Here is an 86,108-nt window from a genome sequence, read left to right as displayed (position 1 = left end):
TCTGGGGAGCAGCCTCGCGCAAGGGAAGAACGCCGCAGGCTTACCGCTTACGTTGGAAATTCATAAGCCCTCAGGCATCAATCAGGAAATGGTGTCGGCAAAGCGGCGCACACGGCGCGGCTTCAGGTGAACTGTGGCGCCTGCGACCAGGATGCCGCTGTCGCGCAGGGCTGCGAACTCGCCACGGGGCAACTCCACATCGACCTCGCCCTGGCCATCGACCCGGCGGAACTCCAGGCGGGTGTTCGGGCCCACGGTGAGGACATGCGCCAAGGTGACCGCCAGGCTGCCTTCTTCTGGATGGGCCAACACCTGGATCTCGTGTGGACGCACATAGCTCACATCGTCCAAGCCGCCGGTACTGGTCGATTCAGCCACGGCGCCTGGCGCATGGTCGCGGCCGTGGAACAGGTTCACATCGCCCAGAAACTTCAGCACGAACGGCGTGGCCGGGTGGTCGTAAACCTCGTCCGGCGGACCATCCTGCTCGATTCGGCCCTGGTTCATCACCACGATGCGGTCGGCCACTTCCATGGCTTCTTCCTGGTCGTGGGTCACGAACACGCTGGTGATGTGCACTTCGTCGTGCAGGCGGCGCAGCCAGCGGCGCAGTTCCTTGCGCACCTTCGCGTCCAGCGCGCCGAAGGGTTCGTCAAGCAACAGCACCTTGGGCTCCACCGCCAGCGCACGCGCCAGGGCGATCCGTTGACGCTGGCCGCCCGACAATTGGTGCGGGTAGCGGTCGGCGATCCAATCCAGCTGCACCAGCTTGAGCAGCTCGGTCACCTTCTTGCGGATGGTGCCCTCATCGGGACGTGTTTCCTTGGGCCGCACGCGCAGGCCGAAGGCCACGTTCTCAAAGATGCTCATGTGGCCGAACAGCGCATAGTGCTGGAACACGAAGCCAACCTGGCGGTCTCGCACCGACACATTGGTGGCATCGGCGCCGTGGAACAACACCGAGCCGCTGTCGGGCTGTTCCAGGCCGGCGATGATGCGCAGCAGCGAGGTCTTGCCCGAGCCCGAGGGGCCCAGCAACGCGACGAGTTCGCCAGAGGGGATTTCAATGTTCAGGTTGTCACAGACCGTGACCGACCCGAATCGTTTGACGAGGTTCTTGACTTCAATGCTCATGCGGGAACTCCAACATCCTTGACTTGGGCCAGCTCTTGCTTGACCTGACGCTCAACGATGAATTTCAAAACCAGGGTCACCAGGGCCAGACTGGCCAGGATCGAGGCCACTGCGAAAGAGGCGGCGAACTGGTACTCGTTGTACAAAATCTCAATGTGCAGGGGCAAGGTGTTGGTCTGTCCACGGATGTGGCCGGACACCACCGACACCGCGCCGAACTCGCCCATGGCCCGAGCGTTGCACAAGATCACACCGTAGAGCAAGGCCCACTTCACATTGGGCAGCGTGACCTTGAAGAAGGTCTGCCAGCCCGAGGCGCCCAGCACCCGCGCGGCCTCTTCCTGCTCCTGGCCTTGCGCCTGCATCAGCGGGATCAACTCACGCGCGATGAAGGGAAAGGTCACGAAAATGGTGGCCAACACGATGCCGGGCATGGCGAAGATCACCTTCAGGTCATGGTCACGCAGCCACTCGCCCCACCAACCTTGCAGGCCAAACACCAGCACGTAGACGAGGCCAGCAATCACCGGTGACACCGAGAACGGCAAGTCGATCAGGGTGAGCAGCACGCTCTTGCCACGGAAGTCAAACTTGGCGATCGCCCAGGCGGCCGACACACCGAACACCAGGTTCAAAGGCACGGCGATGACGGCGGCGGTGAGCGTCAACACGATGGCCGACAAGGCATCCGGCTCATTGATGGAAGCCAGGTAGACCTCCCAGCCCTTTTTGAAGGCCTCGAAGAACACCGACACCAGAGGCAGGAACAGGAACAGGGCCAGGAAGGCCAGCGCCAGGCCGATCAGCAGGCGGCGCACCCAGGCGGGCTCGTTGCGGCTGGCGGAAACATTGGGAGGAGACTGCGACATGTCACTTGCCTTGACGTTGGCGGGTCCAAGCTTGCAAGGCGTTGATCGCCAGCAGCAGGACAAAGGACATCATCAACATGACCACGGCAATAGCGGTGGCCCCCTGGTAGTCGTATTGCTCCAGCTTGGTGATGATGAGCAGGGGCGTGATCTCGGACACCATGGGCATGTTGCCCGCGATGAAGATGATGGAGCCGTACTCGCCCAGGGCACGGGCAAAAGCCAGTGCAAAACCGGTCAACAAGGCGGGCGTCAGGATCGGCAGGATCACCTTGGTGAAGGTTTGCAAACGCGAGGCGCCCAGGGTGGCCGAGGCCTCTTCCAGTTCGGCGGCCAGGTCTTCCAGGATGGGCTGCACCGTGCGCACCACGAAGGGCAAGCCGATGAAGGTCATCGCCACGAAGACACCGACGGGCGTGAAAGCCACCTTCACGCCCAAGGGCTCCAGGTATTGGCCGATCCAGCCATTGCCAGCGTACAAGCCCGTCAAGGTGATGCCCGCCACCGCGGTGGGCAAGGCAAAGGGCAAGTCCACCAGGGCGTCAACGATCCGCTTGCCGAAGAATTCGTAGCGCACCAGCACCCAGGCCACCAGCAAGCCAAACACGGCATTGACCACCGCCGCCGCCAACGAGGCGCCAAAGGTCAACTTGTAAGAGGCCACCACACGGGGCGAAGCCACGGCCTCCCAGAAGGCGGGCCACGTCATCGTGAACGTCTTCAGGAAGGTGGCCGACAAAGGCACCAACACGATCAGTGTCAGGTACATCAGCGTCAGGCCCAGCGCCAGGTCGAATCCCGGTAACACGCTGGGTTTGCGCAATAGAGTTTTTGAGAAAATCATGAATCAGCCGTTTGATACTGCCACGGTCACTTCTTGCCCAAGCCCAGGATCTGGTCGAAAGCGGCGCCATCGTTGAAGTGTTCTTTTTGTGCCTTCTGCCAGCCGCCGAAAACCTCGTCCACCGTGAAGGTCTTCACTTTGGGGAACTCTTTGGTGAACAAGGCCTGGGCCTTGTCGGTGCGGGGGCGCAGGTGGCTCTTGGCGGCGATGGCTTGGCCTTCGTCCGACCACAGGTACTTCAGGTAAGCCTCGGCCTGCTTGCGCGTCTTCTTGCGGTCCACCACCTTGTCGACCACGCTGACGGGGTTCTCGGCCAGCACCGTCCACTTGGGGTAGACCACTTCAAAGTCGCCGCCGAACTCGTTCAGGATCAGAGGCACTTCGCTCTCGAAAGTGACCAGGGCATCACCGATGTTGCGCTGGGCAAACGTGGTGGTGGCAGCCCGGCCGCCACCATCGAACACCGGCACGTGGGCAAAGATCTTGTGGACCAGGGCCTTGGCCTTGACCACATCGCCACCCGTCTTGATCACCGAGCCCCAGGCCGCCAGGTAGGTGTAGCGGCCGTTGCCGGACGTTTTGGGATTGGGGATCACCACCGAGATGCCGGGGCGGGCCAGGTCGTCCCAATCCTTGATGTTCTTGGGGTTGCCCTTGTGCACCAGGATCACGGTCACCGAGGCGGTGGGCGCGCTGTTGTTGGGGAAGCGCTTGGCCCAATCGGCGGGGATCAACTGGCCGCGCTCTGCCAGCAGGTCGATGTCATTGGCCTGGTTCATGGTGATGACGTCGGCTTCCAGGCCGTCGACCACGCTGCGGGCCTGCTTGCTCGAGCCGCCATGCGATTGGTTGATGGTCAAGGTCTCGCCAGTGGTTTGCTTCCAGTGTTTGGCGAAGGCCACGTTGTAGTTCTTGTAGAACTCGCGGGTGACGTCGTAGCTCACGTTGAGCAAGGTGGTGTCAGCCCAGGCGGAGCCGACCAGTGCCGACACGGACAGCACACCCACGGCGACATGGACAATTTGTTTCTTCAAAGAAAAACGCATGACAAGACCTTTTTTGATGCAGCAAGCGAATGTTAAAGAGCCCGCTTCTGCAGAAGAAGTGAGCATTTATCAGTTGCTTATGCAGTAAATGACTATGTAAGACAAAAATAGGCGGCTCTGACCGAGACCAGAGCCGCCCAACTGATGCCTTTGACTCCCTTTCAGGACGCCCCAGGCACCACCCCACTCGCTAGAAACTGGCCTTGATGATTCACTTCTTGGTGTAGATCTGGTCGAATACACCGCCATCGGCGAAGTGCGTCTTTTGGGCTTTGGCCCAGCCACCGAACACATCGTCGATCTTGATCAACTCGATCTTGGGGAACTGCTTGGCGTACTTGGCAAAGGCCTTGGCATCGGTGGGGCGGTAGAAGTTCTTGCCTGCGATGTCCTGGCCTTCGGCCGAATACAGGTACTCCAGGTAGGCCGTGGCCACTTCACGGGTACCCTTCTTGTCAACCACCTTGTCAACCACCGCCACTGGCGGCTCCGCGTAGATGCTGAAAGGTGGGTACACGATGTCAAACTTCTCGGCGCCAAACTCCTGCAGTGCCAGGTGGGCTTCGTTTTCCCAGGTCAGCAGCACATCGCCTTGGCCGCGCTCGGCGAACGTCACGGTCGACCCACGGGCACCCGAGTCCAACACGGGCACGTTTTCCAACAACTTGCCCACGAAGGCCTTGGCCTTGTCTTCAGAGCCCTTGCTGCGCTTCAGCTCGAAGCCATAGGCGGCCAGGTAATTCCAGCGAGCGCCACCCGAAGTCTTGGGGTTGGGCGTGATCACCGACGTGCCGGGCTTGACCAGGTCATCCCAGTTCTTGATCTTCTTGGGGTTGCCTTTGCGAACCAGGAACACGATCGTCGAGGTGTAGGGTGAGCTGTTGCCCTTGAGCTTCTTCTGCCAGGCCTTGTCCAGCAGACCGACGTTGGCGATGGCGTCAATGTCGTAGGCCAGGGCCAGGGTCACGACGTCGGCTTCCAGGCCATCGATCACGCTGCGACCTTGCTTGCCCGAACCGCCGTGCGAAGCTTTGACAGTGACGGTGTCACCGGTCTTGGCTTTCCAGTGCTTGGCGAAGGCCTCGTTGTACTCCTTGTAGAGCTCACGGGTGGGGTCGTAGGACACGTTCAACAGGGTGATGTCTTTGGCTTGGGCGACCGCAGGAGCCAGAGAAGCCACCCCGGCCACGGCCGTCAAGGCCGCGAGCGCGAGAACGTTGAAGGTGCGACGAGTGCGGTTGGAGACTGCTTGCATGTTGGTTCGAATCGTGGGTTGTGTTGAGTCAGTGGCTGAATCCTAAAAGCGGTGACATCAAAGCGGAACGAACAAAAATGCCTTTGCATATGCGATTGCCAAATGGTCAAAATCGCATTCCATCGGCCCCATAGAAAAAGCCAGCCACGTTTTGCAACGGGCTGGCTTTTTCTTTTGTGAACGCTGAATCAGTTCACCCCGGTGCCTGAATCTTGGTCAGCGGGTTCATGGCCTGCAATTGCGACGATGGGCTGGTGTGGGTCGACAGATCAGGCTGATCGCCGCTCCAGCTGGGGTCGGGGATCGAGTCGAACACCTGGCGCAGGCGCTGGCCCCAGGAGCTGCGGATCATGCGGAAGTAGGCGTTGGTGTCGTCGATGTTGATCAGCTTGTCGACTTTCAAGGCATCCGCCTCATAGACCATCAGGTCCAGCGGCAGGCCCACCGACAGGTTGGACTTCAGGGTCGAGTCCATCGAGATCAAGGCGCACTTGGCGGCCTCTTCCAGCGGCGTGCTCGGCGTGACCACGCGGTCGATCACCGGCTTGCCGTACTTTGATTCACCGATCTGGAAATAGCAGACACCATCAATGCCCGCTTCCACAAAATTGCCCGCCGCGTAGACATTGAACAGGCGCATGGTCTCGCCCTTGATCTGCCCACCCACGATGAGGTTGCAGTTGAAGTCGATGCCATGGTGCTGCAGCGCTTCGGCGTCGCGCGCGTAGACTTTGCGGATGGCGCTGCCCACGATGCGGGCCACGTCAAACATGCTCTTGGCGTTCCACAGGGTCACGGCCTTGCCATCTGGGGCTTCGATCTGCTCGGTGCCCAGCAACTGCTTGACGGCCTGGGTGATGGCCAAGTTGCCAGCGGACAGCATCACGATGACCCGGTCTTCGGGTTGCTCATAAACGGTCATTTTTCGGAAGGTGCTGATCTGGTCCAGCCCCGCATTGGTGCGCGAGTCGGAGAGGAAAACCAGCCCGGCATTCAGCCGCATGGCAACGCAATAAGTCATGATGAGCTCACGGATTTGAGTCGGTAGAGGGCGTCAAGCGCCTCGCGTGGGGTCAGGGTATCAGGATCGATGCTGGCGAGCATGGTCAAGGTCTCGGCCTCGGCCGACGTCAAACCCTCGCCAGACGACGGCGCCAAGGTCAGGCCGTCGTGCGCATCCAGGATCGGATCCGATCCAACCGAGACGGCGAACAGGTCAATCTGGTCATCAGCGTGGCGTTGCTGGGCTTCCAAAGCCTCCAGCGTGGCACGCGCCTGACGGATCAGAGCATGCGGCATGCCTGCCAGACGCGCCACTTGCACGCCGTAACTGCGGCTGGCGGGACCGGGCTGCAGTTCGTGCAGAAAGACGATGTCATCGCCCGCTTCTGCCACGCCCACGTGCACGTTCATGGCGCGTGGGTGCTTCTCGGGCAATGCTGTTAGCTCGAAATAGTGGGTGGCGAACAGGGTGAAAGCCTTGTTCTTGTCGTGCAGCTGGCTTGCGATGGCCCCGGCCAAGGCCAAGCCGTCGAAGGTGGATGTGCCCCGGCCGATCTCGTCCATCAGCACCAGAGAATGCTCGGTGGCGCCATGAACAATGGCGGCGGCCTCAGTCATCTCCATCATGAAGGTGGACTGGGCGTTGGCCAGGTCGTCGGCGGCGCCGATGCGGGTGTGGATGGCGTCGACTGGGCCCAGGCGGCAACTCGATGCCGGCACGTATGAGCCCATGGCCGCCAACAAGGCGATGAGTGCGATCTGCCGCATGAAGGTCGATTTGCCGCCCATGTTGGGGCCGGTGATGACCAGCATGCGGTGGTTCGCGTCCAGGCGGCAATCGTTGGGGATGAAGGTGACGCCGCTGGTTTCCATCAGGCGCGCTTCGACGACCGGGTGGCGGCCTTTCTCGATCTCGATGCAGGGATGGTTGACGAACTCGGGGCGGGTCCAGCCCAGGGTGCCGGCGCGTTCGGCCAAGGCTGACAAGGCATCCAGCGAGGCCAGGGCGCGGGCCAGGGCACTCAGCGCACCGAGGTGCGGCTGCAAGGTGTCGAGCAACTGGTCGTAAAGCCACTTTTCGCGGGCCAGGGAGCGGTCTTGCGCCGACAAGGCCTTGTCCTCAAAAACCTTCAGCTCGGGCGTGATGAAGCGCTCGGCGTTTTTCAGGGTCTGGCGGCGCTGGTAGTCCAGCGGCACCTTGTCGACCTGGCCTTGCGTGACCTCGATGTAGAAGCCGTGCACCTTGTTGTACTGCACGCGCAGGTTGCCAATGCCGGTGCGGGTGCGCTCGCGGGCTTCCAGATCGAGCAGGAAGGCGTCGCAGTTTTGCGAGATGGCGCGCAACTCGTCCAGGTCCGGGTCAACGCCGGTGGCGATGACGCCCCCATCGCGCAGCAGCACGGCGGGGGTTTCGGCCAGGGTGCGTTGCAGGGTCGCGGCGATGGCCGGGTCGGGCTGCAGGGCCGCATGGAGTTTTTGCAGCAGGGCCGAACAGGCGCCCTCGCCTGGCTGATCGATGCCGGGCACCCGAAGGCGAAGTTCGGGCAGCACCAGCAGGGTGTCGCGCAGCCCGGCCAGTTCGCGCGGGCGCACTTGGCGCAAAGCCACGCGGGCGGTGATGCGCTCGACGTCGCTCAGGCTGCGCAGGGATTCGCGCAGGGGTTCAAAGCCCTGCTCGGCGGACACCGGCTGCAGCAGGCAGGCCATGGCGTCGTGGCGTTCGCGGGCGATGGCGCGGTCACGCGGCGGGTGCGTCAGCCAGTGGCGCAAGGTGCGGCTGCCCATGCCGGTGCGGCAGGTGTCCAGCAAGGACAGCAGCGTGGGCGAATCTTCGCCGCGCAGGGTCTGGGTCAGCTCCAGGTTGCGCAGCGTGGCGGGGGGCAATTCCAGCAGGTCGCTGGCGCGGGCCACGTCCAAGCTGGCCACGTGGGCCAAGGCCCTGCCCTGGGTGTGTTCGGCGTAGCTCAACAAGGCGGCAGCGGCCGAATGGGCCAGCGTCAGGTCTTGCGCATTGAAGGCTTGCAGGCTGGCCACGCGCAATTGCTCACACAGCTTGCGCTGGCCCAAAGCGCTGTCGAACTGCCAGGTGGGGCGCGAGGTGAGCGAGGTGCGGGTCTGGCTCAGCAAGGTTTGCAGGCCGGGGGGCGTGCGGTCGCGGTCGTAGAGCAATTCGGCAGGTTGCAGGCGCGCCAGCCAACCAGGCAGTTCGCGCTCAGCGCATTCGCTCAGGCCCAGGTTGCCGCTGGACAAACCCAGCCAGGCCAGGCCACAACGGGCAGGACCGTTGGCGCGGCCACGCTTTTCAAGCACCACGGCCACGAGCAGCGCGTCTGCGCGCTCATTCAGCAGTTCGGTATCGGTCAGGGTGCCGGGCGTGACCACGCGAACCACCTTGCGCTCGACCGGGCCCTTGCTGGCACCGACCTCGCCCACCTGTTCACAGATGGCCACCGATTCGCCTTGCTTGATCAGCTTGGCCAGATACGTATCGAGCGCACTGACAGGCACACCCGCCATCACGACGGGCTCGCCGCCGGATTGGCCGCGCGTGGTCAGGGTGATGTCGATCAGGCGATTGGCCCTGCGAGCGTCATCAAAGAACAGCTCGTAGAAGTCGCCCATGCGGTAAAACAGCAGCGTGTCCGGGTGCTCCGCTTTGAGACGGAAGTACTGCTGCATCATCGGCGTGTGGCCGCTGAAATCCTTGTGCTCACTCATTGCTCGTTGCCCACCCTGCAAGCCCCACCCCATCCTGGCAGCGCCTTTCAGCGACGGCCAGAACCACCGTCTTCTCGCAGGCGGTCAAACGTCCTGGGGGTGGCCTTGATGCGAGTCCGGGTTGGGGCTTCGCCTGTGGGGGTGGCCGAGGCTTGCTTCACCGCATCAAGTGCCACATCGCTGTCGGCCACTTCGCCGCCCTCGCCTGCCAGCGCGGCCGCTTCCTTGGCCAACTGCTCTGGAATCGTGCTGTAGGGCGACAGGATCTTGACCAGTTGGCCGTAGATGCGCGGGCTGCCAGCCAGCACTTCGCGGCGGTACAAAAAGTCGGACTCGCCGGTGAAGTTGCCGATCAGGCCACCGGCCTCGGTGACGATCAGGGCGCCCGCGGCGGCATCCCAGGGGCTCAGGCCTGTTTCAAAGAAACCGTCATACCAACCTGCGGCCACGTAGCACAGGTCGAGCGAGGCGGCGCCTGGACGGCGCACGCCGGCACAAGCGGCCATCACTTCTTCGAACATCTTCAGGTAACGCTGGAAGTTGTCGCCCTTGCGGAAAGGAAAGCCCGTGCCAATCAGGCAATCGAGCAAGCGGGTGCGCTTGGACACGCGCAGGCGACGATCGTTCAGGAAAGCGCCCCGACCCTTGGAAGCGTAGAACATGTCGTTGCGGCTGGGGTCGTACACCACGGCCTGCTGGATCTGGCCACGGAAACTCAGCGCGATCGACACGGCGTACATGGGCAGGCCGTGGATGAAATTGGTGGTGCCGTCAAGCGGATCAATGATCCAGACGTAGTCGCTATCTTTGGCGCCGAACTCGCTGCCCGATTCTTCGGCCAGGATGCCGTGGCCGGGATACGCTTCAAGGAGCGTGGAAATGATCGCGTGCTCTGCGGCCTGGTCTACCTCGGTGACGAAGTCGTTGTGCGACTTGGATGTGACCGTCAGGCGATCCACATCGAGCGATGCCCGGTTGATGATCGCCCCGGCTGCACGGGCAGCTTTGATGGCGATGTTGAGCATGGGATGCAAAGCTTGGGACATGGACAGACCTTGGGGAACCGTACTGAAACCGTACAAAAAACGATGGACGCCACCTGCCCAGAAAAACCGGACAGGCCAACGACAAGAGACGCGCAGCGATGATCAAAGAACGAAGACAATCCTCTATTGTAACGATCCCTCCTGCTTTTTGCACCCCCTCTTCAAGCGAAATCCCCATTGAATGAAGGACTTGGTGCACGTTCTTGAAGCCATGAATTCAATCCCCGACCGCTCTGATCCGACCCGATTCATCCTGATCGGCACCAGCCACCCCGGCAATGTGGGGGCCACGGCGCGGGCCATGAAGGTGATGGGGTTCTCGGACCTGGTGCTGGTGCGCCCGCGCTTTGCCGACGTGCTCATCCAGGAGGAAACCGTGGCCTTGGCCAGCGGCGCGGCCGACATCCTGGTGCGGGCACGCGTGGTTGACACCCTGGAACAGGCGCTGGATGGGGTCACCCATGCCATCGGCACCGCGATGACGCCGCGCGACTTCGGCCCGCCCACTTTGACCCCACGTGAAGGCTTCGCAGCCCTGGCGGAGCAAACGCCAGCCCACCGACTGGGCCTCGTGTTTGGCAGTGAACGTCACGGCCTGTCCAACGAAGACGCCTACCGCTGCCATGCGGTGATGAGCATTCCCACCAACCCCCACTACGGCTCGCTGAACCTGGCGCAAGCGGTGCAACTGCTGTCCTACGAGTGGCGGCAGGCACTGGGCGGCTTTGGCATCAGTGCGCGCACGCCCGACCCTGAGCTGGCCGATGGTGCCGCCGTGCAGGGCCTGCTTTCGCATTGGGAAAAAGCCCTCGTCCACCTGGGCTTCCTGGACCCGGCCGCGCCCAAGAAGCTCATGCCCCGGCTCAACCAGTTGTTCAACCGCGCCCAGGTGCGCCAGGAAGAGATCCACATCCTGCGCGGCGTGGCCAAGGCCATGCTGGACAGCACGCCGCCCCAACGCCCGGGTCAGCAGCAGCAGGACGCCATCAAATGAGGCAGGCCCGAGCAGGCAACGATGCCACGGGCTCCGCGCTTGCCGTCTCGACCGACCCGACGCGGTCGCGCCCAGACGCCTTGGCCTGGTAGAGCGCGGCATCTGCCGCACCCAACAGTTCGCCGATCGCGCCGTCGCACTGCCCGGCCACCATGCTGGCTGAACCCACGCTGATGGTCACGAATGGCGACACGCCCGAGGCACCATGAGCGATCCGGGCCTGCCTGACCGCTTCGCACAAGGCCTGCCCCACCAGCGCGGCCTGCGCCTGATCGCGCCCCGGCAGCAAGAGGCCGAATTCCTCGCCGCCCAGGCGCGCGGCCAATCCCAACTCCTGGCGGGCCACGTCAGACAAAACGGTGGCGATTTGCCGCAGGCAGCGGTCCCCCGCTGGATGGCCATGCCGATCATTGAAGTTCTTGAAGAAATCCACGTCCATGATCAGCAGGCCCACCGGCTGGCCGACGAGGCCGCATTCCGACCAGGTGCGTGAAAAGTCTTCTTCGAACTGGCGCCGGTTGCTCAGGCCGGTCAAGGGATCAAGCACCGACAACTGGTGGAGGTGCTGCATGGTGGTTTCAAGCTCTTGGCGCTGGCGGCGGCTGATCTCGTTCAGCAGCCACTCCTTGCGCGCCCCGTTTTCCAAGGCATAGGCCGCGATCAGCGTGTAGACGCTCGCGTTGATGATGATGAGTGCCGTGTCTTCCATGATCAGGGCCGCCATGGGGCCGACCGGATTGAACATGGACAGGGACGCGATGGTCGCCACCGTGGGCACCAGGGCGAACCAGAAGGGCTGGCGGGCCACCACGCACGCGAACATCGGGATCAGGAACAGCGCCACCGCGAAGCCCAGCGTGGTGAACTCATGGCTCATGGACAGGGTCTTGATCGTCGCGATGGCCACCACCGTGGTGCCCAGGGCATAGAACGATTCCCTCAGCCAGGCTTTCAATGGCATGAAAGCCGTGGCACCCACGGCGGCGAGCATGATCACCGTGAGGCCCACCACGGTGTGGAGCATCTCGGTGGCCACGTCCGCAAACATGCCCCGGTTGGCGAACACATACACGTTGAAGGTGAGCATGCCCGCCACCGCCGCAGTGATGAGGTGGCGTTTGCGCTCTTCCTGGTGATGCGCCTGGTAGGCTGCCTCAATGTCGCGAGGGAAAAACAAGGAGCGGAAGCCCCGCGCCAAAAGCTGCCCCATCTGCGCAAGCTCGGTGCTGGCCTCACCTGGCACCATGGCCGTCTCCGCGACTTCGTCTTGAACCGCGCCCGCGTCGATCACTGGCTCGGCATGTGCCACGGCGCGATCGCGCCCGTCGTGTTTGGCCTGGTACAGGGCCTGGTCGGCAGCCTGTACCAAGGCATGGCGGGTGGCGCCACGGCCAGGCCATGCCACCGCCGCGCCCACGCTGACGGTCACATGCGGTCCGATCGACGATGCCCCGTGCTCGATGGCGCGCCCTCGAACGCCCCCGCACAGCGCCTTCCCCACGGCCAGGGCGTCCTGCAAGGCCTTCTCTGGCAGGATCAGACCGAACTCCTCGCCACCCAGCCGTCCGGCGAGGCCGCCGTGCGTGTCAGCCAACTCGTTCAGAACGCAAGCCACCTGCTTCAGGCAGGCATCGCCAGCCGGATGGCCGTGACTGTCGTTGTAGCGTTTGAAAAAATCCACGTCCAGCATCAACATGGACACGGGTTGAGCGGCCTGGGCTGCCAGCTTAAAAGCCTTCGCCATCTCGGCTTCGAAGTGGCGTCGGTTGTACAGGCCGGTCAGCGGATCGCGCACCGACAACTCGCGCAACTGCTCGCTGGCCTGCGCCAGACTGGCCTGAATCTTCGCGGATTGCTTCCGAAGCAGCCAGGCCCGGCGTTCCCGGAACTCAAAGCCATGGCTGGCGATCAGGGTGAGCACCAAGCCCAGCGCGAGCATGGTCACGTTGCTGCGCACGATCAATTGCTGCAAGGGCGTCTCGCCCTGAACGAAGGTGCAGTAGCCGATGAAAGTGAGCATGGACGAGGTGAAGGTCCAGCGATACCGCTGCCGTGCCGCGATGCCAGCGTACATGACCACACCAATGATCACCGCCGAATGGGTGAACATGGCATCGCCATTGTTGAACGTCGTCCCCCCGATCACTGCCGCCCCCACCACCATGGTGTTCACGGTGGTGTTGAACTCGAAATACTGGCTTTTCCAGTGTCGGCGCGGAATCGCAAGAGACACGCATTGCGACAAGCCGGCCAGGGCGATCAGGGCGTTGCGGGTGTCCAGCGTCAGCCCGATGGTGTCCGGGAACATTCGGATGACGATGTCGGAAGCGAACCAGACCCCCAGCGTGCCAATCATCCCGCAGATGATCAGCAGGCGCCTGCGACCCGCCACCGTGTCGGCCTGGAATTCCGCCTCCAACGCCGGGGGAAAGCCCAGACGTGACTGCCCATGCTCAATGACATCCTCCAGCGAGCCTGGAGCGGCTTGACTCTTCATGGGTCGTTTTCGTCTTTGGCGTGCCGAACTAAAGGCCGGAGCGGTACCCAGTTTCGCCTTGGACGCTAAACTGTTCAATTAAGTCTAATAAGTCATCACAACGCCCTCATGCTCTTTTCCCGCCTGCGAGAAGACATCGCCTGCATCCTGGAACGCGATCCCGCCGCTCGAACGGCCTGGGAAGTGCTGACCTGCTACCCGGGGCTGCATGCCTTGGCCATGCACCGATGGGCCCATTGGTGCTGGGCGCATGGCCTGAAATGGCTGGGCCGCTTCGTCTCCAACTACAACCGCTTCCTCACCGGCATCGAGATCCACCCGGGTGCCACCATTGGCCGACGCGTGTTCATCGACCACGGCATGGGCGTGGTGGTGGGCGAAACCGCCGAAATTGGTGACGATTGCACCATCTACCAAGGCGTGACCTTGGGCGGCACCTCGCTCAGCAAGGGGGCCAAGCGCCACCCCACGCTGGGCAAGGGCGTGATCATCGGTGCCAACGCCCAGGTTCTGGGCGGGTTCACCGTGGGCGATGGCGCTCGCGTGGGCTCCAACGCCGTGGTGACCAAGCCGGTGCCGCCCGGTGCCACCGCCGTGGGCAATCCAGCCCGCATCGTCGTGGCCAAAGTGGCCGTACTCGATGCCAAGCAGGCCGAGCGCGAAGCACTGGCAGCCCGCCTGGGTTTTTCAGCCTACGGCGTGACCGAAGGCGACGACCCCTTGTCCCAGGCCATGCGAGGCCTGATCGACCACGCCTCCGGGCACGAACACCAGATCACCCTGATTTGGCGCGCCATTGAGAAACTCGCCTGCGAAGCGAAGACCGAAGCCGGTCGCGACTGCCTGCCTTGCGATGCCCAAACCACCGAGCAGTTCAACGCGGAAGAACTCAATCGCTGGATGAAGTGAGGGGCGGGCGAGGTGGGCCAGTACTGAGCCAAACCCATGCCCCGCCGAGGAGTTCGCAGGCCGGTTTTCAGCCAGGCCACTGGCGCTCACCGCCTGATAAGATCCCGCCATAAAACAATGCTCGGGAGGAGCAAGTTGGTGCTCAAAGCTTGATGTCGCTCGACACGCTCTACACCGCCGAAACGCCAGAAGGCATCGCCCTGTCCTTGCGACCCGCAGGGGTGATGGCCCGTTCGCTGGCCTACCTGATCGATGCCGGCATTCGCCTGGTGATCTTCTTCTTCGCGGTCCTCATTGCCCGTCCCATGGGTGGCGTGGGCTCGGCCTTCCTGATGATCTTGTACTTCGCGCTGGAGTGGTTTTACCCGGTCGTCTTTGAGCTGACCAAATCGGGGGCCACGCCTGGCAAACGCATGATGGGCTTGCACGTGGTGATGGACTCGGGCCTGCCCATCACCCCGGCCGCGTCGATCACCCGCAACCTGCTTCGCGCGGCCGATTTCCTGCCCATGGGCTATGCCGCCGGCATGCTGTCCATGCTCACCCGACGCGACTTCAAACGCCTGGGCGACCTGGCGGCGGGCACCTTGGTGGTCTACCACCAGACGGCGCAACTGCATGGTGTGCCTCCACCGGCCATGGCCATGCCACCCGCCCGCAAACTCTCACCCAAAGAGCAGGCGGCCATCGTGTCGTGGGCTGGCCGCTCCGCGCGCCTGACGCCTGCCCGGCTGGACGAACTGGCCGTGCTGGCCGCCTCGGTGACCCGGCCAGACGGTGGCGCGAACGCGCGCGGCGACTACGATGCCACCCGGCGCTTGCAAGGTGTGGCGCAGTGGCTTCTGGGCCACCGCCCTGGAGGTGGCTCGCCATGACGCCCTTGCAGTTTGAAAAGAACCACTCAGCCACTTGGGCCGAACTCGAAACCATGCTGGACCGCCTCGATGGCCTCCAGAAAGTCAAGAAACCGAAACGCGGTGAGCCGCCACTGCCGCCCGTGGACGGGGCCCGCATGACCGCGCTTTACCGGCGCAGCTGCGAACACCTGGCCTTGGCTCAGGCGCGTGCCTATCCCATCCACCTGACGCATCGCCTTGAAACGCTGACTCAGCGTGGGCATCGCCTCGTCTACCGTCAGCATGACTACGGGGTGGCGCGCCTCAAGCAACTGGTGCTGATCGACTTCCCGCAAAGCGTGCGTGGCCACCGCTGGTACTTGCTGGCCGCCACCTTGTTGTTCGTCGTGCCGATGCTGGCCATTGGCTGGGCCACCTACCGCGACCCCGGCTTTGTGCTGCACCTGATGAACGCCGACGAGGTTCAGAATTTCGACAGCATGTATGGCGACAGCAGCCGGTCCATCGGTCACCAGCGGCACGCCTCCACCGATTGGCAGATGTTTGGTTACTACATCCAGCACAACATTGGCATCGGCTTTCAATGCTTTGCCAGTGGCCTGTTCTGGGGGCTCGGCAGCGTGTTCTACCTGGTCTTCAATGGCCAGTCGATTGGTGCCGTGGCAGGCTACCTCACGGCGCGCGGCTACACCGAGACCTTCTATTCCTTCGTGGTCACCCACTCGGCGTTCGAACTCACGGCGATCGTGCTGTCAGGGGCCGCAGGCCTGCGACTGGGCCACGCCCTGCTCTCACCGGGCCGCCGAACGCGCCTTGAATCGCTCAAGCATGCCGCCAACGACGCCATCACCGTGGTCTATGGCGTGATGGGCATGCTGCTGATTGCCGCCGCCGTCGAGGCCTTCTGGTCGTCGGCCCGGTGGGTGGCACCGAGCGTCAAGTATGGCGTGGGGGCCGCCTGCTGGGCCGTGGTGATCGCGTACCTGGGTTGGCAAGGCCGCCCCGCCAGGAGCCCGCATGCAGGTTGACGGGCTGACGGTCGAGCTTCGCCCCCGCAGCATGTCCGAGGCCTCGGACCTGGGCGTGCTCATGGTCCAGACGCATGCCCGCTCGGTGTGGCGAACCTGCGCGCCAGTGTTTGGTGTGGCCATGCTGCTGGCCTTGTCCACGGTCGAGATCGCGCCCTGGTTGCCCGGCGTGCTCATTTTCTGGCTCAAGCCCTGGCTGGACCGCAGTGTGCTGTTCGTGCTGTCGCGCGCCTTGTTTGGCCAAACCACCACCTTCGCCGATTTGTGGCGTGCGCGCGCCAGCGTGTGGTGGCAGCAACTGCCACGCACGCTGACCTTTCGGCGGCTGTCGCCCTGGCGTTCTTTCACGCAGCCCATCTACCAACTGGAGGGGCAATCCGGCAAGGCCTTGCGCCAGCGAAGCTCGCAGTTGCTGTCAGGCCAGCGCTGGGAGGCCAGCCTGATGCACACGGTCTTTGCCACCATTGAGATGGTCCTGAACCTTGGCCTGGTCGGGGTGCTCATCTGGCTGGCCCCCAACGGCGGAGGCCTGGGCTTTTTCCAATGGCTGACCAGTTCCGACCACCTGGTGGCGTCGCTGCTGGGCACACTGGCCTACGCCACCGTGGTGTTCGCGCTGGAGCCGTTCTACGTGGCCGCAGGCTTCGCCATGTACCTCAACCGCCGCGTCGAGCTTGAGGCCTGGGACCTTGAACAGGAGTTCCGGCGTGCCTTCAGTGCTTGAGGCCATGAAGGCTTGCCGCCCCGCGCTCCTGGCCCTGGCTCTGTGCGCCTGCCAGGCCCCGATTGGGGCGCAACCCGCCCCGGCGCCCTCGCGCGAAGCCGTGCAAGCCGCCCGCGACCAGGTGCAGAAAGACCCCAACCTCGGCGGCTCCCGCCAAGAACAAACCCTGCGCTTCAAAGACATGGACAGCTGGAAGTCCAAGCCCTCCAAGAGCGAGCCGCCACCCATGTGGCTGGTCGGCATGGCGCGTTGGATCGCGGATGCCGGCCGTTTGGTGATCTGGGCACTCGGCGCACTCGCCGTCGCTTTGTTCCTGGTGGGCCTGCGCCACTGGATTCGGGTGCGCGCCGAACTGGCCAGCGTCAAAACCCTGCCCTTGCCCAGCCACGTTCGCGAGCTGGACATCCGGCCCGAGAGCCTGCCCGACCAAATTGGCGCCACCGCGCGCAATTGGTGGCTGCGTGGCGATCACCGTGAGGCGCTTTCGCTGCTTTACCGGGGCGCCTTGTCCCGATTGGTCCACGACCATGCCGTGCCGATCCGCGCGGCCAGCACCGAGGGTGAATGCGTGCAACTGGCCACGCGCCGCCTGGCACAAGACCGCAGCGACTTCTTCGCCCGGCTGGTGAGCGCCTGGCAACTCACCGTCTATGGCGCCCGCATGCCCGATTCCAACAAGGTGCTGGCCCTGTGCGCTGACTTCGACACCCACCTGGGGTCAACGTCACCCAAGCCGGAGGCCCCCCGGTGAAGTTCGAGCACCTGCTGAAAGCATTGCTGGTGGCTTTGCTGCTGGCCGCTGGTGCGTGGGTGGCCACGCGCACGGAGTGGGTCGATGAGGCCGTGGCCACCCCGCCCAAAGGCGAGGCATTGACCAATGAGCTGTACGCCACCCAGCAGCTCGTGCGCCAGCTGGGCGCCAAAGTGGTCAAACCCAAAGAGCTGTCGGCCATGCCTGCGCGCCAAGCCACGCTGTTGCTCAGTTCATGGCACTGGGACTTGTTCCCTGAGCGCGAACGCCTGCTGCGCGCATGGGTGCAAGGCGGCGGACACCTCGTCATCCACGCCGACATGCTCTACAACGATCGCCTCCAAGCCTGGCTGCCTGTCCAGCGCGTGGACGACGACGATGACGACGAGGAGCAGGAAAACGAGGCGCTGCCCGCACCTGACAGCCCGGCCAGCGCCCCCGCCTCCGCGCCCTCGGTCGCTCAAAGGCGAAAAGCCGTTGAATGCGACAAGGTCATCGAACCGGAAGGCGTGAAACCCGCTTATGGCGACCGGCGTGATTACAAGCTCTGCGGCGGCCACGGCTACCCGCGGATCAAGGCGCCTTCGGCACCGCAATGGGCCATCGAAGGTCCGCTCGGGCTCGACCTGGTCCGCGTGCCCATGGGGCAAGGCAGTGTCACCATCATCACCAGCCAACGCTTGTTCCTCAACCAGCATGTTCTGCAGGGCGACAATGCTTTGCTGGCCATGGCCGCCTTGCAAGTGCGCCGCGGCACTGAAGTCTGGTTCGTGTCCGAAGAGGCCCGCCCGCCCCTGCTGCAATGGCTGTGGACGCAAGGCTGGGTGGCGGTGATGCTGGGTCTGCTGGCCCTGTCAACGGCCTTGTGGCGCGGGGCCGTCCGCTTTGGTCCGTTGTCAGCGCGCCCAGTGCCAGGCCGCCGCTCCATCGCCGAACAGGTCAAGGGCACCGCCCAATTCCTAAAGCACCATGGCGCCGATGCCCTGCACGCGGCCCAGATCCGTGCCCTGGATGAAACCGCCCAGAACCACCTGCCCGACTACGCGCGCCTGGAGCGCGGCGCACGCGCCAAAGCCCTTGCCAAAGCCACCGGGCTGGACGCCGACGCCCTGGCACGCGCGCTAGACCGCAAGCTCAAACGAACGGGCCGCGAACTGGCCCCCACACTCGAATTGCTTGAGACCGCCCGCCGACGCCTCAAGCCCCCACTGACATCCCGCCGATGAGAACCCGACATGCAAATCAAACCTGAAGACCTCACGCGCGCCGCCGAATTGCTCAATGGCCTGCGCACGGAATTGTCCAAAGCCGTGGTGGGCCAACGGGAAGCCGTGGACCAGACCCTGGTTGCCCTGGTCGCCTCTGGCCACGTTCTGATTGAAGGCGTGCCGGGCCTGGGCAAGACCTTGCTGGCCCGCAGCCTGGCCAAGGCCATGACCTTGAAGTACGCACGCGTGCAGTTCACCCCAGACCTGATGCCGTCGGACATCACCGGCCATTCGGTGTTCGATGCCGCAGCGCGCGGCGAATCTGCCAGCGGTATGGGCGCCTTGCGGGTTCACCGCGGCCCGGTGTTCACCAACCTGCTGCTGGCCGACGAAATCAACCGCGCCCCCGCCAAAACGCAAAGTGCCTTGCTCGAAGTCATGCAGGAGTACCAGGTCACCCTGGAAGGCCAGACGCTCAAGTTGCCACGCCCATTCATGGTCCTGGCCACGCAAAACCCGATCGACACCGAGGGCACCTACCCCTTGCCCGAGGCGCAGCTCGACCGCTTCCTGTTCAAAATCGACATTGGCTACCCGACCCACGAAGAAGAAACCGCCATCATCCGGCGCGCCACCGAGCGCCAGATCGGCGATCAACTGTCGCTGGATGGCATCGAGCCGCGCCTGGACGAACGCCTGGTACTGACCTTGCAAGAGATGGCCTCCCTCGTGCGCACCGACGAACGCGTGGCCGACTACGCCGTGCGCATCATGCGGGCCACACGCCAATGGCCTGGCTTGTCCTCAGGCGCCGGCCCACGTGGCGCGATTGCCCTGGTGCGGGCCGCACGGGCCTCGGCCCTGCTGCAAGCGCGCGATTTCGTCACCCCCGACGACATCAAGGGCCACGTGCTCCCAGCCTTGCGCCACCGCGTCATGCTGGCCCCGGATGCCCAACTCGAAGGTCGCCAGGTCGATGAGTTGCTGAGCGACGCCCTCGACAGCGTTGAGGCCCCGCGCCTTTGAACTGGCCCGGCCGATGAATTGGACCTTGATCCCCAGTCGCCACGCGGTCACCGCGCTGGCGGCCCTCGCCGTGGCCAGCGCCTGCGCCTTGATCGCGGGCCTGCCGCTGGCCACGGTGGGCCTGGCCGCTGGCGTGCTGCTGACCCTTGGTGCGGCCTGGGCAGGCCTGGACCTGTGGCGCAGCGAACGGGCCTGGCGCCAATCGCCCCTGCGCATCGAACGCACCCTGCCCCACGCCCTGGCACTGGGCGTTCAGCGCGTGCTCAGCCTCACCCTGGTCAATCAAGGCAACCGGGCATGGCAAGTGGCCGTGTTTGACGAAGTCGATCCCAAGCTGGAATTTCAAGGCCTGCCGCAAACCGTGAGCGTGCCCGCCCTTAGCCGGGTGGATGTCCATTACAAGGTCACACCTCGGCAACGCGGCATCGTGCATTTCGGCGCCACCCAGGTGCGGATGCAAACGCTGGGCGGCAGCTTCGAAACCCTGCGCCAACTTGGCCAGGCACAAAGCCTGCACGTCTACCCCAACTTCGCTGCGGTGGCTGGCTACGCCTGGCTGGCAGGCGATCGCCGCCTGGCACAAATCGGCATCAAGACCTACGCCCAACGCGGCAGGGGCACCGACTTCAAACAGTTGAGCGACTACAAAGTAGGCGACCCCATCCGCCACATCGACTGGAAAGCCACCATGCGCCACGGCCGCCCCATCGTGCGCGAGTTCCAGGACGAGCGCGACCAATGCGTCATCTTCATGCTCGACTGCGGGCGCCGCATGCGCGCCGACGAAGGCGCCATCAATGCAGACGGTAGCCACTTCGACCAGGCCCTCAATGCGCTGATGCTGATGAGCTACGTCGCCTTGAAAGACGGCGACGAAGTCGGGGCCATGACCTTTGGCACGGCCCCCGGTCAGCAACGCCACTTCGCGCCCCGCAAGGGTTCGTCCACGCTCAACGCCTTGATGGCCCGCCTGCACGACATCGAACCCGATGCCACTCATTCCGACTACCTGCTGGCCGCGCAGGACCTGCTGCGGGTGCAGCACAAGCGGGCACTCGTGGTGCTGTTGACCAACTTCCGGGACGAAGACTCGGCCGAATTGCAGCCCGCGCTGAAGTTGCTGCGCGGGCGCCATCTGGTGCTGGTGGCCAGCTTGCGCGAGCGCGTGCTCCGAGAAGTGGCCGAACAAGCCATCGCGCACCCCAGCCACGCCATTGAAGTGGCGGGCGCCCACTGGTTTGAGCAAGCCCGGCGCGATGCGTTTCGGCGCGTGGTGGGCCCAGATGCGCTGTCGGTGGATGTGGAACCGGGCCAACTGGCCGTGGCCCTGGTCAACCGTTACCACGCGGTCAAGCGCTCGGGCCTGCTCTGAGGCTTCGGCATTGAAATGATTTTTAACCCAAGGAGGACGATGATGAGTGTTGCCAACCCCTACCAGCCACCCCGCGCCAATGTGGCCGATGTTCGAAGCTCGTCAACGAGCTATCAACCCGTGAAGTTCTGGTCCCGACAAGGCCGCGTCAGCCGCCTGCAGTACCTGGGCTATTTGATGGGCGGCTACCTGCTGCTCATCCTGGGTGCAGGCATCGTGGGCTTCATTGCAGCGGCAGCGGGCATGGACAAGTCCGCCACCGCGCTGGGCATGATCGCGGCCATCCCCTACGTCGTCTTTTCCGTACTGATGGCCATCCAACGCGCGCATGACATGGACTGGTCGGGCTGGACCTGCCTCTTAACCCTCATTCCTTTCGTGGCGTTTGTATGGTTTTTCAAAGCGGGCACGCCGGGCGAAAACCGCTTCGGCGCACCACCGCCACCCAACACCACCAAGGTCAAGATCCTGGCCCTGGTCATGCCCATCATTGCCATCATCGGCATTGTGGCCGCCATTGCACAGGGTTATGCGCTGAAAACCAAAGCGGCTCAAACGCCCATCGAGCAGCCTGCGCCCTGACGCCAACTTGCTCAGGTCGTCAGCACAGTCCGCTGTGCTGACTTCGGCCTGAACGCCGCGCACACCGTGACATCAGTCTCAATGTAGGGCCCACCAATGAGGTCAATGCAATAGGGCACCGCCGCGAAAATGCCGGGAACCACGGAACGGCCCTCAGCATCGCGCAGCCCTTCCAGCGTTTCGGCGATGGACTTGGGCTGCCCTGGCAAATTCAAGATCAAAGCCTGCTTGCGGATCACTGCCGTCTGGCGCGACAAGATCGCGGTCGGCACAAAACGCAGGCTGATCTGACGCATCTGCTCACCAAAGCCGGGCATTTCCTTGTCGGCCACGTCCAGCGTGGCTTCAGGGGTCACGTCGCGCGGCGCCGGGCCGGTGCCCCCGGTCGTCAGCACCAAGTGGCAACCGTCGATGTCCACCAACTCGCGCAACGCAAGCGCAATGCCTGCCCGCTCATCAGGGATCAGGCGAGGCACCCAGGTGATCGGGTTGCGCACAGCGCGCCCCAGCCAGTCCTGTAAAGCCGGCAAGCCCTTGTCTTCGTAGACGCCCGCACTGGCGCGGTCAGAGATCGACACCACGCCAATGCGAACCACATCCAGCCCATGGGGAGTCAGCTCAGTCACGGTCAATCCTCGCCCTCGCCCTCGTCCAGTACCTCGTCACTTTCGCCAGTGCGCTCGTGGCCTTCGAGGGCCTGCTTGATGTACTGGAACAACTCGCGGAAACCACGCCCACTGCGGTTTTCAGGAGCGGCGGCCAGGTCCTTGCGGGCATTGCGGATCAACGCGCGCATTTTCTGCACGTCGGATTGCGGGTACTCGGCCACCCAACGCGTCAAGGCATTGTCATCGGCCACCAACTCGGCGCGCCAGCGCTCGGCATCGTGCAAGGCCAAGGCGTTGCGCGCATGGCCCAACTGGAAAGAAGCCACGGCCTCCTTGATGGGCTCGGCATCGCAACCGCGCAGCAGCTTGCCGATGTACTGCATCTGCCGACGCTTGCCTTCGAAAGACTTGGTGCGCTTGTAATCGCCGATGGCATCGTCCAGGATCTCGGGCAGGCCGATGTCGGCCAGGCGGTCCTTGGGCATGGTCACCAGGGCTTCGCCCAGGGTTTGCAGGTCGTGGCTGTCCCTTTTAAGCTGCGATTTGCTGGGCCGCCGGTAGCCGTTTTCGTCGACTTCGTCGTCGTCTGAGGGGGGGAACTGATCTTGATTCATGTGGTCGCTATGATACGAGGTCAACCCCCTCACCGACGCGAACCGCATACATGGCCGCCAACAAATCCTCCAAGTCTTCTTCCAACGCCAAGCAGCCTGACCTGTCCGGCTTCGCCTACTCGCGCGATCAGTTCCAGCAATTGATTGAAGACGCCTTGAAACTGGCCCAGAAGTTGGGGGCCTCCGACGCCGCCGCCGAGGTCTCCGAGGGCATGGGCCTGTCGGTGTCAGTGCGCAAGGGCAAACTTGAAAACGTCGAGCGCAACCGCGACAAATCCATCGGCATCTCGGTTTACCTGGGCCAACGCCGGGGCAACGCCAGCACGTCCGATTTTTCACCCGCAGCGCTTGAACAAACCGTGCGCGCCGCCTACGACATCGCCCGATTCACCGCCGAAGACCCAGCCGCCGGCCTGCCCGACGCCGAAGACCTGGCCACCGGCCGCGCCGCCAAGCGCGACCTGGACCTCTTTCACCCCTGGTCCATCGATGCGGCCCAGGCCGCCGAACTGGCCCGCCGCTGCGAAGACGCGGCCTTGACGGTCGATCCGCGCATCACCAATTCCGAGGGCGGCGGCGTGTCGGCGCAGCAATCGCACTTCCTGGCAGGCAACACGCGCGGCTTCCGGGGTGGCTACGCCAGCTCGCGCCACTCGCTGTCGGTCTCGCCCATCGCCGGTCGTGGCAACGACATGCAACGCGACTTTTGGTATTCGTCCGAACGCGATGCCCGCGACTTGGCGCGTCCCGAAGTCATTGGCCGTTACGCGGCCGAACGCGCCTTGGCCAGACTCAAGTCCCGCAAGATCGCCACCTGCGAAGTGCCCGTGTTGTTCGAATCGCCCCTGGCCGCCGGCCTGCTGGGCGCCTACGTGCAGGCCACCAGTGGCGGAGCGCTGTACCGCAAGTCCACCTTTTTGCTCGACAGCCTGGGCACGCAGGTGCTGCCCAAGCACATCAACATCCTTGAAGACCCTCACATCCTCAAGGGCAAGGGCAGCGCCCCCTTCGACGACGAAGGCGTGCTGACCCGCAAGCACCATGTGCTCAAAAACGGTGTGGTGCAGAGCTATTTCCTGTCGAGCTATTCAGCGCGCAAGCTGGGCATGAAAACCACCGGCCACGCAGGGGGATCGCAAAACCTGATCCTGCAAAGCAAGTTGACCGACCCCAAGGACAACCTCAAGGCCATGATCAAGAAGCTACACCGCGGCTTGTTCGTGACCGAGCTGATGGGCCAAGGCGTGAACTACGTGACGGGTGACTACTCGCGCGGTGCGGCCGGTTACTGGGTCGAGAACGGCAAGATCGCCTTCCCGGTCGAAGAAATCACCATCGCGGGCCACCTGGGCGAGATGTTCAAGCAGATCGTGGCGGTCGGCGCCGATGAGTACACCTACGGCAGCAAAACCGTGGGCTCCATCCTCATCGAGAAGATGAAAATCGCCGGGCATTGATGCCGGTGAGCTGACGCGGCAGGGCAACACGGGTAAGCACCTGCCCAGGCCTGCGTCACCAGGCCTGAAGCACTCCTAAAATGTCCGAATTCAAGCCCCGCTTGAGCTTCGGACCATTCCCAGGAGACCCGCCATGCAACGTCGTTCCTTCATCAACCGCGCTGGCCTTGCCGGCGTTCTGGCCGCAGGCGTAGCCCCCGCCATTGTTCGCGCTGAAGCCAATGTGCGCTGGCGCCTGGCCTCCAGCTTTCCCAAATCGCTGGACACCATTTTTGGCGCCGCCGAGGTCTTCACCAAGAAGATCAGCGAGATGTCGGGCGGCAAGTTCGTCATCTCGGTGCACGCTGCGGGCGAGTTGATGCCCGCCTTCGGTGTGGTCGATGGCGTGCAGAACGCCACGGTCGAAATGGCCCACACCGCGCCCTACTACTTCGTCGGCAAGGACGAGACCTTCGCCATCGGCAGCGCCATCCCCTTCGGCTTGAACTCGCGCCAGATGAGCGCCTGGATGTACGAGGGCAACGGCCTCAAGCTCATGCGCGAGTTCTACGCGCAGTACAACATCATCAGCTTCCCGGGCGGCAACACCGGCGCGCAAATGGGCGGCTGGTACCGCAAACCCATCAAGTCCCTGGAAGACATGAAGGGCCTGAAGATGCGCATTGGCGGCTTTGCGGGCAAGGTCATCGAGCGCCTGGGCTCCATCCCACAGAACCTGCCAGGCGGCGAGATCTACCAGGCCCTCGAAAAAGGCACGATTGACGCCGCCGAATGGGTCGGCCCGTATGACGACCAAAAGCTGGGCTTCCACAAGGTGGCGCCCTTCTACCACTACCCTGGCTGGTGGGAGGGTGGTCCGCAACTGGACTTCTTCATCAACACCAAGGCCTTCAATGGCTTGCCGTCCGAGTACAAGGCCATGATCGAAGCGGCTGCCTCGCATGCCCACGTCGAGATGCAGGCCCGCTACGATGCCGCCAACCCGCTGGCACTCAAGCAACTGGTCGCGGCCAAGGCTCAACTGGTGCAGATGCCCAAGTCCGTCATGGACGGCGCCTTCAAGGCCTCGATGGAGATCTACAGCGAGCTGAACGCGAAGAACAAAAATTGGGCCAAGGTTTACGCCGACTATGCCAAGTTCCGCGCCGACCAGAACCTGTGGTTCCGCTTCACCGAGGCCACGTTCGACCGCTACATGCAAGCCGCCAAGCTTTGATGTGAGCCCTGGGCCAAGTGGCCCAGGCTCTTTCCTCAAGGGGCTTGGCCACCTGACTTCTGCAAGGCATCGTTCACCGCCTTGTTCGGGTCTTCCTCAGGCGGCACCTCGGGCACGGGCAAGCCTTCGCCAGAAGCCGCCGAAGCCGCGTCATCCACAGGCGCCGACAGATCAAGCGGCATCTCGATCTGGACATTGTCCACATCGATCACCGCTTCCTTGTCCAGCCAGTAGGTCACGGACTGGGGCCAGAAAATCACCACCGTGACCAGCATCAACTGCATCACCACCCAGGGGATGGCCCCCAGGTAAATGTCGCGCGACAAGATCGGCTTGCTGATGGCCCCGCTCTTGTGGATCTGATCGGCAATGCCCCGCAGGTAGAACAAAGCAAAGCCAAATGGCGGGTGCATGAAGCTGGTCTGCATGTTCACGCAAAGCAGCACGCCGAACCACACCAGGTCAATGCCCAGCTTCTGGGCCACGGGCGCCAGCAGCGGAATGATGATGAAGGCGATCTCGAAGAAATCAAGGAAGAACGCCAGGAAGAACACGAAGATGTTCACCGCGATCAGGAAACCCAAGGGCCCCCCAGGCAAGTGCGACAGCATGTGCTCGACCCAGCGGTTGCCATCCAGGCCCTGGAACACCAGTGAGAACACGCTGGAACCCACCAGGATGAAGATGACCATGGCCGTGACGCGCATGGTGCTGTCCATGGCCTGCCACAGCAGGCTGACGGTCAGGCGCTTGTTGATGGCGGCCAGCACAATGGCACCCAAGGCACCGAGGGCACCCGCCTCGGTCGGCGTGGCCAGCCCCATGAAGAGCGTGCCCAGCACCATGAAGATCAGCACGATGGAGGGCACCATGCCCCACAGCACCTTCTTCCACAGGCCCCACCCCCGCTGCAGCCGGGCCTCTGGGGGCAAGGGTGGCACCAGCTTTGGGTAAAAGAACGCGATCAGGGCCGTGTAAGCCAGGAACATCCCGGTCTGCATCAAGGAGGGGCCAATGGCGCCCTTGTACATGTCGCCCACCGAACGACCCAGTTGGTCGGCCAGCACCACCAGCACCAGTGAGGGCGGGATCAACTGCGTGATCGTGCCCGAGGCGGCAATCACGCCAGTGGCATAGCGCATGCTGTAGCCATAACGCACCATGATTGGCAAGGAGATCACGCCCATGGCGATGACGCTGGCCGCCACCGTGCCCGTGATGGCGCCCAGGATGGCCCCCACGATGATCACCGCAAAGCCCAGCCCCCCCGGCCGACGCCCGAACAATTGCCCGGTGCCTTCCAGCAGGTCTTCGGCGAGGCCGCAACGCTCCAGCACCGCGCCCATGAAGGTGAAAAACGGGATGGAGAGCAGCAGCTCGTTCGAGACGATGCCAAACAGCCGCAATGGCAGGTTGCCCATGAACTCAATGGGCAGGATGCCCAACGCCACGGCCCCGTAGCCAAATGCCAACCCCAGGCCTGCCAGCGAAAACGCCACCGGAAAACCGAAAAGCATGACCAGCACCAGCGCGCCGAACATCAGTGGCGCCATGTGTTCCAGAGTGATCACTGCAACGGTCTTTCGTAGTGGATGTCCATGTTGTAGCTGCCGCGCAAATACCCCACGCGCTTGATGATCTCAGACACCGCCTGCAAGGCCAGTAGCGCAAAACCCAAGGGGATCATGGCTTTGATGGGCCAGCGCAGCAGCCCGCCCGCACTGGGCGAGACTTCCTGCTGCACATAAGAATCGTGGACCATGTGGATGCTGAGCCAGCCCGTGATCACGCACACTGGCACCAGCACCAACAGCAGCCCCAGCAGATCAATCCAGGCACGGGTGCGTGGCTCACGCGACCCGTAGATCACATCGACCCGCACGTGCTCATTGAGCTTGAGCAGCGCAGGTGCCCCCAGAAACACGGCCGCGCCAAACAGGTACCACTGCGCCTCCAGCCAGGCATTGGAGCCCAGGTTGAAGGTGTAACGGATCACGGCATTGCCCGCGCTGAGGGAGCAGGCCAGCATCAGCATCCAGGCGGCCATTTGACCCAAGCGCGTCGACAAGGCATCCACCCAGCGGACAAAAAAGTGACTCACCTGCCCCATGGCCTGGCTCACCCTTCAGCCCAGCGCCACGGCCTGGCTGAACAGGCGTGAAGAACGAGCCCCGCTGCGACAGAACATCAAGGTGGGACGCGGCAAGGTCTTGAGCAGCTCAGCCGCCTGCGCGATTTCTTCGGGTGACTGGTAACCCCCCTGCACGGGCAGGTAGGCGTAGGCCAGCCCTACGGCCTTGGCAGCGGCTTCGATGGCGCTGGTGGTGGGCTGGTCGGGGCCGCCTTCAAAGTCGGGACGGTTGTTGACCACGCTCTTGAAACCAGCCGCAGCCACCGCGGCCATGGCTTCTGGCGTCAACTGAGGTGCCACGCAAACGTCTTCGCTCACGGGCTGGATCGGCAAGTTGTCGGACATCATCTTCCCCTTGTGTGATGAAAACTTCAGCCAGCGAGCGCGGCTTTGACGGCCGCAGAGACCAGGCCCATGTCTGCCTTGCCAGCCAAACGCTGCTTGACCGCGCCCATGACCTTGCCCATGTCGCCAGGTCCAGAAGCGCCCAGCTCGGTGACGATGGCCCTGACCTCGGCGCTCACCTCATCGGCCGACAAGCGCTGGGGCAGGTAGGCCTCCAGCACGCCAATTTCAAAGGCTTCCTTGTCGGCGAGGTCAACCCGACCTGCGGCCTGGAATTGCTGGTGAGAATCCTTGCGCTGCTTGAGGAGCTTGTCAACGATGGCCACCGTGGCGGCGTCGTCCAGCGTGATGCGCTCGTCAACTTCCCTTTGCTTGATCGCCGCCAGCAGCATGCGGATGGCACCGAGGCGGTCGGCCTCTTTGGCGCGCATGGCGTTCTTCATGTCTTCGGTGATCCGGTCTTTCAAGCTCATGGCTGGCTCCTGTTCTTGTTCAGAAATAACAAAGCCCGCATGGGCGTCCCCGCGCGGGCTTGTTCAGTCAACGACCGTGGGAAGCGTTAGCCACCGCAAGCAGTCGGACAGAGAAGCTGTGCTTAGTACAGCTTCTTGGGCAGCTGCATGCTGCGCACGCGCTTGTAGTGGCGCTTGACGGCGGCTGCCTTCTTGCGCTTGCGCTCAGCGGTGGGCTTTTCGTAGAACTCGCGGGCGCGAAGTTCGGTCAGCAAGCCGAGCTTTTCGATGGTGCGCTTGAAGCGGCGCAGAGCCACGTCGAACGGCTCGTTTTCCTTGACACGGATGGTCGTCATTGATCAATCACTTTCAGTATGAATGCATTCACAGGGTCAACGTGCGCCATTGAAAACACCACAAAGGCAAACCACCCGGGCCAGGGCCCGTTCCCAGTTTCCGCGGAGGAAACGGGCATGCCCCACGGGGATTGCCATTGTCGAGCCTTGTCAAGCCGCTTGAAATCAAGCGTGTATTTTGACCCACCAACAAAGCCAGAGATTCTACTGTGAATTTCCAGCTTATTCCAGAGAAATCCCTTGGCTAGCGGCCAATTCGGCCCGCGCAGAGGTTGAAAGGGGCTGGGGATCGGTCGATTTTTGGGGCAATTGACCCAATAATTCCGCCAAAGGCTCTTGGACAAATGCGCGCCCGGTCATCCTTGGGTGGGGCAAAGTGAGCGTTTCTGACTCGCGCATGGCGCCTTCCATCCAGAGCAAATCGAGGTCCAGCGTGCGGGGCGCCAGGGGGCGGGGGCGCTCTCTGCCCAACTTCAACTCGACGGCGAGCAAGGCATTGAGCAACTCGAGCGGTGCCAATGAGGTACTCAGCGCTGCCACGGCATTGAGATAGTCGGGGCCGTCAGTACCCACGGCCTTTGTCACGTAAAACGAAGACACGCCTTCCAGGGTGGTCCAAGGCAATGACCGAAGCTCAAGCAATGCCGCCTGCAGGTTCTCGCGGGCTGGGCCCAGATTGGCGCCCAGGCCCACGAAGGCCCTGAAGCGGGGCAGGCCTTCAGTCACCAGCGCCGCCGCCATCACCAGAGTCGCCGCCAGCGCTGAGCGCAGCGCCCTCGCCTTCACCGGGCTTGCGCCGACGCCTGCGGCGTTTCTTGGCGGCGGCCGGACCGGGCCCCGCCTCCGATGACGCGTCACCCTCGTCGCTGCTGCCCACATTGGCGGCAACCGCACTTGAACGGCTGCCCGTCCGGGCGCTGTGGGCAGACCGCTTGGCCGAATCCTGCTGACGCGCCACGTCCATCAACTCACGGCGTTCGTCGTTGTCCGCCAACGAGAAATCTTCCCACCAGGTGGCCAGTGGCTGATCGGCCTCGCCGGTCTGGGCACGCAGCCGCAGGAAGTCGAAACCCGCACGGAAGCGGGGCTGCTCGACCAAGGTGAGCGGGCCGCTGCCCACGCGCTTGTCAAAACGTGGCTGCATGGTCCAAATCTCGCGCATGTCGGACGCCAGCTTGCCTCGGCCGGAAATGTCGCCAATGCGCGAGTCGAACACAGCGTCGGTCGCGGCTTGCAGGGCCGGAAAATTGGGCTCACCCTTGGCCAGGTTGCGCTTCCAGTGGTCGAGCACGTCGTGCCACAGCAGGCAGGCCAGCAGGAAGCTGGGCGCCACGGGTTTGCCTTCCGACACACGGCGGTCAGTGTCGTTCAAGGCCAGCCTGACGAACTGCTCGCGGCCCGGATGGCGGCGGGCTTCATCGAACACGGCGTCCAGGATGGGGAACACGCCCCGGTCCAGGCCCAGCTTGCGCAATTGGTCCAGCGATGCTTGAGCATGGCCGGTCTGCAGCAGCTTGATCATCTCGTCGAACAGGCGCGACTGCGGCACATTGGCCAGCAACTCGGACATGGCCAGCAAGGGTTCGCGCGTCTTGGCCTCGATTTCGAAGTTCAGCTTGGCGGCGAAACGCACCACGCGGATGATCCGGACCGGGTCTTCGCGGTAGCGCACATCAGGCACGCCGATCATGCGCAGCACCTTCTTCTTGATGTCTTTGATGCCACCGTGGTAGTCCACCACCACGCCCGTGCTCGGGTCGTAGTACATGGCGTTGACGGTGAAGTCACGCCTCGCCGAATCCTGGTCTTGCGGGCCCCAAACGTTGTCGCGCAGCACACGTCCGCTGCCATCGACGACGTGGGACTTGCCGGCCAACTCGGAGCGGGAGGTTTTCTCGTTGCCAGCCACCTGCTCGGCCGCGTCCGCATCGAGGTAAGCGCGGAAGGTGGAGACCTCGATCACGTCGTTATCACGGCCACGGCCAAACACCACGTGGACGATGCGAAAGCGGCGTCCAATGATGAAAGCGCGCCGGAACAGGCCTTTGACCTGTTCCGGCGTGGCGTTGGTGGCCACGTCGAAATCCTTGGGGCGCAGTCCGACCAGGAGGTCGCGCACGGCGCCGCCGACGATGTAGGCCTCGAAACCGGCTTCCTGCAAGGTCGTGCAGACCTTGACGGCGCGCTCGTCCACCAGGCTGGGGTCAATGCCATGCTCTGACGCTGGCACGTCCACCCGTTTGCCTGTGGGAATGCGAGGCTTGCGCCCGCCTGCCGCCGCGCGAGGAGGTTTGCTGGGGTCTTTGCCCAGGATCTTGTCTATCAATCTCTTGATCATGAAAACAGTCGAAGAATGCGCCAGCCGCGCTCACGGGCCACGGCCTCTAGGGCCGGACTGGGATTGGTGGCAACGGGATCGCTGGCCAGGTACAGCAAAGGCAGGTCGTTGGGCGAGTCGCTGTAGAAGCTGACCCGCTCGAAATCAGCCAGGGTGTGGCCGCGTTCCGCCAGCCATTGTTCCACACGTGTGATTTTGCCCTCCCGGAAGGACGGAACGCCATGGATTTCACCGGTCACGCGCCCTTGAGGATCGCGCACGAGGCCAACGGCCAACAGATCGGGCACACCAAACGCATCGGCGATGGGCCGGGTCACGAATTCGTTGGTGGCAGTGACGATGGCGACCAGGTCGCCTTGCGCCTCGTGGTCGCGCACCAGTTGCAGGGCCTGTGGGTGGATGGTCGGCATCACCACCTCGGCCATGAAGCGTTGCTGCAAAGAGGCCTGGGCTTCAAGGCTCAACTCGCGCCAAACGCTCGTGCTGAACTGGATGTATTCGGGCAACTGCAAGGTGCCCGCCAGGTACTGCTGGTAGAAGCCGTCATTGCGACGGCGGTATTCAATGGGATCAGCCAAGCCGATGCGGATCAGGAACTCGCCGAACTCGTGGTCCGAATCGAGCGGCAACAAGGTGTGGTCAAGGTCAAACAGGCACAAGTTCATTCGGTCTCCAGCACCAACATCTGCTTGAGCAGGGGCACGGTCACGGTTCGGTGTTCGGCCAAGGCAAACCGATCAAGTCGGTCGAGCAGGCCCATCAAAAAACTCAGGTCGCGGCTGTAACGCACCAAGAGGTAGGACACGACGCCCTCACCCAGGTCGATGCCGCGTCGGCTTGCTTCGTCGTGCAACGCTTTGCGCACGCCAGTTTCGCTCAAGGGGAACAAGGCGAAGATCAAGCCCCAGCCCAGACGGGTTCGCAGGTCATCGCGCACGGGCAGGTCCACTGGCGGCACGGCCCCAGCCGCCATGATGGACAAGGGCCCGGCCACCTCCGACGCGCTGGCCGATTCGATGAAGAGGTTGAAGGCCAAGTGCTGGAGGTGGGCATCCAGCCGTTCGCAGTCGTCGATCAAGGCCAGGGTGGGGGCCTCGGGCAATTCGGCCTCCCACATCTGGCAGCCCTGGGCGCTGACCCACATCACGTGATGGCCCGCCGCCAGCGCACGGGGCACCATGGCGCGCAGCAGATGAGTCTTGCCACTGCCGGAGGGTCCCCAGAAATAGGCGGCGGGCACCTTGGTCTGGCTCCCAGAAGGCCAGGCCTGCAGCCAGTCCAGGGCCTGCAGCGCACCGTCTTCGGCGATGAAATCGTCCAGTCCCGGCATGGAAACCGGCCCCAGGTCGAGCGGAATCTGCCGCATCGGCAGGCCAGACAGGGTCAACACATCACCCCTGTTCTGGGTCGGGCGTGCCCAGGAATGCACGACTGCGGCGATAGCTGGTCAGGGCACGGCGAGCCAACACCAGCAGCAAGGCACTCACAGGCAAAGCGATCAAGACGCCCACAAAGCCCAGGGCTTGTCCAAACAACAACAGCGCAAAGATGACCGCCAGCGGGTGCAGACCGATGCGCCCGCCCACCAGACGTGGCGTGAGGAAAAAGCTTTCAAGCACCTGCCCCCCGCCATACACCACAGCCACCGCGATGAGTGGGTACGCCATGCCAGAGGTGGTTGGGCTGAACTGCAGGACGCCAGACAGCAGTGCCAGCACCAGCCCCACGCCAAAGCCGAGGTAAGGAATGCACATGGCCAGCCCCGTGAACACGCCAATGGGCAATGCCAGCTTGAAACCGGCCAAGGCCAAGGCCACGCTGTAGAACACGGCCATGATCAGCATGACCAACACCTGCCCCCGCAGGAATTGCCCTAAAACCTCGTCGCAATCGGTCAACACCTCTTTCACGGCGGGGCGCCAGCGCGGTGGAAGCAAACGCCAGCCTCGGTCAATGATGTCATCCCAATCCATGAGCCAGTAAAACGCCAGCATGGGCACCATCAGCAGAAAACCCAGCAGCGTCATCAAGCCGCCGCCACCGATCAGCACCGAACTCACGATCGCCCCAGCCCATTGCGATGCGTGGGAGTTGATCCACTCGACCAGCATCGCCTTGCCTTCTTCCAGGCTGGGCAGCTCCACCCCCAATTGCGACAGCCAAGGTTGCACGCTGATCCAAACGTTCGAGAACAGGTCGGGGACCTGGGCCTTGAGCATGGGCACCACCTGCGACACGATGGGCACCAGCAAAACCAGCAAGGTCAGCACCATCAACAGGGCCAACAGCACGCACAAGGCCACGGACACAGCACGGGGCACCCCGCGCTTGACCAGGCTGTCCACCGCAGGTTTGAGGCCATAGGCCAGCACCAGGCTGAGCATGAAAGGCGCCAGCGCGGCGGCAAACTTCCAAACGAACAGCACCAGGACCGCGATCAGCAGGCCCCAGGCGAGTTTGGGCTTGTAAGAGTCATTCAACGATGTCATGTGACGAGGATTCTATAGACCTCCTCGGTGACCACCACGCCGACGTCACCGTTTGGCGTTGCCGTACACCGCGCGCCGCGCCGACTCCAGATCGCGCTCCAGCGCCGCCTGGTCGCGCTTGCCCTCGGGTTGGGCCTGCCAGGACGCCACGATGGCCGACTGGCGGCGCTTGAACTCCGTCAAGCGCTCCGCTTCGCGGGCGGCTTGTTCTGCGTCAGGCTGGGGTGCCCGGGCTTCAAACTTGCTGCGCATCTCAATCAGGCGTTGCTCCCTGAGGCGTTCGTCGGATTCCAGGTCGGTCAACAAGGCGGTGCTCAGCAACAAGGCCTCGCCCATGGTGACCTCGCCCTTGGCCAAGCGATCGGGCACCTGGGTCAGCAGGCTTTCGGCCAATTGGTGGCGCTGATGCACATCGCGAGAATCCGCGAGCGCCTGCCATTGCTCAAAACTGCGCTGAAACCGCAGGTAAGTCACCACGCGTTCCATCTCGGCTTGGCCATTGGGCTGGCTGCTCATCGCAGCTTTCAAGGCGGCCCAGTCCTCTGGTGTGAAATCAGAGGGCCGCCCATCGGCAAGCAACGTGGGCGTTGAAGCTGCGCCAACCACCACCTCCGCGAAGACCGGCCTCTGCGGAGTCAGCACTGGCGCTGACGCTGACGACGACACCACCTCGCTGGCATGCAAGGCTTCCTGATGCGCCTGCCACCACCAAACACCTCCACCGACAGCCAGCCCGCCGATCAGCGCGGCGAGCCATGATCGCTGCCAGAACTTGGTACTTTCTCGATATGTGATCATGAACGCCAAAAGCCAATGTCAGGGAAACCGGTGGATTGTCGGCACTGAGTCACGACCGAAAGCATGGGACAAACCCACGACACCCACATCCTCGGTTCAGCGCGAAAGGCGGCTGCGCTCTTCCAGGGCTTGCTGCACCTTGGCCGGGTCCGGATTGGGGCCTTCCGTGAGGAGGCCAGGAAGGATGCGCAGATCTTCCACCTTTTTTTGCTCCGCCTGGACTTGTGCATCATCCGTGGGCTGGGGCGCGGCGAAGGCCATCTTCTTGCCCCACTCTTCCACTTGCTGTTCACGCTTTTTCTCATCGGGCTCGAGGTCTGACAGCAAAACCGTGGTCATCATCAGCGCCTCGCTCAAGGAGAACTCCCCCTTGGCCAGGCGATCAGGCATCTGGTTCAGGAGGCTTTGCGCCAGTTGGTGACGCTGCTGCGCATCGCGCGCGTCCTCCAGGGATTGCCATTGTTCGAAACTGCGCTGAAAGCGCATGTAGCTCAGCACCTTGTCGACTTCGGGCTTGAGCTGCGGCTTGCTCTTCATGGCCTTGTCCAGGGCCGACCACACGCCAGGCGTGAAATCGGAGGGGCGGCCATCGGACAAGATGGTGGGATCGGTGGAGACGGCCAATGCAGGCGTTGTCGGCGCGACTGTGCTGCTGGTGGCCGCCATGGGCTCGGAGGCCGCGGAACTGACTTGGGTGGTTGCGTCTGGTCCGGAATGCCCCGCGAACCACCACACCCCAGTGCCAACTACCGCGCTGCCGATGAGCGCGATCAACAAAGGACGTTGCCAGGAATTTTTAGATTGATACGTAATCATGATGTCCACAACCGATGTCAGAGAAACCCGCAGATTGTCGCCAATTTGCCCCGTCCTTCAGCATGGCATAAACCCACAAACTGTGTAAACGCAACCACTACACTGGCGACCTGTTTCAACGCCGCACAGAACTCATGGATTCGCTTGTTACCGATTCCCCACTGGTCACCGCCGTGGCCGCCGTGTTGTCCTACCTCGTGGGGTCCCTCTCATTTGCCGTGATCGTGAGCCGCCTGTTTGGCTTGAGTGACCCGCGCACCTACGGATCGGGCAACCCTGGCGCGACCAATGTGCTGCGCTCCGGCCACAAGGGCGCCGCCATCCTGACCTTGCTGTTTGACGCACTCAAGGGCTATGTGCCGGTGGCAATTGCCCAGCGCATGGGCATGGACCAAACCACCGTCACCTTGGTGGGACTGGCGGCCTTTCTGGGACACCTCTGGCCGATCTTCTTTCGCTTTGAAGGCGGCAAAGGCGTGGCCACGGCGGCGGGCGTGTTGCTGGCCTTTGAACCCACGCTGGGCGGGTTGGTGCTGGCGGTGTGGCTGCTGATGGCCGTGGTGTTCCGCTACTCATCGCTGGCGGCACTGGCGGCCTCGCTGGCCGCGCCAGTCATTCAGTGGCAACTCATGGGCATCAGCACCATGACCATCGGTGTGGCCATCATGAGCGCCCTGCTGATCTGGCGACATGCCGCCAACATCCGCAAGCTGCTGGCTGGGCAGGAAAGCAAGCTCGGTCAGAAAACCGCCCCCACGCCACCTCAGCCTTGAACAACATGGCCCAAAGACGTCATCAATGGTGGGTGCTGGTCGGCATCATGCTGGTGTTCGTGGGTGGCAGCAAAGGCTGGGCTTGGTGGACGCAGGAGCGCGCAGCGTCTACCGCCCGACAACTCGCCAAGCCGGGCGACATCACGATGTACTCCACCGAGAGTTGCGTCTACTGCGCCAAGGCTGCGGATTGGTTGGACAGCCACCAGGTGCCCTGGCAAGAATGCGATGTCGAATTGAACGCCGTGTGCCGACAAGCCTATGAGTCGCAAGGCGCACCGGGTACGCCGCTGATGCGCGTCAAAGGCCAATGGCACCTGGGCTTTGATGCCCAGTGGTTGAGCCAGGCCCTGCAGTTGACACCGATCAGGCCAACGCCGCCAGCCCAACCCTAGCCAGGTCGCCACGGCCTTGGCGGATCACCACGGCATCGCCCGAACTCAGGTCGATCACGGTCGTGGGCTCCAGCGGACAAGCGCCTGAATCGATCACGGCCTGCACCTGTTTTTGCAGACGCTCGCGGATGTCGTTGGCATCGTTGAGGGCCAACTCCTCGCCCGGCATGATCAGCGTGGTGCCCAGCAAGGGCTGACCCAGAATTTCCAGCAAGGCCTGGGCGACCGTGTGCTCGGGAACGCGCAAACCGACCGTGCGACGAGAGGGGTGAGAGACTCGACGAGGCACCTCTTTGGTCGCCTCAAGGATGAAGGTGTACGGACCGGGCGTGCCCAGCTTGAGCAGCCGGTACTGGCGGTTGTCTACACGGGCATAGTTGGCCAGCTCGGACAGATCCCGGCACAGCAAGGTCAGGTGATGGCGCTCATCCACCGCACGGATGCGCCGCAAGGCCGTCGCCGCATCCTTGTCGTCGAGCCGACAAACCAGGGCATAGCTGGAATCGGTGGGCAAAGCGACGACCCCTCCTTTGTGGAGGATGTCGGCGGCCTGTTTCAGCAAGCGCGTTTGCGGATGCTGCGGGTGCACTTCAAAGTATTGAGCCATGGAGCCCTTTCAGGGTTGAAAGATGCGGTGCTCCAGGGCCTGCCACACGGGCGTCAAACGGCCAGGCAAATCGGGCAAGGTACCCAGGTCGGTGTGACTTTCAGCAGGGTCGTGAAAGTCGGAGCCCCGCGAGGCCAGGAGGTCGAATTCAATCGCCATGTCGGCGTACTTGGCGTACTCCGGCACGGTGTGGCTGCCGGTGACGACTTCCACGCCGCGTCCGCCATGCGCTTTGAACTCGGTGAACAGTGCGTACTCTTCGTTGGGGGTGAAACCGTAGCGCCCCGGGTGGGCAATGACAGCCTCTCCACCAGCTTCGGTGATCCAGTGGATGGCGTCAGACAGCGTTGCCCAGCGGTGCTCCACGTAACCGGGCTTGCCTTCGGTCAGGTAGCGCTTGAAGACGTCGTGGGCCTCGGAGCACACGCCAATCTCCACCAGATAGCGTGCGAAGTGCGTGCGCGAAATCAGATCGGGGTTGGCGACGTAGCGCAGTGCGCCTTCAAAGGCATTCGGGATGCCCACTTTGGCAAGACCCTCGGCCATGTCGCGAGCACGGCGCTCACGACCGCCACGGGTGTCCACCAGGCCTTGCTGCAAACTGGGGTGATCCGGATCGAAGCCCAGGCCGACGATGTGCACCGTCTTGCCCGCAAAGGTGACGGACACTTCAGAACCGGTCAGGTAAGCCATGCCTTGCGCCTGAGCAGCGGCCCTGGCACGATGCTGCCCGCCGACTTCATCGTGGTCGGTCAGCGCCCACAGTTGCACCCCGTTGCGCTTGGCCCGTTCAGCCAGGGCTTCCGGGGTCAATGTGCCATCGGACACATTGGAATGACAATGAAGGTCAGCGTTGAGCAGGTGCATGGATGTCCGTTGTTTCAGAGGACATTTTACAAACCCGCCATGATCGTGACCATCCGGGATTGCAATAACCACACCAACTAGCGGCCCCAGGCTCGCAAACAGGCCTGGGTCAGCTCTTTCACGAGTTGGCCGTTGACGGGGATGCGGTAACGGGTTTTGATGTGGCGCATGCCTCGGCCAGCGCCTTCCAGCTCGGGAAACTCGCCCATCAACAGCACGCCATTGAAGACCTGCAAGTGCGCATTGGCCTTGTGCAGCACGATGGCCATGACGTTGTCACGGTCGTTGACGAAGCACAAATTGCCCCATTTGACCTCTTGGCGCAAATGGGGCGCCGCTTCCAGGATGGCCTGCTGCATGGCCTGCGCGGTGTCACGCTGCTCTGGACGAAGACTGTCAAAAAATGCGCTGATTAAAGCGGGGGAGTGAAGCGGACGGCGCATGGGGAAAAGCCCGAAAAATAAATACAACATGGGGCATTGACGCACATCCACCCCCTCTCGAAAGCCGACGATGACTTCGCGTGGATGTAAAGCACGAACACCTGTTCTCGGTGCTTTGACGTGCTGCGACGCAATCAAAGCCGACCGATCAATTGTAACTGATCGTAATCACTCCTGAATCCTTCAGATGAAGGGTCATGTGTGAATGTCGGCAATAACTGATTAAGTTTTAGGCAGGGTTACGCCGGTTTGACCCTGGTATTTGCCACCCCGGTCACGGTAACTGGTTTCACATACTTCATCGCTTTCAAAAAACAGCACTTGTGCACACCCTTCGCCAGCGTAGATTTTGGCGGGCAACGGGGTGGTGTTGCTGAATTCAAGGGTGACGTAACCTTCCCATTCGGGCTCGAAGGGCGTGACGTTGACGATGATGCCGCAGCGGGCGTAGGTGCTCTTGCCCAGGCAAATGGTCAGGACGCTGCGAGGAATCCGGAAATACTCCACGGTGCGCGCCAACGCAAAACTGTTCGGCGGAATGATGCAGTAATCGCCTTGCACATCGACAAAGCTGCGCTCATCGAAATTCTTCGGATCAACCACCGTGGAGTGGATGTTGGTGAAGATTTTGAATTCGTTGGCACAACGGATGTCGTAGCCGTAACTGCTGGTGCCATAACTGACGATGCGCTGCCCATCCGCCGTCGCCCTGACCTGACCAGGCTCGAAGGGTTCGATCATGCCGTGCTCTTGGGCCATCTGGCGGATCCAGCGGTCTGACTTGATGCTCATGGGGGTCTCTCTCGTACTCGACAGCCGCGATTGTCACTGATTGCGAGGCGGCCTCAGGTTCGGGGCAAGAAGGCCAGCCAGTAAATGAGCAGCAAATTGAACAGGATGGACACCCCCAGGGCAATCTGCCACAGGACCACGGGGTCGCGCGCCATCAGGGGCGTGGCGTGCGGCGCAGACAAGGGCCGAGAGGCCCCTCGCTCCAGGGCAAGCAGCAATTCCTCCGCAGTTTCAAAACGCATTTTCTGATCACGGGCCACGGCTTTCAACACGATGTGGTCCAGCCAAATGGGCACGTCCGGACGGATCCGCGAGGGGGCCACCGGGTCGCGCCGGTAGCGGCCGATCTGGTACGGCTCGATGTCGCCATAAGGCAATCGCCCACCGGTGAGCCATTGGTACAGGGTCACGCCCAAAGCGAACAGGTCGCTTTGTGGGTTGGCCATGGACTCGGAGGGAACTGCGCTCCATTGCTCGGGATTCATGTAGCTGGGCGTGCCTGCATGCAACTCGCGCAACGCCTGCGGCTCCTTGCCGGACAGTGCCACGCCCAGGTCCAGCACACGCCACAAGCCGTCGTCGCCCAATTGCACGTTGTCAGGTTTGATGTCGCGGTGGATGACGCCGTGTTGATGCAGGCGGCCTAAGGATCGGGCCACCGTGGTTGCGCCTTCGATGATGTCGTGAACGCTGAAATGCTGCTTGCTGGCCAGCATGGCGCCCAAGGTGGTGCCGGAGTGCCACTCAAAAAGTGTGTAGAACGCAGTGGGTTGATGGGGCTCAAAGACCTTGACCCAGCCTCGCGCATCGCGGTCGGTGACGCGGGCGCCGAGCCAGGCCTCGTGCGCCAGCATGGCCCGCTCTTCGGGATCGCTGGCCTGCGCTTCGTGCAAGGTCTTGAGGGCCATCAACTGACCCGTGCTTTCGTCCAGCACGCGGTAAAGGCGGTGCACGCCGTTGTTGAAGACGTCCGCCTGCACGCGCAAGCCGTCCAGCACATCGCCTTCTTTCAGCTTGGGCGGCACAGGCAGCAAGCGCCCTCGCCTTTCAGCATCCTCCAGCAAAGCGGCGGCCAGGCCTTTGATGCGGATGACCAGGGCCGTGGCGTTGTCTCGGCCGCCGCCGTTGACGGCTTTGGACACCAGCGCGTCACTGGCTTCCTGGGCAGTACCTTGTTCGGCCAACACCCGCAACTGCTTGGCCTTCAGCACGCCGTGCACGCCATCCGTGGTCAGCACAAAGGTGTCGCCGATCTGCAGATCACCTTCGATGTAGTCCACGCGCACGCCATCGTCCAGGCCCACCGCACGCGTCAAGCCGTTCTGGAACTCCAAGGGCCCCAAGGTGTGGTCTTGCGTGAGTTGAGTGCACTCGCCAGCCCGGATGAGGTAGGCACGGCTGTCGCCCACATGGCCCAGGGTGAAGCCATGGCCGCGCAAGACCAAGGCGGTCAAGGTGGTCATGGCGGCCATGCCCCCGCCGGTTTCGGACCGGACGCCCTGACGGCGGCGGTTGTGGTCGGCCAGCCAGGCGTTTTGCGCGGAGATGACGCGGTCCAGGGCCACGGTGGTGTCCCAGGTGGCAGGGGTGGCGTAATAGTCGGACACCAGGCCCAACACCGAGGTCTGGGCGGCTTCCAACCCCAGGCCACCACTGGAGACGCCATCCGCAATCGCAGCGATCACGCCCCATGCCTCTTCGTGGGGCGCGGGGCGCGCAGCGGCCGCAAAGTCCTCCAAACCCTCACGCGGCCCACGGTGGGTCGCCTGGCCCACCTCGATGTCAAAGCTCATTTTTCAGGTCTCATTTCACGTGACAAGGGCCGCTGCGCACCAACTTGATACACACCCAGCGGCTTTTGAAGCCTGAATGCAAGATTCTTGCCCACAGGCGGTGCGCGATTGCCGCGCCCTTGAATCGAACCACAGTGGTGCGCACCAAAAAGATCTGGCCTTGATATTGCTTCTTAAATACGGACAACGATCAAGATTTCCCTGCTGGGAGTTGGTGAACCATGAAGAAGATGAAGTTGGTGATGGTGGGCAATGGCATGGCCGGCGTCCGCACACTGGAAGAGCTGCTGAAGATCGCACCTGATCTGTACGAGATCACGGTATTCGGGGCCGAGCCACATCCCAACTACAACCGCATCTTGTTGTCGCCTGTGCTGGCCGGTGAGCAAACGGTCGATGAGATCATCCTCAATCCATTGGCCTGGTATGCGGAGCATGGCATCACGCTGCACCTGAACAAGAAGGTCACCAGCATCGACCGCAAGAAGCGCCTGGTGACGGCCGATGACGGCACGCAGGCCGAGTACGACCGCCTGCTGATCGCCACGGGCTCCAACCCCTTCATCCTGCCCGTGCCCGGCAAGGACTTGAAAGGCGTGATCGCCTACCGCGACATTGCCGACACGAACACGATGATCGAGGCCGCCACGACCCACCAGCACGCGGTGGTGATCGGGGGTGGCCTGCTGGGCCTGGAAGCGGCCAACGGGCTGATGTTGCGCGGCATGAGCGTGACCGTGGTGCACATCGCGCCCTGGTTGATGGAGCGCCAGTTGGACGACGTGGCCGGCAAGTTGCTGCAAAAGTCGCTGGAAGAGCGTGGCCTGAAATTCATGATCGGCGCGCAGACGCAAGAGCTGGTGGGCAATGCCGAAGGTCGCGTGCAATCGGTCAAGTTCAAAGATGGCACCGAGGTGCCGGCCGACTTGGTGGTCATGGCCGCGGGCATCCGTCCCAACACCGAGCTGGCCGAGAAAATCGGCATCCATTGCAACCGGGGCATCGTCGTCAACGACACCATGCAGACGGTGACCGACCCACGCGTGTATTCGGTGGGTGAATGCGCGGCGCACCGTGGCATCGCTTATGGCTTGGTGGCGCCATTGTTCGAGCAGGGCAAAGTGTGCGCCAACCACCTGGCCATGTTCGGCATTGGCCGCTACACCGGCTCGCAGGTGTCCACCAAGCTCAAGGTCACGGGCATTGATCTGTTCTCGGCCGGCGATTTTATGGGGGGTGATGGCACTGAAGAGGTCGTGCTGTCCGACCCGTTTGGCGGTGTCTACAAGAAGCTGGTGCTGCGGGACAACAAGCTGATCGGCGCCTGCCTGTATGGCGACACGGTGGATGGCAGCTATTACTTCAAGCTGATCCGCGAGGGCCGCAGCATCACCGAGGTGCGCGACAAGTTGATGTTTGGCGAGTCCAATATCGGCGACACCGGCCACCAGGGACACAGCAAGGCCGCCGCCATGCTGGACACCGATGAGGTCTGCGGCTGCAACGGCGTCACCAAGGGCGCGGTCTGCAAGGCCATCAAGGAAAAAGGCCTGTTCACCCTGGACGAGGTGCGCAAGCACACCAAGGCGAGCGCCTCGTGCGGATCTTGCACTGGCCTGGTCGAGCAACTGATCATGTTCACGGCCGGGGGCGACTACTCGTCCACACCCAAGAAAAAGGCCTTGTGCGGATGCACCGACCAAAGCCATCAGGATGTGCGCGAAGCCATCGTCGAGCAAAAGCTGATGAGCATTGATGGGGTTTACAAGGCGCTGGCCTGGCGCACACCGAATGGTTGCGCCACCTGCCGTCCGGCCGTCAACTACTACCTGATCAGCAGTTGGCCCAAGCAGGCCCAGGACGACCCGCAAAGCCGCTTCATCAACGAGCGCAGCCACGCCAACATCCAGAAGGATGGCACCTACTCGGTGATCCCGCGCATGTTCGGCGGCGAGACCACGGCGGCCGACCTCCGCCGCATCGCCGACGTGGCCGACAAGTACCAAGTGCCCACCATCAAGGTGACCGGTGGGCAGCGCATCGATTTGCTGGGCGTGAAAAAAGAAGACCTGGTGAACGTGTGGAAAGACCTGGACATGCCTTGCGGCCACGCCTACGCCAAGGCCTTGCGCACGGTCAAGACCTGCGTGGGCAGTGAGTGGTGCCGCTTTGGCACGCAAAACAGCAGCCAGTTGGGCATCGACATCGAAAAAGCGCTGTGGAAGATGTACGCGCCGCACAAGGTCAAGATCGCCGTGTCGGGTTGCCCGCGCAATTGCGCCGAGTCGGGCATCAAGGACGTGGGGATCATCGGGGTCGATTCGGGCTGGGAAGTTTATGTGGGCGGCAATGGCGGCATCAAGACCGAAGTAGCGCACTTCTTCACCAAGCTGAAGACGGCCGATGAAGTGATGGTGTACAGCGGGGCCTTCCTGCAGTTGTACCGCGAAGAGGGCTGGTACCTGGAGCGCACGGTGCACTGGATCCACCGCGTGGGCCTGGACTACGTCAAGAAAAAGATCCTGGACGATCACGAGGGCCGTCAGGCGCTTTGGGCCAGGTTGCAGTTCTCACTCGAAGGCGAGCCCGATCCCTGGTTCGACTTCCAAGAGGCCAAGGTGGATACCCGCCAGTTCGAGCCTTTGGCCATTTGAGTTTGATGGCAGGTTTGTTGTTGTTCACGTTGTTGTCAGGAAGTTCGAAGTATGTTGTGGCAGTCCCCGGTATCTCGTCGTGTGTGGATGAAAAATGGTCTGAAAGGCGGTTTGGCAATGACTGCATTGGCAACTCTGCCCGCACAGGCCCAAATCAACAGCTTGAATGGAGCCATCAACAAGGCCGGACGACAGCGCATGTTGTCTCAACGGATGGCCAAGGCCTGGCTCGCGATGGGGCAAGGGATTGATGCCGAGCGCGCAGAGAAGATCATGTTGGAGTCGATGGCCTTGTTCGACAGGCAGTTTGTGGAACTCAAAGTCTATGCACCGTCGCCCGAGATACGACGCACCTACCTTGCCATGGAGCCTTTGTGGAGCGACTACAAAAGCGCCTTGATTGGCCACACGCCCGAACGAAGCTCGACGCTCAATTTGTTGACGCTGGATGCCCAGGTCTTGAAGCTGGCCCACCAAGGCACCGAACAACTGGAGCAGTACTCAGGCCGCGCTGTGGGAAAATTGGTGAACCTGGCGGGACGGCAACGCATGCTGTCTCAACGCACGGCCAAGTTTTACCTGAGCCAGAACTGGGGCGCCCCCGTGCCCAATGCCCTGATGGAACTCAACAAGGCACGCACCGAATTCGTCACCGCATTGCAAACCCTGATGAACGCACCGCAAGCCACTGAAGCCATCCAGCAGCAGCTGGGCTTGGCCGAACAGCAATGGGTGTTCTTCGACCAGGCCTTGTCGCGCTTGGGCGAAGGCAGCGGCGGCGCACGCCGCGCACGCGATGTGTTTTCGACCAGTGAGCAGATTTTGCAGATCATGGACAAGGTCACCGGGCTTTACAGCCGCCTGACCTGATCCCCTATAAAAAGCGCCGCCCTTGCACGCAAGAGGTGGCCTCCCGCTGAGCATTTTTTTGAGAGATGAACGACCATGAGCCAATGGAAACCCATTTGCAGCGTTGACGACATCCCCGTGCTCGGTGCACGCCGGGTGACGCGCGCCCAAGGCACCGAAGTCGCCGTGTTCCGCACGGCCGATGACCAGATCTTTGCGCTGTTGGACCGTTGCCCGCACAAAGGCGGCCCCTTGTCGCAAGGCATCGTGTTTGGCCACAGCGTGGCTTGCCCCTTGCACAACTGGACCATTGGCCTGGAGGGCGGTTGCGCTCACGCACCCGATGAAGGCTGCACACCCAAGTTCAGCGTCAAGGTCGATGCAGGCCAGGTCTACCTGGATCTGGAAGAACTCAACAGCATCGCGCTGGACGATCCCAAGGCGCTTGCATGATCCCCATCCGCGCCACCCAGACACGCGCCACCTGCCCCTACTGCGGAACGGGCTGTGGCGTCTTGATCGAATCGGTCAAAGGCAAGATCATCAATGTGCAGGGCGACCCTGAGCACCCGGCCAACTTCGGCCGACTGTGCACCAAGGGCAGCACCCTGCACCTCACCGCCGCCACCTCGGTTCAACAGCAAACACGCCTGTTGACGCCCATGCGCCGCAGCACCCGTGGCACCGCGCCCACCGCCGTGGCCTGGGACGACGCGATGAATGAGGCCGCCGATCGCTTCGCGGCCATCATCCGCGAACATGGCCCCGAGGCTGTCGGCTTCTACGGCTCGGGCCAGCTGCTCACCGAAGACTATTACGTCATGAACAAGCTGGTCAAAGGCTTGATCGGGACCAACAACGTCGACACCAACTCACGCCTGTGCATGAGCAGCGCGGTGGCTGGTTACAAGGCCACGCTGGGATCCGATGCCCCACCGTCCTGCTACGACGACTTCCAGCACGCGCAAACCATCTTCATCGTCGGGGCCAACACCGCCTACGCCCACCCGATCCTGTTCCGCCGCATTGAAGACGCCAAGCGCGCCAACCCCGCGATGCGCATGATCGTGGCCGACCCGCGCAAGACCGAGACGGCCGAGATGGCCGACCTGTTCTTGCCCATCCTGCCCGGCACCGACGTGGCCTTGTTCCACGGCATGCTGCACATCATGCTGAACGAAGGCCTGGTGGACATGGGCTATGTCGAGCGCCACACCCAGGGCTTTGAAGCGCTGCAAGTCATCGTGCGCGACTTCACGCCCGAGGCCGTGGCCAGCGCCTGCGGCATCAGTCAAGATGACCTGATCAAGGCCGCGCGCTGGTTTGGCGATTCCACCGCCACCTTGTCGCTGTACTGCCAGGGCTTGAACCAAAGCAGCAGCGGCACCGACAAGAACGCCGCTCTCATCAACTTGCACCTGGCCACCGGCCAGATCGGCAAGGCTGGCGCCGGGCCTTTCTCATTGACTGGCCAGCCCAACGCCATGGGCGGTCGCGAAGTGGGCGGCATGGCCAACCTGCTCAGTGCGCACCGAGACCTGGGCAACGCGGATCACCGTGCCGAAGTAGCCGATCTGTGGGGCGTGCGTGATGTGCCTGCCAAGCCTGGCAAAACCGCGGTCGAGATGTTCGAAGCCGCGGCCAGGGGCGAGATCAAAGCCTTGTGGATCGCCTGCACCAACCCAGCTCAGTCGCTGCCCGACCAGGCCACGGTGCGCAAGGCGTTGGAGAAGGCCGAGTTCGTGGTCGTGCAAGAGGCTTTTGCCACCACGGCCACTTGCGCCTATGCCGACTTGCTCTTGCCCGCCACCACCTGGGGCGAAAAAGACGGCACCGTCACCAACAGCGAGCGCCGCATCAGCCGCATCCGCGCGGCCATTCCGGCTGCTGGCGAATCCCGCCACGACTGGGCCATTTTCTCGGACTTGGGCCGTCGTCTGGAAGAGCGTCTGCCCGAGCGCAGCGGTGCTTATCGCCGCGATGTGACCACCCTCTTTCCCTACGACACGCCCGAATCCATCTGGAACGAGCACCGCGAATTAACGCGCGGGCGCGATCTGGACATCACCGGCCTGAGCTACCAGATCCTCGAGACCACCGGCCCACAGCAGTGGCCCATGCCCGATGGCCAGGCCACTGGCAAGGTGCGCCTGTACGAAGATGGCATTTACCCCACACCCACTGGGCGGGCCAGCTTCTCGGCCATCCGTTACGAGCCGGTGGCCGAGGCGCGGGACGCGCGCTTCCAGTACTCACTGAACACAGGCCGCCTGCGCGACCAGTGGCATGGCATGAGCCGCACCGGCACGCTGGGGCGCTTGTTTGGCCACGTCAGCGAGCCTCTCATCGACATGAACCCCCAGGACATGGCGCGCCTGGGCTTGGCAGATGGTGACCTGGTGCAAGTGACCTCTCGCCGTGGCACGGCCGTGATCCCCGCGCAAGGCAGCGACGCCATCGCCGCCATGCAGGCCTTCATCGCCATGCACTGGGGTGAGGAATACCTCAGTGGCATCGATGCCGAAGGCCGCCCCATGACCGGCGTCAACGCGCTGACCGTGTCCACCTTTTGCCCCAAGTCCAAGCAACCTGAGCTCAAGCACGCAGCGGTCAAGATCAGCAAGGCCCAGTACCCGTGGCGCTTGCTGGCCGTGGCCTGGATGCCGCAAGACCAGGCCCTGGCGGTGCGCGAAGCGCTCAAGCCCTTGATGTCGGCATTCGCCTTCACCAGTTGCGTGCCTTTTGGCCGCGAAGGGCAAGCAGACGGTGGCTCTGGCAAGGTGGGGGTGCTGTTCCGCGCTGCCGCCCTGGAAGCGGCCAGCGATGCCTTGGTCGAACGCATCGAGTTGCTGCTGGGCATTGGCGGTGGCGACGTGCTGCGCTACCAGGACCGAAAACGTGGTCAGCGCCGTGCCATGCGCATGGCGCGCACCGACGATGGCCTGAAGCTGCAGGCCTTTGTGCTGGCCGGCGACATCAGCGCCGAGGCTTGGATACGCCCACTGCTGCAAGATGAGCTGGCGGCCGATGCCTACGGGCGGGCCTTGCTGTCGCCAGGCAGCACGCCTCCGGTCGCCGTGCAAAGCAAGGGACGCCAGGTATGCACCTGTTTCAACGTGACCGAGCCTTCCATCGTGGAAGCCCTGGCCACTTGCCCGGGCAACACCGATGAACGCCTGGCCAGCCTGCAAGGGCAACTCAAATGCGGCACCAACTGCGGGTCATGCATCCCCGAGTTGCGCAAGCTGATCAAGCTGCACCCCCTGCCCGTGACCACACCATCGTGAAACCGCGATAATCACGGGCATGAGCATCAGCGCGTACATCAAAGTCATTGGCCGGGGCAAAGACGGGGCCCGGCCCTTGACGGCCGAGCAGGCTCATGACCTGATGAGCCAGGTGCTGGCTGGTCAGGTCACAGACCTGGAAGTGGGGGCCTTTTGCCTGGCCATGCGCATCAAAGGCGAAGAGGTCAACGAGCTTGACGGCTTTGTGCGGGCCACGCTGGCCCATTGCTTGCCCATCCCCGGCGCGCCCTCTGGCGTGGTTGTGCTGCCCTCGTACAACGGCGCGCGCAAGCTGCCCAACCTGACCCCTTTGCTGGCCTTGCAACTGGCCAAGCAGGGCGTGGCCGTGCTGGTACACGGTCCACGGCACGACCCCACGCGAGTGACCACCGCCCAGGTGTTTGATGCACTGGGCCTGCCCACCGCCACCAGCGCACAAGACGTGCAGGACGCCTGGGAAGCTGGCCGCCCCGCCTTCATGGACATCGCCACGCTGTGCCCGCCACTGGCCAAGCTGCTTGATGTGCGCTGGACCATCGGCCTTCGCAATCCAGGGCACACCGTGGCCAAACTACTGGATCCCATCGTGGCAGCCGGGGACTCTCGGACCATGCGCGTGGTCAACCACACCCACCCCGAATACGCCATCTCCCTGAACGCATATCTCAAGCACGCGCAAGCCAATGCTTTGCTGATGCGAGGCACCGAAGGCGAACCGGTGGCAGACCCGCGCCGCCAGCCACGTTTTGATGTGTTCATCAATGGCTTGCGGGACGAAGGCCTGTCACGCGCGCCAGTCGATGGCGTGCTGACCGAGTTGCCCGAGCTACCCAGCGGTTTTGATGCCGACACTACCGCCGACTACATCCAGTCCCTGATGTCGGGCCTGCAGCCAGTGCCCGCCGCGATTTCTGCCCAAGTCAGCTGTTTGCGCCAAGCCTTGAAGCCAGCCTGAGCACGGCCCCCCAAGACAGGGGGCCAGATGCAACCTGATGTATACCGGACACCCGAAGAGGTACTCCCGTCATCAATAATGGTCATTCGGACACCCAAATCACAGAATGAGGGTGTTATTTCACGAATTTGTTCGGTAAAGCCCTCATGAGGGCGGTGCGCAAATTCGATTCAATCAGAAGCTTCCAAAGTTGTTTTGCCCCGGATGACGCCCGACGCCCCCAAACCCTGGTATCTGAGGCTCATCGCCACCGCCGCGCTCCTGGCGATCTCCTCATCATTGAGCTTGGCACACGCGCAAGTCAAAGGCGAAGCCGACGCATTGGCCAACTTGTCGTTGGAAGAGTTGATGCGGGTCGAGATCGTCTCGGCCAGCCGCCGCACCCAGGCATTGGCCGATGTGCCCGATGCCGTGCACGTCATCACCCGCGACGACATCCTGCGCTCAGGCGTGCGCTCGCTACCGGAAGCCTTGCGGATGGCCCCCGGCGTAGACGTGGCGCAAATGTCACCATCCGGTTGGGCCGTGGGCGTGCGCGGCGAAGCCGGTCGCTTCTCCAACAAGCTGCAGGTGCTGATCGATGGCCGCAGCGTATTCTCCCCCCTTTACAGTGGCGTGCTGTGGGAGGCCGAGCGCGTCCCCTTAGAAGACATTGAGCGCATCGAAGTCATCCGCGGCCCGGCAGGTTCGATCTGGGGCACCAATGCCGTCAATGGCGTGATCAACATCATCACCCGCGATGCTCAGCACACTCAGGGCAATCTGGCCGTGGCCAGCATGGGCAGCGATGGATCAGACCGCTTGCTGTTGCGCCATGGCACCCCCCTGGGCCAGGATGGCTGGCTGAAGCTCTTCGGGCAGGCCGACCGCCAGGCCGATTCCGTTGACTCATCAGGCGCCCCACAGAACAACCGGGCCCATGCCGAGACCATCGGGCTGCGCTTTGACCAGGTAGGCCGAAACGGTTCACGCTTGTCGATTCAAGGCCAGGCGCTGCGCTCCACCAAAAATGGTGAACTGCCCCTGCCCGACTTCACGAGCCTTGCCCTGACGCCGACAGTTCAGCGCACCGAGAAAGCCACCTTCACCGCCTCGCTCGACACCCCGCTGAACGCGTCTTCCGAATTGCATGTTCAAGCCACGCTGCAAAGCCAGCGCAATGGGCAAAGTGGCTATGCCAGCCAGCGGTCTCAATCGGCCGATGTGGACATTCAACACCGATGGCACCCTCGGGATTCGCGCCATGATGTGCTCTGGGGCTTGGGCGCGACCTGGTACGAGGACAAGATCTCCAGCATCCCCCTGGTCACGGTCGAACCCGGCGCACAGACCTTGGTGCACGGCCGGGTGTTCGCGCAGGATGAGTACGCCTTACTGCCCGATCAACTGATGCTCACCTACGGCGCCCGGGTTGACCACGATCCCTACTCCGGCGCGCAGGCTTCGCCCAATGCCCGACTGCTCTGGAAAATGAACGAGCGATCCTCCAGCTGGATCGCGGCATCGCGTGCCGTGCGCGCGCCAGCGCGTGGCGAGGCAGACGGCGGGATCAACTTTGATTTTCCGAACGGCGGCGCCCCCATCACTGCCCGCGGCGTGTTCAACCCCGGCGCCCGCATTGTCGAGAAAGTGACTGCCCTGGAGACCGGCTGGCGCAGCCAGGTGCGCCAGAACCTGTCGTTGGACGTGGCCGCCTTCATTCAACGCTACAGCCCTTTGCTTGGGTTTTCGCCCAACTTCCCGAACGACCTCACCATCGTCAGCGACACCACGGTCAATGGCCGCCGGGTGGTGACTGCAGCCCTGACCTCGGGCACGCGGGCCACCACGCGTGGCATTGAGCTGGCGGCCGACTGGCGCATTGCCAAATTCTGGCGCCAGCAGCTGGCCTACAGCTACATGGAGACCCGCTTCGACGCGCCCGCGATCATCACCACCCTGGGCGGCACCCCACGCTCCCTCATTTCCTTGCGCGAATCATTTGACCTGAACAGCCGCTGGATGCTGGACATCTGGCTGCGCTATACCTCGGCACGGAAAGATCCCATGGTGCCCTTTCTGGACGTGCCATCCCGCACGGCGCTGGACATCAACCTGCGCTGGGCAATGACCCCCGAGCTGACCCTGTCACTGGGTGGGCACAATCTGGGCCGCCAATACACCCAAGAGATCAACCCCCGCATTTCCTCATCGGTGGAGCGCGCCGCCTACGCCAAGGTGGAGGCTTCCTTCTGACCATGCAGCGCCCGAGCACGACCACCACGCAAGCACTGCTGAAAGCAGCGCTTGGCCGTTGGCGTGAATCGCTGCTGGTTCTGGCTTGCCTGGGCAGCGCCACCTATCCGGATGCCAGTCGGGCTGCCGAATCGGAAGCCAGCGAAGCCTCCATTCAGGCCGCCTACCTTTTCAACTTTGCCAGGTTCACCGAATGGCCCGCCAATGCCTTCGTGACCAAAACCGCACCGCTCAACGCCTGCTTGCTGGGCCGCCGAGAAGCCTTGGCCAATGCCATGCTCAGCCTCAATGACCGGCCAGTGCAAGGCCACCCTCTGCGTTTTTTCCAGCCGGAACGGGCCGATGAGCTCAAGCTGTGCCACCTGGTCTTCATCGCCGAGGCCGATGACCGCCGTCGTGCCCAATACCTGCAAATGCTGGCCAGCCAACCCACGCTGACCGTCAGCGACATCGACGGCTTCGCGCAGGAAGGCGGCATGATCCGAATCATGCGAGTGGGCACCCGGCTACGCTTCGAGATCAACCGCGCGCAGACCCAGAAGACTGGGTTGAAGCTGGCCGCCGACCTGCTCAACCTGGCCACCACGATTGTGGAACCCGAGAGCGGGGCCAGCCGATGAAGCCGTGGGTCGATCCCCGCCAATGGAGTTTCAGGCGCAAGCTGGCGCTGGTGCTGGCCGCCTCGACCATGCTGGCGGCCATTGTGCTGTTCGTGGCCACCACGGTGCTGGATCTGCGCTCCGAACGCAACCGGCTGTACACCAACACTTCCAGCGTCACACAGATTCTGGCGTTGAATGCCCGCGCGGCCTTGGCCTTTGGCGACTCGGACGCAGCCCGGGCGGTGCTCAACAGCCTCAATGCCCTGCCCGAGGTCAGCCAAGCCATTTTGCTGGACCCGGCCGGCCGAAAGTTCGCGGTGTTCGCCCGCGCGGAGATGTACGTCGATGCCACACCCGGGGTGAGCGATGAACTGATCAAACAGGCCATCAGCGTTCAGCAAGAACAGTCTTTGCGCTACGACTGGACCGCTTTGAGCCTGGCCCAACCCGTGGTGCTGGATGGCGCGCGCGTGGGCACCTTGCTGGTCGAGGTCGATCCCCGTCACATGCTGCATGGCATCTACTGGCGGGCGGGTCTCCTGCTGGGCTTGAGTCTGCTGGCCTCTCTGGCCGCCATGACCGTGTTGTTGCCCCTGCAGAAAAGCGTGATTCAGCCCATCGTCAAGCTAGCCGACACCATGCAAAAGGTCTCGCAAGACCACCAGTACGAGCTGCGGGTAAAGACCCACCACCATGACGAAATTGGCTCGCTCTACCAGGGCTTCAACGGCATGCTGGAGGAGATCCAGGCGCGCGATTCGGCCTTGGCCGCCTACAACGCCTCACTCGAAGACACGGTGACCATGCGCACGGTGCAATTGCGCCAGGCCAAGGAGGCGGCCGAAGAAGCCAACCGGTCCAAATCGCAGTTCCTGGCCAACATGAGCCACGAAATCCGCACGCCCATGAATGGTGTGCTGGGCGTGCTCGACCTGCTGAACGACAGCCTGCTGAACGACCGCCAGCGTCACTTTGTTGGCCTGGCGCGTTCGTCCGCCGAATCTTTGCTGGCCATCCTCAACGACATCCTTGACCTGTCCAAGATCGAAGCCCAGAGCATGCGGCTGGAGGCCATCCCCTTCGACCTGGGTGAGTTGGCCGAAGAAGTGGCCGGCCTGTTCGCGCAGGAAGCCCAGTCCAAAGGCCTTGAGCTGATCTGCGAAGTGGCCGCAGAGATTCCTCCCTTGCTGATTGGCGACCCTGTTCGCATTCGCCAGATCCTGGCCAATCTGATGTCCAACGCCATCAAGTTCACCACCGTGGGCGAGGTCATCACCCTTGTCAAGTTGAACCCTGCCGGCGAAGTCGAACTCACCATCCGCGACACCGGCATCGGCATTCCCATTCCGGTTCAGCAGAAGATTTTTGAAGCCTTCGCGCAAGCCGACGAGTCCACCACCCGCCGCTTTGGCGGGACCGGCCTGGGCTTGAGCATCACGCGCTACCTGTGCGAACTCATGGGCGGGCGCATCAGCCTGAGCAGCATTCCCACGCTGGGCTCCACCTTCGTGGTCAGACTGCCCCTGCCCCCGGTGGAACGCCCCGCCTTACAAGCTCCTGAGTCGGCAGAGCCATCATCCCTGGTCGGTCAGCGCGTGCTGGTCGTTGAGCCACATCCAGCCACTGCCGCCCTGCTCGTGCGCTACCTGAAGGCCCTGGGGCTGGTGACCACCTCGTGCCCCAGCGACCATGAAGCGGCGAAGCTCCTGGCGGAAGCCAGCGCCGCATTTGACCTGGCGGTGCGTTGCAACAGCGCAGGATCATCCGCGCCCCACGTGCTGCGCCAGGTGCCCACTGTGCTGTTGACTTCTCTGGAAGGCGACTTCTCGTCGGACCCGGAAGCCAACCGCCCTGCCCCACTGGTCTGGCTGAGCAAACCCATCCGTCGTCGCAGTTTGCAAGAAGCCTTGCACAGCGTATTCCAGCGGCAGCTGGCGAAAGACCCGCAGTGGAGCCGCGCGCCTTCGCCCGCCAAGCCAGCGGCGAGCGTTCGCGTCCTGCTGGCCGAGGACCACCCCGTCAACATCATCGTGGCCGAAGAGCAGTTGCGGCAATTGGGTTGCGAGGTTGTCATTGCCAACGATGGCGCCGAAGCCACGCAACTGTGGTCCTCGGCCCAGCAGTCGCACACCCCATTCGATTTGGTGTTGATGGACTGGCACATGCCTGTGCTCGACGGCCTGGGCGCCACCGAGGCCATCCGCCAATTCGAAGCCCAGCGTGACCTCAAGCCCACACCCATCATCGCGCTGACAGCCAACGCCATGAGCGAGGACCGTGAACGCTGCCTTGAGGTCGGCATGGACGACCACTTGGCCAAGCCCTTCGGGCGTGCGCAGTTGGCAGCACTGCTGGCCCGCTGGGCCCCGGGTTGGCGCGAGCCCCGCCGGGCGCGTCGTGGGCCCAATGCCCCTGCGGTGGTGCTGCCCTGATCGGACCGCGCTACATTGACCTGGTTTCAATGCCTTTTGCAGGACTGTGACCATGGCCAAGCACCGCCTTCCCAGCTATTTCATCTCGCACGGCGGCGGGCCCTGGCCCTGGATGAAGCCTCAGTTGAAGGGTGCGTACGACGAGTTGGAAGCCTCGCTGCAAGCCGTGCCCAGGCAATTGGGCCAGACGCCCAAGGCGGCGCTGGTCATCTCTGGCCACTGGGAGGAGCCTGAATTCACGGTGATGGCCGCGCCACGGCCGCCCATGGTCTACGACTACGCGGACTTTCCGGCGCACACCTACGAGATCACCTACCCCGCGCCAGGCTCACCCGCGCTGGCCGATCAAGTGCAAACGCTGATCAAGGCAGCCGGGATGCCTGCCCGGCTGGACTTGCAGCGGGGCTTCGACCATGGCACCTTCGTGCCTTTGTTCGCCATCTATCCTGAAGCCCAGGTACCCGTGCTTCAGCTGTCCCTGAAAAGCAGCTACGACCCGGCCGAGCACTTGGCCCTGGGCCGCGCCCTGGCCCCTTTGCGGGATGAGGGTGTGCTCATCATCGGCAGTGGTTTGAGTTACCACAACGTGCGCGCCTTTGGTCCGAGCGGCCGAGCAGCGTCCAAGGATTTTGACCACTGGCTGCAAAGCGCCGTGGTTGATTCAAGCCCGGCAGAGCGGTCCCGTCATTTGCTCGATTGGGCGTCGGCACCGGCCGCGCGAATGGCCCACCCGCGCGAAGATCACCTTCTGCCATTGATGGTGGCCGTGGGCGCCGCTGAAAGCGAAAGCGCCCAATGCGTTTACCACGAAGCTGATTTTTTTGGCAACCTCACGGTGTCCAGCTTCATGTTCGGCGAAGGTCGTGTCCCATCCTGAACAGGACGTGGCCCAGCATGGCCTGGGCCAGTTCGTGTTCACCAATGAAGACCTTGCCCACCTCGTCTTGCTCCAGCAAGCGGCCTTCGGCCTCGTTGTGGGTGCGCACCACGACCTCGATGGCCGGGTTCAGGGTGCGGGCGATCTCCACCATCTTGCGCACATTGAAGGAGTCGGGCGTGGCAATGACCAGCATGCCCGCCCGCGCCACGTGAGCCTGAATCAACACCGAGGGGTCGGAGGCATTGCCCCAGACCGCCGGGATGTTCTGCGCACGCAGTTGCTCAACCACTTCGCGGTTTTCTTCGGCCACGACGAAAGGCAGATTGCGGTCCATCAAGGCCTGGGCGATGCGGCTGCCCACGCGGCCATACCCCACCAGAACCACCTGCCCGGTGAGCACCGACTGGGGCACGGACATGGGCAGCTCGGCCAAGGGGTCATCGCGCAATTCGAGGCTGCGCGCAAGGGCCGAACGTGACCGTATCCAGTTTTGCGCCGGCTCGATGGCGGTGAACAGCAGCGAGTTCAATGCGATGGAAATCAAGGCCCCCGCCAGGATCAGGCTGTGCCCCTCAGGCGTCAACAGCTTGAGCGACACCCCCAGCCCAGCGAGGATGAACGAGAACTCACCGATCTGTGCCAGGCTGGCACTGACCGTCAACGCGCTGTTGAGCGGATAGCGAAACGCCAGCACCAGGCCCATGGCCGCGAGGGTCTTGCCCACCATGATGATGGCCACCACCACCAGCACCCTGAGCGGCTCCTGAACCAGCACGCTGGGATCAAACAGCATGCCCACCGAGACAAAGAAGAGCACCGAGAACGCATCACGCAAGGGCAGGGATTCTTCGGCCGCGCGGTGACTGAATTCCGACTCGCGCATCATCATGCCGGCGAAGAAAGCCCCCAGTGCGAAGGACACGTCAAACAATTTGGCCGAGCCATAGGCCACTCCCACTGCCGTGGCCACCACGCACAGCGTGAACAACTCGCGCGAGCCCGTCTTGGCCACCAGCCACAGCACCTTGGGAAACACGCGCCGACCGACCACCAGCATCAACACGATGAACGTGGCCACCTTGCCCAAGGTCAGCCCCAGCGTAAGCCAGACGTTCTGCCCAGCCGCCGCCAGGGGATCGGCCGCACCGCCCAGCATGGGCGCTAACGCGGGCAGCAGCACCAGCACCAGCACCATGACCAGGTCTTCCACCACCAACCAGCCCACGGCAATGCGGCCGTTGACCGACTCCAGCACATTGCGCGCCTCCAGCGCTTTGAGCAACACCACGGTGCTGGCCACCGACAAAGCCAGGCCAAACACCAGCGCCCCGCCCAGACTCCAGCCCCACAACGTGGCCGTGCCCATGCCCAAGGCCGTGGCCACCGTGATCTGGAGAATCGCTCCCGGGATGGCAATGCGTTTGACCGCCAACAGATCGGCCAACGAGAAATGCAGCCCCACGCCCAGCATGAGCAGCATCACGCCGATTTCGGACAACTGGCCGGCCATGTCCATGTCGGCGACAAAACCGGGCGTGGCGGGGCCAATCAAGATGCCGGCCAGCAAATACCCCACCAGCGGAGGCACCTTCATGCGCGATGCGAGGAAGCCAAAAATCAGAGCCAATCCAAAGCCTGTGGCGATGGTGGAGATCAAGCTGACGTTATGGGGCATGCAGATGAACGTCCTGTGTGTGTATATTCATACGGCACAGTCTATCGGCAGTGATTGCTTCGCCCAAGAAAAAAGCCCGCTGAGCGGGCTTTCAGATCAACCAACGCCGAGTTCAGGGCTCGATGCGTGGCTGGCCATTGAGTTGATGGCGCAGTTTGGAGATCTCGAGGTAGACATCTTTGCGCACCCGCGAGATGCCGCCCAAAGGGCGATGCTCGGCAATGGCATGCCAAGGCGTGAAGGAGCGAATCTCGCAGGCTTCGCCTTGCTCAGGCACCTGGGCGCCGATCTGGATCTTGGCCACTGGAATGAAAGGGGACTCTTTTTCCTTCCATTCGATGGTGGGATCTTCGATCGGCATGGTGCTGGGCTTGGCCCGCGTCTGGACCATGAAATCAAAGCAGGCCCCACCCGTGGCCAGTTGCGCGCTCAGGTTATCGCCCAAGCGATCCTTGGTGTCGGAGGTGGTGTTGAACGCACTGCCGGCACAGGGCTTGGCCGAGAACTTCATCTGCTGGGTGCCCAGCTTGGATGGCGTCGTGCTCCAGTACTGCGAGGCCAAGGGGTTGATCACCTTGCGCCCCTGAATGGCCAGCAGGATGCGGGTTTCATGGAAGAGGTGCCCCGCCAACCAACCCGCCGCAGTGAACGCGTTGGTCGACATGGCTTTCTGAAAGACCACGTAGTCGGCGGCATCGCGGATGAAGAACACCGGGCTGTTCATCATCAGGAAGTCTTGCGTGCCAGCGGATTGCTCATCGCTCAGCAACTTCTGCCCACCCACCCCCAAGACCTTGACCGCCATGCCGCGGGCATCACCCGTGTGATCGTCCTGGCTTTGGCCGGAACCATTGGAGTACCGAATCACGGCGTTGTACGAACGGGGGGTGGAGAACAAGCCCTGCGCCAAGGCTGGCGGCAACTGACCCAGCACAGTGAAGGTGGACTGGACACACCCATGCGCCTTGCGGTGCGCATCGCGGAAGGCGTGGCCGTTGGCATCAAAGCCTTTTTGAACCATGGCACGAATGCTGGTCACCATGGCCGCCGTGGCATCCGCCTCGCCAGTGGGGATCAACTCGCCATCAGGCGAAGGGCTTTCCGCGGCCCAAACCTGAGGCGCTGTGGCCAACAAGCAGGCATACAAGACAGATGACAGAACACGGTGGGTGGACATGGATGAGCCTCCGATTTGTTTTTAGACCGTTAAATGAGAAACGATCAGATCTCAGGAGGATAAGCGCTGCCGCTCACTTGACCCATAGGGGAAAGTATCCCAATCCGGCTTGCACCGTGTCGTCATGGGCCGGTACCACCACCAGCGCAGGGTCTTGCCTGACGAGTTCCCGCATTTGCTCGATGGTGTGCTGGGTCTGCTCGCGGTCCTTGTCCACGATCAGGCTGGCCGGCCAGAACTTGGGGCTGCCATCCTTCAAGGCATCGGCCCGCCAGACGGCATCACCGCAAAAGAAGAAGCGCCTGCCCGAATCCACGGTGACGAACATGCCGATGGAACCAGGCGTGTGGCCAAACATGGGCACCAGCACCACCGAACCATCGGCGAACACGTCGATGCTGCGGTCAAAGCCCTTGTGGGGGTTTGGCTTGAACTCCAAGGCCTGCCAGCGGATGCTTTTCAGGGACACCTGCGAGGGCCAGCTGCCGCCCAGGCCGGGGGCGGCGTGCTCCACCACGTTCAACTCTTCGGGCGACGCCCAGACCACAGCTTCTGGAAAGTCACCCAAACCACTGGCATGGTCCCAATGCGCATGGCTGAGGAAGATGCGCTCAATGGGCGGGATGCCCGCTTGGTCCAACTGCGTGCGCACGGGCACCACCGGGTCTTCATACCTGAAGAAAGCCCGGGCCCACCATGGCATGTCTTGCCGATACTGCTTGGCGACCTGGGTACCCAGGCCAGAGTCGAACAAGAAATGCGTCTGGCCATGCTTGACCAGAATGGCGGAGAAATTGCCATCGACCTTGGTGGTGAAGCCGCCGCCCGAGACCATCATGCCCTTGAGCGTGGTGATCTTGCCCGTCTTCACGATGGCGAACTCCACGCCGACTTTGGCTTGCGCCACGGCCGACCAACTGGCCACGGCCAGGGCGAGGGGCAACAAATACTTGAACATCAGAGCGCTCCTTTGGAGGATTGGATCAGGGTGGGAAGGTGGGTTTTGAGGCGGCGCAGGGGATCGCAGGTGTGTTGGGCTCGGGCCAGCAACAAAGCGCCTTCGATCAGCATCAAGAGGTTCTCGGCCAGGAAGGTGGCTTGGCGAATGCCATGGCCGACGAAGTAGGCCTCCAGGCCGTCTTGCCAAAGGCGGTACGCCCGCGCACAGGCATCGCGGATCTCAGGCGTGATGGCGGCCTGCTCCAGCGTGGTGGTGGCCACAGGGCAGCCCTTGGTGTAGTTGGACGACTCCAGCTCCTGGATGAAGAAGTCGATCACGGCAGCGACGGCGGACTCGGCATCTGGGTGGGCCATGCACATCTGCGTCAGAGCCTGCGCGAGTTGGCTGGCGGACTGGTCCAGCGCGGCCACTGCCAACGCCACCTTGCCGCCGGGAAAGTAGTGGTACAGCGAGCCTTTGGGCGCGCCGCTTTCGGCCACGATCTGGTTCAGACCGGTGTGGTGGTATCCGGCGGTTTGCAGCAGGCGCGCGGTGGTGTCGATCAGTCGTTGTCTTGCATTCATGCTGAAATTATAACAACTGGTCTATATATTCAGCAAGACCGGGTGGCAGCAAGGTTGATGGCGGCATGACACCATGCCCCCTCGCAAAACTGGGTCAGCTTGGAGAAGCCATGAAATACCGTGAACTCGGCCGCACCGGCTTGAAAGTCAGCCTCATCGCCTTGGGCACCATGACCTGGGGCGAGCAAAACACCGAGGCCCAAGCCCACGAGCAGTTGGATGTGGCGCTGGATTCAGGCATCAACCTGATCGACACCGCCGAGATGTACCCGGTGCCCCCCAAGCCTCAAACCCAAGGCCTGACTGAGCAGTACATCGGCACTTGGCTGAAGAGGACCGGCCGCCGAGCGGACATCGTGCTGGCCACCAAAGCCGCCGGCCCATCGCACCAGGCCGCGCGGCCTTCTCACATCCGTGGCGGCCGGCTCAACTTCAACCGCGAGAACCTGTTCGAAGCGGTGAACGACAGCTTGAAGCGCTTGCAGACCGACCACATCGACCTGTACCAATTGCATTGGCCAGATCGTCCCACCAACATCTTTGGCCAGCGCAACTATCAGCACATCAAGGACGCGGTGACCGTGCCGATCCTGGAATCGCTTGAGGCGCTGCAGGACCTGGTCAAGGCCGGCAAGATCCGCCACTTTGGCGTGTCCAATGAATCGCCCTGGGGCCTGGGCAAGTTCGTGCACCATGCTGAGACGCGCGACCTGCCCCGCGCCGTCAGCATCCAGAACGCCTACAGCTTGGTCAACCGCAGCTTCGAGACCGGCCTGTCGGAGATGTCATTGCGCGAAGACGTGGGCCTGCTGGCTTATTCACCATTGGCGTTTGGCGTGCTCAGCGGTAAGTACCTGAATGGGCAGCGTCCAGCCGGTGCTCGCCTGACCTTGTTTGACCGCTTCACGCGTTATCAAAGTGAGAACACAGGCCTGGCCACACAAGCCTATGTGGACCTGTTCAAGCAGCATGGGATCGACCCCGCCCAAGGCGCCCTCGCCTTCGTGAACAGCCGCGACTTTGTCACCAGCAACATCATCGGCGCGACCACCCTGGAACAACTGCGCAGCAACATTGCCAGCGTTGCGCTTGATTTGTCGGCCTCGGTGCTTGACGGCATCAATGCCATCCACGATCGCTACCCCAACCCTGCGCCTTGATCGAGGGCTCAGGCCTGAGTCGGTCGATAGCTCCAGCGCGGGATCAGGCGCTCCAGGGTGGAGATGAATTGGCGGAGGTTGGTAGGGTCTTAAGGCTTGGCCGCCTCGATCTGAGACACCGCCAATCTGGCCACCTTGCGCACCTCCGGGTCGGGGTCGGTCAAGGCGCCCTCTAGCGCAGGCAAGGCCGAGCAATCGCGGATCTAGCCCAAGGCAATGACCGACTCCTTGCGCAGGTTGACGATGCTGTGCGACAGCAAAGCCGCCACGGCAGGCACGGCCTGGGCCACGCGAAATTGGCCCAGCGCGCGAACCGCACGCTGGCGCACCTGCCAGTAGGCATCGTCCAAGGCCCCGATCAACGCGTCCACCGCGCCAGCCAGCGTCAGCTTGCCCAAGGTGGTCGCGGCTTCTTCACGAACCTGCCAGGCGGCGTCGGCCAGCGCGGCCAGCAAGGCGGGCAAAACACGGTCGTCTGGCGAGTAGCCCAGGGCACCCACCGCAGCGTGGCGCACTTCGGCCTGCGCATCATGCTGGGCGATCCAGGCCAGGCCGTTCAAGGCCGCTTCCCTCCAGGCTCTGCAGGGCTGGGGCGTAGCTCTCGGGCGCACGCAGTTCGCGCAGGGCCCGCAAGGCACTGGCGCGCACAAACGCATCGGTGTGCTTCACCGCAGGCAACAAGCAGGCGCCAGCGCTCACCAGCTTCAGCTCGCTCAGGCTGTGGGCGGCGGCCTCGCGCACGTCCTGCACCGGGTCTTCCAAGGTTTGCACCAAGGCGTGCACCGTCGCTTCCTGCTCCCAATAGGCCAGGCGTTCGGCGGCCTCGGCGCGCACCTCAGCGTCCGGGTCCTTCAGAGACTGCAATAGCCAGGGCACCAGGTTTTCATCCTCCAGTTCGGCCACCTCAATCAAGGCCAGACGGCGGATGGTGGCGTCGTCGCTGGTCAGGCGGACCTGCAGATCGGCGTTTGAAAAATTCCGCAACGGCAGGTTCATGGCATCAGACAGCGAAACGGAGTCGCTCGGCGGAAAGTTCAGGGGCCATGCCCAAGGGACTGAGTCGGTCCAGGGGCAAGGTCGTGTCGGGGTGGCGCAGCAAATCCAGGCAATGTCGCTTGAGCCGCGAAAACGCCGGAGTGGTCAGTACCTCGTGCTGGCGAGGGCGGTGTTCGCTCAGGTTCAACTCTTCAATGATGCGGCCAGGGCGTGGACTCATGACCAGGATGCGGTCGGCCAGGAACAAGGCTTCCCTTCAAAGCCCGCCAGTCCGACCTGTTCCAGCAAGTCATGGGTTTGCTGATGCCGCTCTGCCTTGGCGATGCCCCGCATTTTCAGACCGTAGGCCACGTTGTCCAGCACGCTTAACCAAGGAAACAAGGTGTGGTGCTGAAAGACCAGGCCGCGCTCCGGGCTCGGGCCATGGATGGCTTGTCCGGCCAGGCGCAAGGCACCCTGGGTGGCCTCCAGATGCCCGGCCAAAGCGCCCAGCAGGGTGGACTTGCCACAGCCCGACGGGCCCAGCAGGCACACGAACTCACCGGCCGCCACCGACAGCGAAATATCCTGCAAAGCCAGAAAGCGCTGACTGCCCTGCCCCAGGTACAGCGAGACGTGGTCGATGTCCAATGGGCTCATGACTTGCCTCCTTCAGGCCGGTACCAGGGCATCAGCCAGGCGCCAGTGCGGCGGATCAGCGCGCTGCTGCCCATGCCCAGCACGCCGATCAACAGCATGCCCACGATGATGTTGGCGTAGTTCTGCACGGTGTAGGACTCCCAGGTGTAGTAGCCGATGCCGTACTGCCCGGAGATCATCTCGGCCGTGACCAGGCAGAACCAGCAGGTGCCCATGCCGATGGACAGGCCCGTGACGATGTTGGGCGCGGCCGAGGGCAGGATCACTTGCGTGAACAAGCGCCAGGGCCCCGTGCCCAGGCTGCAGCGGCCAGGGCGATCAAGGCCAACAGGGGTTTGCGAAAGAAAGTCATGACGTCAAAATCCTCTGAAAAAACAAGTTCAACGCAACAGATAAGGGATGGCGACCTTGATGGCGCCGGTGGGGCAGTCTTTTTCGCAAGGCATGCAGTACCAGCACTCGTCGTGCTTCATGTAGGCCTTGTGGGTCGCCGGGTCGATGGCCAGGATGTCCATCGGGCAAACGTCAACGCACACGGTGCAGCCTTTGTGGGCAATGCACAGCTCCTCATCGACGGTCACGGCGGCATCGCTCATCTCGGCGATTTGTCTTGGGGTGAACGCCATGTTCTTTGTCCTTTTCAATGCGCGGTTGTGCGAAAACTCAAGCCGCCAGGGGCTGCGTGATTCGCAGCTTTTCGTAAGCTGTTTTTTCCTCGTCGTCCAGCGGCAGGATGTAGGGCTCAATGGCCCGCTTGGCGCTGCTCATCTCGCCATTGGCGCCCTTCATCAAGTGAGCGTGGCAGAACCAGTCGGCATCGTTGCGCTGAGGGTAGTCAACCCGCATGTGGTACAGGCCCCAGCGGCTTTCGGTGAGGAACAGCGAGGCGCGAGCCGCCATCTCGGCGCCATCTCGGATCACCGAGACCTCGGCAGCGCGCATCAGCTCGTGCGCATCGCGTGCATGAAGGCTCGACAGGTCTTCCTTGATTTCGTCGAAGCGCTGCAGGCCGATCTCCATCTTGCGTGTCACCTTGGGCGGCTGCAGATAGTCGTTGACCATGCGGCGCAGCTTGTATTCCACCTGCAAGGGCGGCAGGCCGCTGTCTCGCTTCAGGGGTGCGTAAATGCGTTCCCGCTCTCGCTCGATCTGGCCAGCGTCGAGTGCCTTGAAATCGTTTTCAGCGATGTAGTCGGCCGCGTTGTGCCCTGCGAACCAGCCATAGGTGAAGGCGCCCAGCATGTAGTTGTGGGGCACGGCGGCCATGTCACCCGCGGCATACAGGCCTTTCACCGTGGTCTCGGCACGCTCGTTCACGTACACGCCCGAGGCGCTGTGGCCACTGCAAAAGCCAATCTCCGAGATGTGCATTTCGATCATCGTCGGCCGTGAGCAGCCGTGTGGCGACAATTCGGTTGGTGATCTCCACACGTGCCCGCTTGAGCTGGCGGTAGAGCACCTTCTTGACATCGTGCCCTTCGGGCATGGGCAGCACATAGGTGTCCATGTGGTGCACCTTCTTCATGGCGTAGTCGCCAGTCGCATCCTTCTCGAACTTCACGCCCCACTGGTCCAGCTGCTCGATGGTGGTGAAACTGTGTTTGGCATAGGCGTACACGGCCGACTGGTTCACGATGCCGTCGTTGGCGACCGTGATCTCCTTGGTGTACTGCTCGGGCGTGGCAAAGCCGGGCACGATGGCATTGTGCTCTTCATCAGATATACGTGGAAATGAGCTAGAGCTTTGGCACAATCACGCTGCCCGCTTTCGGGTGCAACGGATAGAAGCGTCACATGAACAAAACCGAACTGATTCAGCATTTGGCCACCAAACATGAGCTGACCAAGGCCGATGCTGGCCGCGTCCTGGAAACCTTGCTGGACGTGATCGTCGCCACCGTCAAGAAAGGCGACTCCTTGACGATTCCTGGATTCGGCTCCTTCAAGCAACACGCCCGCGCTGCACGCAGCGGCGTCAACCCCAGCACCGGCGCCAAGATCAAGATCGCCGCCGCCAAGCTGCCCAAGTTCACGCCTGGCGCCACTTTCAAGGCTGCCGTGGATCCCAAGGCCGCTGCGCGCAAGGCCGCCAAGGCACCCGCCCCCAAGGCCGCTGCCAAAAAGGCCCCTGCCAAGAAGGCCGCTCCCGCCAAGAAAGCCAAGAAGGCTTGATTGACCTGAGGTGCGGGGCGCGTCACGGGCCCCGCACCTATGCACGCTTCTCAAGCATGCATATGCCAATCGCTTCGTTGTGATCAACCGGCCAGAGTAGATACCCTCAACGCTTCTCACAGCCACAACGAAGACATCCCATGACCATCTCCGCCATCAACGTCCGCAATCAATTTCGCGGCAAAGTGCGAGCCATCATCGACGGCCCCGTGGTCTCCGAAATCGAAGTCGAAACCCCTTCGGGCCTGATCGTTTCTTCCGTCATCACCACCCGTTCGGTCAAACAACTGGGCTTGGTCGAAGGCTCCGACGTGATCGCCCTGGTCAAGTCGACCGAGGTGTCCATCGCCACCCTGTGACGCGCTAGTTATCCACCGAAGGTGTGGACAACCCTGTGGGGAAGCACTGAGCATCAGGGGATTCCCCCAATGCCGCGCTGGGGGTGCCCGCAAATGAGGCACATCGCGCGCAGATGCACACCTTCCCCCGCTGGCCTTCTGGCACCTGCGCCAACAGTTCGGCGCTCAACACGGCCGCGCGACACCAGCAAGGGGCCTCCACGTCCCTGCCTGCAGCCATCGCGCAGGCGTTGAGGCCTCCGCACAGGGGGCATTCGGTTGTAAACGAGGTCATGAATGCACTTTAGCCGAAGGCCGGTGCCTGCGTATCTTTAAGCAACAGGTGTGAGCGTGCTGGCGCAATTGCCCTCGCGGCGCCGTGGGTTCGACGCATCGACTTACAGCTTGGGTTCAAGCAAAGTTAAGGTCGCCACCTTGCTTAATGGAGGTTGACATGGAACAAATGATGCAGGCTTATGCAGGACGCGACGCCGTGATCGTGCGAGTGCCCGTGGGCGGCCGTGGCGTGCGTGTGCTGGTCTCCAGAGAAGCCCTGGAGGAGCGCTTTGCCGCAGGCCCCGCGCCCCAAGACTGGGTATATGCCTACCAGTCTCACGCGGAGGTGATCGACGCCGTGGTGCGCGCCAAGGTGGCCAAAGCCAGTCCAGAGCCGGTAGTCATCTCCAAGCACGACTTCCCCCTGGTGCAGTGACGGTCATTTCAAGTTCGTGATCGCCAACATGACAATCACGAACACAGCGACACCGACATCCACCCACCAGTCTCCCAGCAGGCGATCGAAGACAGACTTCTTTGATTGACGTCTCATGGTGTGAACCCCTTTCACTCGCATGGCGTGGCGCAGAATCAATACTCCATGTGCTTGGTGCTGGCGCTTCGCGGAAGGCGATTGTTCATCCGTTCGAAGCCACTTGCAAATCAATTTCGACGCGAGAAGGGCCTTTCAAAAACCCATGCAGTTGGCGTAATAAGTGACCGTGCCCGGCCAGTCGGAAAACACCCCCTCGACACCCACTTTGCGGGCCAGCACATCCAGAGCCTTGAGCATGTCGCTGTCTTTCTTAATGGCCTTGCCTTCAGGGTCAAACTGGTAGTAACTACCCTGCCCGGCCGCACCCTTGGTCAGGTTCACGCGTTCAAACGACCAGGTGAGGATCCGGAAACCGGCAGCCTTGATGTCCAGCGCATAACTGGACGGTACAAGCTCGTTGACATCGTTCACGGTCAGCAGGGCCCACATCGGTGGCGCGATGATCTGGACGCCCGCTTTTTTCAGCTCGCGCAAACGCTCGTGGCTCATGCGCTCGATCTTGAGCGAGGGCTCAATCGGGTCCAGGTAAACCGCTTGCTTGCCAAACGCAGGCTCCTGCTTGATCCAGTACAGCACATCGTTGATGTTGAAGGACTGCGCATACACCTTGCGTGGATCAACGCCCGCATCCTTGTAGGTGTCGATCAACTTTTGCGCGTACTGCGCCTGGCCGCCAAAGATGGACTGGATGCGAGCGGCATCGCCGTCCTTCAGCTCGGGCGTTTGCGACACGCCCCATTGCTTGATCAAGGCGATGTGCTCTTTCAAAGTCACCACATTGCCAGCGGGGCGGCCGGTGTACAGATCAGTGCGCCAATTGGCGGTGCCGCCCAGGTAGCCAGCGGCCGTGGTGGCAGCCGGATTGCTGGCATCCATCTTGGCCTTCAAGGACTTGAATTCACTCAAGCTGATGTCGCTGGTGCAGCACTTGGGTGCCTGCCCTCCGGGTGCCCAAGGCACCGTGCACGCGGCGTTCAAGGGCGTGTTCACGATGTTGGTGGTGGTGTGCAGATCGCACTCCGAATGGCGGCACACCAGCTCGCCATCCTTGGTGAAGCTCACATCGCACTCGATGATGCCCGCGCCCATCCGGTTCGCGGCCTCGTAAGACTCGCGCGAATGCTCTGGAAATTCCAGCGGCGCCCCCCGGTGGCTGATCGAAAACTGGCTGCGGTAAAACGGCCCGGCCTCGCATTGCTGCAATCGGCTCTTGAGCTTGCCTTCGTCCAGGCCATCCACCAGGTAGAAAGGCCGAACGCCCACCTGCACATTGATTTTTTCGCCATGGCGATGCGGCCTGTCATCGTCAGACCGCCCCCCTGCCCAGGCAGCGCTGCCGACCAAAACCGAAGCGGTCAGAATCGTTGAGCAGATCAAACGGTGGAGCATGGCGTTCATGTGAGCTGGCCCTGATTGGATGGTTTTTGATGCCTGCGTATTCTTGACGTGGCTGCCCGACAACCCTGTGACAGGCCTTGATCATTTCGGCGTCAAATTCACGGTTGACACGGCCTTAATTTATTGTATAAATCGTTTATATCAATTCATCAAGCAGTCATCATGAGCAATACCGAAACCGAGAACGTCAAAACCAAGCCTGAAGCCAAGACCATCAACAAGGCCGCCAAGCCCGCAGCTGCCCCTGCCAAAAAAGTTGCCGCCAAAAAAACACCCAAGGCTGCAGCCCCGGCCCCCATCAGTAAGAAGGCCGTGCCGCGTACCGCCGCCGCCAAGCCCACCGTGGTGGCTGCCACCCCCACCAAGATCAGCAGCCCCGCTAAGGTCAAGCAAAAGCTGGTGCGCGACAGCTTCACCATGCCTCGTGCCGATTTCAGCCTGATCCACTCGCTCAAGGAACGCGCCTTGACCTTTCGCCGGCCCACCAAGAAAAGCGAGTTGTTGCGTGCCGGGCTCCATGCCCTGTCCACCCTGCCTGACGCCAAACTGAAATTGGTGCTGGAAGGCTTGGTCCCGCTGAAAGCGGGCCGCCCCAGGAAAGGCGAATGAGCCGTTTGGCTCATTCCTGAGCCGAGTCAAGTAAGACCATGGCCAAGCTCTTTCGCCTTGACCGCCGCAGCTTCGTCCCCTCCCAAACGCCCCTTCGTTTGACAGGGGACGCCGCGCCTGAGCCTCTCATCGAGCTGGCCGATCTTCAGCGCATCCTCGACGAGGCTGGTCCGCAGGTCGAGGTCAGCCAAGTCTGCGAAGTGCAAGCAGGCCCGCACCATTTCCCGGTGCAGGCCATCACCTTGGGCAACCCCAGCAAGGACGTTCCGGCCGTGGGCTTCTTTGGCGGCGTGCATGGCCTGGAACGCATCGGCTCGCGCGTGGTCATGGCCTATCTGCGCAGCTTGGTCATGCGCTTGAAATGGGACAGCCAACTGCACCGCCAGCTGGAATCCATCCGCCTGGTGTTCATGCCCATCGTCAACCCCGGCGGCTTGTGGGCTGGCACGCGCGCCAATCCCCGTGGCGTGGACCTCATGCGCAACGCCCCGGTGAACGCCAGCGAGCCCGTGCCTTTCATGCTGGGCGGACAGCGCCTCAGCCCTGCCCTGCCCTGGTACCGAGGCGCGGCCGATGCCGCCATGGAAGCTGAAAGCCAAGCCCTGTGCCAAGTTGTCGATCAAGAGCTCCTCAGCCGCCGATTCAGCATCGCCATCGATTGTCATTCCGGCTTTGGCATGGCTGACCGCATCTGGTTCCCGCATGCCCACACCACCAAGCCCATCAAGCACCTGCCAGAGATGCTGGCGCTCAACCAGATTTTCGACCAGGCTTACCCCCACCACCGCTATGTCATCGAGCCGCAAAGCCGACAGTACCTGACCCATGGCGACCTGTGGGACCACCTGTACCTGCGCGCCTGCGCCCAGGAGGACCGTACCCTGTTGCCCCTGACCTTGGAGATGGGCTCCTGGCTTTGGATCAAGAAAAACCCACGCCAGATATTCTCCCGGCAAGGCATCTTCAACCCCCTGGCCGAGCACCGGCAGCAACGCGTGCTGCGGCGACACATGGCCTGGCTGGACTTCATCACCCACGCCGCCAGCAGCCACACCAGTTGGGTGCCCCAGGGCCCGGCGCGTGATGCGCATCGCCAAGCCGCCCACGACCGCTGGTACGGATGACTGGCCCCACCCACAACACGCCAGACACCTGGGTCTTGCTGCGTGGGCTCACGCGTGAACAAAGGCACTGGGGCGGCTTCCCCAAGCTGCTGGCCGACCACATGCCAGGCGCCCGCATCGTGGCCATGGACTTGCCTGGCAACGGCCGCCTGTGCGCCCAAACCAGCCCAGCCACCGTGCCCGAGATGGCCGAGCAATGCCGAGCCGAACTCTCTCGCCAGGGCATCAAGCCGCCCTACCACGTGCTAGCCATGTCGCTGGGCGCCATGGTGACCACCGCCTGGGCGCTCAACCATCCGAATGAGATCGATGGATGCGTGCTGATCAACACCAGCATGCGCCCTTTCAGCCCGTTTTACAGACGCCTGCGGCCACGCAACTACCCTTTGATTCTCAAACTGGCCTTGCTCGGTGGCACCTCCAGGCAGTGGGAAGAAGCCATCCTCAAAATCACCACCCGACACCCGCCTCAGCCTGAACAGCAAGTGCGGGACTGGATCGCCTACCGCGATGAGTGCCCCGTCTCGCGCGACAACGCTTTGCGCCAACTGCTGGCCGCCACGCGCTACACCGCGCCGATGGAAGGCCCATCAACCCGCACCTTGATTTTGACCAGTGTCCAAGATGGCTTGGTCGATCCCCGGTGCTCAAGGCAACTGGCCGCCAGTTGGCAAACCGATTTTGCGGAACACCCCACTGCGGGCCACGACCTGCCCCTGGATGACGGCCCCTGGATGGCCGCGCAAGTCCAGAAGTGGCGCTCGGCCTCCAGATCAAGGCTCTGAAGCGTTCAGGCGTTTGGCCCCAGGCGCCTCCACCACCAAGTCACACACAGGATAGGCCACGCACGGCAGAATGAAGCCATCGCGCTTTTCCTCAAAGCTCAAGCCAGGCCATTCCATGCGGTAAGTCACCCGTCCGCTGATCAGGCGGCACAGGCAGGTCCGGCAGGTGCCATTGCGGCAGGAACGGGTCAGCTCAATGCCGGCGGCGAGTGCGCTGACCAGTAAAGGCTGTTCAGCCGGTACACGCAGGCGCGCGCCCATGGGCTCAATGACCAGTTCATGCCACCCAGTATCACTGACCTCGCCCATTCAACACCCCAAAACACGGGCACGCCATTTGCCCCGCGAAACAATGTAGCGCCCTTGGAAACACAACGTGAACGATACCCTGCCATCCAACCCCACTCAGCGCACTGCCACGGCCTATGAGCCTGTGTCTTCCAGGGCTTACCGCTGCCGTTGCGGGCGCCCTGTATTTTTCCGAAACTCGGTGTGCCTGGCCTGTAATACGCCCTTGGGCTATGAACCCACTCAGGCGCGTGTCATTCCGCTGGACCCGGGCCAGGAAACCAATGTCTTCGTGCCTGCCAACGCACCCGCAGGTCAAGCCGAACAGTACGTGCGCTGCGCCAATTTCGCCAGCGCGGCCGAGTGCAACTGGCTGATCCCGCAATCTCAAGCGGCCAATGGCGTCACACTGTGCCAGGCCTGCCGCCTTAACCGCACCATCCCCGACCTGTCCAATCCCGAGAACCAGGAATTGTGGCGTCGCATCGAAACCGCGAAGAGGCGGTTGGTGTCTCAGCTGATCGCTTTGAAGCTGCCGGTGGCCACCAAGGTGGGTGAGGACCCAGAACGTGGCTTGGCCTACGACTTCCTGCGCTCAAACCCCACCGAACCCCGGGTGCTGACCGGCCACGACTGCGGCCTGATCACCATCAACCTGGAAGAAGCCGACGACCCCACACGCGAGCGAACGCGCAAAAGCATGGGCGAGCCCTACCGCACACTGCTCGGTCACTTTCGCCACGAGGTCGGTCACTATTACTGGGATCGCCTGGTGGACCACACCAACTGGCTGGAGCCCTACCGGGCCCTTTTTGGCGACGAGCGCCAGGACTACGACGAAGCCGTGAAAGCCCATTACCAGAACGGCGCCGCCTTGGGCTGGGGCGTTCATTTCGTCAGCGCTTACGCGTCCACCCACCCCTGGGAAGACTGGGCCGAAACCTGGGCCCACTACCTGCATATGGTCGACACCGCCGACACGGCCGCCAGCTTTGGCATCGACCTCACACAGATCGGCCTGGAGACAGAACCCTTTGGCGTTGACGTACTTTGGAAGCAGGACATGGGCGAAGAAGGGCCGCCGTTTTTAGCCCTGCTCAATGACTGGGTGGGCCTGACGGCCGTGATGAACGAGATGTCACGCAGCATGGGTCAGCCTGATTTTTACCCATTCGTGCTGTCGCGCGAGGTGGTCACCAAGCTGCACTTCATTCACTGCGTGATTCACGGCACGGCCCAAAATACAAGCCACTGACGAAGGCTCATTTTCTCGGGACAAGTTTGGGTCCTTCGGACTAACATGCATTTGGCCACCCAGTCTCGGGCAACGCGTCCGACCAACGGCTCATGTCCAAATGATTCAATTGAACGGGCCCACCCTGTCGCGTTGGCGCATGCGCAGCATCTTCCGCGGTGATGCGTCCAGCCTGATCCCATCATTGACCGGGCTTGTCCTGATCGCGATTTGGGTCGCCACATTCAACTGGACCGCACGCGAACGCGCCTCTGCCGAGCGCAAAGCTCAAATCGCCGCTCAGAACCTGTCAGGCGTCTATCGAGTGCAGATGCTGCGCGCATTGCGCGAGATCGACCTCACCATCAACGTCGTCCGGTACGTCAGCGAGCAAAAAGGCCTGACCCGGGCCTTGGCCAACCTTGAAAGCGAATTGCTGATCCCCACGGCGCTGCTGTTCGTCATCGATGTGGCCGATCACCACGGCGACATTGTGGCCACCAACAACGACAACCGTGGCGAAGTATCGCGCGCGGTCGATCAACCGCACTTTCGGTTCTTCAGCGAGCACACACGACTGGGGGACACGCTCTACGTGGGCCCTGCAGTGCGAGACCCAAGAACCGGCAAGAGCCGAATGACATTTGCACGTCGGCTCACCGATGCCAACAACGCCTTCGCGGGTGTGGTGAGTGTGTCCATCAACCCCGAGTACTTCACCAGCGACTATGAGCCTTCGCGCATGGGGTTGAAAGGCACCTTGGGGGTCCTGGGAGCCCGCGGTGACCTGATCGTGGCGCGCAGCGGCGACAAGATCATCGAAGGCAATGGCACCGGGCCCTTGAAGCATTTGATTCCCGCCACTCCCGAAGACGAAGGCGCCGCCAAGCTCCTGCTCAGCCCCTGGGATGGCATCAAGCGCTACACCGTCTCAGAAAGTTTGAGCATGTTTGGCATCACAACCGTGGTCGGGCTCTCCGAGGAAGAACAACTCGCCTCGTTCCTACCTCGCGAGCAGGCCTACCGATGGCAAGCCACGCTCGTCAGCGCGCTGGTGATCGCGCTGGGCATGCTGTTGCGGCAACTGGCCCGAAGCAGGTCTCGGGTGCTCAAGGCACAGGAAACCTATCTGGCAGCCTCGGAAGCGAGCAGAGACGCCACGTTTGTCCTGCACAGCCTGTGCGATTCAGAAGGCGCGATCAGTGACTTCGCGCTGACCGACACCAACAGTCGTGGCGTGGCCCTGCTGAATCTGAACAAATCGGCCATGTTGGGAAAGCCCATCGGAGCCTTGCTGCCAGACATCCGTGACACCAGTGCATTCAAGGTGCTGTGCCAGGTCGTCAACACTGGCATCGCACATGACCAGGAATGGGAGAACCATGAACCCTCCATCCGAGCCCAATGGCTGCATGCCCAGGTGGTACGCGCTGGCAGCGGTGTGGTGGCCATCGTCCGAGACATCAGCGAACGCAAACGCATTGAAGCCGAGCTGGTGCGCCGCAACAACGAGCTGACTGCGCTGAACCACAAGCTCACGGAAACCCATCAACAGCTGGTGCAATCGGAAAAACTCGCATCCATCGGGCTGCTGGCCGCCGGTGTCGCCCACGAAATCAACAACCCCATCGGCTTCGTGTTGTCCAACATTGGCGCGCTGGACGGGTACTTCAACAGCCTGCTGCAGATGCTGGACACCTATCAGGAAACCGAGAGCCAACTGGCTGACCTGGCCTTGCGAACACGGATCCTCGACTTGAAGGATCAGCTTGAGTTTGACTACATCAAGGACGACATCCCGCTCTTGATGCGCGAAACCAAAGATGGCATTGAACGTGTTCGCAAGATCGTGCAAGACCTCAAAGACTTCTCACACGTCGACAACTCCCAGGAATGGCAGATGGCCAACCTGCACGACGGGATCAATTCGACCCTGAACATGGTGAACAGCGAGGTCAAGTACAAAGCTGAAATCATCAAAGAGTATGGCGACATCCCCCTGGTGGAATGCCTGCCGTCAGAGATCAACCAGGTGGTGATGAATCTGGTCGTCAACGCGGCACATGCCATCGGAGAAACAAGGGGCAAGATCACCGTGCGTACAAGCTCGGGGGACGACTCGGTGTCAATCGAAGTGGAAGACACCGGTTGCGGCATCTCGCCCGATAACCTGGTCAAGATTTTTGACCCCTTCTTCACCACCAAACCTGTGGGCAAAGGCACGGGGCTGGGCCTGTCGTTGTCGTATGGGATTGTTCAGAAACACGCGGGGCAGATGAGCGTGCACAGCGTGGAAGGCGAGGGCACCACTTTCCGCGTCACCCTACCCCTGAAGCAAAGCACCCAAAAAATGGAAGTCATCCCGTCGCCGCAGCCATCCTGATGGTGCTGCCTCACCTGTTGGGGGCCCCTTGTTTGCCCCAAGTATCAACCTCGATCTCAGCCCACTCTTCGGGCGGAATGTGTCCTCGCATGTCCTGCCACAGCTCAGCCGCCACCAAGGTGGCCAGGCGGGGTCGCAACTGGGGGCGCAACTCGGCAATGCGCTGCGCGCAACGCTGAATCCAGGTGTCTTTAAGGTGCGCTTCCATACTGTTATTTTATACAGTATTTTATGCCATCACACCGGATTAGGTTATCTGACCCACATCACCAACAAAGTCCCGGCCAGGGCCAATGCAGCGCTGATGTCGACCACCCAGTCGTCCAACAGACGCAGAAAGAAGGGCTTAGAGGGGGTGCGCTTCATGCTGACACGTCCTTTCTGGCAGTGGTTAGGCACATCCAAGGGACCCAAGGGTGGCCTCGTCATGTGACACAGGGAAGACAGCATCAGGCCTACCATGGATACACCAGGGTTCCGAGCATGGCCATTGTCAATGCGAGGTCCACACCCCAATCAACCCAATCCTGTTCCAACAGCGTTTTCATACTGTAATTTTATACAGCATTCATGAAAGCCATGTGGGGATTGAGGCACAACCCTGCTCAAGTTGAGGGTGACTTGCCACTACCATGGCTCACCCATCTGGAAACCTCGGCCATGACCACAGAAGAACGCATCGATAAGTTAGAAGAGGACATTGCACAGCTGACCGTCCAGAACGGCGAGCTGGTTGCGCTGCTGCAAAACCTGGGGGGCCACCAGCGGATGTACCACGCAGCCATTGAGTCCATCATCATTTCCCACCCCTACCCCCAAGCGCTCAGACCGGTGCTTGAAACGCTGCTGGCGGCAGTCGATGCGGCCATCGTGGCGAGGGCCGAATCCGATGACCACCTGGAAGGTGCCCAGGCCAGTCAGGAATGCCTGATGGCGGCCCTGGATGAGGCAGAGCGTTTGGGTGGGCTTGAAGACGATTCAGCGTGACCTCTTCAAGCAGCCACGATCATCTGACCAGTTGGAATACCGCGACGGCCTGGACCAGCTGCTGCGCTTGTTGGCGCAGGCTCTCGGCAGCTGCGGCCGACTCCTCCACCAACGCTGCGTTTTGCTGAGTGGCTTGGTCCATTTGTGAGACTGCCTGCCCCACCTGCCCCACACCGCTACTTTGTTCTGCATTGGCCAAACTGATGTCGGCCACAATGTCGGTGACCCGGCGAATGGATGTCACGATTTCCTGCATGGTGCGCCCGGCCTGATCCGCCTGTGCAGCACCTTGATCAGTGCGCGCCACACTCTCGGCGATCAACGCGCCGATCTCCTTGGCGGCTGTGGCCGAGCGCTGGGCCAATGTGCGCACTTCGCTAGCGACCACGGCAAATCCCCGGCCTTGCTCTCCTGCCCGCGCCGCTTCAACCGCGGCATTCAGCGCCAGGATGTTGGTCTGGAAGGCAATGCCGTCAATGACGGCAGTGATGTCGGCAATCTGGCGCGAGCTCGTGTTGATGCCCCTCATGGTCTGAACCACCTCGCGCACCACGTCCCCGCCTTTGGCTGCCACCGTGGAGGCATCCTGTGCCAGCTGATTGGCTTGCGCTGCATTGTCGGCATTGTTCTTCACGGTGCTACCCAGCTCATCCATGGTCGCGGCAGTCTGCTGCAGCGCGCTCGCCTGCTGCTCGGTGCGTTGGCTCAGATCCTGGTTGCCCTGGGCGATCTGCGCGCTGGCGGTTGCCACGCTTTCTGCATTGCCACGGACAGTGCTCACCACCTGGGTCAGCGATATCTGCATTTGGCGTATAGCCGCCATGACACTGTGATCGTCGCCTTGGGCCAGTTCAATCGGGGACGACAGATCGCCTTTCGACACATTGCGCGCGACCGCCCGCAACTCGAAGGGTTCGGCACCAAGCTCACGCCTGATGGAATGTCCAGTCCGCAAAGCAAAAGCGGCGGCCACCATGAACAACAGCACCACCGGCAACATGGCCACCATGGCGCTGTTGCGTGCATCGGCAGCATTCTGCTCGGATGATTCTTTCAGCAAGGCCATGGCTTGCCACAGCGTCTCGTACATGGCGTCAATGACCTTGGTGGTCTCGGCAAAATACGCCGCGCTTGGATAGCTGGGCACCGCAGGTTGCAAGACGTGCGTCTGCGCCAGGCCAATGCCCGTTTGAGCCAGCTCGTTGAGCCTCTTCGCCACCTCATCAATGCGACCACGCGACTGCGCATGCGCCGTCGCGCCTTTCTCAAAGGTCAACAGCATGTCTTCATAGGCGCTGCGCATGCGAATCTGCAAGGCCTCAAAGCGCGCCTTGTCGGCAGGATCAAGTGCCTGCTTGGTGGACAGCAAGTTGGCGCCGCGCGCTCTCGTCTGGCCCATCATTTCAATCATGCCTGGGGCGTTTGACAGGGTGCCAAGTGTCAAGAAATAGACCGATGGTTCTGCGCTCAAGGACAGCCCCCAATGGTCTCCGACCTCACCCAGCGTTCTCAGCATGCTGGCCAGCATTGCGGTGTGGCGCGCGGAAGACTCGGGGCCGGTGATGCGCTTGTCGGCCACCGCCTGGCTGACTTCTTGCCACTTCTTCATGTCGAGCTTCCAGGCGGCGCCCAATCGCGATGCCTGAGCTTCATCGGCTGTCACATGCGCAGCAAATGCAGCCATGGCCTTCTCAATCTCGGCCTGTTTGGCAACGCGTTTGGGCGCAGCACCCTCATCCCCGCCCAACAAGACTGCCGACAAACCACGGTGCTGCTGCACGACACGAATCACTTCCAGCAGAGCAAGCGCTGGAGCCATCCCGGTGACCTCGCGCTGGGCGATGCGTACCTCATTGATGTACCGCCAACTCAACAACCCGGCAGGAATGGATATCGCCAGCGCGCAGATCGTGAGCAGCAACGCAAACCGACCGCGGATCGTCAGTGCTTTTTTGATCATTCAGTACTTTCGGTAGATCGTTGTTATTGAGTGGCTTGCAACGCATCAATGCAGCGCGTGCTCAGGCTATCCCTGGATGCCATTGCAATATCGACCGAAATACCGTGTTTGTTGAGTGCACATTCGTGCACTCAGGGACCCCAATCCCAACAGAGTTCATCCCGAACCCTTAAGGCGAAACGGTCACGGCTCCATCCGCCTATCACGCATGCCATGGGTTGAAGACAGCCGCACCTGAGGCCTCGAAGGAGCTGGTGTCTCGGGTGTCATCGCTTTTGGCTCTGTCACAGCGCTTGCTTGGATCGCGTTGTTGGGCCGCATAGCGGCGGTATCCCGAAGGGGCCATCTGCAATACCTTGCAGATCGGCTCGACCCCGTGGGTGGCGCGATGTTGGTCAATGAAATCCTTCAAGACTTGAGTCGGCGGTCGAGCTTCGCCTGGGCGAAAAAAGCGCTGGCCAGCTTGAGGATCTCGTTGGCCCGGCGCAGCTCCTTGACCTCGCGCTCCAGCTCATTCACGCGTTGCGCCTCGGCCGTGGTCACCCCATCGCGGGAGCCGTTGTTGATCTCGTGCTGCTGAACCCAGCCAAGCAGGGTCTGTGGAACGCAGCCGATCTTCGGTGCAATCGACTCGACTGCGGCCCACAACGAGGGGTACTCGCCGCGATCTCCTGCACCATGCGCACTGCTCGCTCATGGACTTCGGGTGAGAACTTGTTTGACTTCTTCATGGCTCCATCTTCTCAAAGGTTGGAGCCTCCTCAAAACCCGGGGCGATTCATAGGAGCACGTTGCCCAATGTCAACTCATTCCTAAAAATCGAGAACATCAACGGGGAGTTAAAGTGCAAGAAGCGCACGAAGAGCCCCCCACGGAGTGCTGATAAGACATCCCTCTGACCACGGGATGGCGCATCCAAAATTCCCCTAATAAAATCCCAGCGGTCGATTTCCGATATCAACATTCAGGGACCGCTTTGAAGACAATCATTTCTGCTGCACTGCTGGTGCTGGCCAATACCAGCGCCTTTGCCGTTGACATTTATGGGGCATTCCCAACGAATTCACCCGAAATAACACACCGGGGCGAACAAGGCTTTCAACTGTATGGCGGGGCTACCTTCGGAGCCTCCCACCTGGCGACCAACTGCGTCGTCATCGGCGCGGATTCATACACTTGCGAGCCCAACGACACCGGCTTCAAGGTCTATAGCGGGTTCAACATCACGTCCGATATCGCTGTAGAGCTTGGATACATCGGGTTTGGCAGCGCCACAATCAAGGGTACCGTTAGCGGCATCCCATTTAAGGGCGCTCAAGAGTCAAACGCCTTGGTATTGAATGGCGCTTGGCGCTTCGACATGACACCCAAGTTCAGTGGTGTCGTGCGTGTGGGCCTTGCCAGCGTCGATTCCAAGGTGTCTGCAAGTGCAAACGTACCAGGAGCCTACGCTTCGGCTTCTGACACGAAGATTGCACCCTATGCGGGCTTCGGTCTGGAATACGCCTTGGCAACCAAGCTAAGGGCTGTGGCCGCTCTGGACGTCACCACCAGTGATATCCAAGGTGACAAGTCAACGGTAGGTTTGCTGTCGATTGGCGCTCAGTACGGGTTCTGATTCAAGAATCAAAGGGTGTCCACGAAAACCAGATGGAGTGCCCTTTGAGTTCTGCCGCAAGTCCTGCCCCTTGAGGCGTCCTTGACCTTGCCCCTGAATTCCGTATCCCATAACCGAGAGCATGAGTTGGCTTGCTTGGATTGAGCGGCAAGCCAGTTTTACTCGAACTGCATCGGGCTGACATAGGCCAGCGTCCAGTGCATCCAGGTGCTGTTGTACCGTAAGCGTCCAGCAAACACATGTTGACATCCCGTCAACATGTGTTTGCTGGACGCTTACCCTTATTTCGCTGCAGGCCCAGGTCAATGGCACCGTCCGGACTTTGAATCCGGGCTTCCACCACGTCTCCGGCCTTGAGGTATTGCTCGCGGCCCTCTTGCGCTTTGTTGAACATTGCCCACGTCGCGGCCTCTGGTAGCAAGGCGCCCATGCGTTGCTTGAATGGCGATGGCACCAACAAGGCGCAGCATGGCCGCATACACCGGTTGAGCTGGGGCTCGTACAGGTCGGGCTTGAGCATGCCCTCTTTGAGGTTGTCGAGCAACATAGGGGAACAAAGCTCCACATTGCCGGGACACCACCGGTTGTTCCCCGATATGTTCCCCTCTTTTTAGCGGGATGCAATGACACGGCATGAGCCGTCAAGGCATAAAAAAACCCCTAAGTCATTGATTTACTTAGGGGTTTTTGGCGTTTGTGGGCCGGTATGAATTGTTTCAATGGGGTGGCTGATGGGGCTCGAACCCACGACAACAGGAATCACAATCCTGGACTCTACCAACTGAGCTACAGCCACCACTGGAAAGAACGAGATTATAGCGTCAAAAAGAACAAATCAGGAGGCCGATGCGGTTTTTTGCGCATCGCCCGCTTTGGCGCCCTCTTCCATCAACTTCTTGCCGCCATTCAGGTACTCGACCTTGTACTTCTGCTTGAGAGAGTTGAAATAGGCGTCAGCCTCGGCCTTGCCCCAGTACCCGGCGAACTGACCCTCAGTTTCTTGCAATTCCTGGGGCGTGATCTGCAATGGCAACACTTTGTTGATCTTCAACAAAGCAGAACCCTCGTTGCCGATGTCCACCACCACCCAGGCCGGCAATTGCTTGTCGGGGACGCGCAATGCGGCATCCAGCACAGCGGGCGGTTGAGAGAACACCAAACGACGAGACATCTGCACCGGCGCAGGCAGCTGGGCCTTGTCAGGCGACTGCTTCCACAAGGCGAGCTTTTGGTCGGCGTCTTGACGCGCCGCCTTGAAGGACTCCGCGGCGATCCAGCGCTCACGAACCTGGGCTTGCACCGACTCGAAGGCAGGCTTGCTGGCAGGTGTGTACTTCACGATGCGGGCTGAGACCAACTTGTTGGGGCCGACTTCAATGGCTTCGGTGTTGCGGCTTTTTGCCCGGTTGGTCGAGTCAAACACGGCTTCCAGCAAACGTGGGTTGCTCAGCAGGCCCTGGTCTTTGGTGCCAGGGATGCGCAAAACGTCCACGGCCGTTTGCACGATCAACTTCAGGTCGTCGGCCACGGGTTTCAGGCTGTCGGGTTGCTCGTAGACCTTGTTGGTGAAGCTCTCGGCGGCCTCGGCGTACTGACGCTGTGCCAATTGCTTGCGCGCATCGTCTTCGATTTGGGCGCGAACGGCCTCGAAAGGCAGCGGTTGACCGCCGCGCAGGCCCGTCACGGTGACGATGTGATAGCCGTAGTCGGTCTCAACCACGCTGCTGATCTCACCTTGCTTGAGGCTGAAAGCCGCGTCTTCAAAGGGCTTGGCCATGGCGCCACGGCCAAAGAAATCCAGGTCGCCACCGTTGACGGCGGAGCCGGGGTCGTCGGAGTTTTTCTTGGCCAGTTCGGCAAACTGTGCCGGGTCTTTCTTGAGCTGAGCCAACAGTTGCTCAGCCTTGGCTTGAGCGGCCTGCTTTTGCGCTGCCGGTGCGCTCTTTTCGGCCTTGATCAGGATGTGGCTGGCCCGGCGCTCTTCAGGCTGAGTGAAGCGGGTGATGTTTTCCTGATAGGAGCGGCGCAGCTCTTCTTCGGGCACCGAGACGCCCTTCTTGAGCGTGTCCAAGTCCAACACCACATACTGCACGTCGGCTTTTTCAGGAACCATGAAGTCCTTGGTGTTGGCCGGGCTGTTGTAAAACGCCTTGAGCTGGTCGGCCGTGGGATTGAGTTGGGCCGCGTAACTCTTGGGTTCGAACTTCAACCATTGCACTTCGCGGACCTGGAACAAGGCTTCAACCGCCTCGCGGTTGGACACTGTTGAGGTCAGGCCTGTGCCTGCCACGCCCCCCAGGACCTGGTTCACCGACATGTCCAGACGCAGGCGCTCTGCAAACTGGGCTGCGGTCATGCCTTGGGCTTGAAGCAGATCCTTGTTCAGCGAGCCATCGGGGTTGCGCAAGAAAGCGTACTGCTGATCGGTAGCAAACATGCGCACCAGGCGCGCATCAGCGGCGGTCAGGTGCAGATCACGGGCGGCCACGCTGAGCACATATTCGCGCACCAGCGATTCGAGAACCTGCTTCTTGAATTCAGGCTTGTCAAAGGCGCTGGGGTCGGCATCGGGCTGCTGGGAACGCACGCGCTCAACCATGCGGCGATGGGCTTGATCCCACTCGGTCTGAGTGATGTCTTTGCCGGCCACCTTGGCCACGATGCCATCCTCGTCCATGAACTTTGAATAGCTCTCAAAGCCGACGAGGACAAAGGAAGGCACGATCAGCAACACCAGAAGGCCTTGCATGACACGGGTGTGCTTGCGAACGAAATCAAACATGAGAGGGCTACGGCCGAGGCCGGGTCACAGGGTTCAGGAAAACCAGATGTCAAACGAGACAAAGGCGAACCGTGGTCCGCCTTTGCATCGCTATCGATGGTGGGTGCTGACGGGGTCGAACCGCCGACCTACGCCGTGTAAAGGCGCCGCTCTGCCAACTGAGCTAAGCACCCAATAGATTCAGAAAACGATATTTTAGTTCACCGCGTCTTTGAGGGCCTTGCCCGGGCGGAATTTGGGTACTTTGGCCTTCTTGATCTTGATGGCATCGCCGGTGCGCGGATTGCGGCCAGTGCGTGCCGCACGGGTAGAAACAGCGAAGGTGCCAAAGCCTACCAGTGAGACCGTCCCGCCCTTTTTCAGCGTGGTTCGCACACCGCCGATCAAGGCCTCCAGCGCACGACCAGCAGCGGCTTTGGAAATGTCAGCTTGCTGGGCGATGTGTTCAATCAACTCGGACTTGTTCACAAAAAATCCCTTCTTGAAGGCGTCACAAAACGAGTTCCACAAAACGAACGTACTAACAGCGCTGGGGCGATGGGTGCAGCACCGAAATACCTGCTGCGGATAAAATGAGAGAAATCATTCTATGCCCAATCCTTGCCGACACCATCGCCCTGGAGGGCGTGTATGCACGCTTGACATGAAGCCCAGATTTCGGCTTGTCAGCCCGCCTTAGCGCGGATGGCCGGCAGGGATTTTTTCAGGTAATACGCCATCGACCAGATAGTAAGCCCGCAGGCGACGTAGATCAGCCACGTGCCCCACACGCGGGTGTGCTGCACGCCAAAAATTTCACCATCGAAAAGCAGCAGGACGATGGCAATCATTTGCGCCGCGGTCTTGAACTTACCCAGCATGTGAACAGCCACGCTGCGGGAGGCGCCAATCTGGGCCATCCATTCGCGCAGGGCTGAAATGGCGATCTCGCGGCCAATGATGATGAGGGCCACCAAGGCATTGACCCGCCCCAGCTCAAGCAGGATGAGCAATGAGGCACACACCAGGAACTTGTCGGCCACCGGGTCCAGGAAAGCCCCGAAGGCCGAGGTTTGGTTCAGGCGGCGGGCCAGCCAGCCGTCTGCCCAGTCCGTTAAAGCAACGACGATGAACAGCACGCACGACAGCAGATTGATCTGAGTCATGGGCAATGGCAGGTAAAAGCATCCCACGATCAGCGGAATCGCAACGATCCGCGCCCAAGTGAGCAAGGTGGGCAAAGTTAAAAACATGAGGTGATTGTGCCGTGAAGACGGAGATCAAAGTTGATCCAAGGTCATGGGTTTGAACTTGTGCTGGTTGTTGAACAGGAAAGTCTCGTTGAAGCGCCACGGTTTGGGCAGGTGCGACACATTGCCGAAAGGTGCCGCGCGGCGCATGGATTCGATGGCGATGTTGACGGTTTCGCGGTCTTGGCTGGGGTAACGCATGACTTCAACGCGGCGGATGGTGCCGTCGGCATTGAGCTCAAAGGTCAACACAGGAATGGCCCGGAGCAGATCGGGGGGTTTGCCCATGTAGGTGATGTCAGGATTGGCCGCCACCAAGCGGCGAGCGGCCTGCAGGCGGACTTCTTTCCAGTTGCGGGATTTGCTGGGCACCGGCAACACGACACGACCGCCCGACTTGACGGTGCCCGTGACCACACCCGGATCAGGCGCCGGCTTGGCGGGCGTCGATGTGGTGCCGGATGATTGTGCGGCTTCCTGATTTCTGGACGCGCAACCAGCCAACCAGGCGGTGGTCGCCATGACCGCCATCAGGCAGCCCGTGAACATCAATCTTTTCATGCTGTCAGTGCAAGGCACGGTAAATCTCCTCGGCCAGTTCTCTGGATATGCCTTCGACGGTGGCCAGCTCTTCCATGCTGGCCGAACTGACGCCGCGAACGCCGCCAAAGCGTTGTAATAGTTTGGCACGACGCTTGGGGCCCACACCGGGGATGTCCTCCAGGCGGCTGCCGCCCGTGCGCACACTGGCACGTTTGGCGCGCATTCCGGTGATGGCGAAGCGGTGCGCCTCGTCGCGGATCTGCGCGACCAGCATCAAGGCGGCCGAGGTGGGCGCCAGTTGCAGCTTGGGGCGGCCATCGGCAAAGACCAGTTCTTCCAAGCCCACCTTGCGGCCCTCGCCTTTTTCAACGCCCACGATGATGGACAGGTCCAGGCCCAAGGTTTCGAACACCTGGCGGGCGATGGAGACCTGGCCCTTGCCGCCATCGATCAGCACCACATCGGGGATGTGCTCGGGTTTGGCTGAACCGTAACGGCGCTCGAGCACCTGCTTCATGGCGGCGTAGTCATCGCCCCCGGTGATGTCCTTGATGTTGTAGCGTCGGTATTGCGAGGACTGCATGCGGTGCTGTTCGTAGACCACGCACGATGCCTGGGTGGCTTCGCCTGCGGTGTGGCTGATGTCGAAGCATTCGATGCGCAGTTTGGCCTGGGGGTCGCTGCCTTCACCGCTGCCGCTGTCGCCAGGGTCCAGGGCCAGGTCGAGGGCATCGACCAGGGCACGGGTGCGGGCTTGCTGCGAGCCTTCTTCGCTGAGCAAACGGGCCAGGGCCAGGTCGGCCCCGGTGATGGCCATGTCCAGCCAGGCACGGCGCTCTTCGCGGGGCTGGATCAAGGTCTGGATCTTGTGTTCGCAGTGCTCGCTGAGGGCGGCGATCAGGGCCGGGTCCACCGGGTGACTGAGCACCAGCAACGATGGCACCACACCACCCAGGTAGTGCTGCGCCAGGAAGGCTTCCAGCACCCGCACCTCGGTGGCCTGGGCCAGGTCGAGGGAGGTGGATTCTTGCTCTTCCTCGGCCAGCGCGTGGTCTTGCACATGCACCGGGAAATGGGCCCGGTCGCCCAGGTGTCGCCCGCCGCGCACCATGGCGAGGTTCACGCAAGCACGGCCGCCCTCCACTTTCACGGCCAGCACGTCCACGTCCTTGTCCACCGCCGTGTCAACGGACTGCTGGTGCAGCACCTTGGACAAGGCGCTGATCTGGTTGCGGATCTCGGCGGCCTGCTCGTATTCCATGCGCTCGGCGTAATTCATCATCTGCGCTTGCAGGCTTTGCATGACGGTTTCTTGCTCGCCCAGCAGGAATTGCTCGGCTTGCAGGACGTGACGTTGGTAGTCGTCTTTGCTGATCAGGTCGACGCAAGGGCCGCTGCAGCGCTTGATCTGGTAGAGCAAGCAGGGTCGCGTGCGGTGCTTGAAGAAGGAGTCCTCGCACGTGCGCAGCAAGAACACTTTTTGCAGCAGCTGGATGGACTCTTTCACCGCCCAAGCGTTGGGATACGGCCCAAAGTAGCGGTGCTTGCGGTCAACCGAGCCACGGTAATAGGCGAGGCGAGGAAAGTCGTGGGACGCGATCTTCAGGTAGGGGTAGCTCTTGTCATCGCGGAACAGGATGTTGAAGCGCGGGTTGAGCGTCTTGATCAGGTTGTTTTCCAGCAGCAGGGCTTCGGCCTCGCTGCGGACCACCGTGGTTTCCATGCGCACGATGCGCGAGATCATCTGCCCGATGCGCGTGCCGCCGTGAGTCTTCTGGAAGTAGTTGGAGACGCGCTTTTTGAGGTCACGGGCCTTGCCCACGTAAAGCACGTCGCCCTTGGCGTCGAAGTAGCGGTACACGCCCGGCAACCCCGGCAAGGCCGCCACTTCCAGCAGCAAGCGGCTCCAGACCTGGGCACGGTGGATCGCCGCCTCTTCAGGCGTGGATTCGGCTTGAGGTTCCGGCAATGGGGCTGGATCGGTGTCGGTGGGCACGGTCATGGGCGGCATTGTCGCGGACAACGTGGTGCCTTGCCGAGGGCAGGCGTCACCTTGGCGGACTGGGGGTCTGCAGCATCCCGATGACCTGGTCGATCAAGTCATCGGCCTTGTCGCCATGGTGATCCAGCTGGCCGTCCAGCACCAGGTGGCTGAGTCCGTGCACGAGGCTCCAGGCCACCATGGCGATCACCGTGGTCTGCTGGTCGTCAAGGGGTACGCCGGTCACGGCCGACACCGCCGTCTGCAAGGTCTGGAATGACGCCTTGCTGGCCTCCGACAACTCCTCGGTAGGGTTGCCAGACGTCAATCGGCTGAACATCAAGCGGAACAAGGCGGGGTTGTCTTGGGCGAACTGCACATAGGCACGTCCTGACTGGCGGAAGCCTTTTTTGAGGTCAGACGATGCCATGGCGGCCTGGATCTGCGCCGCGTTGAGCCGACGGAATCCTTCTGCAGCCAGCGCCGCCAACAGCGCTTCCTTGTTGGCGAAGTGGCGGTATGCGGCATTGGCCGATACGCCGACATGGCGGGCCAGTTCGCGCAGGCTCAATTCGCCCTGCTGACTGCTTTCCAGCAGCACCAAGCCCTGCTCCACCAGGGTTGAACGCAAATTGCCATGGTGATAGGAACCGGAGGGAGTGGAGGAAGGCTTGGCCATCACAAGGGTTTTACAGCATTTATGTTGACATTGTACACATTAGATTTCAGAGTGTTGACACCGTACACATTAAGTCATTCGGCAAAGGAAATAAAGTCATGTCTTCACTCTCATTGAAAGAACGCGCGGTCGGCTGGTTGAGTGCCCGGATGAAAAGTCGCGTGCCGTACTCGGATTCAAACCGGTACCTGGAAGGCATCTACGCACCCGTGTCCGAAGAGCGCACCGAGACCAAACTGACAATCACTGGCGACTTGCCACGAGAGCTGAATGGCCTGTACGCGCGCATTGGCCCCAACCCCATGCACGTGTCCAACCCCGGGGCCTACCACTGGTTCACGGGTGACGGCATGGTGCATGGCTTGCGCCTGGAGAATGGCCAGGCCGCCTGGTACCGCAATCGCTGGATCGGGACCGACTCGGTGCGGCGCCACCAAAACCTGCCCAAGGTGCCTGGCCCACGGCGCGGGGTGGTGGATGCGGTCAACACCAATGTCTTCGGGCACGGCGGCCGCATTTGGGCGTCTGTCGAAGCGGGTGCCCTGCCCGTTGAACTGGATGGCGAACTGGGCACCGTCAAGCATGGCCTGTTCGACAGCACGGCCTTGCGCGCGTTCACCGCGCATCCACGGATTGACCCGGTCACAGGCGAGGCCCACGCCATCTGCTACGACGCCTTGAAGCCCAATCGCATCAGCCACGTCGTGGTCGATGCCCGCTGCCAGGTCACCAAGGTGGTAGAGGTGCCGGTCAAGCACGGCCCGATGATCCACGACTGCGCTATCACGCGCAGCCAGGTCATCATCCTGGACCTGCCGGTGACCTTCTCGGTCAAGCACGTGTTTCAGGGCGCGGGCCTGCCCTATGGCTGGAATGATCGACACCAGGCTCGTGTGGGCCTGCTGCCCAGAGATGGCGCCGCCAAGGATGTGCGCTGGATCCCCGTCGA

Annotated in this window: 82 protein-coding genes, 2 tRNA genes, 5 pseudogenes and 1 other annotated feature (1 of these 90 only partly in view); of the genes and pseudogenes, 36 read left to right on the top strand and 53 right to left on the bottom strand. The window is 62.1% G+C overall.

The features are described from left to right. Positions 1–81: 81 nt before the first annotated feature. The 8 genes from PSV38_RS06500 to PSV38_RS06465 all read right to left on the bottom strand — a co-directional run bounded on the left by PSV38_RS06500 (position 82) and on the right by PSV38_RS06465 (position 9,914). A complete protein-coding gene (locus tag PSV38_RS06500; protein ID WP_300546026.1) occupies positions 82–1,134 on the bottom strand; it encodes a sulfate ABC transporter ATP-binding protein in 1,053 nt (350 codons plus the stop codon). Continuing rightward, on the bottom strand, positions 1,131–2,003 hold the full coding sequence (gene cysW / locus PSV38_RS06495) for a sulfate ABC transporter permease subunit CysW (protein WP_300546024.1): 873 nt from the start codon (positions 2,001–2,003) through the stop codon (positions 1,131–1,133). Before cysW ends, PSV38_RS06500 begins: the two co-directional genes overlap by 4 nt. 1 nt (position 2,004) lies before the next feature. Beyond that, positions 2,005–2,847, bottom strand: coding sequence for a sulfate ABC transporter permease subunit CysT (cysT, locus tag PSV38_RS06490; RefSeq protein ID WP_300546022.1), 843 nt, complete (start codon positions 2,845–2,847; stop codon positions 2,005–2,007). 26 nt (positions 2,848–2,873) lie between these two features. Continuing rightward, positions 2,874–3,893 (bottom strand): sulfate ABC transporter substrate-binding protein, encoded by a 1,020-nt coding sequence (locus PSV38_RS06485; RefSeq protein ID WP_300546020.1) that lies wholly within the window; start codon positions 3,891–3,893, stop codon positions 2,874–2,876. Between the two features lie 211 nt (positions 3,894–4,104). Then, a complete protein-coding gene (locus tag PSV38_RS06480) occupies positions 4,105–5,148 on the bottom strand; it encodes a sulfate ABC transporter substrate-binding protein (RefSeq protein WP_300546019.1) in 1,044 nt (347 codons plus the stop codon). Between the two features lie 193 nt (positions 5,149–5,341). Continuing rightward, a complete protein-coding gene (locus PSV38_RS06475; RefSeq protein WP_300546018.1) occupies positions 5,342–6,169 on the bottom strand; it encodes a proteasome-type protease in 828 nt (275 codons plus the stop codon). Further along, entirely contained in the window at positions 6,166–8,868 is a 2,703-nt protein-coding gene (mutS, locus tag PSV38_RS06470) for a DNA mismatch repair protein MutS (protein ID WP_300546016.1), read from the bottom strand. Before mutS ends, PSV38_RS06475 begins: the two co-directional genes overlap by 4 nt. A gap of 47 nt (positions 8,869–8,915) precedes the next feature. After that, on the bottom strand, positions 8,916–9,914 hold the full coding sequence (locus tag PSV38_RS06465; RefSeq protein ID WP_300546015.1) for an inositol monophosphatase family protein: 999 nt from the start codon (positions 9,912–9,914) through the stop codon (positions 8,916–8,918). A gap of 211 nt (positions 9,915–10,125) precedes the next feature. On the opposite strand from PSV38_RS06465, the gene PSV38_RS06460 reads away from it, so the two are divergent. Next, positions 10,126–10,908: an RNA methyltransferase gene (locus tag PSV38_RS06460; protein ID WP_300546013.1), complete on the top strand. Its 783-nt coding sequence runs from the start codon at positions 10,126–10,128 to the stop codon at positions 10,906–10,908. Here the strand turns inward: PSV38_RS06460 and PSV38_RS06455 are convergent. After that, positions 10,901–13,405, bottom strand: coding sequence for a GGDEF domain-containing protein (locus PSV38_RS06455; protein WP_300546012.1), 2,505 nt, complete (start codon positions 13,403–13,405; stop codon positions 10,901–10,903). The genes PSV38_RS06460 and PSV38_RS06455 overlap by 8 nt on opposite strands. A 108-nt stretch (positions 13,406–13,513) precedes the next feature. On the opposite strand from PSV38_RS06455, the gene cysE reads away from it, so the two are divergent. The 9 genes from cysE (at position 13,514) to PSV38_RS06410 (ending at position 21,862) form a co-directional block, all read left to right on the top strand. After that, positions 13,514–14,314, top strand: coding sequence for a serine O-acetyltransferase (cysE, locus tag PSV38_RS06450; protein ID WP_300546011.1), 801 nt, complete (start codon positions 13,514–13,516; stop codon positions 14,312–14,314). Between the two features lie 152 nt (positions 14,315–14,466). Then, on the top strand, positions 14,467–15,189 hold the full coding sequence (locus PSV38_RS06445; protein ID WP_300546010.1) for an RDD family protein: 723 nt from the start codon (positions 14,467–14,469) through the stop codon (positions 15,187–15,189). Next, positions 15,186–16,199 (top strand): stage II sporulation protein M, encoded by a 1,014-nt coding sequence (locus tag PSV38_RS06440; RefSeq protein WP_300546009.1) that lies wholly within the window; start codon positions 15,186–15,188, stop codon positions 16,197–16,199. Before PSV38_RS06445 ends, PSV38_RS06440 begins: the two co-directional genes overlap by 4 nt. Then, positions 16,189–16,923: a hypothetical protein gene (locus PSV38_RS06435; protein WP_300546008.1), complete on the top strand. Its 735-nt coding sequence runs from the start codon at positions 16,189–16,191 to the stop codon at positions 16,921–16,923. The genes PSV38_RS06440 and PSV38_RS06435 overlap by 11 nt, the downstream gene beginning before the upstream one ends. Beyond that, the gene (locus PSV38_RS06430; protein ID WP_300546006.1) at positions 16,907–17,674 is read left to right on the top strand and encodes a DUF4129 domain-containing protein; all 768 of its coding nucleotides are present in this window, start codon (positions 16,907–16,909) and stop codon (positions 17,672–17,674) included. Before PSV38_RS06435 ends, PSV38_RS06430 begins: the two co-directional genes overlap by 17 nt. After that, positions 17,671–18,900: a DUF4350 domain-containing protein gene (locus PSV38_RS06425; protein ID WP_300546005.1), complete on the top strand. Its 1,230-nt coding sequence runs from the start codon at positions 17,671–17,673 to the stop codon at positions 18,898–18,900. The genes PSV38_RS06430 and PSV38_RS06425 overlap by 4 nt, the downstream gene beginning before the upstream one ends. A gap of 9 nt (positions 18,901–18,909) precedes the next feature. Beyond that, a complete protein-coding gene (locus tag PSV38_RS06420) occupies positions 18,910–19,908 on the top strand; it encodes a MoxR family ATPase (protein WP_300546004.1) in 999 nt (332 codons plus the stop codon). Positions 19,909–19,921: 13 nt separating this feature from the next. Next, positions 19,922–21,280 carry a DUF58 domain-containing protein gene (locus PSV38_RS06415; RefSeq protein ID WP_300546002.1) on the top strand — a complete coding sequence of 453 codons (1,359 nt, stop codon included), beginning with the start codon at positions 19,922–19,924 and terminating at the stop codon, positions 21,278–21,280. Between the two features lie 42 nt (positions 21,281–21,322). Then, positions 21,323–21,862, top strand: a complete 540-nt coding sequence (locus tag PSV38_RS06410; RefSeq protein WP_300546001.1) for a DUF805 domain-containing protein — start codon at positions 21,323–21,325, stop codon at positions 21,860–21,862. An 11-nt stretch (positions 21,863–21,873) separates the two neighbouring features. Here PSV38_RS06410 and mog read toward each other — a convergent pair whose 3' ends face one another. Then, positions 21,874–22,479 (bottom strand): molybdopterin adenylyltransferase, encoded by a 606-nt coding sequence (gene mog, locus PSV38_RS06405; protein ID WP_300546046.1) that lies wholly within the window; start codon positions 22,477–22,479, stop codon positions 21,874–21,876. Between the two features lie 11 nt (positions 22,480–22,490). Continuing rightward, positions 22,491–23,084: a ribosome biogenesis factor YjgA gene (yjgA, locus tag PSV38_RS06400; protein WP_300546000.1), complete on the bottom strand. Its 594-nt coding sequence runs from the start codon at positions 23,082–23,084 to the stop codon at positions 22,491–22,493. Positions 23,085–23,134: 50 nt separating this feature from the next. Between yjgA and pmbA the strand changes: the two genes are divergently transcribed. Together pmbA and PSV38_RS06390 are read left to right on the top strand one after the other, a co-directional pair. Then, positions 23,135–24,541, top strand: a complete 1,407-nt coding sequence (gene pmbA, locus PSV38_RS06395; RefSeq protein WP_300545999.1) for a metalloprotease PmbA — start codon at positions 23,135–23,137, stop codon at positions 24,539–24,541. Positions 24,542–24,674: 133 nt separating this feature from the next. Then, a complete protein-coding gene (locus PSV38_RS06390; protein ID WP_300545998.1) occupies positions 24,675–25,757 on the top strand; it encodes a TRAP transporter substrate-binding protein in 1,083 nt (360 codons plus the stop codon). A gap of 35 nt (positions 25,758–25,792) precedes the next feature. Here the strand turns inward: PSV38_RS06390 and PSV38_RS06385 are convergent, their stop codons facing one another. The 12 genes from PSV38_RS06385 to PSV38_RS06330 form a co-directional block, all read right to left on the bottom strand. Then, the gene (locus tag PSV38_RS06385) at positions 25,793–27,325 is read right to left on the bottom strand and encodes a TRAP transporter large permease subunit (RefSeq protein WP_300546044.1); all 1,533 of its coding nucleotides are present in this window, start codon (positions 27,323–27,325) and stop codon (positions 25,793–25,795) included. Then, positions 27,325–27,858 (bottom strand): TRAP transporter small permease subunit, encoded by a 534-nt coding sequence (locus PSV38_RS06380; protein WP_300545997.1) that lies wholly within the window; start codon positions 27,856–27,858, stop codon positions 27,325–27,327. The genes PSV38_RS06385 and PSV38_RS06380 overlap by 1 nt, the downstream gene beginning before the upstream one ends. A 24-nt stretch (positions 27,859–27,882) precedes the next feature. Continuing rightward, on the bottom strand, positions 27,883–28,233 hold the full coding sequence (locus PSV38_RS06375) for a TIGR01244 family sulfur transferase (protein WP_300545996.1): 351 nt from the start codon (positions 28,231–28,233) through the stop codon (positions 27,883–27,885). A 26-nt stretch (positions 28,234–28,259) separates the two neighbouring features. Continuing rightward, the gene (locus tag PSV38_RS06370; RefSeq protein ID WP_300545995.1) at positions 28,260–28,706 is read right to left on the bottom strand and encodes a GatB/YqeY domain-containing protein; all 447 of its coding nucleotides are present in this window, start codon (positions 28,704–28,706) and stop codon (positions 28,260–28,262) included. 122 nt (positions 28,707–28,828) lie between these two features. Then, a complete protein-coding gene (rpsU, locus tag PSV38_RS06365; protein ID WP_012346814.1) occupies positions 28,829–29,041 on the bottom strand; it encodes a 30S ribosomal protein S21 in 213 nt (70 codons plus the stop codon). Between the two features lie 222 nt (positions 29,042–29,263). Next, complete coding sequence (folK, locus tag PSV38_RS06360; RefSeq protein WP_300545994.1) at positions 29,264–29,782, bottom strand: 2-amino-4-hydroxy-6-hydroxymethyldihydropteridine diphosphokinase; 519 nt, start codon at positions 29,780–29,782, stop codon at positions 29,264–29,266. Beyond that, positions 29,760–31,379, bottom strand: coding sequence for a polynucleotide adenylyltransferase PcnB (pcnB, locus tag PSV38_RS06355; RefSeq protein WP_300545993.1), 1,620 nt, complete (start codon positions 31,377–31,379; stop codon positions 29,760–29,762). Before pcnB ends, folK begins: the two co-directional genes overlap by 23 nt. Then, positions 31,376–32,044, bottom strand: coding sequence for an HAD family hydrolase (locus tag PSV38_RS06350; RefSeq protein WP_300545992.1), 669 nt, complete (start codon positions 32,042–32,044; stop codon positions 31,376–31,378). Before PSV38_RS06350 ends, pcnB begins: the two co-directional genes overlap by 4 nt. Further along, positions 32,041–32,766: a DnaA regulatory inactivator Hda gene (locus PSV38_RS06345; protein WP_300545991.1), complete on the bottom strand. Its 726-nt coding sequence runs from the start codon at positions 32,764–32,766 to the stop codon at positions 32,041–32,043. The genes PSV38_RS06350 and PSV38_RS06345 overlap by 4 nt, the downstream gene beginning before the upstream one ends. 4 nt (positions 32,767–32,770) lie before the next feature. Beyond that, positions 32,771–33,868 (bottom strand): AI-2E family transporter, encoded by a 1,098-nt coding sequence (locus PSV38_RS06340; protein WP_300545990.1) that lies wholly within the window; start codon positions 33,866–33,868, stop codon positions 32,771–32,773. 45 nt (positions 33,869–33,913) lie between these two features. Continuing rightward, complete coding sequence (locus PSV38_RS06335) at positions 33,914–34,666, bottom strand: hypothetical protein (protein ID WP_300545989.1); 753 nt, start codon at positions 34,664–34,666, stop codon at positions 33,914–33,916. Positions 34,667–34,762: 96 nt separating this feature from the next. Beyond that, positions 34,763–35,482: a hypothetical protein gene (locus PSV38_RS06330; RefSeq protein WP_300545988.1), complete on the bottom strand. Its 720-nt coding sequence runs from the start codon at positions 35,480–35,482 to the stop codon at positions 34,763–34,765. 134 nt (positions 35,483–35,616) lie between these two features. Between PSV38_RS06330 and plsY the strand changes: the two genes are divergently transcribed. Continuing rightward, positions 35,617–36,255, top strand: a complete 639-nt coding sequence (plsY, locus tag PSV38_RS06325; protein WP_300545986.1) for a glycerol-3-phosphate 1-O-acyltransferase PlsY — start codon at positions 35,617–35,619, stop codon at positions 36,253–36,255. Between the two features lie 5 nt (positions 36,256–36,260). After that, a complete protein-coding gene (locus tag PSV38_RS06320; RefSeq protein WP_300545984.1) occupies positions 36,261–36,650 on the top strand; it encodes a glutaredoxin family protein in 390 nt (129 codons plus the stop codon). Here PSV38_RS06320 and PSV38_RS06315 read toward each other — a convergent pair. The 5 genes from PSV38_RS06315 to PSV38_RS06295 all read right to left on the bottom strand — a co-directional run bounded on the left by PSV38_RS06315 (position 36,622) and on the right by PSV38_RS06295 (position 41,152). Then, positions 36,622–37,257, bottom strand: a complete 636-nt coding sequence (locus PSV38_RS06315; RefSeq protein ID WP_300545982.1) for an L-threonylcarbamoyladenylate synthase — start codon at positions 37,255–37,257, stop codon at positions 36,622–36,624. The genes PSV38_RS06320 and PSV38_RS06315 overlap by 29 nt on opposite strands. Positions 37,258–37,266: 9 nt before the next feature. After that, a complete protein-coding gene (locus tag PSV38_RS06310) occupies positions 37,267–38,124 on the bottom strand; it encodes a 3',5'-nucleoside bisphosphate phosphatase (protein ID WP_300545981.1) in 858 nt (285 codons plus the stop codon). A 77-nt stretch (positions 38,125–38,201) separates the two neighbouring features. Next, complete coding sequence (locus tag PSV38_RS06305) at positions 38,202–38,567, bottom strand: DUF1801 domain-containing protein (protein WP_300545980.1); 366 nt, start codon at positions 38,565–38,567, stop codon at positions 38,202–38,204. 222 nt (positions 38,568–38,789) lie between these two features. After that, positions 38,790–39,359, bottom strand: a complete 570-nt coding sequence (gene dcd / locus PSV38_RS06300; protein ID WP_300545979.1) for a dCTP deaminase — start codon at positions 39,357–39,359, stop codon at positions 38,790–38,792. Between the two features lie 53 nt (positions 39,360–39,412). After that, positions 39,413–41,152, bottom strand: a complete 1,740-nt coding sequence (locus PSV38_RS06295; protein WP_300545978.1) for a bifunctional protein-serine/threonine kinase/phosphatase — start codon at positions 41,150–41,152, stop codon at positions 39,413–39,415. A gap of 221 nt (positions 41,153–41,373) precedes the next feature. Here PSV38_RS06295 and nirB point away from each other — a divergent pair, with 221 nt between their 5' ends. The 9 genes from nirB to PSV38_RS06250 all read left to right on the top strand — a co-directional run bounded on the left by nirB (position 41,374) and on the right by PSV38_RS06250 (position 55,043). Further along, positions 41,374–43,806: a nitrite reductase large subunit NirB gene (nirB, locus tag PSV38_RS06290; protein WP_300545976.1), complete on the top strand. Its 2,433-nt coding sequence runs from the start codon at positions 41,374–41,376 to the stop codon at positions 43,804–43,806. 117 nt (positions 43,807–43,923) lie between these two features. After that, positions 43,924–44,676 (top strand): type IV pili methyl-accepting chemotaxis transducer N-terminal domain-containing protein, encoded by a 753-nt coding sequence (locus PSV38_RS06285; RefSeq protein WP_300545974.1) that lies wholly within the window; start codon positions 43,924–43,926, stop codon positions 44,674–44,676. A 75-nt stretch (positions 44,677–44,751) separates the two neighbouring features. Further along, positions 44,752–45,108 (top strand): nitrite reductase small subunit NirD, encoded by a 357-nt coding sequence (gene nirD / locus PSV38_RS06280; protein WP_300545973.1) that lies wholly within the window; start codon positions 44,752–44,754, stop codon positions 45,106–45,108. After that, entirely contained in the window at positions 45,105–47,942 is a 2,838-nt protein-coding gene (locus tag PSV38_RS06275) for a nitrate reductase (RefSeq protein WP_300545972.1), read from the top strand. The genes nirD and PSV38_RS06275 overlap by 4 nt, the downstream gene beginning before the upstream one ends. 19 nt (positions 47,943–47,961) lie before the next feature. After that, positions 47,962–48,897, top strand: a complete 936-nt coding sequence (gene ybiB / locus PSV38_RS06270; protein WP_300545971.1) for a DNA-binding protein YbiB — start codon at positions 47,962–47,964, stop codon at positions 48,895–48,897. Positions 48,898–49,101: 204 nt separating this feature from the next. After that, the gene (locus PSV38_RS06265; RefSeq protein WP_300545970.1) at positions 49,102–51,132 is read left to right on the top strand and encodes a TonB-dependent receptor; all 2,031 of its coding nucleotides are present in this window, start codon (positions 49,102–49,104) and stop codon (positions 51,130–51,132) included. Between the two features lie 2 nt (positions 51,133–51,134). Further along, positions 51,135–51,752, top strand: coding sequence for a YfiR family protein (locus tag PSV38_RS06260; RefSeq protein ID WP_300545969.1), 618 nt, complete (start codon positions 51,135–51,137; stop codon positions 51,750–51,752). Continuing rightward, a complete protein-coding gene (locus PSV38_RS06255; RefSeq protein WP_300545968.1) occupies positions 51,749–54,166 on the top strand; it encodes an ATP-binding protein in 2,418 nt (805 codons plus the stop codon). Before PSV38_RS06260 ends, PSV38_RS06255 begins: the two co-directional genes overlap by 4 nt. 52 nt (positions 54,167–54,218) lie before the next feature. Beyond that, on the top strand, positions 54,219–55,043 hold the full coding sequence (locus PSV38_RS06250) for a class III extradiol ring-cleavage dioxygenase (protein WP_300545967.1): 825 nt from the start codon (positions 54,219–54,221) through the stop codon (positions 55,041–55,043). On the opposite strand, the gene ybaL is transcribed toward PSV38_RS06250, so the two are convergent. The 4 genes from ybaL to PSV38_RS06230 all read right to left on the bottom strand — a co-directional run bounded on the left by ybaL (position 55,012) and on the right by PSV38_RS06230 (position 59,422). Next, the gene (ybaL, locus tag PSV38_RS06245) at positions 55,012–56,721 is read right to left on the bottom strand and encodes a YbaL family putative K(+) efflux transporter (protein ID WP_300545966.1); all 1,710 of its coding nucleotides are present in this window, start codon (positions 56,719–56,721) and stop codon (positions 55,012–55,014) included. The two genes, PSV38_RS06250 and ybaL, sit on opposite strands and share 32 nt — an antisense overlap. 112 nt (positions 56,722–56,833) lie before the next feature. Then, on the bottom strand, positions 56,834–57,898 hold the full coding sequence (locus tag PSV38_RS06240) for a catalase family protein (RefSeq protein ID WP_300545965.1): 1,065 nt from the start codon (positions 57,896–57,898) through the stop codon (positions 56,834–56,836). 73 nt (positions 57,899–57,971) lie between these two features. Next, on the bottom strand, positions 57,972–58,856 hold the full coding sequence (locus tag PSV38_RS06235) for an MBL fold metallo-hydrolase (RefSeq protein ID WP_300545964.1): 885 nt from the start codon (positions 58,854–58,856) through the stop codon (positions 57,972–57,974). Then, on the bottom strand, positions 58,856–59,422 hold the full coding sequence (locus PSV38_RS06230; protein ID WP_300545963.1) for a TetR/AcrR family transcriptional regulator: 567 nt from the start codon (positions 59,420–59,422) through the stop codon (positions 58,856–58,858). Before PSV38_RS06230 ends, PSV38_RS06235 begins: the two co-directional genes overlap by 1 nt. Positions 59,423–59,532: 110 nt before the next feature. Here PSV38_RS06230 and PSV38_RS06225 point away from each other — a divergent pair, with 110 nt between their 5' ends. Beyond that, positions 59,533–60,582 carry an NADP(H)-dependent aldo-keto reductase gene (locus PSV38_RS06225; protein WP_300545962.1) on the top strand — a complete coding sequence of 350 codons (1,050 nt, stop codon included), beginning with the start codon at positions 59,533–59,535 and terminating at the stop codon, positions 60,580–60,582. Between the two features lie 89 nt (positions 60,583–60,671). Here PSV38_RS06225 and PSV38_RS06220 read toward each other — a convergent pair. From PSV38_RS06220 to PSV38_RS06200, 6 genes and pseudogenes are all read right to left on the bottom strand, one after another. After that, positions 60,672–61,578 (bottom strand): annotated as a pseudogene (locus PSV38_RS06220) (HEAT repeat domain-containing protein). A 4-nt stretch (positions 61,579–61,582) separates the two neighbouring features. After that, entirely contained in the window at positions 61,583–61,798 is a 216-nt protein-coding gene (locus tag PSV38_RS20420; protein WP_366526644.1) for a hypothetical protein, read from the bottom strand. After that, positions 61,795–62,217, bottom strand: coding sequence for an ATP-binding cassette domain-containing protein (locus tag PSV38_RS06215; protein ID WP_366526643.1), 423 nt, complete (start codon positions 62,215–62,217; stop codon positions 61,795–61,797). The genes PSV38_RS20420 and PSV38_RS06215 overlap by 4 nt, the downstream gene beginning before the upstream one ends. After that, a pseudogene (locus PSV38_RS06210) lies at positions 62,214–62,519 on the bottom strand (ABC transporter permease subunit); the annotation flags it as partial. The gene PSV38_RS06215 and the pseudogene PSV38_RS06210, both read right to left, overlap by 4 nt. Before the next feature lie 78 nt (positions 62,520–62,597). Further along, on the bottom strand, positions 62,598–62,843 hold the full coding sequence (locus PSV38_RS06205; protein WP_300545960.1) for a ferredoxin family protein: 246 nt from the start codon (positions 62,841–62,843) through the stop codon (positions 62,598–62,600). Between the two features lie 37 nt (positions 62,844–62,880). Next, positions 62,881–63,925, bottom strand: a pseudogene (locus PSV38_RS06200) (hypothetical protein); the annotation flags it as partial. 86 nt (positions 63,926–64,011) lie between these two features. Here PSV38_RS06200 and PSV38_RS06195 point away from each other — a divergent pair. Both PSV38_RS06195 and PSV38_RS06190 read left to right on the top strand, forming a co-directional pair. After that, the gene (locus PSV38_RS06195) at positions 64,012–64,389 is read left to right on the top strand and encodes an HU family DNA-binding protein (RefSeq protein WP_300545959.1); all 378 of its coding nucleotides are present in this window, start codon (positions 64,012–64,014) and stop codon (positions 64,387–64,389) included. A 140-nt stretch (positions 64,390–64,529) separates the two neighbouring features. Beyond that, on the top strand, positions 64,530–64,748 hold the full coding sequence (locus tag PSV38_RS06190) for a TOBE domain-containing protein (RefSeq protein WP_300545957.1): 219 nt from the start codon (positions 64,530–64,532) through the stop codon (positions 64,746–64,748). A 4-nt stretch (positions 64,749–64,752) separates the two neighbouring features. Here PSV38_RS06190 and PSV38_RS06185 read toward each other — a convergent pair whose 3' ends face one another. After that, entirely contained in the window at positions 64,753–65,022 is a 270-nt protein-coding gene (locus PSV38_RS06185) for a cysteine-rich CWC family protein (RefSeq protein ID WP_300545956.1), read from the bottom strand. A 159-nt stretch (positions 65,023–65,181) separates the two neighbouring features. Here PSV38_RS06185 and PSV38_RS06180 point away from each other — a divergent pair, with 159 nt between their 5' ends. After that, positions 65,182–65,439, top strand: a complete 258-nt coding sequence (locus tag PSV38_RS06180) for a DUF1488 family protein (protein ID WP_230181177.1) — start codon at positions 65,182–65,184, stop codon at positions 65,437–65,439. Between the two features lie 252 nt (positions 65,440–65,691). On the opposite strand, the gene PSV38_RS06175 is transcribed toward PSV38_RS06180, so the two are convergent. Continuing rightward, positions 65,692–66,957, bottom strand: a complete 1,266-nt coding sequence (locus tag PSV38_RS06175; RefSeq protein WP_300545955.1) for a glycerophosphodiester phosphodiesterase family protein — start codon at positions 66,955–66,957, stop codon at positions 65,692–65,694. Between the two features lie 162 nt (positions 66,958–67,119). Between PSV38_RS06175 and PSV38_RS06170 the strand changes: the two genes are divergently transcribed. The 3 genes from PSV38_RS06170 to PSV38_RS06160 are packed head-to-tail and all read left to right on the top strand — an operon-like array spanning position 67,120 to position 69,475. Next, positions 67,120–67,566: a hypothetical protein gene (locus tag PSV38_RS06170; protein WP_300545953.1), complete on the top strand. Its 447-nt coding sequence runs from the start codon at positions 67,120–67,122 to the stop codon at positions 67,564–67,566. A gap of 38 nt (positions 67,567–67,604) precedes the next feature. Continuing rightward, positions 67,605–68,690, top strand: coding sequence for a M14 family zinc carboxypeptidase (locus PSV38_RS06165; RefSeq protein ID WP_300545952.1), 1,086 nt, complete (start codon positions 67,605–67,607; stop codon positions 68,688–68,690). After that, entirely contained in the window at positions 68,687–69,475 is a 789-nt protein-coding gene (locus PSV38_RS06160) for an alpha/beta hydrolase (protein WP_300545951.1), read from the top strand. Before PSV38_RS06165 ends, PSV38_RS06160 begins: the two co-directional genes overlap by 4 nt. On the opposite strand, the gene PSV38_RS06155 is transcribed toward PSV38_RS06160, so the two are convergent. Next, positions 69,464–69,784 carry a 2Fe-2S iron-sulfur cluster-binding protein gene (locus tag PSV38_RS06155; protein WP_300545950.1) on the bottom strand — a complete coding sequence of 107 codons (321 nt, stop codon included), beginning with the start codon at positions 69,782–69,784 and terminating at the stop codon, positions 69,464–69,466. The two genes, PSV38_RS06160 and PSV38_RS06155, sit on opposite strands and share 12 nt — an antisense overlap. Before the next feature lie 67 nt (positions 69,785–69,851). Between PSV38_RS06155 and PSV38_RS06150 the strand changes: the two genes are divergently transcribed. Both PSV38_RS06150 and PSV38_RS06145 read left to right on the top strand, forming a co-directional pair. Next, positions 69,852–71,018, top strand: a complete 1,167-nt coding sequence (locus tag PSV38_RS06150; protein WP_300545949.1) for a putative zinc-binding metallopeptidase — start codon at positions 69,852–69,854, stop codon at positions 71,016–71,018. 100 nt (positions 71,019–71,118) lie between these two features. Further along, positions 71,119–73,380 (top strand): ATP-binding protein, encoded by a 2,262-nt coding sequence (locus PSV38_RS06145; RefSeq protein ID WP_300545948.1) that lies wholly within the window; start codon positions 71,119–71,121, stop codon positions 73,378–73,380. Between the two features lie 10 nt (positions 73,381–73,390). Here the strand turns inward: PSV38_RS06145 and PSV38_RS06140 are convergent, their stop codons facing one another. Then, positions 73,391–73,588, bottom strand: coding sequence for a hypothetical protein (locus tag PSV38_RS06140; RefSeq protein WP_300545947.1), 198 nt, complete (start codon positions 73,586–73,588; stop codon positions 73,391–73,393). 452 nt (positions 73,589–74,040) lie between these two features. Here PSV38_RS06140 and PSV38_RS06135 point away from each other — a divergent pair, with 452 nt between their 5' ends. Further along, positions 74,041–74,367, top strand: coding sequence for a hypothetical protein (locus tag PSV38_RS06135; protein WP_300545946.1), 327 nt, complete (start codon positions 74,041–74,043; stop codon positions 74,365–74,367). A gap of 19 nt (positions 74,368–74,386) precedes the next feature. Here PSV38_RS06135 and PSV38_RS06130 read toward each other — a convergent pair whose 3' ends face one another. Further along, positions 74,387–76,051 (bottom strand): methyl-accepting chemotaxis protein, encoded by a 1,665-nt coding sequence (locus tag PSV38_RS06130; RefSeq protein ID WP_300545945.1) that lies wholly within the window; start codon positions 76,049–76,051, stop codon positions 74,387–74,389. Between PSV38_RS06130 and PSV38_RS06125 the strand changes: the two genes are divergently transcribed. Then, complete coding sequence (locus PSV38_RS06125) at positions 76,031–76,357, top strand: hypothetical protein (RefSeq protein WP_300545944.1); 327 nt, start codon at positions 76,031–76,033, stop codon at positions 76,355–76,357. The two genes, PSV38_RS06130 and PSV38_RS06125, sit on opposite strands and share 21 nt — an antisense overlap. A gap of 238 nt (positions 76,358–76,595) precedes the next feature. On the opposite strand, the pseudogene PSV38_RS06120 reads toward PSV38_RS06125, so the two are convergent. After that, positions 76,596–77,058, bottom strand: a pseudogene (locus PSV38_RS06120) (transposase); the annotation flags it as partial. Then, positions 76,665–76,781 (bottom strand) — a sequence feature (AL1L pseudoknot). It overlaps the preceding pseudogene by 117 nt. A 245-nt stretch (positions 77,059–77,303) precedes the next feature. Between PSV38_RS06120 and PSV38_RS06115 the strand changes: the two are divergent. Continuing rightward, positions 77,304–77,945 (top strand): outer membrane beta-barrel protein, encoded by a 642-nt coding sequence (locus PSV38_RS06115; RefSeq protein WP_300545942.1) that lies wholly within the window; start codon positions 77,304–77,306, stop codon positions 77,943–77,945. Between the two features lie 253 nt (positions 77,946–78,198). Here the strand turns inward: PSV38_RS06115 and PSV38_RS06110 are convergent. The 9 genes and pseudogenes from PSV38_RS06110 to PSV38_RS06070 form a co-directional block, all read right to left on the bottom strand. Continuing rightward, positions 78,199–78,411: pseudogene (locus PSV38_RS06110) on the bottom strand (hypothetical protein); the annotation flags it as partial. 254 nt (positions 78,412–78,665) lie between these two features. Further along, positions 78,666–78,741: transfer RNA gene (locus tag PSV38_RS06105), tRNA-His, on the bottom strand. Positions 78,742–78,780: 39 nt separating this feature from the next. Then, a complete protein-coding gene (locus PSV38_RS06100; RefSeq protein WP_300545941.1) occupies positions 78,781–80,727 on the bottom strand; it encodes a SurA N-terminal domain-containing protein in 1,947 nt (648 codons plus the stop codon). A 97-nt stretch (positions 80,728–80,824) separates the two neighbouring features. Then, a tRNA-Val gene (locus PSV38_RS06095) sits at positions 80,825–80,900 on the bottom strand. A 22-nt stretch (positions 80,901–80,922) separates the two neighbouring features. After that, a complete protein-coding gene (locus tag PSV38_RS06090) occupies positions 80,923–81,195 on the bottom strand; it encodes an HU family DNA-binding protein (protein ID WP_290661428.1) in 273 nt (90 codons plus the stop codon). Between the two features lie 197 nt (positions 81,196–81,392). Beyond that, entirely contained in the window at positions 81,393–81,959 is a 567-nt protein-coding gene (pgsA, locus tag PSV38_RS06085) for a CDP-diacylglycerol--glycerol-3-phosphate 3-phosphatidyltransferase (RefSeq protein ID WP_300545940.1), read from the bottom strand. A 27-nt stretch (positions 81,960–81,986) separates the two neighbouring features. Continuing rightward, complete coding sequence (locus tag PSV38_RS06080) at positions 81,987–82,517, bottom strand: hypothetical protein (RefSeq protein ID WP_300545938.1); 531 nt, start codon at positions 82,515–82,517, stop codon at positions 81,987–81,989. Between the two features lie 4 nt (positions 82,518–82,521). Then, positions 82,522–84,501 carry an excinuclease ABC subunit UvrC gene (gene uvrC, locus PSV38_RS06075; RefSeq protein ID WP_300545937.1) on the bottom strand — a complete coding sequence of 660 codons (1,980 nt, stop codon included), beginning with the start codon at positions 84,499–84,501 and terminating at the stop codon, positions 82,522–82,524. A 46-nt stretch (positions 84,502–84,547) separates the two neighbouring features. Next, positions 84,548–85,159 carry a TetR/AcrR family transcriptional regulator gene (locus tag PSV38_RS06070; protein ID WP_300545935.1) on the bottom strand — a complete coding sequence of 204 codons (612 nt, stop codon included), beginning with the start codon at positions 85,157–85,159 and terminating at the stop codon, positions 84,548–84,550. A 98-nt stretch (positions 85,160–85,257) separates the two neighbouring features. On the opposite strand from PSV38_RS06070, the gene PSV38_RS06065 reads away from it, so the two are divergent. Further along, positions 85,258–86,108, top strand: partial view of a carotenoid oxygenase family protein gene (locus PSV38_RS06065; RefSeq protein ID WP_300545934.1) — the 5' portion only. 565 nt of this gene lie beyond the right edge of the window; 851 of the gene's 1,416 nt are visible here — the first part of the coding sequence; the start codon lies at positions 85,258–85,260; its stop codon lies beyond the right edge, outside the window.

This window comes from Aquabacterium sp. (genome assembly GCF_029946005.1).
Lineage (GTDB): Bacteria > Pseudomonadota > Gammaproteobacteria > Burkholderiales > Burkholderiaceae_C > Aquabacterium.
This window is presented reverse-complemented; position numbering and strand designations above follow the sequence as displayed.

Bases quoted from the DNA above. Each gene is read 5' to 3' on its own strand.
- PSV38_RS06500 (WP_300546026.1), bottom strand. From the start codon at position 1,134: ATGAGCATTGAAGTCAAGAACCTCGTCAAACGATTCGGGTCGGTCACG.
- cysW (WP_300546024.1), bottom strand. From the start codon at position 2,003: ATGTCGCAGTCTCCTCCCAATGTTTCCGCCAGCCGCAACGAGCCCGCC.
- cysT (WP_300546022.1), bottom strand. From the start codon at position 2,847: ATGATTTTCTCAAAAACTCTATTGCGCAAACCCAGCGTGTTACCGGGA.
- PSV38_RS06485 (WP_300546020.1), bottom strand. From the start codon at position 3,893: ATGCGTTTTTCTTTGAAGAAACAAATTGTCCATGTCGCCGTGGGTGTG.
- PSV38_RS06480 (WP_300546019.1), bottom strand. From the start codon at position 5,148: ATGCAAGCAGTCTCCAACCGCACTCGTCGCACCTTCAACGTTCTCGCG.
- PSV38_RS06475 (WP_300546018.1), bottom strand. From the start codon at position 6,169: ATGACTTATTGCGTTGCCATGCGGCTGAATGCCGGGCTGGTTTTCCTC.
- mutS (WP_300546016.1), bottom strand. From the start codon at position 8,868: ATGAGTGAGCACAAGGATTTCAGCGGCCACACGCCGATGATGCAGCAG.
- PSV38_RS06465 (WP_300546015.1), bottom strand. From the start codon at position 9,914: ATGTCCCAAGCTTTGCATCCCATGCTCAACATCGCCATCAAAGCTGCC.
- PSV38_RS06460 (WP_300546013.1), top strand. From the start codon at position 10,126: ATGAATTCAATCCCCGACCGCTCTGATCCGACCCGATTCATCCTGATC.
- PSV38_RS06455 (WP_300546012.1), bottom strand. From the start codon at position 13,405: ATGAAGAGTCAAGCCGCTCCAGGCTCGCTGGAGGATGTCATTGAGCAT.
- cysE (WP_300546011.1), top strand. From the start codon at position 13,514: ATGCTCTTTTCCCGCCTGCGAGAAGACATCGCCTGCATCCTGGAACGC.
- PSV38_RS06445 (WP_300546010.1), top strand. From the start codon at position 14,467: ATGTCGCTCGACACGCTCTACACCGCCGAAACGCCAGAAGGCATCGCC.
- PSV38_RS06440 (WP_300546009.1), top strand. From the start codon at position 15,186: ATGACGCCCTTGCAGTTTGAAAAGAACCACTCAGCCACTTGGGCCGAA.
- PSV38_RS06435 (WP_300546008.1), top strand. From the start codon at position 16,189: ATGCAGGTTGACGGGCTGACGGTCGAGCTTCGCCCCCGCAGCATGTCC.
- PSV38_RS06420 (WP_300546004.1), top strand. From the start codon at position 18,910: ATGCAAATCAAACCTGAAGACCTCACGCGCGCCGCCGAATTGCTCAAT.
- PSV38_RS06415 (WP_300546002.1), top strand. From the start codon at position 19,922: ATGAATTGGACCTTGATCCCCAGTCGCCACGCGGTCACCGCGCTGGCG.
- PSV38_RS06410 (WP_300546001.1), top strand. From the start codon at position 21,323: ATGAGTGTTGCCAACCCCTACCAGCCACCCCGCGCCAATGTGGCCGAT.
- yjgA (WP_300546000.1), bottom strand. From the start codon at position 23,084: ATGAATCAAGATCAGTTCCCCCCCTCAGACGACGACGAAGTCGACGAA.
- pmbA (WP_300545999.1), top strand. From the start codon at position 23,135: ATGGCCGCCAACAAATCCTCCAAGTCTTCTTCCAACGCCAAGCAGCCT.
- PSV38_RS06390 (WP_300545998.1), top strand. From the start codon at position 24,675: ATGCAACGTCGTTCCTTCATCAACCGCGCTGGCCTTGCCGGCGTTCTG.
- PSV38_RS06375 (WP_300545996.1), bottom strand. From the start codon at position 28,233: ATGTCCGACAACTTGCCGATCCAGCCCGTGAGCGAAGACGTTTGCGTG.
- PSV38_RS06370 (WP_300545995.1), bottom strand. From the start codon at position 28,706: ATGAGCTTGAAAGACCGGATCACCGAAGACATGAAGAACGCCATGCGC.
- rpsU (WP_012346814.1), bottom strand. From the start codon at position 29,041: ATGACGACCATCCGTGTCAAGGAAAACGAGCCGTTCGACGTGGCTCTG.
- folK (WP_300545994.1), bottom strand. From the start codon at position 29,782: ATGGCGGCGGCGCTGGTGACTGAAGGCCTGCCCCGCTTCAGGGCCTTC.
- pcnB (WP_300545993.1), bottom strand. From the start codon at position 31,379: ATGATCAAGAGATTGATAGACAAGATCCTGGGCAAAGACCCCAGCAAA.
- PSV38_RS06350 (WP_300545992.1), bottom strand. From the start codon at position 32,044: ATGAACTTGTGCCTGTTTGACCTTGACCACACCTTGTTGCCGCTCGAT.
- PSV38_RS06340 (WP_300545990.1), bottom strand. From the start codon at position 33,868: ATGACATCGTTGAATGACTCTTACAAGCCCAAACTCGCCTGGGGCCTG.
- PSV38_RS06335 (WP_300545989.1), bottom strand. From the start codon at position 34,666: ATGATCACATATCGAGAAAGTACCAAGTTCTGGCAGCGATCATGGCTC.
- PSV38_RS06330 (WP_300545988.1), bottom strand. From the start codon at position 35,482: ATGATTACGTATCAATCTAAAAATTCCTGGCAACGTCCTTTGTTGATC.
- plsY (WP_300545986.1), top strand. From the start codon at position 35,617: ATGGATTCGCTTGTTACCGATTCCCCACTGGTCACCGCCGTGGCCGCC.
- PSV38_RS06320 (WP_300545984.1), top strand. From the start codon at position 36,261: ATGGCCCAAAGACGTCATCAATGGTGGGTGCTGGTCGGCATCATGCTG.
- PSV38_RS06315 (WP_300545982.1), bottom strand. From the start codon at position 37,257: ATGGCTCAATACTTTGAAGTGCACCCGCAGCATCCGCAAACGCGCTTG.
- PSV38_RS06310 (WP_300545981.1), bottom strand. From the start codon at position 38,124: ATGCACCTGCTCAACGCTGACCTTCATTGTCATTCCAATGTGTCCGAT.
- PSV38_RS06305 (WP_300545980.1), bottom strand. From the start codon at position 38,567: ATGCGCCGTCCGCTTCACTCCCCCGCTTTAATCAGCGCATTTTTTGAC.
- dcd (WP_300545979.1), bottom strand. From the start codon at position 39,359: ATGAGCATCAAGTCAGACCGCTGGATCCGCCAGATGGCCCAAGAGCAC.
- PSV38_RS06295 (WP_300545978.1), bottom strand. From the start codon at position 41,152: ATGAGCTTTGACATCGAGGTGGGCCAGGCGACCCACCGTGGGCCGCGT.
- nirB (WP_300545976.1), top strand. From the start codon at position 41,374: ATGAAGAAGATGAAGTTGGTGATGGTGGGCAATGGCATGGCCGGCGTC.
- PSV38_RS06285 (WP_300545974.1), top strand. From the start codon at position 43,924: ATGACTGCATTGGCAACTCTGCCCGCACAGGCCCAAATCAACAGCTTG.
- nirD (WP_300545973.1), top strand. From the start codon at position 44,752: ATGAGCCAATGGAAACCCATTTGCAGCGTTGACGACATCCCCGTGCTC.
- PSV38_RS06275 (WP_300545972.1), top strand. From the start codon at position 45,105: ATGATCCCCATCCGCGCCACCCAGACACGCGCCACCTGCCCCTACTGC.
- ybiB (WP_300545971.1), top strand. From the start codon at position 47,962: ATGAGCATCAGCGCGTACATCAAAGTCATTGGCCGGGGCAAAGACGGG.
- PSV38_RS06265 (WP_300545970.1), top strand. From the start codon at position 49,102: ATGACGCCCGACGCCCCCAAACCCTGGTATCTGAGGCTCATCGCCACC.
- PSV38_RS06260 (WP_300545969.1), top strand. From the start codon at position 51,135: ATGCAGCGCCCGAGCACGACCACCACGCAAGCACTGCTGAAAGCAGCG.
- PSV38_RS06255 (WP_300545968.1), top strand. From the start codon at position 51,749: ATGAAGCCGTGGGTCGATCCCCGCCAATGGAGTTTCAGGCGCAAGCTG.
- PSV38_RS06250 (WP_300545967.1), top strand. From the start codon at position 54,219: ATGGCCAAGCACCGCCTTCCCAGCTATTTCATCTCGCACGGCGGCGGG.
- ybaL (WP_300545966.1), bottom strand. From the start codon at position 56,721: ATGCCCCATAACGTCAGCTTGATCTCCACCATCGCCACAGGCTTTGGA.
- PSV38_RS06240 (WP_300545965.1), bottom strand. From the start codon at position 57,898: ATGTCCACCCACCGTGTTCTGTCATCTGTCTTGTATGCCTGCTTGTTG.
- PSV38_RS06235 (WP_300545964.1), bottom strand. From the start codon at position 58,856: ATGTTCAAGTATTTGTTGCCCCTCGCCCTGGCCGTGGCCAGTTGGTCG.
- PSV38_RS06230 (WP_300545963.1), bottom strand. From the start codon at position 59,422: ATGAATGCAAGACAACGACTGATCGACACCACCGCGCGCCTGCTGCAA.
- PSV38_RS06225 (WP_300545962.1), top strand. From the start codon at position 59,533: ATGAAATACCGTGAACTCGGCCGCACCGGCTTGAAAGTCAGCCTCATC.
- PSV38_RS20420 (WP_366526644.1), bottom strand. From the start codon at position 61,798: ATGAGTCCACGCCCTGGCCGCATCATTGAAGAGTTGAACCTGAGCGAA.
- PSV38_RS06215 (WP_366526643.1), bottom strand. From the start codon at position 62,217: ATGAGCCCATTGGACATCGACCACGTCTCGCTGTACCTGGGGCAGGGC.
- PSV38_RS06205 (WP_300545960.1), bottom strand. From the start codon at position 62,843: ATGGCGTTCACCCCAAGACAAATCGCCGAGATGAGCGATGCCGCCGTG.
- PSV38_RS06195 (WP_300545959.1), top strand. From the start codon at position 64,012: ATGAACAAAACCGAACTGATTCAGCATTTGGCCACCAAACATGAGCTG.
- PSV38_RS06190 (WP_300545957.1), top strand. From the start codon at position 64,530: ATGACCATCTCCGCCATCAACGTCCGCAATCAATTTCGCGGCAAAGTG.
- PSV38_RS06185 (WP_300545956.1), bottom strand. From the start codon at position 65,022: ATGACCTCGTTTACAACCGAATGCCCCCTGTGCGGAGGCCTCAACGCC.
- PSV38_RS06180 (WP_230181177.1), top strand. From the start codon at position 65,182: ATGGAACAAATGATGCAGGCTTATGCAGGACGCGACGCCGTGATCGTG.
- PSV38_RS06175 (WP_300545955.1), bottom strand. From the start codon at position 66,957: ATGAACGCCATGCTCCACCGTTTGATCTGCTCAACGATTCTGACCGCT.
- PSV38_RS06170 (WP_300545953.1), top strand. From the start codon at position 67,120: ATGAGCAATACCGAAACCGAGAACGTCAAAACCAAGCCTGAAGCCAAG.
- PSV38_RS06165 (WP_300545952.1), top strand. From the start codon at position 67,605: ATGGCCAAGCTCTTTCGCCTTGACCGCCGCAGCTTCGTCCCCTCCCAA.
- PSV38_RS06160 (WP_300545951.1), top strand. From the start codon at position 68,687: ATGACTGGCCCCACCCACAACACGCCAGACACCTGGGTCTTGCTGCGT.
- PSV38_RS06155 (WP_300545950.1), bottom strand. From the start codon at position 69,784: ATGGGCGAGGTCAGTGATACTGGGTGGCATGAACTGGTCATTGAGCCC.
- PSV38_RS06145 (WP_300545948.1), top strand. From the start codon at position 71,119: ATGATTCAATTGAACGGGCCCACCCTGTCGCGTTGGCGCATGCGCAGC.
- PSV38_RS06140 (WP_300545947.1), bottom strand. From the start codon at position 73,588: ATGGAAGCGCACCTTAAAGACACCTGGATTCAGCGTTGCGCGCAGCGC.
- PSV38_RS06135 (WP_300545946.1), top strand. From the start codon at position 74,041: ATGACCACAGAAGAACGCATCGATAAGTTAGAAGAGGACATTGCACAG.
- PSV38_RS06125 (WP_300545944.1), top strand. From the start codon at position 76,031: ATGCGCAGCAAATGCAGCCATGGCCTTCTCAATCTCGGCCTGTTTGGC.
- PSV38_RS06130 (WP_300545945.1), bottom strand. From the start codon at position 76,051: ATGGCTGCATTTGCTGCGCATGTGACAGCCGATGAAGCTCAGGCATCG.
- PSV38_RS06100 (WP_300545941.1), bottom strand. From the start codon at position 80,727: ATGTTTGATTTCGTTCGCAAGCACACCCGTGTCATGCAAGGCCTTCTG.
- pgsA (WP_300545940.1), bottom strand. From the start codon at position 81,959: ATGTTTTTAACTTTGCCCACCTTGCTCACTTGGGCGCGGATCGTTGCG.
- PSV38_RS06080 (WP_300545938.1), bottom strand. From the start codon at position 82,517: ATGAAAAGATTGATGTTCACGGGCTGCCTGATGGCGGTCATGGCGACC.
- uvrC (WP_300545937.1), bottom strand. From the start codon at position 84,501: ATGACCGTGCCCACCGACACCGATCCAGCCCCATTGCCGGAACCTCAA.
- PSV38_RS06070 (WP_300545935.1), bottom strand. From the start codon at position 85,159: ATGGCCAAGCCTTCCTCCACTCCCTCCGGTTCCTATCACCATGGCAAT.